Origin of the sequence: Algoriphagus sp. NF, assembly GCF_028823735.1 — a bacterium.
Lineage (GTDB): Bacteria > Bacteroidota > Bacteroidia > Cytophagales > Cyclobacteriaceae > Algoriphagus > Algoriphagus marincola.
In genome coordinates this window covers 1-110,037 of sequence record NZ_JAPEIB010000013.1, presented here as the reverse complement: position 1 = coordinate 110,037, position 110,037 = coordinate 1, and the positions used below count along the sequence as shown (strand labels likewise).

The following is a 110,037-nucleotide window of genomic DNA, read 5'->3' as shown; positions in this document are numbered from 1 at the left end:
AGTTGACTGAAGAAGAGAGAAAGAGCTTAAACTGCTGATTTTAGGTAAAGGCGGGCCTATAAGACTTACTAGTTTCTTCTTGACTATTCTCGGTCTCGAGGACAAGAATTCTAAACAATTCAGGCCAAGAATCTACCCATTCCTGGAAAGCTATGGATTCTTCTAAATTCCTTTCAGGCGTCATTTCCAATTTGGAGAAATCAAAATTTTTGGAAGCAATACCTGCTCCTGAAGCTTCTGCGTCCAAGGCATTGCAGGCTTGTTCGTATTGACCTGCTACTGGGACCATCAAGACAGGTTTTCCAAGATACATGGCCTCGCAGACAGACTCAAATCCGGCTGTACAAATCAACCCTTTACATGCAGCCATATCTTCAAGAAATGCCCGGTCATTGACTCGGTGAAAGCTCAAGTTGGGTAAAGCTTGTTCTATTTCAGCAGCATCTTTTTTGTCCCAATAGGCCTTGACAGTCAGTTGAGGATGTTTTGTTGCATAATTTTTGACCTCTTCGCCATACCCGGGATTGACCATGTATGCGAGAAAAAAATCTTCATTTTTAACCTCTAAGTTTTTCATTTCCTTTCTAAGAAGAGGAGGAAAAACTCTTATTTTATTTTGCTGGATTTTTGGCAAAAATGACAAAGCCAAAATCTCCTTTGCGCCCCAGGCAGTGATTTGGGTATTGAGTCTGAAAAGGAATCGCTCCAAGTGTCTTCCCGGTGCAAAAATAAAATCAGGATGTCCCGAGAGGTATTGATGACCGATCACCCAATAGGCTGCTTTGGGTCTGAAAAGCATGGAGTAAAGCCCTCCCAAGAGGTCATAAAAATTCAGAATTACATCTGGGTTTAGACTTTTTACCTGATTGTCGATTTGCAGGAGACTTTTCCAGAAAATGGGAGCTTTTTTTAGGTTTTTGCGGATTGTTTTTCCCAAAAGGATTCTTTTCTCTGCTCCATCTGCTTCAAAATTTGGACTGTCTAAAGCAAGAATAGGAGATTGAATTTCTCTTGAAAAAAAATCCGGAATACTTCTTCGATGACTTTTCCCAACCAAAACACCTGCGAGTTCATGACCTTGACTGCGCAATAGATTTGAAAACGCAATGGCTTGTGTCATGTGACCGCGGCCTTCGCCTTGTACGATAAAAAGGAACTTCATACTTATCGAAATGCTGGTGGATTCAGATCGTCTTTTGGGCTATCGAATGATACCTTTCGAAGTGGAATGATGGTACTTCCATCTTCCTCTTCATTTCCGGAAAAGAAACTGCCGATCTCTTGATCTCTGATTTCCTTGAAATTGATTTCGGAATAGTAGATCAATTGCCAGTTGCCTTCATGATCTTCTGCCAAAGCCGACATTGTCTCCACCCAATCACCTGAGTTGAGATAATGAACACCATCGATCCATCGATTTTCTGCCTTGTGGATATGCCCACAGATGATCCCGTCACAGCCTTTGGCTTTTGCCATTTTAGCGAGTTCGGTTTCATATTGATCCACATAGGATACCGCAGATTTCACTTTGCCTTTGATATACTGAGACAATGAAAAGTAAGGCAAGCCTCTTTTGAATCGGTAGTGATTGACGACTCGATTGAGCCAAAGGAGGAATGTATAGCCCATATCTCCCAAATAGGCTATCCAGCGAAGATTGGTTGTAATGCTATCGAAAACATCCCCATGGGTGATGAAGTATTTTTTTTCTTGAGATTCATAGATCATATCCGTCTGAATCGAAAGGTTGCCTATTTGAAGAGGAAGAATTTGATCCAGAAAATCATCATGGTTTCCTCTCAAGTAAAAAACTTGCGTATTATGATTTTCGATCATTTTGAGGATGCGGTTGAAAAAACGGGTGTGTTTTCGCTTCCAAGCCCCCGATTTTTTGAGTTGCCACCCATCAATTATGTCACCATTCAAAATAAGATTATCGCAGTGGTACTGTTTGAGAAATCGCGCTATTTCTTTTGCCTTAGAGCCTTTGGTACCTAAGTGAACGTCAGATACAATGATCGTTTTGAAGTGAGTTTTCACGCTATTGGTTTTGGTTGAAAGGTAGCGTGGTATTGTAAATCTGTAATAATTAGTCTGTTAAGTATTTGCTATTTTTTCCAAATTATCTTTGGTGAAAGTGAAGGTTGTGTTAAGCAGATGTGAAAAATAAGATGGGTCGTGCTTTTCTTTCTTTTTTGAAATGAAATAAATACCTTTTCAGTCTTTTATTCTAGATACTATGAAAATCACTTTTGTATTAGAGTGGGAAAACGCCATTCTTTCTGAACTAGAACGGACAAGTCAATTGCTAACTCAGATTCATTTACAGTCTAATATTCAACAGCAAGCTCAATTTGAGTTGCTTATTCTTCACAATTCAGAGCAAGTTTCCGAAGAGTTTATATCTGATTTCTTAAGAAATGTTCTTAATGAAAAAAATCTTCCCGAAATGGAAGAGACCAGGGTATTGGATGTGAAAGATGCTCACTATTTTCAATTAAAAAATGAGGGAGTAAGACATGCAAAGGGAGAGACGGTAATTATTTTAGATAGTGATATCATTCCACAGGCAGGTTGGCTTGAGGCTCTATTGAATGCTCACCAAAAATATCCTGAGGCTATCATCGCCGGGGCCACACATATTGACTATTCCGATTTTATGGGGAAGTGTTTCGCTTTAGCTTGGTTTTTCCCTGCCCCATCTGATCGATCCGATATGGAATCAGCAAATCTTATTTTCTCCAATAATTTTATTTGTAAAAAGCAGCTCCTCATTGACAATCCCTATCCAAAAATGGCTGAGGGAGTCACCCGAGGTGCAGACACCTTGCTTTGGAAAGATTTGGAAAGAAAAGGAGTGAAATTATTCATTTGCCATCAGGCAAAAGCATCACACCCCGCACCTAATGGTTGGGAACACTTTTTCAACCGGGCTTTGGCTGAGGGTAGGGATGATTATTTGCGCCTTTTTGAGAGGGATTTTCAAGTTGGTAATCCGGAATTTAGGTTTTTCAAAATTTATCTGCTGCGAAGTAAAAATACCATCGTTAGAATTTGGAAAAACCGTGCAAAAGTTAATTTGAGTCTTTGGCAAGTTCCCTTTGCGACAATTACGATGCTTACTTACTATCTTTTTTATCTGATCGGTGGCATAATAACAAAAGCTACCCCGAGGTATGCAAAGGTTTCTTGGCAGATTTGATTCTGCTAAGAATGAGATTTTTACGCAAGTGGTAAAAAGCTATTCGTGGTTGTTATTTAGTTTCGTTTTCGAATTAAACTTACTAACTAATGCAGCGAATATTCTTGATTTTAGGTCTCTTTCTGACCGTTAATTTAGCTTTAGCACAGGAGCCCATATACAAGGGAAATTATGAACTAGCTTCCCGCTTTGCTCCTGCCAAACTTCGCAAAATGATTTTCTCAACTTCTGTCAATCCTCATTGGATGAAGAAGTCTGACCGATTCTGGTATGAATACGAAACTAGTGATGGAAAACGCTGGTATGTAGTCGACCCGGTAAGGAAAACCAAGACCGAACTTTTTGATCGGGACAAACTGGCTGCGGAAATAACCAAAGCAGTGAAAGACCCCTACGACGGTCAGCATCTGGAGCTGGATGACTTGAAACTTCTGGAAGATGAAAATACTATTCGGTTCAAGGTGAAATCCACTGCAGATGTGCTAAAGTCTGACTGGGCGGAGATCAAGGAGAAAAATAAGAATGCCAAGGATTCTTTAGAGAAGAAAGTCCACACTTTTCTTTGGAATATTTCGTCTCAGACGCTGACAGAAATAGAGACTGAAAAAGATCCAAAACGTCTTTCCTGGGCAAATATTGCACCCGACTCCTCCAAGGTAGTCTTTGCCAAAAACTTTAACCTTTACTGGATGGATAAGGAAAACTTCCTAAAGGCAGTGAAGGATGAGAAAGATTCGACTATCGTGGAAAACCAATTGACCACGGATGGCGAGAAAGATTATGAATATGGCTGGGGAGGCCGAGGAGACGATAATGTGGAGGAAGAAAAGAAGAAGAATGACCGAAAGCGGGTGGGTGTGCTTTGGAGCAGTGATTCCAAGCAGTTTATCTTAACTCGGAGTGATCAACGAAAAGTCAAAGACCTGTGGGTCATTCACAATACCCGGGATCCAAGACCCACTTTGGAAACCTACAAGTATGCGATGCCAGGTGAAAAGGAGCAGCCACAAACTGAATTGTTGCATTACTCCTTCGACTCTGAAGAGATGAGCAAGCTTCCTATCTCCACCTTTAAAGATCAGACGGTCAGTCTTTGGTCGACTACCCCTCCGGCAAATACCAGAGACGATGACTTCCGACCAGCAACTTGGTTGGGAGATTTGGATGAGTTTTATTTTGCTATCACGAGTAGGGACTTGAAGCGAGTAGATGTCTGCCGCTGGAATATCTCTACCGGTGAAAAGGAGGTTTTGATTGAAGAGCGTAGCAATACCTATATCGATTTTGATAAGTTGGAACTGGTCGGAAATGACATGATCTGGTGGTCTGAGCGTGACGGTTGGGCACATTTGTACCTCTATGGAAAAGATGGGACCTTCAAAAGACAGTTGACTTCAGGACCATTCCATGTCAGCGGAGTAGCTAGAGTAGATGAGCGTAATCGAAAAGTTTACTTTGTAGCTAATGGTCGCGAAAAAGATGAAGACCCTTACTACGAGCATCTTTACAGTGTCAGTATGGATGGAGGAGCGGTTAGCTTGCTCAATTCCGGCAATTTCAATCACAGCATCGAAATAAATGACAATGCTTCATTTTTTGTCAATAATTTCTCCCGCGTGAACACAACGCCTGTTTCTGTCCTCATGGATAGAAACGGAAATAAGGTAATGGATTTGGAGACAGCCGATTTATCCCAGCTTTTTGCCGCAGGCTACCAATTCCCGGAACCCTTCAAGTTTAAAGCAGATGATGGAATTACGGATTTGTACGGTGTGATGTACAAGCCTTTTGACTTTGACTCTACCAGAAAGTATCCATTGGTACAATATGTCTATCCAGGTCCTCAGACCGAAGCGGTAAATAAGTCCTTTGGAAGAAGCATGGACCGAACAGACCGTTTGGCGCAGTTTGGTTTTGTAGTTGTGACTTTAGGAAATAGAGGAGGTCATCCAGCTAGGTCCAAGTGGTATCATAATTATGGATACGGCGACCTGAGAGATTATGGCTTAGCAGATAAGAAAGCTGCAGTAGATCAATTAGCAGATCGACATTCCTTCATCGATCGCAATCGAGTAGGAATTCACGGTCACTCCGGTGGGGGCTTCATGTCTACGGCAGCGATGCTTGTTTATCCTGAGGTTTTCAAAGTAGCTGTTTCATCTGCTGGAAATCATGAAAATAACATTTATAACCGCTGGTGGTCTGAAAAGCATCACGGCGTGAAAGAAGTTATCACTCCAGAAGGTGATACTACTTTTGTCTACCAAATCGAAAAGAATCCCGACTTGGCTAAAAACCTAAAAGGCCATCTGATGCTCAGCACGGGAGATGTGGACAACAACGTGCACCCGGCGGGAACAATTCGAATGGCCGAAGCACTGATAAAAGCTGGGAAACGATTTGAATTTGTGATTTTGCCAGGTCAGCGTCATGGATACGGACCGATGGCCGAATACTTCTTCTGGAAAATGGGAGATTACTTCGTGCGGCACCTCTTGGGTGATAATACACCGCCTCCTGTAGATATGGTTGAGATGCAGCGGGATAAGCCGCAGGATAAGTGATAGTTTTTGTAAGTAGTGATTGGTAAGTTGTAAAAAGTAAGTTTTCCAACAGTTGGAGTGAAGCCTTAAAGCTAAAAATTTCCTACAAAATATCCATTCTAATAAATATTGCTCCTGTAAAGTAAAAAGCCCGGTTTCGTGTAGGAATCGGGCTTTTTTAGTGGATAGCAATTTGGAATCTTAGTCGATTTTTTTGATTTGAATAGTGTAATTCACCGAATCATCAAACTCCTTGATGGGCATGCGGCTTTGGGGGTCAGGTAATTGATAGATAGGAGGCATCCCTACTCTAAATTTGGGGTTGGGTAATAAGTCCATATACCTTTCTGGGTTTAGACTCTTGGGTAAAAATAAAAATCCACTGTCTAAGAGTATCCTTCCTTTACCAATAGAGTCTATATTAAATTCAGGAGGTGATTTCCACCGGTGCTTCAGTGTATCCTTTTGAGAATCACTGAGCCATTCTATTTTTTTCTGTGCCAAGGCCAATCCTATAGTGCTGAAAAAAAGAATCAACGTAATCCCTAGATATTTCATAGCTAATGTAATTTATTGAATCATTAAACTATGAAATTCTAAAATTTAGTTTTTACTTTTTTAAGTTAAAATTTATTAGAAGCAAAAGAAATTACCCCATTTCAAGGCCTTAAGTATCAATCGACTTCTATCTCTGCTTTTCTTCCAGTGTGCGAAGTTTAAGGCCAGAAATAAACCCTCAAGGTTTAGAATCAGGGTGCTTCACTCTCCCTCCTTCAAGCTTCCAGCTAGAAAGACTATAACAAAGCCATCATTGTGTATCATCATATCAATCAATTTCCTTTTCAATCAAGGCCAAAATGGATTCCAATTTGTCCATGAGAGGCAGGTAATGCGCCTCCTCAGTAGCTTGAGTCGTCAGAATAAAGATCAATAGTCGGTTTTCAAAAGACACAGATTCTAAAATCTGCAGATTGCTTCCTGAAAAATCACCTTTTGAAATCCCTAACGCCTGAGTAACCCCGGCATCTTCAAAGACTTTCCGGATGCTATATCCTTCTTCGTCAAATACATTGATCACCTTTTCTCGCTGTATGCTTAATTCATTTTCCTGAGAGTGAATATCCTCCAAATTAGCTAACCAATCGGTGAGGGATTTCCTCAAGTCTGGGTTGGATACATCTTTGAGACTTCCCGAATTGATCATTTCCATTAGCAGGGAGTTGTTTGGGCTAAAGGAAATTTCAAAGGCCAATGCCTCAAAAACCCATTGGGAGAATTGACTTTCTAAAAGGCTGGAGTCTTTTGGGTCAGCTTGGATGATTTTCTTGGCATTTTCGAGGTTGTTTCGGTTGACTTTGATCAATTCCTCTAGTTTGGATTGACTGATCTGAAAATCCTCCTTCAACCCCTTAAGGTACACTTGCTCCTTGACCCGGTTTTGATTAATGACGTTGTCGTTATTGATAGCTAGTGCAATCATTATCCCAATGACCAAAAGGACCACTTCTCCCAAGGCATAGAGCAAATATTTTTGGATTTTACCTTTGGAAATAATCTCTTGTCGGAATTTTCTGAATAACCTGCTCATGAGTGTTGGTGGGATATTGAAATCTAACCTAAGTGATTCTAATAAAAAAGCCTGAAAAAAAGAGAGAAAATGGGTAGGAATGGTCTAAACAGCCGATAATCTTCATCACGACGATTCCAGTAATGACCATTTTGATATAAAGAAAACCTCTTCGATCTGGAATTTCTTTAGGCTATTTTTCTAAGTCTAATCATTAGAAAAAATGGAGACTTTTATCAGCTTTTTTTCACAAAAATTCATTTCTGCAAAACTGACATGGGTAGTAAAGCCTCATAGTTTTTATCAATCAAAAAAAAATTCATATCAATAAAATTTTTGGTAATTTCGTAAGACTTGAAATTTACAATTAACTATAAACGATAACATCATGAACAATCCACACGAAAACGGCGGTAGTAGCTATTCTGTGAATGGAGACATCAGCAAATGTCCTTTTCATAATGGCCCTACAAAGGCAGCTGCCGGCAAAGGAATTCAAAATGTTGATTGGTGGCCCAATCAGCTGAATTTGAATATTTTAAGACAGCACTCTTCATTGTCCAACCCAATGAATGAAGATTTCAACTATGCAAAGGAATTTGCATCCTTGGATCTTGCAGAGGTGAAAAAGGATATCGAAGAGGTGCTTACGACTTCTCAGGAGTGGTGGCCAGCAGATTACGGTCACTATGGTCCATTTATGATTCGTATGGCATGGCATAGTGCCGGTACCTACAGAGTTCATGACGGACGAGGTGGTGCCGGAACAGGTAATCAGCGATTTGCTCCGCTAAACTCATGGCCAGATAACGCCAACTTGGACAAGGCTCGTTTGTTGCTTTGGCCAATCAAACAAAAGTATGGCAAGAAGCTCTCTTGGGCTGACCTAATGGTCTTAGCCGGTAACGTATCGCTCGAATCGATGGGGTTCAAGACTTTCGGTTTTGCAGGAGGTCGAGAAGATATTTGGGAGCCAGAGCAGGATATCTATTGGGGTTCAGAGGCCGAGTGGAAAGCACACAGAAGTCCAGAAGCTTTGGAAAATCCACTGGGTGCGACTGAAATGGGATTGATCTATGTCAACCCAGAAGGTCCTGGAAACAATCCAGATCCTAAAGAAGCAGCTAAGGCGATCCGTGAGACTTTCGGTCGTATGGCTATGAACGATGAGGAAACAGTAGCATTGATTGCTGGTGGTCACTCTTTCGGAAAAACACACGGAGCGGCAAATCCTGATGAATATGTAGGACCAGAACCAGCAGCTGCTTCTATCGAAGAAATGGGAATGGGCTGGACCAGCAAATACGGTTCAGGTTCAGGTGCTGACACCATTACTTCTGGACTAGAAGGTGCATGGACATCTACCCCAGCTAAATTCAGCCATGACTACTTTAAGTTCTTGTTCGAATATGAGTGGGAATTGACTAAGAGTCCAGCAGGTGCTCATCAATGGGTAGCTAAGGATGCAGAAGCGATTATCCCTGATGCACACATCGAAGGTAAGTTCCATAAGCCATTCATGTTGACTACGGATTTGTCTATGCGATTTGATCCGGAATATGAAAAAATATCCAGAAGATTCTACGAAAACCCGAAGGAATTCGAAGATGCTTTTGCCAGAGCTTGGTTTAAATTGACTCACCGTGACATGGGGCCTAAGGCTCGCTATGTGGGTTCTGAGGTTCCTGCTGAAGATCTCCTATGGCAAGATCCTGTTCCTGCGGTAGATCACCCATTGGTAGACGAAAAGGATATCGAAGGTTTGAAGGCAAATATCCTAGCTTCAGGCTTAACTGTTTCCGAACTGGTAAGTACGGCTTGGGCTTCTGCTTCTACTTTCAGAAACTCTGACAAGCGTGGTGGTGCCAATGGTGCACGTATCCGTCTGGAGCCTATGAAGAATTGGAAAGTGAATAATCCAGCTCAACTTTCTAAGGTATTGGGTACTTTGGGAAGCATCCAAGAAGAGTTCAACAGCACTGCTGATGGTGGAAAGAAAGTTTCCCTAGCTGACCTAATCGTATTAGGTGGCTGTGCAGCTGTAGAAAAAGCAGCAAAAGATGCTGGATATGATGTGAAAGTTCCTTTCACTCCAGGTCGTACTGATGCTACTGAAGAGCAGACTGAAGTTCTTTCTTTCGAATACCTGAATCCTATCGCTGATGGCTTCAGAAATTACATGTCCGAAGGCTGCGAAGTAAAAGGAGAAGAATTGCTAGTCGATAAGGCTCAATTGATGTCTTTGACTGGTCCGGAAATGACTGCTTTAGTAGGTGGTATGAGAGCACTCAACGCCAACTGGGACGGTTCAAAGCACGGAATCTTCACTGATAAGCCAGGACAATTGACCAATGATTTCTTTGTGAATGTCCTTGATTTAGGAACCACTTGGAGAGCTACTAATGATAAGAGTAACATCTTCGTAGGTAGTGATCGCAAGACAGGTGAGCCAAAGTGGACTGGTACACGAGTTGACTTGATCTTTGGATCTAATTCCGAGCTAAGAGCTTATGCCGAAGTATATGGCTGCGCTGACGGAGCTGAGAAGTTTGTCCACGACTTCGTGAAAGTTTGGGACAAGGTCATGAATCTAGATCGCTTCGATCTTCATGATTAATTAATCATAACTTATAATATCAAAATGGCTCTCAAATGGGAGCCATTTTTTTTGCTTTTTGAAGAATGGAAAATAAGATCGTTGCGAATTCCATTAGAAAGTACCAATGATTTAAACAGCTTTCCACTTTAGTGGTTTTCATAAAAAAAATAATCATGAAGATTCTCCGATATTCAATTCTTGTTTTAGGTTGCATCCTGCCACTTATAGCCTGTCAGGCTCAGAATGGGTCTCAAAAAGATGATTCACCTTATAAATTCAAAAATCCCTCTTGGGATGGAACAGGTAAAATTTACATGGGGCGGGAAATCTCCCATATTATGGGTTTTGCAGGAAAAGACTGGTTGGAGCGTGATAGTAGAGAGGCGGAAGAAGGAGTCTCTTTAGCGGTAAAAAACTTACCATTGACTTCAGAAAGTGTAGTCGCTGATATCGGTGCGGGTTCCGGATACTATACTTTTCGCGTGGCAGAAAGAATTCCCGATGGAAAAATATACGCAGTCGAGGTTCAAGATGAGGCATTGAATTACCTGGACCGAAAACGAAAAGAACTAGGTTTTGAGCAGGTAATTCCCACCAAAGGAAGCCCTACGTCTCCTAATTTACCCGATGGAGCAATTGATGTAGCCTTTATGGTGGATGTTTATCATGAATTAGAGTTTCCACAAGAAATGCTTCAATCCATTCATCAATCTCTGAAACCCGATGGTAAATTAATTCTAATCGAATACAGAGGTGAGGACCCGACGATTGCAATCAAGCCACTTCATAAGATGACCGCTCGCCAAGCTGAAAAGGAGCTGAAGGCAAATGGGTTTAAGCTGGTAGAAAACGGGAAATTTTTAAAGATTCAGCACTTTTTAGTGTTTCAAAAAGTCTCGGATTGAGTTTTAAAGGGTGTAGCCATTAAGAATTACTCCGTCCGAAACTCGCTTTAAATAGGTAGCGGCCGATCCATCAGCTCCAACCTCGCAGACTCGGTAGCTTGGAAATGGATTTCCCCAACTGCCCCCAAAATGCCCAGACCAAAGAAAAGGCTTCTTCCGGTAAAGCATAACCCCGTCTACGTCATGGTCGTGTCCGTGGAAAGTTGCCCGTACATTGGGATAAGAAGCAATCAAATCCATAAATCCCTGACAGCTGACTCCATGACGAGTCCAATCATTTTGAGAAATATGAATGAAAACCATGACATGGGGAAGGGTGGAAAATTCGTCTAAAGTATGCTTGGCAAAATCAAGATCAGCACATAAATAATCACCTTTTGGATTGGAGCAATTCAGCAAAACCATTCCCAGCTCGTCTTGATGAACTTTGGAAAAATTGGAAGTTTGATTCCAGATTTGATTCCAAGTCTCCTCATCCACTCGATCATGATTGCCTTTCGTCACAAAATAGGGGTGCTGCACTTGATCATAAACCTTTTTGACTTCAGGCATCAAGCTTGGCTCGTCATGAATCAGATCTCCATTGAAAACCACAAAATCCACATCTTTTTCTTTATTGATCGCTTGGATTAGATCTTGATGGCTTTTTTCAAAATCGGTATTAGGTTGTCCGAAATGACCATCTGAGGCAGTAATAAACTTAAACTTTGTCTCCTTAGGGAGTTGCATTTTGCCAAAAAGATAAAAAGGAAGCGTCATCGTAGAAGTAGTTAGGATTCCAAGTTTTTGCAAAAAAGGCCTTCTATTCATCATTACAAGGGTTTGTGTCAGGCTTTTAAAATATTGGCAAAATATAGTCAGGATTTGGAGAATTACCGATTTTCATGCTTAGCCTTTGTCGCTGAAAGTTGACCTTTTGAGTAATCAGGATTTGCAAATCCATTTTTGGAAGCTATCTTAAAACGCGAAAAGCATGCAAAATGAAAGAATCCTTCCATTGGCTTCGATCATTTCTTTTTTTCAATAAACCTAAACTAATCCTATCCATCAAAAAGCACATCATGAAGAAGAATTTCCAGATTATCGACAGAAGAGATTTCCTCAAGAAAACTGGCCTTGGGGCAGCTGCTCTTGCACTTTCGCCTGCCCTACTTGCGCAGGCACAAGCCAATGGTAAATTGAGGATAGCCCAGATTGGAGTGGGGGCGATGGGTGTTGAGGATTTGAAGGCTATTTCCTCACATCCACTGGTGGAGGTTGTAGCCCTTTGTGATGTGGATAGTACTAATCTTGGGAGAGCTGCTACTGATTTTCCTCAAGCCAAGACCTATGCGGATTACCGGGTTTTATTGAAGGAGTTGAAAAATGATATTGACGCAGTGGTTGTCTCTACTCCTGATCACACCCATGCGCCAGCTTCCTTAATGGCGATGAAAATGGATAAGGCTGTTTATTGTCAAAAGCCATTGACGCATCATGTTTCTGAAGCCAGAGAAATGAAGAAAGTAGCTGAGAAAAAAGGCTTGGTTACGCAGATGGGTATTCAAGTTCACTCATTCTATGATTACAAATTGGCTACGCTTCTGATTCAATCTGGAATCATCGGAAAGGTGCATACTGTCAGAGCTTGGTCACCCAAAAATTGGGGAACTGATGATCCCATGCCGCAAGGTAGTGATCCGATTCCTGCTGATCTAGACTGGAATCTTTGGCTAGGAACCGCACCTGAGCGGCCGTATAAAGAAGGAGAGTATCATCCGGGCAACTGGAGAAAGGTTTTGGATTTTGGTTGTGGAACTCTAGGAGATATGGGGGTTCATATTTTTGATACACCCTACAATGCCCTTGCTCTTGATGTGCCTAGAACGATCAAGAATGAGTGCCGACAGCCTACCGGTTTCGGATTTCCAGAAAATAATATTGTAACCTACGAATTCCCTGCTACCCCTTACACAGCAGAAACTTTGACTTGGATATGGTCAGACGGACCAGGTGCGCCTGCGGATCATCCAGATCTCGCCCTTCCTAATGGAGACAAGCTTCCCGATCAGGGCGCCATGTTTCTTGGGGAAAAGGGTAGATTACTACTTCCGCACTTTATGCAACTTCCTCGTTTGATCGTGGATGGTCAATACAAGGAAATGGATATTGCTCAATTTAATCTAGGAGAGCCTGTGAAAGACTATGCCGCAGAAAGTAAGAAGCACTATCATGAATTTGTAGATGCATGTTTGGGGAAAACAGAATGTAGTGCGCCATTTTCTTATTCGGCAAACCTGACAGAAACGATCCTGCTTGGAGTCATCGCGGGACGCTTTCCAAATGAAACACTTCACTGGGATAGCAAAAAGGCTCGCTTTGAAGAAGATAAAGCCAATGAGTTCTTGGATGGAAAGTACAGGAAATTCTGATTTAGGTCTTTCTAGCAGCATAAAAGCCTTCGAATTCAGAAGATTCGAAGGCTTTTTTATGGATTAGGAAAACTTATCCGTTAAAAATCAATTTGAAAGTAGTTCCTTCACCGAGCTGCGACTTGACTTGAATATTTCCCTTGTGGCGGCGCATGATCTGCTTGGAAAGACTCAGGCCGATTCCAGATCCTTTTTTCTTGGTGGTAAAGAATGGAATGAAAATTTTGCTCAAAGCTTCCTCTTCGATCCCTTTTCCAGTATCGCAGACCTCCAAGATTATTTTTCCCGACTCATCGATAAATGCCCGTAGCCTGACAAGTTTTTGCTCGGATTCTTCCACCGCTTGAATCGCATTTTGTACCAAATTAATCAAGACCTGTTCGATTTGTGTTTGATCTCCAAATAGAATCAACTCCTCCGGATCAAGTTCCTTACGAAATGTTATTCCTTTATTCTCCAACTGATGGTGGAAAAGTACCTGTAGCTGATCGAATAGCTGAGAAAGCCGGATACTACTAAACTTCGGTGCTGGGATATGCGCTAAACTCCTGAAATCCGATACAAAATTGATCAAACCTTCTGAGCGTTTTTCTACCGTGGCGATACCCATCAGATAGTCCTCCAAATCCGAGTCTGAAACTGACTCTGCATGCTCTAGTTTTTGCTCGATGTCACTTTTTATCGTACCGGCAAGAGAGGAAATAGGAGTAATGGAATTCATTATCTCATGGGTCAGCACCTTCACGAGATTTTGCCAGGCTTCCATTTCTTTCTCTTCGAGTTCGGATTGAATGTTTTGAAGTGATACCAGTTTAAATTGCTCCCCTCGCATCATCAGCTCGATGACATAGACAGAGAGTTGCATAATGCCGTCTGGATGAGCTATTTTAATCAGTTCGCTACCTCCGGTCTTTAATTCATGAATCGCTCGATAAAGCTCTTTATTGACAGACTCTATCTGCTCGATGTTTTTGAGTTCATCTAAGTCCAATATGCGTTTAGCAGCGACATTCAAAAGTTGGATTTTCCCATCTTCCCCAAAAGTGATAAGACCTATGCTCAGGTGTTTAAATACAGAGCGGAAGTACTGGTAGTTGGCTTCCTTTTCGGCTTGATCTTCCTTTAGCTTTGCCAAAATGGCATTGAATTCTATATGAAGATCATCAGTCTCTGTACCGTCAAATTTGACAGGGTAGACCTGCGAGTATTCATCTTGCTTAATATTGTCCAGGAAGGTCCGGACCTTTTTGAAGGAGCTTTCGGCGTATCGAAGAAAGAAAATGACTTGAATGATTACCAAAATGATAAAAAGGGAAGTCATGAAGACCCCCCATTCATCTGCAATGGAATATCCTAAAGCAAAAAGGGAAAAAGAGAGAAGGGCGATTCGCCCCAATAAGCCTACCTTAAAGTCCATACTTTTCTAATCTTCGGTATAGAGAAGCTCTGGTAAGTCCCAACTCCTTGGCAGCTTTAGAAATATTTCCACCGTTTTTGTCAATTGCTCGCTGAATCGTGGAGCGCTCCATATCATCCAGGTTCAAGGTGGTGGAGACAGGGGCTTTTTCGGAAGTAGGTTTCGCTGATAGGAAAAAGAAATCTCTGCTATCCAATTCATCCCCTTCGGACATGATGATAGCCCGTTCGATGGCATGCTGAAGCTCTCGGATATTTCCTGGCCAGGAATAACGCTGAAGTAGATCCATCGCAGAGTCAGTAAATCCGCTGAGCGTTTTTCGGTACTTCTGCCCGTAGATTTTCAGGAAGTGATTGGCCAATTGAGGTATATCATCCTGACGCTCCCGAAGGGGTGGAAGGAAAATCTCTACTGTATTGATTCGGTACAACAAATCTTGCCGAAAACCATTGTCCATGATCATTTCATGAAGGGGCATATTGGTTGCACAAATCAGGCGAATATCCACTGGGATAGCCTTGTTGGTACCAATTCGTGTCACCTCGCGTCTTTGCAATACTGTCAAAAGCTTTGATTGTAATGGCATGGATAAGTTTCCAATTTCATCCAAGAATAGTGTGCCCTGATCCGCAACTTCAAATCGTCCTGCCCGATCATCTTTTGCGTCGGTAAAGGCTCCTTTTTTATGTCCGAAAAGTTCTGACTCAAACAGTGTTTCTGTAATGGCACCCATATCCACACCGACGAAGATTTCATCCTTTCGAAGGGATCGTTCATGGATCGCTCTGGCGATTAGTTCTTTACCGGTTCCGTTTTCTCCCAAAATCAACACATTGGCATCTGTTTGCGCTACTTTGTCGATTATTGAAAAGATGTTTTTCATAGAAGCCGAGCTTCCGATGATATCCGTGTAAGGTTTCTTAAGGTCGGTTTGAAGGGTCTTTTGCTTTTTCTGGAGTTTATCAACTTCGTTGTAGCTTTCCTTTAGCTTGATCGCAGAAGAAAGGGTGGCAATCAACTTTTCATTCTGCCAAGGCTTTAGAATGAAATCCGTAGCCCCCTCCTTGAGTGCCTGTACAGCCATTTCTACATCTCCAAAGGCAGTAATCAAAATCACCACAGCTTTAGGATCAATCTCTTTTATTTGCTTTAGCCAATGGAAACCTTCCTTTCCGGAGGTAGTGTCTTCCCGAAAATTCATGTCCAAAAGAATGACGTCATAGTCATTGTTATTGACCAAAAAGGGAATCCTTCGGGGATCCTTTTCGATCATCACTTCCTTGGCATGCTTTTTCAAAAGCATTTTTGCAGCGAAAAGCAAATCTTCATTATCGTCTATGATGAGTATTTTTCCCAGATTTTGGTTTTCCATGGTTGCTGTTTTTTCTGATTAATAGGGGAAAATGATGCCAATCCATTATTCCCGCTTAATTCAAGGGTTTTGAAGAAAATATGTCCGTTTTTGTACATAAATATACTGAATTCGGACACTTTGTCTGCGATACTGTACGGTTTTCTCCCTCGGCTTATTCTTTGTACCTTTGTAGGCGAACAAAAAGCAAATAGAATTATGACAGCAAAGAAAGGTGATACCGTTGAGGTACATTACACCGGAAAATTAGAGGATGGAAGCGTTTTTGACTCGTCTGTGAATCGTCAGCCACTTGGTTTCAAACTAGGTGATGGCAATATGATTAAAGGTTTTGACGATGCAGTTCATGGCATGGCTGTAGGGGATAAAAAGACTGTAACTATCCCTGCTGCTGAAGCCTATGGTGAGCGTCGTGACGATATGATGATTGATGTGCCTAAGGAGCAAGTTCCTGCTAACATCAGCCCTGAAGTTGGAATGCAGTTAACCCTGCAAGGCGGAAATGGGCAGCCAATGCCTGTAACCGTGACTCATGTAGACGAAGAAAAAATCACGCTTGATGCCAATCATCAGTTGGCTGGAAAAGACTTGATTTTTGATATCGAGTTGATGAAGATATCCTAATCTTAGGATCAAAAGTAAAGAGCCGGTCAGAAAATTTGACCGGTTTTTTTATGCCTAATGGTTTCTACTTGAGGTTTTTCAGGAGGGTAGGCATGTTATATATTTTTACCTTGTCTCCTTCTACTAAAAGAAGCTTGGTATTTCCGACGACTACTTTGGAGGCTTTGGAATCTTTGACTTCAAAAAGCTTGAAAATCGCCTTGGTAGATAGGCAATAGGTATTCAAGTGGTTGTTTTCAATCCACAAAAGATAATCCTTGTACAGGCATAAATTTGGAACTTGTTTTAGATTGATCTGGCGAATCAGATTACCTTGATTATCAAATACGAAAACCCCTTCTTCAGGCGCCAATACAAACAATCGATTTTTGAATTCTCGCATTTCGAGAATATTCAGATTTTTGGAGTCTGTGAGTAGGGGTAGGGGTTGTGCATCCAATACCAGATTGCGTAAATAGTCCATCCGTTTTAAACTCAAATCCGACTCATCCCACACCCATACGATATTATTGTTACCAAATGTGGCAGCTTTGGCCAAGTTGATAGAAGCGTCAAAGAAATTATGCTCAGCTATTGGATTTAGGAACCTATCGAGAACTCGGTATTCCTGTAGATCTTCCGAAAAAGTAAAAATGTTCACAGTCCAGGCAGCTTCCAATTGATTGATGCGACCTTGGCGTGGAGGTGAGAAGTAGTTCAGTCGATTTCCTTTTGAGTCGTAGAGATAAAGGTCTCCTTGTCTACTACTGATGAATATCTGATCCCGGTTATCCATGGAGACTTGGTCAAGACCATTGATTTCGATCTCAGCCAAGGTGTTCTCCAGCAATTCTTGACTCATGCTTTCCACTGCCCAAAGGGTAAAAAAAATCAAAGTGAGGGCCAGCTTTTTCATTTTTCAAACTTCATTAGCTTTGCTTCCGAACCATCAAATTCCAAATAGGTGTATTGGCTTACCCATTCTCCCAAATTAAAATAGGTAGCATTGGTCCCTACTTCAAGTTCTAAAGGCAAATGTCTATGCCCAAAGACATAATAGTCGTGATGCTTCCTGATTTCTATCTCTTTGCAATATTGCCAGAGCCACTCATCTTCGCCTAAAAAGTGATTTTCATTTTTTTCTATGTTTGAAATCCGACTATGACCTGACCAAGCTTTAGCCAAGCGAACGCCTAGATCGGGATGCAGCCATCGAAAAAGCCATTGGGCAAAAGGATTGGTAAAGACTTTCTTCAGCACCTTGTATTGCTTGTCACCCGGCCCCAAGCCATCCCCATGACCTACCAAAATACTTTTTCCATTCACTGATAGCTCAATAGGGTGATGGTAAACCGGAATTCCTAGCTCTTGGGTGAAATAATCCTTCATCCAGAGATCATGATTTCCAGTAAAAAAGAGAACAGGGATTTTATTTTCTCTGAGCTGATGAAGCTTGGAGATAAAAGGAATAAACCCTTTAGGAATTACCTCCTTGTACTCAAACCAAAAATCAAAAATATCTCCAACCAGTAAAATTGCGGCAGCTTCTTCCTCAATCTCTTCCAGCCAATGAATTATTTTTCGTTCTCTGAGTTTGCTCTCCTGACTGTTGGGAGCCCCTAAATGGAAATCTGATGCAAAAAAGAGTTTTTTCCCATTCAGTTGATAATTGTGTGGCTTCCCGGTCATATCGAAAGATAGAGTTAGTCTGCAAAAATAAAAAGTCCTGATAGATATCAGGACTTTCAAATTAAATGTGCGATTTAAGTTTAGCTTTTCGCCTTTTCATCAGTCTCTGGTTCAGACTCAGACTCAGCAACAGAAACCTCTTTCTTGTCCTCATCTTCTGAGGAAACCTCTTCAGATTTGGCTTTGATTTCAGCGTCTTCTGCCTTCTTTACCTCTTCTTTATTCTTGCCGTTAGTATAGGCTTGATAGGTGGTTTCTTTGGCGAATGGTCTTTTTCCAATTAAATTTTCCAAATCTGACTGGAAGAGAATTTCTTTTTCGAGTAATTCTTTGGCCAAAGTCTCCAATTCTTCTCTTCGCTCTTTGAGCAAATCGAGCGTTCTTTGGTAGGCAAATTCGATCAGTTTATGAACTTCCTGATCGATCATTTCAGCCGTAGCTTCGGAATAAGGCTTGGTCATTTTGTATCCGTCGCTCTTACTATCGTAGAAGGATACATTTCCCAATTTCTCATTCATACCATATACAGAAACGATGGAATAAGCCATTTTGGTGATACGTTCCAAGTCACTGAGTGCTCCTGTGGATATCTTGCCAAAGACAATCTCTTCAGCAGCACGTCCACCTAAGGTCATACACATCTCATCAATCAGCTGTTCGGTCTGATACAGGAACTGCTCTTTAGGCAAGTACTGCGCATAACCAAGTGCTGCTACACCTCGTGGTACGATGGATACTTTTACCAATGGATCTGCATGCTCTAGAAACCAACCTGCCACTGCGTGACCTGCTTCATGATAGGCTACGATTTTTTTCTCCTCAGGAGAGATGATCTTATTCTTTTTCTCCAGTCCGCCAATGACTCTGTCGATAGCATCTTGGAAGTCCTGCATGTCTACCGATTCCTTGTTTCTACGGGCAGCGATCAAAGCAGCCTCATTACAAACATTCGCGATTTCAGCACCTGCAAAACCGGGAGTTTGAGCTGCTAATTTTTTAGCATCCACGTCTGTAGAGCTTTTGATTGGCTTCAAATGAACTTTGAAAATGGCCTCACGCCCTACGATATCCGGTTTGTCAATTGAGATTTGTCTATCAAAACGACCCGGTCGAAGCAATGCGCTATCCAATACATCAGGTCGGTTGGTGGCAGCTACGACAATCACACCGGAGTCTGTACCGAAGCCATCCATTTCCACCAACAAAGAGTTCAAGGTGTTTTCACGCTCGTCATTGGAACCAGGCATTTGGCCTTTTCCTCTAGATCGACCTATCGCGTCAATCTCATCTATGAAGATGATACAAGGGGCTTTTTCTTTTGCTTGCTTGAACAAGTCTCTTACTCGAGCGGCACCGACTCCGACGAACATTTCCACGAAGTCAGAACCAGAAAGGGTAAAGAAAGGGACACCGGCTTCCCCAGCCACCGCTTTTGCAAGAAGGGTCTTGCCAGTTCCTGGAGGGCCTACCAAAAGAGCACCCTTTGGGATTTTACCACCTAATTTGGTGAATTTTGAAGGGTTTTTAAGGAATTCTACGATCTCCTGAACTTCCTCTTTCGCTTCATCTAGACCAGCCACATTGTCAAAAGTGATTTTGACCTTGTTTTCTGCATCAAAGAGTTGAGCTCTCGATTTCCCGACATTAAATATTTGACCACCAGGACCGGAGGGCCCTGCCATTCTTCTCATCATAAACCAGAAGAAGACAAACAGTAGCAATAAGAAGCCAAAGCTTCCAAACCAGGAAGTCCAATTTTCTTCTGTGGTTACGCTATATCCAATTCTATCTTCCGATGGGACACTTTCTTCCAAGGCATCAAAGTCAGTTGCAAACTTATCCGAAGATGCTACTTGAAGTGAGTAGTGAGGACCATTTGGGTTGAAAAATGAAGAGTTAGACTCCAATTCATTTTTATACTTGGGGTCATTCAGCGCAGCTGGCTTGAGGGTGATATCTACCCGGTCCATGTTTTTCACAATCATGACCTTGGCTACGTCACCACCATTGTACATATCTTCAAACCGCTTCTGGGTAACGTCTACGGTTGCGCCGCGCTGCTGTATCCAAGTCAGTCCGATCAAAACAACCACTGCCGCGACAATTAGCCATATTTGGAAATTGGGCTTCTGTGGTGGTTTGGGGACAAACTTCTTTTGCTTATTAGGTTCGCTCATTAGATTTTTTTGGTATTTCTATAAACTTATGGTAAAACGGAAAAGAGAAAGTAAAGTTTGTTAGCTATCAATCATGAACCTTAGAAAGAACTGCGTCTCCCCAAAGGTCTTCTAATCCGTAGAATTCTCTTTTATCTTTTAGAAAAATGTGGGCTACTACATCCACATAATCTATCAATACCCATTGATTGTTGTTTTTGCCCTCTACCCGATAAGGTGAGGCTTCACCTGCTTTTGATACTTTCTCCTCAATTGAATCTGCAATTGCTTCCACTTGGGTGTCAGAATTGGCAGAGCAAATAACAAAAAAATCGCTTACGGTATTTTTAATATTTCTCAAATCCATCACAACGATGTCTATGGCTTTTTTATCATCCATTGCATCTGCGATGACTTGACTTAACGCTTCTGCTGTCATATTATTCGTTTAATTTTGTCTTCGGTCTGTAAAACTACCTGCTAAGAAGACAAACCATTTTAAAATGTATAAAATTCTTGCCAATACGCTTTTTTTAGGAAAAGATATTCAATATCTGCCAGAGTGTCACTCTACCAATGACATTGCCTTCCAATTAGTCAGGAATCAGACTGCCCAGGAGGGAACGCTTGTAATTTGTGATCATCAGCAAGCAGGTAAAGGGCAGCGCGGTAATCACTGGGAGTCTGAACCAGGAAAAAACCTGACGTTTTCTCTGGTGTTAAAGCCGACGTTTTTGGATGCGTCCGAGCAATTTTATCTCAATATGGCGGTAAGCTGCGCAATTCGAAAGGTTCTTGCCGATTATTTTCCCTTGATTCAAATCAAATGGCCAAATGATTTGATTATCGCTCAAAGTGGAAAAATAGGCGGAGTCCTGATTGAAAATAGTATAGGTAAGACAGGTTGGGAAGTGGCAGTAGTAGGCATAGGCTTGAATATCAATCAGACCGATTTTGGCTCAGGAAAAGCGGTCTCACTAAAAAAGCTGACAAGTTTAGATTATTCGCTGCAAGAACTTCTGCGTCTGCTTGTGACTCAGCTTGAGCAGTATTATCTGATTCTTCGCAAAAGAAAATTCGCTCAAATTCAAACAGATTACCTTTCCAATTTATTTCTCTATCAGGAGTGGGCGAACTTTGAAGGTGAAAGTGGTCCCTTTGAGGGGAAAATCATTGCAGTGCAAGCAGATGGTAAACTTGAGATGGAATTGCAAGGAGGAATCACGAAGTCTTTTGATTTTCAGACTATTCGCTTTCCAGACTATTCAAAGCCATTTTAGATTGCGGGATTTATGCGGTACCTTTGCAAAAGTTTTAGCAAATCAAACTATAATCATTTATAACTATGTCAGAGATTCAATCTGAAAAATTCATCCAATACAAAGTAAAAGACATTTCTCTTGCTGATTGGGGACGTAAAGAAATCAAACTTGCAGAGTCAGAGATGCCAGGATTGATGGCGCTTCGTGAAGAGTATGGTGCTTCCAAGCCTTTGAAAGGGGCAAGAATCGCTGGATGTCTTCACATGACAATCCAAACTGCTGTATTGATCGAAACCCTCGTTGAGCTTGGGGCAGAAGTCACTTGGTCTTCTTGTAATATTTTTTCTACGCAAGATCATGCTGCTGCAGCGATCGCTGATGCCGGAATTCAGGTTTATGCTTGGAAAGGTATGACTGCTGAGGAGTTTGACTGGTGTATCGAGCAGACTTTGTTTTTCGGAGAAGAGAAACAGCCATTGAATATGATTTTGGATGATGGTGGCGACCTGACTAACATGGTTTTGGATAACTATCCTGAACTAGTGGCTGGAATCAAAGGATTATCTGAAGAAACTACTACTGGTGTTCACAGACTTTATGAGCGTATGAAAAATGGCACCTTGCCACTTCCTGCGATCAATGTGAACGACTCGGTAACCAAGTCTAAATTTGACAATAAATACGGCTGTAAGGAGTCTTTGGTAGACGCGATTCGTCGTGCTACTGATGTGATGATGGCTGGAAAAGTAGCCGTTGTAGCAGGATATGGTGATGTAGGAAAAGGATCCGCCGCTTCTCTTCGTGGAGCTGGAGCAAGGGTAATTGTTACCGAAATCGATCCAATTTGTGCTTTGCAGGCTGCTATGGATGGTTTTGCTGTAAAGAAGATGGTAGATGCAGTGAAAGAAGCTGATATCGTAGTTACTGCTACCGGTAATAAGGATATCATCACTGGAGAGCATTTTAAAGCAATGCGTGACAAAACGATCGTGTGTAACATCGGCCACTTTGACAATGAGATTGATATGGCCTGGTTGAATAAAAACTATGGACATACTAAGTCTGTCATCAAGCCACAGGTAGATCTTTACAACCTCGATGGAAATGACTTGATCATTCTTGCAGAAGGTCGTTTGGTAAACTTGGGATGCGCAACAGGGCACCCTTCATTTGTAATGTCTAACTCATTCACCAATCAAACTTTGGCACAGCTTGAGTTGTGGACTAAGACTGACGAATATCAGCCAGGTGTTTATGTTCTTCCAAAGCATCTTGATGAAAAAGTTGCAGCCCTACACCTTTCAAAGTTAGGAGTAGAGCTAGATACTTTATCCAAAGATCAAGCAGAATATATCGGTGTCGAGGTACAAGGGCCATTCAAGCCAGAGTACTACAGATATTAATCAACGATCTAATTTTTGAAACCCGAAGGCTGAGGCTTTCGGGTTTTTTTATGGCCTTAATTGTAGTGTTCTGCCATCTGGGAGGAGAGCATCAACCTGCGTTTGGCAAGGATCCAAAGGTGTATATGTCAATGAGTGCCTGAGATTTTCGTTCCCTCTCGTTACCTCCCAAAGCTCTGCAGCAGAATCTGCCAATCTGCTATTACCGCTTAAAAAGCATGCGAAATTAGCAATACGGTCAGCTTGCAAGCTCATTTTTATGCTTCGTCCAGCAGGATTGAGTCCTTGCATACTTCCTCTGGAAACTATTTCTGACAAGGAAAAAACATTCAGTACCTGTTGGTGATTGAAGCTGCCCGACAGCGTAGAATTCAATTCATTTGAAGTGGTAATTGATAGCCCGTCAAATTCCTCACGGACATTCCGGAGGGAGGTAAAAGTAAATGACCTTTTACCCTCAATTTCCAAATCTCGATAACTATAGCCCTCATAGGCTAAGGACCAAGTGGCCTGATTAGAACCAGAGACAGGGAACTGCAGAATTAATTTTCCAGATCGTACAGACTCGCCTTCTTCACAGTTGGAGCTAAAATTGAGGATTACGGTGCCTTCCGTGCTATTGACGGATATTTCAGGGCATCCTGGCAGGGTATCACTTTCTATATTTTGATAAGAATTGAAGCTGATCATTGCAAAAAAGAGACTTTCACCCCATGCTTCCGAAATGGTTAAAAATTGGTTGGCTTCTTGGGTCAAATCAGTTCGGATAGTCCGTTCTGCATCCTCCTGACAAGAAAACAAGCCAAGTGCTGCTAAAGGAAAAAGGAGAATTAAAATACGTTTCATTTTCAGCGATACTCTTTTCTGTATTGTTTTCAAATATTGGGCCTGATGACTATCTTGTTTGGATTTTATTTTGGATTTCGATCTTCTGAGGATCGTATTTTAAAAGAACCTTCTAAAAATAAATCAAGAGACAGTCTAACCCAAAAACATAAATTTTCGACATGAATTTCAATGAAGGAATGCTTCGTGAAGGAGCACTTAAAGGTAAAAATATTTTGGTCACGGGCGGAGGAACTGGCTTGGGTAGATCCATGGGGAGTTATTTTCTAGAATTGGGTGCTAACCTGATCATCACTTCCCGAAAACTAGATGTGCTCAAACAAACAGCCGAAGAGATGATGGCAGAAAAAGGAGGGAAAGTACTGCCTCTTGCCTGCGATGTGCGGGATATAGAGCAAGTTGAGCAGATGTGGAAAGATGCTACCGAGGCTTTTGGAACCATCCATGTCGTCTTGAATAATGCAGCAGGTAATTTTATCAGCCCGACAGAGCGACTCTCCACCAATGCCTTTAATACAGTTCTTGATATCGTTCTCAAAGGAACTTCACAAGTGACACTTACCGCTGGTAAGGATTGGATCGCCAAAAAGCAGGCCGGGACATTTTTGAATATAGTTACAACATATGCTTGGACGGGTTCAGGCTATGTGGTTCCATCAGCAGCGGCAAAGGCTGGAGTATTGGCAATGACTAAATCCCTTGCTGTGGAATGGGCCAAATACGGAATCCGATCAAATGCCATCGCTCCAGGACCATTCCCAACAGAAGGAGCATGGAGTAGGTTATTGCCAGGAGACTTGGTGAAAAAGTTTGATCCTGCCAAAAAAGTACCTGTTGGAAGAGTAGGGGAGCATCAGGAGTTAGCAAACCTTGCAGCCTATTTGGTTTCGGATTTTTCGAGCTATGTCAATGGGGAAGTGATGACTATTGATGGAGGAGAATGGCTAAATGGAGCCGGGGAATTCAACAATTTGGATATGATTCCTCAAGAAATGTGGGATATGCTAGAAGCGAGTCGCGGAAAAAAGGGATGAGCCCCAAAGTTATTTGGGGCTATCTGAAAGCAAAATGGAAAATCAGAAATCTTTAAGGTCTCATTCTAAAGAAGAGTCAGCATCGCTTGTCTCTTCTTTGAAAGCCTTTTGTTGATTGACAGATTCTTTGATGCTCTTTTTTAGAGCTGAATCTAGCATGGACGTTTCTTTCTTTAATAATTCGACCAATCGGCGTGATTCTAGTGATTGTTGTTCTATTTCTAGAATATCAATAAGTCCGATAATATTTGCTACTCTGGCTCGGAGGGTATGAGACTGCTGAAAAGCTAAGTCTTTCAAAAAGTAATGATGTTCTTTCAACCAGATTTCCTGCTTTTTTCGCTCACTGATATCAATGATGATTCCTTGAATCTGTTTGGGTTTTCCCGCTTTGTCCCATTGGGTTGTTTTACCAAATCCCACAACCCAAATGATTTGCTCACGCTTGGAAATCAATCGAAACTCCCTTTTAAAAGGGATACTGCCGGTTGATTTGAAATGCTGAATTAAGTCTGATCGCAATTGGGAAAAGTCATCTTGATGGATATGCTTCTCCCAAGCTATTTTTCCCACCTGGTCAATTTCTTCTTCCGAATACCCAAGGGTCTGAGCAAGTCCTGAACTGATGGTATTGGATTGTTCGAATGGATTGAAATCCCAAAACCCAAGAAGTTTATTTTCTAGAAGACTATCCAAAAATTCATGAGGACGGTCTGTTCCATCCATGTATTCGCCCAATGCAAGATTGTAGGGTTTTTGGCTATCCACAGGATGACCGATCCCTAGGCAAGTCCCAAAATCATCTGAAATAAAGAAGAACTCCCATTTTGTCTTTAATAAAGTTTGATCGGGATAGTTTATTTTCTGGAGCTCTACAAAAAATGATTGATGGTGGTTTTGCCAGGCTTTTATGCGATTATTTTCATATTTTACCCAGTCGGATGACAGGAAGCAATCGGCGAAAACCATTGGTTTTTTCGATTGATCAAAAAGTGAAGGAACTGGGCCTATCCCCGAATCACTGGAAAGGACTTTTCCCTCTCGATCCAAAGTGACTTGCATCAAGTATTCTGAGGCAATGGCTAGTTGAGCCATGAGATTAAGTCCGTCCAAATTCTTCATTGTACTAAAGGCATACGCAAAAGTAGATAAAAAACATAAATTATATTGCAAAATACATTTAAAATTATTTGAAATGTCAAATATTGATTTAAACCTCGGAAGGTCTGAGTTTGGGAATCCTAAAAATGTTGGAAATGTACTCCCTGAGGGTGAAGCCTTTGAATTATTGAATAGCTGGGTTAAAAATGAAAAATTGATTGTTCATATGCGGCAAGTGGCTCATCTTATGAAGTCTTATGCCAAGGAAAAAGGGTATGATGAATCAACTCAATATCGCTGGTTTTTGGCGGGACTTCTTCATGATGCTGATTGGGATCAGTGGCCTGATTTACATTGCAAGAAAATAATCGAAGAACTTGAGTCACGTCAGGTTGATCCGGAGATTATCCGTGCAATCGCCTCTCATGGACCTAGGTATTTTGGGGTAGAGCCAAAAAGTGAAATGGACAAGATGCTCTATGCTTTTGATGAGCTCAGTGGGTTTGTTCATGCCTATTCGCTCATGCGCCCCACAGGCTATGAGGGTATGGAAATCAAAGGGGTGAAAAAGCGATTGAAGGATAAGACATTTGCCGCTCAAGTGAGCCGAGAAGACATTAGAGATGGCTCAGAGCGAGCTGGCATGAGTGTGGAGGAGCTGATACAGTTTGTGATTGATAATCAACCCGATGCCTTAAACTAGAAGAGGAGAATTAATCCTCCTCTTCTTGATTAACTGGTCTGAAATTCCCTTCTGGAAGTGGCTCGGACTCCAATTCGGAATCATAGTTGAATACTTCCACGATAGGGCTCTCCGTGATGTCTGGCACCCGAAAGCTCACTAGCATATTGCTCAAACTTTCTTGAATCCTATCGTAGGCTTGTTTAACATCCTCAGCGGTAACTATCATGTATTGGGTTACCTTTTTTTCCTTTCCACTATCCCCATCTGCTACTAGGTAAGTGATTTTGCATTTGTGCCAGATATCCGCATCCTCATAGAAAAATACATCTACGATATTGCTTTTGCTGATACCGGTGACCTGAAAGTCTCCCCGAATCTGGGATCCTAGTCTATCATATAAAATTGCTTCAGCCTCCGTGAAGGATACCGCATCTACCAAATATTGCTCGGAGATGCTTTTGAGAAGGCCTTGCTCATTTTCTTTGGCGTATTTTACTTTACACAAAAACCACGTTCTCATCTTATTCTCGTTTAGGCTGTGAAAGTACAGCATATCATTAAATAGTCCATGAGATCAGTCGGTCAAATCTAGACTTGATGAAAAAGCTTTTTTCAAGTTTTTGATGCTCAGTACTTTCGGAGTTAAATTTTTTCATTGGTTGAAAAATTTTAACTTTTCATGAAATCGAGCCTGCCTTCCGCTTGCAGGCAAAACGTACTCATCAAACAGAGGGATGCCCCGATGGATCGGAGAATTTATGCTAGATTCCATGTGGCCTTTGAAAATCAAATTGTAAACACATGAATATCCAACACTATGGTCCGAAATATATGGTTTAGCTTTCCTGTACAGCTTTTCCTGCTTCACATCCGAAAGAATCTAGCACTAGTTCTGGTGTGGGCATTACTGTTTCTGATCATTTTTGAAGGTTTCGGTGTCACCTTAGGAATACCCTTTCTTTTCTTGGATCCTGAGTATCTGCACGAAGTCTCCTGGTTGAGTTTTTTTCTGATGGGGGTTGGTTTTTCGGTATTTACGATGGCCTTTCATATGACTACTTACATTATGGATGGTCGACAGTTTTCCTTTTTAGCTGTTTTGAAAAAGCCCTTCATTCACTTCTGTATCAATAATTCGATCATACCACTCCTTTTTTACCTTGCTTATTGTCTTCGTTTTGTTTCATTTCAGCTTCAAAATGATTTAAATTCTGAATGGGAGGTATTTATCCTATTTGGAGGATTTTCTATAGGTAGCATTCTTAGCTATGGGCTGATCTTTGGCTATTTTGCCTTTACCAACAAAGACTTTTTTGTACTCTTTGCGGGGACTCTGGACCGCCGATTGAGGAAAGTGAAGTTTACTCGAAAAAATGTCATCAGTCGCTACAAGGATATCAAGAATAAGCCTCAGTCAGTTAGGAGTTACCTTAATCTTGCCTTGCGATTTGAGCCAGTCAGGCCAGATATTTCCCGTTTTCAAGCTGCCAAGTTGCTGAAGGTATTTGACCAAAATCATCTGAATTTATTTCTGATTCAGGTTCTACTGATTGGTTTGGTGATCGGCTTAGGTTTGTTGAGAGAGCAGCCGATTATGCAGCTTCCAGCCGGGATGAGTGTATTATTGCTTTTTGCAATTTTGGTGATGTTGGTTGGGGCGGTGAGTTTTTGGTTGAGAGGCTGGGCCACCGTCACAGTGTTTGCTGCGATTTTACTCATCAACTATTTTTCGAATTTCTCTTTTCTAAATAGACCGCATGAGGCTTTTGGGATGAATTATCAAGTTCCTGCAGCCGAATATACCTTGGAGCGATTGGACTCCTTGCTGCATCCTGACACTTTGGCAAAAGACCGCAATAATACGATGCGGATTTTAGATAATTGGAAAAGTATGACTGGAGAGTCCAAACCAAAACTGGTGCTGATAGCGGCTAGTGGAGGAGGACAACGGTCTGCTTTATGGACGTTTGTAGTTCTACAGCATTTGTATGACATGCATCAGGGGAAAATTCTTAAACATACAGAGCTATTTACCGGTGCTTCTGGAGGGGTCTTGGGAGAAGCTTTTTTCCGGGAGATCTATTTACAATCTCTGGATAATCCTGCTGTCAATCCCCTTGATTCGGCCTATTTGGATCAGATTTCAGCAGATAATTTGAACCCGATTATTTTTTCGCTTTTAGTCAACGACCTACTGATTCGTAATCAATACTTCCATTACAATGGCCAAAGATATTTGAAGGACAGAGGCTATGCTTTCGAAAGCCAATTGAATTCAAATACGAATGGTGTTATGGATAAGCAACTTAAGGACTATCGAGAGCCAGAATTTTCCGGAAAAATCCCCTTGCTTCCAGTGACATCTTTAATTACCAATGACGGAAGGAAATTGATCATATCTCCTCACTCGATGTCTTACATGGGGACCTCGATCAAAGGTCAGTTTGGAGCTGAAGAAAAAAAGCAAAGCGTTGATTTTCTTCGGTTTTTCAATGAGCAAGATGCTGAAAACCTACGGTTTTTGACGGCCATTCGAATGTCTGCAACCTTCCCATTTATTACTCCCAATATCCAATTGCCTTCTGATCCTGCAATGGAGACGATGGATACAGGACTTTCCGATAATTTTGGGATTCAGGATGCCCTTCGATTCACTTATGTGTTTCAAGATTGGATTCGTCAAAATACCTCCGGGGTGGTCTTGGTCACAATCCGAGACTCTCAAAAATCCATGCAAATTCCTGCCAGCCCCCTCCCTAGAATCGCCGAAAAGATTTTCAATCCCTTGAAGAATATCTACTCCAATTGGGATAATGTGCAGACCATTCAAAATGAAGTGCTCTTCAATTATATGTCAGAATCCATGAATTTTCCCATGGATCGTGTAGAATTTGAATATGCACCGGAATTGGTACAAACTGAGGAACTGACAGGTAGCCAAGAGACGATGAAGCGGGCTTCCTTGAATTGGAGATTGACTGCAATGGAAAAAAAGTCCATTCTGATGAGTATTCAAACAGAGAAAAATCAAGCTTCATTGAAGAAAATAGAAGGCATTTTTGCAGAAAAAGCTGAAGAAAAGGAGCTTCAATAGGCCAATCCTAATCGCTTGTAGATAAAATGCATCAACCAAGCAGGTCCGATCAAAAGGAATTGTAAGTCTTTCAGGAAAGATGGCTTTTTGCCCTCGATTTTGTGTCCATAAAACTGGATGATCCATGAAATGACAAAAATTCCCAAGCTGATTAGCCAAAGTTTCCCCGGGAAAATAATGCTTAGGAAATTTGCTATGGCTAGACAAATCGCAGAAAACAGAAACATACCTAAGGCTAAAGGAGCCGAAAGCGTGATGTAATACACTAGAACCAAAAAGAGTGCGATGGTCGCCCAATTTGCGAAGCCTCCCAACAGGCCGAGGTATTCTGGAAGTGGTCCTGTAGGAATGCTGAAAACCAAGCCGACGATGCTAAAGAAAATAGCAGGCACACATACCCAGTGGATCAATTTATTGGTGGGGTTTTGGTGACTGAGGCCATATTCATGGAGGAGTTCTTCTATTTTTCGCATCGGTTTTTTGGGGCTGATATCAAACTTTAGATTAAATTATCAAAAATCTTGGAAAGAAAATAAGAAAGCCAAAGAGTATATGTTGAGTTACTGGGAGAATAAGAGTTTTTTGAATTACGATTTGATAGTGGTGGGAGCAGGGTTTGTGGGGCTTTCGACTGCTATCCATTTCAAAAAGAAGCGGCCAAAAGCCCGGGTTTTGATTTTGGAACGGGGGACTTTCCCGAGTGGAGCCAGCACCAAAAATGCCGGCTTTGCCTGCTTTGGATCACTGACTGAAATCTTGGACGATATGTGGTCCATGACACAAGATGAGGTAGTCAAACTGGTAGAAAAACGAGCCAAAGGACTAGAGCTCATTCAAAAGGAATTCGGTAGAAAAGCACTTGATTTCAAGCAGTCGGGAGGATTTGAATTGATCACTGAGGATCAGCTGGAGGCGCTTGATCAGCTTTCCTCGATCAATAAGCTACTTAAGCCTATTTCCAAAAAGCCCGTTTTTTCAAACCTTAAGAACTATCGGAGTTTTGGTTTTGATGAATCTGTAAAGGCGGTCGTTAAAAACCAGTTTGAAGGTGAATTGGATCCCGGGAAGTATATTTCAGCCTTGTGGTCCAGAGCAAATGAATTGGGAATCAAAATTCTGACAGGTTCTCATGTCCAGAAGGTTGAAAAGGATTTGGGATTGATCAGCGTAAAGACCGGGACGGATGAACTGATAGAGTTTCAAGGATCAAAGGTGGCAGTCTGTACCAATGCTTTTGCGGGGCAATTTTTCCCGGAATTTGATCTTGAACCAGGACGTGGCTTGGTAATGGTGAGTCGACCTTTTGAGCAAAAGATTCCGTGGAAAGGCAGCTTTCATTTTGACAAGGGCTATGTGTACTTTCGAAAGATTGATGGCCGCCTTCTTTTAGGGGGAGGTAGAAATAAGGATTTTGAAGGTGAAAAGAGTCTGGAAAACGCTATCAATGCCACCATCGAGTCGTATTTAGAAAATTTGGCAGAAACAATCATCTTCCCCGGACAGAAAATTACTTGGGAACACAAATGGACTGGGATCATGGCATTTGGGCAAAAAAAGCTCCCAATCATGGAGAAAGTCGGTGATCGGACAGCCGTAGGAGTACGTCTGGGAGGAATGGGAGTGGCAATAGGCTGGGAAGTTGGGAGGCAACTCTCCGATCTCTTACGGAAAGGGTTTTAAAATTTTTGGTTAGATTCGGGAGTTCATCCTATTTAAACATTTGATGCAAGAAACAGCCAAGACGCCAACTATACTTGACGCGCTCATTCCTTTGATTTTTTTGATTGTCTTGTTAGTATTCAATATTCAGATATTCGGAACTGACGGACTTTCGGGCTCCAATCAGATCGTATTGATTTTATCTGCAGCAGTAGCGGGCTTAGTGGCCGTCTATCGCCTAGGGTTTCATTGGGAAACGCTCCAAGATGGTATAGTCAAAAGCATTAGCTCTGCCATGTCCAGTATTTTGATTTTATTTCTGATTGGTGCCCTTGCAGGCACCTGGCTACTGAGTGGGATAGTTCCAGCGATGATTTATTATGGACTTCAGGTCTTGAGTCCGGGGATATTTCTGATTGCGGCATGCGTAGTCAGTGCGATTGTATCTATTTCTACGGGTAGTTCTTGGACTACGGTGGCGACGGTAGGAGTTGCTCTTTTAGGGATCGGCAAAGCGCTTGGTTTTGATGAAGGAATCATTGCAGGAGCGATTATTTCGGGTGCATATTTTGGGGATAAAATGTCTCCCTTGTCCGATACGACCAATCTTGCACCTGCTATGGCAGGGACGGATTTGTTTACCCATATCCGGCACATGGCAAAGACTACCATTCCTTCTATCACCATTACCATAATCCTATTTGTCATCATCGGTGTGAATTATGAAGTCAGTGGTTCGGTCGAGGATGTCAAGGCTATTTCAGCAGTGATTTTAGAAAAATTCAATATTACCGGATGGCTATTCATCGTTCCGGCAGTAGTCTTGGTACTTATTATTAGAAAAGTCCCTGCTATACCAGCTTTACTCATCGGAGCCTTATTAGGTGGAGTATTTGCCGTGATTTTTCAACCCCAAATTATCGCTACCATCGCCAATGAATCTGGAGTGTCTTACACTTACTTGAGTTTTAAGGCAGTAATGATGGCTCTTTATGGGGAGATATCTATTTTGACTAGTAATGATATCGTCAATGAGCTGCTTGTTACAAGAGGAATGGGAGGTATGTTGAATACGATTTGGTTGATAGTCTGTGCGATGGTGTTTGGGGGGATTATGGAAGTGACAGGGATGCTACAGGTTTTGGCAGAAGCGGTGATCCGTAAAGTTCATAAGGTAGGATCGCTTATCGCGAGTACCGCCGCGACTTGTGTCTTTTTCAACATAACTACTTCTGACCAGTATTTGGCTATCCTGGTTCCAGGAAGGATGTATGCCGATATTTACAAAAAACGTGGACTGAAGCCAGAAAATCTCAGCAGAACCCTAGAGGATTCCGCAACAGTTACCTCAGTTTTGGTTCCGTGGAATACTTGTGGGGCAACTCAGGCATCCGTATTGGGAGTAGCCACATTGGTGTACGCACCGTATTGTTTCTTTAATATTATCAGCCCATTCATGACTATTTTATATGGATATCTGAAGATTGGGATCAACTTTTATGAAGAGGAAGAGTTAGAGGTGGCATGAATCTCAGAAGAATAAGTAAAGACGAAATAAATGCACTGCCATTGGGGCAGTTTGATGGTGAAATCTACTTGATCGATGAACCTGATCAAGTGGATGAAGTAGTCGAGTTTCTGGCTAAGCAACATATTCTTGGTTTTGATACAGAGACCAAACCTGCCTTCCGAAAAGGAGTCTTCAATGAAGTAGCACTTTTACAGCTTTCGACAGAAGAGCAGGCTTTTTTATTCCGGTTGAATTCAATTGGTTTTCCAGATGAAATACGGGCCTTGCTTGAGCATGAGCACATTTTAAAAATAGGTGCCGCAGTGCATGATGACCTTAAAGGTCTTTCCAAGCTCACGGATTCCTTTTACCCCCAATCATTTTTTGACTTGAATGACGAGTTGAAAAAAGTAGGTTTTCACAATGTGGGGGTTCGAAATTTATCCGGTATGATTCTCGGCATCCGTATCAGCAAGTCTGAGCAGGTTTCTAATTGGGAGGCACAAGAACTGACGGAAAAGCAGCAACGCTATGCGGCGACGGATGCCTGGGCGTGTTTGGAAGTTTTCAAGCGCCTGAGGGAAGAAGGTGTCTTAGACCCCCTCTTCGATTAATTTATACTCCAGTCCGTCAATTGTCTCCAGTTGGTCAATTACCTGATCCTTCATGCTGCTTCGAAAGGATAAATCCATTTTACAATCCAGCTCCATTTCTTGTGACTGGATTTCGAGATTCTCGTTTTTGATCAACTTCATCACATCATTCATGGCAGGATAGGGAAAATGGAGCTTTAGAAAGCATCTTTCAAAGTCTTCCACAATCTCATTTTCCTCGATAGCCATTTTCGCTGCCGTTCTATAGGCTTGAATCAGACCGCCTACTCCAAGTTTGGTTCCACCAAAGTAGCGGACGACTACTATCAGAACATTCGTCAATTCAAATGATCTGATTTGCCCTAAAATCGGATCTCCCGCCGAATGGTTGGGTTCGCCGTCATCATTGGCCCGGAAGATCTCTCCATCCTTTCCAAGACTGTAAGCATAGCAATGATGCCTTGCGTCGTAGTATTGCTTTCGGAGTTCTGCTAGTTTTTCCTTTACCTCCTCTTCCGATTTGACAGGGAAAGCATGAGCGTGAAATTTAGAGTTTCTATCCTTAAATAGGGAGGCACTTTCTCGGCTTAGGGTAAAAAATCGATCTGTATCGTCTTTGGATTCCACTGGTCAGATTATTTGGCTAGGTTTCGAAATGAAAATCTAAATTTAATGGAACTGTAACCTTTTTTACTTGGTATTTATCTTAATTTTAGTCCGATTCAAAAAGTAATGATGCATCCACAAAAAACAAGTCAGCCCAGATGGATTGATTTTGATGGGGAAAAAGGGCAGGCCGGCGAATTGTATTATTGGGAAAAACAGGACCTATTTCCCAATGGTATTCAGCGATGCTTTTGGGTACATGCAGTCCCCAATGGAGTTTCCCGAGGCAATCATGCTCATCGTGAAGAAACGCAGGTGCTAGTAGCTTTAGCTGGGGAGGTTAAAGCAAAAATAACCGACACGCTAGGTTTTACACAGTTATTTAAATTAAATCATCCTTCCAGAGGTCTTTTGATTCCCCCGCTTCATTGGGTAGAGACTGATTTTTCCTCAGATGCAGTCTTACTCGCATTATCAGACCGAGAGTTTTCAGAAGCCGATTACATCAGAGATTTAAAGGAATTTGCAAAGCTCTAAGATGGATATCTCCAATCAATATCAGCTTGAAGTACAGGATAGCCGAGCGGAAATAAAGGATTATTTTCTTGCAAATGAGCAGTTGCCAGAATACCGGGAGTACCTTGATTTTAAGCTTGTCAAAAAGGAAAAAGTTAAGGCTTGGATTACCGTTTGTATTTCAGAGGGAGGAAAGGCTATTTCGCTTCCTCAGGTTCCTTTTGGAGGAATTTGGATGCAGGATAGCCTAAGTTCTGAAGCTTTAGAGTACTTTATATTGATCATTCAAGAAGAGCTCCGGAAAAGGGGAGTTTTGGAATTGGAAATTACTCAAGCTCCGAAGCCTTATCAGTCAAACCATGATTTGGTAAATTACCTGCTTTTCAAGCTTGGTTTCAGGCAGGAAAAGGTTTTGGCTCATCAGTTTTTCTTGGGAAAAAAGAAGATTAAGAAACTGATTCAAAGTGAACAGGATCGATTCCAGAAGCGCATAAAAGAAGGGGAGCTTACAATTCGAAAAGGGCCAATCTCTAATTTTGGCTTTTTACAGGAGATTCGATCATGGAATAAGTCAAGAGGCTATGACTCCAACTTGGATGAAACTCGGTTAATCACGCAAGTGTCGGAGTACCCAGAGCGTTATTTCTTGATTTCGCTAGAAAAAAAGGGGCAAGCTGTAGCACAAACTTTAGCGACTAGACTGACTTCAGAGTCATTGTATTATTTTCAGTCAGCCATAGATCCAAAAAGTCAGCTTAAGCAAGGAGGCGAAATGCTTTTATATCAATTATTTATTTTGGCAATGGATCTGAAGGTAGACTTCATAGATCTGGGCTCCTCTGATCAGCCAAGTTCGGCCAATCATAATTTAATGTTTTTTAAGTCCAGATTTTCCAACGATATTTCTAACAAAGTCACCTGGGTCAGGAAACTTTAACCATGGAAAGCTTAGGTAAAGTCACTGTTATTTGCACAGCCTTCAATCACGAAGACTGGATTTGGGAGGCACTAGAGAGTGTGGCAATGCAGGATTACCATGACAAAGAATTGGTCATTGTCGATAATGGAAGTTCTGATCGTACTGCCGAACGTATCAAGGATTGGGTCTCGCAGTATTCTGGCTTATTTCCGGTGAAAACGTACTTTTTCGAGGATACTAGACCCTACTGTCAGACTTTCAATGAAGTATTTGCAGAGACAAATGGTGACTACCTGGTCGATTTGTCCGGAGATGACGTGCTTTATCCTGATCATCTCTCGCTATCGATCGCTCAACTTTCACAGGATCCTGAAGCAGCTTTTAGTTTCTCTGATGCCTATTTACTAGAGTCATCGGGGTCTATCACGACTTTCTATAGGCGAAATACATTCGGAGAGCTTAGGGAAAAGCTGCATATGGGCACGATATACGAAACGCTATTGAGGCGAAGTATCATCTGCGCGGCTACCATGGTATTCAATGCAAAGATTTTTCGAAAGGAGTCGGGTTATGATGAGAGTCTGTATTACGAGGATTTTGATATTCAAATCCGAATGGCGAGGAAGTATCATGTGGTTTTTTCGGATCATGTAGGTGTCCTGAAGCGTGAGCATGAGGAGTCTATGTCAGCAAACCAGTATCAGCGCTATTTTTCAAAAATGTTGCCTAGTACGGTAAAGGTCTGTGAAAAGGCATTGGAGCTCAATCAAAGCCAGGATGAAAATAAAGCATTGCTGGAGCGAGTTCTTTTTGAATTGAAACATGCACTATGGTCGGCAAATTTCTCTGCTGCTGATCAACTCATCCAAATGGCCGAACGCTTACATGGCAAAGGCCTAAAATTGAAGCTCTATAAAGCTTGGGCTAAATTCAAGCTTGACATATCCTGGCTTTACGTCAGTGTCACGAGTTGATTAGCCAACACTTACTTCTATCAAGGGCTGATCTTTGAAGTACTTTTGACCGATTTGAAGAATGTCTTCCGCCTTAAATTCTTTTAGAAATTGAAGTTTCTGCGAATAATAGTTCAAGTCCAAGCCCGAGTGGTGAACAGAGCGAAAACGATCGATTAGGTCGAAGGAATTGCTAAACTGTGAAAGCATCTGACCAAGCAGGTAATTTCTGACAGTTTCCAACTCATCCTCTTCTACGAGCTCTGTAGAGAGTTTTTGGATTTCATGCTTGATTTCGGCTTTCACTAGCTCGAGATACTGTTTTTCCACGTCAGCTCCCACGGCCCAATAGTTCAGGTTACCCATTTGAACCAAGCTAGAGTAGATTCCATAAGTATGCCCCTTGTCTTCTCGTATATTTTTGATAAGTCGAGATCCAAAGTATCCGCCTAGGATGGTATTGAATACAGAAAGTGGGATAAAATCAGGGTGATTTTTTGGGATGGAAAATTTTCCCATTCGGATACTACTTTGGACCGCATCTTGCCGAGATTCATAAATTGATTCCTCGCTTTTCGCGTCAGGGAGCAGAATACCTTCTTGCGGTTTTCGATTTGGAAGCCTCTCTAGAAAGCTTTCTAAAGTTTCCCTTTCTTCACTGCTAAAATCTCCGGCAGTAAAGATCTCGAGTCCCTGCCAAAGCAGATGCTGACTATGCTTTTGAAGCCTTTCGGAATTAATGGATTCGAGCATTTCCTCGTGGATCATGTTTCCGTAAGGATGCGCCCCTCCAAACAGCGTTTTTCGGAAAAGCTGAGAGGCCTGTGATGCTGTCTTTTTTCTCTCCATCTCAATCATGAGACGTCGTTGAGCTATTCGTTTTTCCAACGGCTCCTCAGGGAAGCTCGGTTGGGTAATCACTTCCAAAAGCAGCTCCAAAACCTGAAAAAGATGCTTTTTTGTGCTTATGAGTGTGACACCTTCCTGCCCAAATGTCAAATAAGGCTGAATTTCACTTGCATGAAAATCCAGAAGATGAGCAATTTCACTACTGCTTTTTGATGCAGTGCCTTCAATCAACATCTGTAGAGTGAATGATGGCACTAGCGCCTCATTTAATGGTAGAAATGCTCGAGTACCTTTTCCAATCAAGTCGATTTTGACAGCTTGAATTCCTGGAGTATCAAAATGAAAATGTGCAGCTCCATTTTGAAGGATTTTTTCAGCAGGTGATTGTAAGCTAAAGTCTTCTGGAATGGAGTAACTCGGTGGAGTACTTCGGTCTAGAATCATCAATTGGATGGAATTGCGTATCGCAGAGAAAAGCGTAATGTCTCAGCGAGCGGGTGGTTTTGTACTTGCGGGACTAGGTAAGAGAAATCAAATCCAAGGCGCTTCAAATTGAAGCCGACACCCATGGTAAAATATCTCCTTCCTCCTTTAGTAGGGTTTTCAAAAAAGTAACCAGTTCGTAAGGCAAACTTTTCATTGTACAGGTATTCTGCACCGAAGGAAACGGTGATTTCCTGCATCTCTTCACTGAATCCATCAGGAGCATCTGTGAAGGAACCAAACATACCTGAAATAAGCGGTCTATTTGGATCTTTTCCTTGCTCGATGATAAGGTTTCCATCTTCATCTGTAGAAAGCGTCCCGTCAGGATTGGTTGCGTAGACAGGAGGAGAGGGGACCAAAAGTTTATTAAAATCTAAGGCAAAAGTCAATTTATTCAACTCGTTGAAGTAAATGCCATAAGCGGTTCCGATTCGAAGATTTGTAGGAATGTAATCTAAGTCATCAGCGGAATTATAGGTGATCTTCGGTCCAATATTGGAAATGTTGACACCCCAAGACCATGTTCCTTCCTTTGACCCTGTGAAAATGTCTTTGCTGTAATAAAGTCCTACATCCGTTCCTACACTAATGCCGGCTCTTGCATCGCTTCCTCCCACTGAGGAAATATTTCCTGACAAATTGGAATAAATAAATCGTGCTGAAACCCCCAATCCCAGATTGGCGGAGAGTTTTCGAGAATAAGTTCCTCCGATGGCAATATCGCGGGGATTAAATTGGCCTAATTCATTGCCTAAACCATCTGTCAACTGAATATCGCCCATGTTAAAATAGCGCAGGTCAAAACCGAAGGCAGAATTTTCATCGATTCGGAAAGCACCGGTTAGATAGCTTAGAGACATATCATTGACCAATCTTCCCAACCAGGGAGAATAGGATAATGAAAATGCTGTCTGGTCTTCTAGGAAAGCTAGTTTGCCACTATTCCAATGTGCGGAATTGGCATCTGGAGTAGTTGCTACCCCCACGTCACCCATGGCAGAATGACGAGAGTCTGGAGCAAAGTTAAGAAAAGGTACCGCTGTCGTGATCACTCTCCGCTGCCTGTCCTGTCCTGAGACTACAATGGAATTTTGAGCCATTACAAGTACAGAGGTGGACATAAACACCCCAAAAAGTAATCCAATCGGCCTAATGATTCCTTTTCTTTTCATTCAATTATAAGTTTTCCGCTTTCAGATGCGACTGAACTATCAGCTTCCGAACTAAGCGTCAATTTGTAAATATAAGTTCCTTTTGCTGGAATTTTAGATTGGTTTTGTAAAAAAATCCATCTAAATCCCTCGATGCGTGATTCAGCTTCTACCAAACGACGCGATGCAGAAAATAGTATTGAGCCTGTCAAAGAATAAACTTCTAGCTCTATGAGAAGGTTTTCACCCGGACGATTGTGAGTCAATTCAAAGATTGTTTCTGTATCTGCGGGGTTGGGATAGACGATGTGATCTAGAATTTGAATTCTATTACTGCCTTCTACTCGAATTTCAAAGATAGCCTCATTACTATTTCCCACTAGGTCAGTTGCTGATACCCGGATAGAATTTATGCCTTCTTCCAATCCTTCAATTTTGATTCCTGCTCGCCCACTCTGATAATTACCGCCATCACTTACAAAGGATTTATTTAAAACCCGTGGAGTTTGTTGGTTAATTTGGATCGTGAAATCTTTCCTTGGGTCAATTCCGCTTATATCTATTCCTGTGCTATCTGATAAGAAAATGATGGCTGCCAGTTGCTTCGAAGGGAAGTTGAATGGCTCGAGTTGTTGTCCTTCGATTTGTATTTCAATATTCGGTCCTTCTTCATCTGTAGGGTTGTCAGCCTGCTCACCACCTACATCAACTTGAGCCACTCCTTGTGCATCCAGCATGCTCGTGGAGTCAACGGCATACAATCGGATATTTCCTTTTCCAATTTCAATATCGATGCCGGCAGGAACTCTAAATCTTCCTTCAAAGAAACCATTTCTGACTTCAGCTTTTCCCCTGAATAAAGTAATGGCTTCTTCAGGGAATTCAATTGGCGGGCTTTCATCGCCAAGAGTTTTGATTGAAACGGATCGATCTCTCAGTTCTACCTCCACAGTTCCGTTGAAATTGGTCATATCGTTTCCATCCAAGGGATTGACCACCTTTCCCTGATAAAAAACCTCTGAAAGAGGGGCGAAATTCTCGATTGGATTTCCATCAGCATCCTTGAATTCTTCAATTTCGATTTCCAGATCAGGATAATTTAAACGTAGACTTGGATCCCCAAGAAGACTAAAATTTCGGTTTAAAGCTCCATTCAGGCTATTGTTTTTGGTGTTTTTAAAAATACTCCCCAAATCCTGATAGATGCCGTTTTCCTTTTTGTAAATCTCTCTCACAAATGCCTCATTTAGCCTGAAATTAACACTGCTAAATACTGGCCGTCCTGTGGTCAAAAGGCCAATGGCGCCTTTTCCTTGTACTGTGAGCAATTCCTCCGCACCTGAGCGGATAAAAGGGCTGTCATGCCTGCCAAACTCACAGGTGGCAGTGACCCAAAGCGGTAAAAAGGAAGTTTCCGGGAAGTCAGGAATATCTTCCACCCGGAATACTTCTTCAGCAGTAAGTGTGGTTTCATTCCCATGACCGATATAGTTTACCACTAAGGTGCCTTCTGTCAAGACTTCTCGCAAGGCTTGCTTCGCCTCGGGGGATTGTTGGGAGTCACCGTTTGGAATTTGTTCGTAGCGATCGAGGTATAATTTATTTTGAAAGAATTCGGAATCATCTTCTCTCAGATAGGTGCTGTGGGCTTCTGCATCTCGCAGGTGAATATTGTTGTCGGCATCATCGGCAAAAAGGCTAAAAGATCGTTTCCGGTTCCCGAAGGATGGGTTTTGTTCATAATCAATGATTTTTTGAACTACGATATTCGCCTCTTGCCGGGTGATCACAGGAAGGCGACCTACTCCGATGGATAGTTTTTCGTCACCGCTTTGGCTTTCTACCCACTCTCCTTGACCAAATTCAATGAGTCCATAAAAGTCATCGGAGCTGTAAGTAGTTAGTGGGTTTAGACTACTTCTACTGGAGTATGTGGGGACGACATTTGGTCTGCCTCCGAGTTTGCCTTTGTAGTCAAAGGTTCCTTTACCCAGAAAGAGAACATTTTTCACCCTTTTTCCCTCGTGAAAATGCCAGGCAATAAAATTCCGGATAGCCACCACATCTTTATTGCCATAGCCGAAAGCATCATAAATCTCCTTTAGAGTTACTACCTCTGATAATAAGCCCTGACCTAATTTATGTGTACTAAGTTTTTCAGCTTCTGGAAGTAGATTTTGATCCGTAATAATGATGAGCTCAGGCCAGCTTCCAACTGTTCGGATATTCGACTCTACAGGTGAGAGGACAGGGATATTTAAGAGGTCTGAACTCCTTGAAAAAACCAATTTGCCTCCTTGAGCGAAGCCATTATTCTGAAAAGTGATGGGCTTGTAGAAATCACTTACCTCCCAAACCTCGCATTCATTACAGCCATGGCTGAATGACTGTCCGCTAAGATTAAAATAAAGTCCAGATGGAATTTCCGAAGACTCGTTAGGCACTCCAAGGAGCAAATGCTCGAAATAAGCTGTGGCATTATTATCTGAGCTGTTGTAGGCAAGTTCCAAGGTATTGACCTCCTGATTGGCGGGGTTAAAACTTGCATTTACTGCTGCTTCTACTCCTTTTATCCCATAAAGTGAATTTGGAATTGGAGAGATATTGGTTTGGAAAATGGAACTTCCGCTTTCCAAAATAGATACCTGACTGCTTTGAAAAGATTGAGCCATCACCCTGCCTTGTAGCAGCCAATCTGCACTTGATTCAGTACTTTGCCTAAACGGGATAGATCGTAAAGAACCTGAACTAACGGGTTCTGAATACCATGTTCTTCCCGAATTCAAAATATTTCGATCTTCTCCCTTGACAGTAGCCCATTCGTAAAGCGTGATTGGTTCTGCCTGTGGACTGACCTGGGTTTCAGACTCCAGTCTTTTTGGATTTTCTCTACTACCAATCAGATAATACAGGGTGTCCGAATAATAGTGATGCCTATATTCTAATTCACCATCAATAAGGTCAAGGCTGTGCGGCCCGGTTAAAAAGATTAATAATTCATTATTTACCCTTTTTGCTGGGATTTCCCTTAAAGACAAGGAGCCACTGTCAAGCTTTTGTGGAAGTCTTCCCGGGTAGCCAAAAAAAGCAACTTCGTCTAAGGAGCTAATTCCCAATTCATTTAGTCTATCATCATCAAAGCGGTATAATCCGGATTTGGTTACACCAAACTTGTAGAAACTTTCCTGAGAAAATCCCTGCAAGAAAAATCCAAAAAAGAGGGATAATCCCCCCAGAATACCTGCTAGGCATGCTTTTTTCATAAAGAAGCAGATGAATTTTCGATGAGGGAAAGCCCTAGGTACAGTAAAATAACCAAGGGTATCCCTGACAAGCCCATCAGTAGGATTGCAAATGCTCCCGAAGCCAAGAGCACATACCTAAATACATTATCTCGCAAAGAAAAGTTTTTGAATTTCAGAGCAATCAGAGGGATTTCGGAGACTAGTAGCAAGGAAAATACCCAAGAAAGGATGATTAAGGTCCATGGATTTGATAAGTAATCCCCTGTGAAACTCCAGAAGTCCGCCAAATAAGGCAAGGTGCTAAAAAACAAGGCGTTTGCCGGAGTTGGTAAACCAATGAAACGGTCTGATTGTCTTGTGTCGATATTGAATTTGGCTAGCCTTAAGGCAGAAAATAGCGGAATCGTCAGCGAAAGATAGGGCATCCATTCTACCGAGGTCAGAGTGGAAATCCACTCATAGACCACAAATCCCGGCAATACCCCAAAGGAGACTAAATCTGCCAGAGAGTCCAGCTGTTTGCCAAGTTCACCACTTACCTTGAGAAGTCTGGCAGCGAAACCATCGAAAAAATCCAGAAATGCTGCTAAAAAAATAAAATAGGCTCCACTTTGATAGTCGCCGGCCAGAACTGTGACAATACCAATTACACCTGCGAGTAGATTACCGAGGGTGAGCGAATTTGGGATGTGGGGTTTGATACTCACGGATCAGAATCTTGAATTTTTCCCCACAAATGGATTGTATGCTTTCTCATGAGCGATTGTGGTGCTGGGCCCATGACCGGAATGGATGACAGTTTGGTCGGGTAACTTAAATAATACACTTTTGATTTTTTCCAAAAGCAGGTCGTGGTCACCTCCCGGAAGATCTGTCCGCCCGATACTTTCTCTAAAAAGCGTGTCACCCGCAATACACTGTTGGCTTTCAGGATGATAAAAAACTACATGGCCCGGAGCGTGCCCTGGTACAAACAGGACTTCAAGGTGCTCATGACCTATTTCAATGCTTTTTCCTTCGCTGAGGTAGCCATCTGGATCTGTATGTGAATAGTTGGCAAATCCATAATTTGGGGCATAGGCCTTGACAGAGTTCAATACTGGGATTTCCTGATCATGGATTAAAAGAGGTATGCTGAAAGTTCTCTTGATAAAATCATTCCCTAGCACGTGGTCAATATGACAATGGGTATTCAATAGAAGCTCAGGCTTCAAGTTATTTTCACGTATATAGTCTAAGATCTGCTGGTTTTCAGCATTTTCATAATTCCCCGGATCAATGATGGCTGCATGACCTTCCTGATCAGAGATCACGTAGGTATTTTCCTGAAAAGGGTTGAATGTAAATGATTTGATTCGAAGCATGATTTTGTCTATGTACGTATAACAAAATAAGGAATAAAACCCGTTCTTTGATGCATGAAAGTTGATTTTTTGTTAATAGGTGGTGGCTTGGCCGGGATGAGTCTTGGCTATCAATTGCAAAAGTCCGGAAAAGAAATCCTGATTTTGGATCATCAGTCAGGGAACCAATCCAGTCAGATAGCGGCGGGATTGTATAATCCAGTGACTGGCCGAAAAATGGTCAAAACTTGGCTGGCGGATCAGCTTTTTCCTCAGATAGAACCTTTTTATCAAGAGCTTGAGCAGAAGACAGGTAGGAGTTTTCTTCGTCCTCAGAAAATTTACCGCCCATTCCTTACGGTTGAAGAGCAAAATGAATGGATGGGGCATAGTTCTGACCCTTTGTTTCAAGGGTATTTGGATGGATTGTTTCAATCTTCTCAGTCAAGTTTTCTAAATGATCCTTTTGGAGGTGTGATGCTTACCCAGTCAGGGTGGCTTGATATTCCCACTTTTCTTGAGGGGATGCGTACTTTTTTTGGGGATCGGTATCGGGATGTGATTTTTGAAGAGGATAAATTGATTAAAAGTGATCAAAACTGGTCCTATGAGAATATTGAGGCAAATGAAATAATTTTCTGTATGGGGGTTCATGCGGCTCAATCCAAGTTTTTCTCATATTTACCCTTTGCGCCGGTCAAGGGTGAAATCTTAGAAGTAAAGCAGGAATACTGTCCGGAATTCATCGTCAATCGCGGAGTTTTCAGGGTGCATTTGGGTCAAAATGTCTTTCGCGTCGGCTCAACTTACACACATTTTGACTTGGATCAGGGTCCCACAGAGCGGGCAAAAAATGAGATTTTGGGACGATTGGAGTCATTGGTCCAAGTTCCTGTCGATGAGGTAGTATCTCATAAATTCGGCATCCGTCCGGCCACAAAGGACCGAAAGCCATTTCTTGGGAAACATCCTGACTTTTCAGGCGTTTACATATTCAATGGGTTTGGTGCCAAAGGCGTGTCGTTGGTACCCTATTTCAGTTTAATGATGCGTGATTTCCTTCTAAATGGCAGCTCCTTGTCACCTGAGGTGGATATCGCTAGGTATTTTGATTATATTTAAATTCTGTCCAGTAAGGAAAAATATGCGAGTAAAGTCTTTCCTGTTATTTCTGCTTCTGACTACTATTCTCTTTTCGCAGAATTCTTTTGCACAATTTGATCAGGAGCGTTTCGGAAAAAACCGACTGCAGCATCAGCAGTTCGAATGGTACTTTTATAGCTCAAATAATTTTGAGGTTTACTATTACGATCGTGGAGGGGCAAATGCCAAGCAGGCAATTGAATTTTTAGAGTCTGAATTTCAGCGACTGACACAGATGATAGGCTATGTCGCCTACACCAAGCCAAAGATCTATATTTATAATACTCCCGAAGAATTGCTGCAAAGCAATTTGAATTTGAATAAGGAAGAGTTTAACGAGGAAGGGCAGACAAATTTTAGCAGACTTATCGCGGAACTTGCCTACAAAGGCGAAATGGATCAGTTCAAGGAAGACTTGATTTATGCCACTTCCAAAGTAATTATTCAGGAGATGCTTTATGGTGCCTCTGTCGCAGATGCATTTCAGTCCAATTTGATGAATAGTTTTCCGGATTGGTACGTAGAGGGAATATCTCTATACCTGGCAAAGGGTTGGAGCATGGAGATGGATGACTATATCCGTCATTATCTCAAAGAAGATGAAAAACCCAAGATCCTTAGGCTGAAAGGAATCGAAGCAGCGCTGGTTGGTCAGTCGATTTGGAATTACATCGCTGAGCGATACGGTCGACGCTATTTGTCGAGCATTCTAAATCTATCAAGAATCAACCGAAATGAGGAAAATAGCATTGCGAATACCGTTGGGTTGAATTTCGATACTTTTTTAGAAGATTGGAAAAAATACTACCTGACTATCAATGAGCAGGTAACCAATAATTTTCGACCTATCGAAAGCTCTCAGGCCATCGCATCTACCTCTCCGAAGATGCTTGGAGTCATTACAGACATCAAATTTAGCCCCGATGGCTTGAATCTAGCCTATGTTCTCAATAATCAGGGAAAATACAAGGTACAGGTAAGAGAACTTTCCACTGGGACAGAAAGAACCCTGATGCAGGGAGGTTCGGTATACCAAGATCAAATTCCGAATTTTAGATCTCCCGTCATTGCTTGGAGGGATTCTGCCAGTTTGGCGATAGCATCCTTTACGAGAGGGCTTACGACGCTGAGATTAAGAGCTTTGGATGGAACCAATCAGGATAAAATCTTCCTGAGAAATATCAATCAAATTCTTAGTATTGATTTTAATTCTACTGGGAGAAATATGGTTCTTTCCGCCATTTCAAATGGAAAAACCGATATCTACACACTGAATGTACGAGGTCAAGGTCGACGAATGACCAATGATGAGTTTGATGATTTGACCCCGATGTTCTTGAATGATTCTACGATCATTTATTCGACTAATTATTCTGAGGAATTAGACTCTCTTAGCGGGAAGTTTGAAAATCTCAATCAATACGTAGAAACCTATAACATATTCATGGCTGAAGTAAGGGATACTGTGAGGTTGACCCGCTTGACCAATAGCTTCAGTAAGAATGTGAGACCTAGAAAGGTCAATAGCAATAATGTTGTATTCCTGAGCGACCAAAGTGGGATCAACAACCTTATGCGGCTGAATGTAGGCAATCAAGTTTCCAGTCAAATTTCTGGATTTAATAAAAGTATCGAGACCTTCGATGTAAATAGTCGGATGAATAAGATTGCCTTTGCAGTACGAGATGGTATGGAAAGCTTCTTAGTAGTGCAGTCTTATTCCGGTGCCGATCAGTTTACTCCCAGTACGCCAAGGATTCAGTTGGAGCAAGCAAAAAGCCTAAACGAAAGACTTGCTGCAAGAAGGAGAATGGAAGCTCAGACGCAGCCGAAGCGTGAGGAAGAGCCTCTTCCCAAGCCAACTCCACAGCCTGAAGTGCAGCCACTACCACAAGCTATCGATACCACCTCCACCAAAACTACTTCCTCGATCAATGTGGATCGCTTGAAATTCCGAAATAGGAATGGAATTGATACCGAGAATTACACCTTTGACTCCTTGCCTAGTACTCTACTTGCTCAAGAAAGGGAAGGGGAAAGCCAAGATAAGGCTACCAATTTGCTAGAAGCCTTTAGAAAGCAATCCCTGAAAAAGCGAGTGACCGGTCCAAGAGGCATGGAACCTCAGTTTTTTACCAATAATATTAACACACGATTTACTGTCGATCCACTAAGAGGTTTTGGAATTAGCCTTCAAGGTAAAATGAGTGATCTGCTAGACAATCATGTCTTGTATGGTGGGATTTCAACTGCTTTAGATTTCAGATCAGGAGGGGATATTTTTGCTGAATACGAATACCTGAAAAGTAGAATAGATTTTAGAGCACGATTTGATAGAAGGACTATTCGGATATCAGAGTTTGATGATATCACCTTTCAGCGCTATGTGCTTTCCAAATTTGAGGTGGGAGTATCTTATCCTTTCAATGTGAATTCCAGATTCACCTTAGCCCCATTTGTTGCCAAGTCCCAATATTTTAATCTGAATGCTGATTCCTTGATCCTAGCTACCAATCCGGAGCAGAATCGCCTTGATGTGAATTATGTAGGTGGGCGAGCTGAATTTGTTTTCGACCGAACACAGCAGATAGGACTCTATTCTCAAGCTGGTCTCAAAGGTAAAATTGGTTTGGTTCATTATCAGGGTCTCAATCAAGGAGATAGAAGTTTCAGCAATTTCTATTTAGATGTCAGAAATTATCAGCGAATTCATAAGAATATAGTCCTCGCGACGCGACTTTATGCAGGGTCTTTCTTTGGAAATAATCCTCAAACCTACCTTGTAGGTGGGATGGATAATTGGCTTTTCAATGAATTTTATCAGCCACCATCCAATAGACCGGAGGCTTCTCCTGTTCGAAACCCAAGTGGTGCAGAGAACTCCAATATTCTATTTGCAGAATTTGTTGACCTGAGAGGCTATGATTATGATGAAATTAGGGGAAATAAGGTCGTTACCTTTACAACTGAACTTCGAATCCCAATTTTCTCCTACCTGACTAGAGGTAACATCACGTCGAATTTTGTGAGAAATTTCCAGCTGGTCGGATTTTATGATATTGGTTCTGCTTGGAATGAGGCAGCTCCATGGGAACGGATCAATGATCAGAATACAGAGGTAATTAATACAGAGGGATCTCCTTTCACCATCACGCTGAATAATTTCAATAATCCATGGCTCCAAAGTTATGGAGCAGGTCTGCGTACAGTACTTTTGAATTACTACGTGAAGTTTGATGTAGCAAGGCCTATTAGAAATTATCAAACTGAGGACCTCAGATTTTATGTAACTTTGGGTTACAACTTCTAAAGTAATAACATGATCAAATCGATGACCGGTTTCGGAAGAGCCGGAATGGAAGATGATTCTCGCACCATACAGGCTGAGGTCAAAACACTCAATTCTAAGTTTCTAGACCTTTCATTGAAATTGCCTCGACAGTTCTCCGAAAAGGAGCACGAGATACGGAATCTGGTACAGGGGATATTGGAAAGAGGAAAGGTAAATCTTGCTCTGGACTTTATTCCAAAAAAGTCCAATCAGATTCCAGTTACAATCAATGAGGAGCTTTTTCAGGCATACTTCGAAAAGTATCAAAACCTAGCCAATTCGGTTGTAGCTGAGAAAAGTGAGCTATTCAAACTAGCTCTCCAATCGCCGTCAGTCATTGTCAACATGGCTTCGGATGAAGCTACCGAAGCAGAGGAGGAATGGGAATTGATTCAAAAAGTGATCATTGAAGCACTTCAAAAATGCGATCAGTTTCGTAAAGATGAGGGGGAGTCACTTTTTGAAAAGCTAAAGGAAAATATACAAGTAATTGAAAGTGCACTTCAACAAGTGAAGGCAATAGAGGGACAGCGAAAAGATCGCATCAAAAACAGAATCAGATCAAACTTCCAGGATTGGATAGAAGAAAATGACTTTGATCAAAACCGGTTTGAGCAGGAGTTGATCTATTATTTTGAGAAGCTTGATATCACCGAGGAATTGGTTCGATTGGAAACCCACCTCAATTATTTCATCAAAGTTCTGAATGAAGAGACCCAGCAAGGAAAAAAGTTAGGGTTTATCAGTCAGGAAATAGGGCGTGAAATCAACACCATAGGTTCAAAAGCCAACGATGCGGGTATGCAGAAATGGGTTATTCTGATGAAGGATGAGTTGGAGAAAATCAAGGAACAAACCCTCAACGTTCTATAGCTTGTTTTCGGATCACCCTACCAAAACCTTTGTTTAAAAATTCCCCTTCCTTAACAGCAAACTGCCCATTCACCAATACATAGAGAACCCCTTCAGGATATTGATGGGGGTCGATAAAGGTTGATTTGTCTTGAATGGTTTCAGGTTCAAATAGGCATAAATCTGCCTTCATTCCTTCCTCAATCAGTCCCCGGTCTGAAAGGCCAAGACTTTGAGCTGAAAGGCCAGTCATTTTATAAATGGCTGTAGAAAGGTCAAGAACCTTTTCTTCTCTTGTATAATATCCCAATACTCTAGGAAAAGTACCGTATGCTCTTGGATGAGGATGGCCTTCTCCCGGTCTGGATAACCTCCCATCAGATGCAATCATAGTCATAGGATGTTGCATGATTCTCCGAACATCAGCTTCATCCATGGCATGATAGATCGTACCTGTACCTCCATTGAGTTGGGCTTGAATCACAAAATCAGCCCCATTTTCTACAGAGGGCTCTTTACCTTCACGAATCAGCCAATCATGTAAAGTTTTCCCTTCAAGGGATCGATCCCAAGTGACAGTTGAGAATTGTATCCTTTTCAAATCCGCTCCACCGCGATCATTGAGAATGGAATAGATAATTCCATCTTTGATACTATCGCGCAGGGAGGGGTTTTTGACTCTTTCTTCAAAATTCCCACCCTCCATGGCCCAACTTGGAATCAATACGCTTATTCCCGTGTGGCTGGCAGCATAGGGGTACTGATCCATTTTGATATCTAGGCCTTGTTTTCTTGCCGAATCCACGAGGGCAAGAGTTTTTGTGCTAGCTCCCCACATTTTGACACCAATGGCTTTGTGATGCGTCAAAATCACAGGGATAGAAGCTTCATCGCTAATTTCGATAGCCTCTTGCACTGCCTCAATGAGGCCAATTCCTTCTTCCCGAAGGTGAGAAGTATAAATCCCACCATGCTCCGCCGCAGCTTTGGAAAGTGCTATCAGCTCATCCTTTTTCGCAAAGGTTCCCGGCAAATACTTTAGCCCTGTAGATATTCCAAAAGCTCCTTCCTTCATCGCTCGATCTACTTCTTGGATCATTTGCTGAAGCTCTTCCTCATTAGGTTCCCGATCTGAATTTTGAAGGTATTTTCGGCGGATACTGTTATGTCCGACAAGATAGGCCAAGTTTGGTCCGATCTCCATTGATTCCAAACTATCTAAAAACTTCCCTATGGGTAAAGGACTGCTTCCGTCAGGTCCTCCAAGAGCTAGGGTTACTCCTTGCCTAATCAAGGATTCTGCTAAGGGCATTTCCAAAATAGGCTCCAAGTGCGTATGTAGATCTATAAATCCAGGTGAAACTGCAAGTCCAGAAGCGTCAATGGTTTCCTTGCTTTCGTAATTGTCAAGTTTTCCGATAAAGCTTATTTCATCCCCAGAAACCCCAATATCCAGTATCTGACCCGGAGATCCATCTCCTTTGTAGACAGTACCATTGAGAATCACCAAGTCATATTCCTTGCTTTGACAGGAACCGAATAGGATGAGGATTGCGAGTATTAGATTTTGGATCTTCATAGTGATCCAAAATACATAATTCGGGTAGATAGTCTAGGAGGGAGGATTGAAAAAAAAGCCCCAAATTTTGATTTTGGAGCTTTCTGATTCCTTTAATTTAGGCGGAAACGAATCGGGATCACCATTCTTGACCTCACAGGTCTACCTCCCATTTTTCCGGGAATCCACTCCGGGGAGTTTGCGACGACTTTCAACGCTATTTCATCACAACCTCCGCCTAAGGGTCGGACCACTTCTACATCTTGTACAGAGCCATCCTTATTGACCACAAAGCGAACCAAGACCACTCCTTCGAGTCCCATCCGGCGGGCTTGACTTGGGTAGGTAAGGTTCTTTTTTAGGTAGGTTGTCCATTCTTCCATTCCCCCTTTGAAAGTAGCCTGAACTTCCGTGAAGTCAAGGATTTCGTCAACTGGTTCCACATTAGGTGGCGATTCGGGAAGTACCACAACAGGTATTTCTACATTTTCCTCAGTATTGATATCAATGTTGAAATCCTCCGGGTTAATTTTGATATCATTTGGTACTTCCTTCACTATGGGCGGTGCAGTCTCTGGTGGGGGAGGAGGAGTTTGAATACTAATCGGTACTTCAGGGATTTCCCAAATATCAGTCTGAGAGGTGATTTCTTTGAGTTTCCCTTCTGGGTAGCTTTTCCACTCAAAAGCAGTGAGGCAAATGCCTAGGCTGCAGGTCAGCCCAAAATAAAAGAGAGGTGTAGACCATTTTCTCAGGTCTGCATTGGGATTCTTTTTCGTTTCCATGGTAAGAGGGTTTTGGTTGAAAATAAATTACCCAAGAATTTACCATGTAATGATTTCAGAATGAATGGATTAACGGTATTTAACTATGTTAAAAGTTTTAAAAATAAAAAAGCCCGGTTCTCCGGGCTTTCAATATTGCTTTTCTGTGATTAGCTCAACTTGAAGCGGATTGGAAGTCTCATTCGAGTACGAACTGGACGTCCACGTTGCTTACCAGGCTCCCACTTAGGTGCATTTTCTACAACCTTCACGGCTTCCTCATCGCAACCTCCTCCGATTCCTCGAAGAACTTCTACGTCTTGGATAGATCCATCAGTGTTGATAACGAATACCACAATTACAGTTCCTTCGATACCCATTCTTCTAGCTTGAGTTGGGTACTTAAGGTTTTTGCTGAGGTATTGATTCCAACCTGACATTCCACCTGGAGGAACTGGTTGAGTTTCTACCACGTCAAAGATCTCATCGGCTTTCTCCTCTACAGGAGCTTCAGCGATTACAACTTCTTCAATGACAGTTTCCTCTTCCACGTTCACATCGAAGTTAACTTCGATTTTTTCTTCGATTTCAACCTCATCAGGAATCTCCTGAATGATTGGCTGCTCTACTGGTGGTGGTGGAGGTGGTGGTGGCTGCTCTGTGATAGGAATATCCAGTAGCTCTTCAAAGTTGTCATCACCCATTCCGAGATCCTTAAGAGCCCCGTCATCAAATGATTTCCACTCAAAAGCCACTAGGACAGCACCAACGGCTACCATCAAACCCAAGTTCAGGAACATTCCTGACTTTTTGGTGAGATCGGCTGCCGGAGTCTTTTTTGATTCCATAGCGTTTTTGGTTTATTATAGGTTAATGTATTCGAAACTAATTAACAATTGTAAGCATTTCAAAAGATTAATCCAAGCGAAATACCTTAGATGAAATCTTAAAATATCCTAACAGACCTGCCCAAACACCGATTTGGTTGAATACCAGATCCCATATGTCGAGTGAGCGATTTGGGATCCAATATTGCCCTATTTCAAATAGGATAGATGGTAGGAACACTAGGAGACTGAACAGTAGCCAGTTCGGTTTTTGTTCTTTCAATCTCACTCCTGCCCAAATAAAGGAAAGGATGAAGAAAAGAACAGTATGGATTAATTTATCCTGAAAGTCGAAGGCCTGAATCTCGGGGAATTTTTCTCCAGGCAAAAGCATCGCAAAGCCTAGTAAAATCAACCAGATTACTCCTGCAACCCAGCGCAAATGAATCTTAATTTTGGCCTACCAGTTCTGTATATTCCTCAGCATTGAGTAGATCTTCAGGAAGATCTCCGTCAATTTTGATTTTAATCATCCAGCCTGATTCATAAGGGGATTCATTGACTAGTTCTGGAGAGCTTTCCAACTCGTCGTTGAATTCTAGGATTTCACCGCTTACAGGCATGAAAAGGTCAGAAACAGTTTTTACGGCTTCTACAGTACCAAACACCTCCCCGGCTTCGATACTTTCACCTACAGTCTCTACTTCCACGTAGACGATATCTCCCAATTCAGACTGGGCAAATTCAGTAATTCCAACCGTGGCTACATCCCCGTCGATTTTGATCCACTCGTGATCTTTGGTGTACTTAAGTTCTTGAGGAAAATTCATTTCTTGATTTGATTTTAAAGTCTCCAAAAATAAGAGGAATCCGAGAGCTAAAAAATCTATTGGGATAAATTAAATCGTAATTGTCCGCCAAAAGAGGTGGAAGCACGCTTGAAGGCAGTGGTGACGCGTGGATCATTGATACTTCTATCAAAATAGAAGGTAAGGTTGAGGTTCTGATTGATGACATAACTAACCGTGGGACGGATTTGGATATTGAGGTTTCCGTTAGTAACTGTGCTACCTTCTTCGATCTTCCGCTGTACCTGTCGGGTATCGACAATCTTCATATCCATCCGGAGGGTAAGGTCATTTTTCAGGATGGTTTCCCTTCCCTGAATCTTGAAAGGAATTTTAGTGCCTGCTTTTGTATACGAGAAGTTCAAGCCGAAATCATTACTTCTTCGCTCAGTAACCTGAGAATTGGAGAAATTCAATCCTAGTGTTCGCTCCTTGTTATAATTGATAGCAAAATTCATTCTTCCCTTTGTCATCAGATCCAGTCCAATAAGCGGAGCAAAACGTTCCGATAGTACGACTTGATTGAGTACATAAATTGGAATGAAAAACCCATCGTCATTTACTTCGTTTGGAAGTCTTTGCTCTTGTAGACGGTTAAATAGCTCCAGTCCCTGTTGATATTGGAGTGAATTGGAGAAATTGCTCGCATCATAAGTGGAGGTATAAGCATGGGTAATGTTGATACTAGTGAAAATATCACTCAGGCCTTTCAGTCTTGATAGCCCTGCATAATCAATCCTCCAATTCGGAAGCGGAGTTTTTGGAAATGGATTAAGATTCGACTCTGCTGCATCTTGACCGCGATAGGCAGCCAGAAATGCTGGTACCAATACATCCTGACCGTTGATACTGTATTCTCCTGTTGATCCATTTTGAGCGTCAAGCCTTGACTTGATAATCGCCCGATTACTTTCGAAATCTTGGAAAAGCGGCGAGTTGTTTTGTGAATCATCCCTAGAGAATGACGTTCCGAGCATAATGGTAGTCACTGAATAGGCTGTATTCGTACGGGTAGGACTGATGGATAAATATTCCCCAGGATTATCTGCCGAATTCCTGAATATTTCTTGATAATCACCCACTTCCCGTTTGTCGGCATTAAGAGTAATCCTAAAGTCTCGAATAGGTTCTACCAAAGCTCCCAATCTCAAATTCATGGCCCGGTTTTGCCTGAAGGGTTGGGTAAGTTCTGCACTTGGAGCCATGAGACCACGTGCCGCTAGTTCATTTCGAATCATCGGGTCCTGACTTCCAAAAATAAAGGCAAGTCCTGGATTGCTAAATGCCCGGTCCATTCCCAAAAGACCGGTATTCGGCAAATATCCGGGTAGGAATGTCCCTTCAACTACTCCATAATTGAAAGTGACTTCCTTGACAGACATTAGAAACTTCAGCAGTTGATTGCTAAAAGGCGTACCGATCGTGTCTTCGGCAGCGATATTATTTCTTCCTGGAATACTTGGGCGCTTTGGGGCATTGAGTGCCTCTAGTTTTTTATTTTTATTGTAAAGCCTGATTAGGTCAAACTTTCCGTTCAAAGTTTGCTCGCGCGTATTTTGGATGACATTACCCAAAGTGTCCTTTTGCCCGATCGCACCGGTCATCCAGGTATAGGTGGTGTTGTATCGATAGTCTGCCCGGATCCAATTTAGAAAAGGCACCTTATCCAGTGGAATGGTATAATTCAGATTGACAGTATGGTTGTAATTCGTCCTTCGACCAAAGTTCCAGAAATTGGTTCTGACGGAGTCAATTTTTTCCTGTGAATCCAAATCTCCCTGAGGCTCATCTACCACAGCCATGACTGAACCAGTATAATCTACCCGTAGATTCCTACTCAAGTCCCAGTTAAGGGTGTAGAATCGGTTCATGAAAAATGATTTTTGGAATAAGGGATCTACGCCGGCGGTACCAAGCTGGTCATTGCGGTATTGAGAGCGGAGGAATTTTCGATCTACATCCACCCTAGCCAAAATCTGACTTGGAGCTAAATTCAGGTTAAAGTCTTTGATCAGTTTCAAGTAAGGCGACGAAAGTCCCTCTGAATTCTTAAATGGCTCAATGTTGAGCGGTTTTGGGGCGAAATTATAAGTGATATTTCCCCGATTCGTTTTGAATTCGTAGTTCTGAATCTGAGCATTGGTCTGGGTAACTGTACCCACTGCGTAGGAGAAAGAGAAATTGCTTAAGTCATAGATTCTATTTGGTGCCTCAGGATTGGTTTTTATTTTTCGGACATTGTTAAGACTGATATTTTTTCGGGTTAGCTGGTCCTGTGCGATGTCTCGATAGGCGTCCCGTTCTTGATCGGTTTCGAACTTTTGTAAAGCGACTTCAAAAGGCACATCGGGATTAAGCGGATCAAATTCAGGCCTTGTATTCGAATTTTCCACACTCAAGTAAACTGGAATACTCACTCCCAATTCCTCTGGCAAAAGCTTGTCTGCCTTAATGTTGGTAGAAATGTCATATTGAGTAGTGGCCTGTCGAGTTCGCTGAGATATTCTGGTTTCTAGACCTCCGAAACCAATTGAGTTGTGGCGAATGGAAGCAGAGACCACAGCAAGGTCAGCAATTTTGGCATTTAGGAAAGCATTTGCAGCCCAGCCGTTATTTTCATTTTGGCCCGTTACCCGAAGTTCGTTTGCCCAGATACATACGCTTTTACTTCCACCAATACCTGTTCCGGGATTTCGTACCCCGATCATCGCACCTTGAGTCTGATTAAGTTCAGGCCGGCCGACTACAGTTACTTTGTACTGTCTGATATCCTTGGAGTAGGGGAGGTTTAAGGGGACTTGATTATTGTCCCGCTCGGTTTTGACAGAGACTATTTCCTGAATTGCGATATCAATTTCATTTTCCAGCGGCCAAATCTGCCGTGGATCTCGCGTGCCCTTTGGAGTAATGATCAAAGGAACTTCGATTTCATAATAGTTGTCTGTGTAATCTGTACCTAGTCTCAAAAATGCAGTAATCTCTCCATCTAAAGCATCCTCACTATCCGCATGGAAAAACATCTTGATCCGCTCAAATTGTACCAAGTCCAATTGTAGGTTTTTGAAAACGGCCCGAGCATCTCTAGGAGCAAGATCTTCCACACATACACGAAGGGATTGCTCATTCAATCTACGCTCAACAGTAGAAGTATTGTCTCGATCCCGGTTGATCCCTGGAGGAAGTACATAGGGGCTTTGGGTATCGCTGCCTTGTGAGTTTTCTTCTATCCCTACCACATCTACAGTCACGTTGGAATTGTCAGGCTCTGGAATTTCGAAGAATCCCCGCTCAAACAGAGACTCCTGGAATACCCGCCATTGGCTTCCAATCATTCGGAAGTTGGCCATTCGAAGCACTACAGGCTGCTCGAAGTCTGTCAGGTAAGTTCTGATCCATCGAATGGACTTAAAGCCTGTGATGTCGCCTTCTACTCGATCAGGTTGTCTTACAGGAATACGGAACAAGTACCAATCCACAGACTCTCCACCCACATTGGCGGTGACTTTATCGACGATGTAGTTTTGCCCTACTACCAGGTTGTCTGGTCGGAGATCCACTTCGTACTCGTAGTAGTTTTCTAGCTCGTTGATCGTATTATCGGTGTTGAGGTCTTCGTTGTCCGGAAGGTTGGTGCCGGATGGGGTGAAGGAAGCGGTTTGCGGTGGTTCGACCGGGGAGTTGCCTTCCATCCCGTTAAATTTTTTGTATCGCTCCAGAATCTTGATATCCTGCTGATCGAATTCCTCATTCAAGTAATACTCAAAATTATCCGCAGATACATCAGCAAGAATCCGGTTTAAACCTTGCTGATTGACATTGATCCGGTCAAGAAATCTACTCTGAAAGAATGAGGCTTCGTCCTCATTTTTAAGACCATCTAGTCCGATATCTTGATTTATACGAGCTTCTTCAGAGTTATCAAATGCAGGAAGTAAAAATTGCTCTCTTGTAATTCGACCCCATTCATTTTCTCGAGTCTCGGCAGGATCCCCATCTGCTGGCAGACCATTTTCAAATGAATGGCTGCCATCCTTCATTACATCCTCCGAAATATCTCCTAAGTTGAAATAAAGCTTACCCCCTGTGGTATTGTTTTGGTTGAAAATTCCATCCAGGACTCGCCCGTTTTCACCTTCGATAAACGGATCAAGCAACCAAAATTCCATGTACTCAATATTGGTGCGGTCAAAATCTACCTCTGTCGTAATTGCCCGTGTTACCCCACCATAGTTTTCTCTAGGATTAGGAAGCAAGCCATCTTGTCGCAGATTTGGGTTGTAATTAAACATACCCCTTTCCGATGGGAAATAAGCCAATTCAAAAAGGGGCTCAGGAGTAATGATCACATCCCTATCCTGCTGAGGGAAAATTTCTTGAGGAATTACCCTACGTACATAGTGGTTTCTTCGGTCTTCGCGTGTAATATTAGTTGGTACTCCGGGGCCATTTTCTCGATAGAAAATATTGTCGATGTTGTACCAAGCCACTCGAGCTCTTCGATAGGCTGAACCCAGCTCATCTTCGGTTTGGAAACTCAGATCAAATCGATTGTCCGGAGTCTGTGGAGTCGAAGAAAGCTTCCAGTTTTGATTGGCAGCACCTCCAAGATTGAACGGGGTAATGGCCGCTTCAAAATCATCAATGTAGGATGCTCCTTCTCCGTCTACACGGTTGGATGTACCGGGTAGCAAATGTGCAAATTCACCGCTGATACGAACCTCGGAGGTTTCTTTGGTATTGGTAAAAGGAAGTGCATCGGCCAATTTGGTGAGCCATCTGGACTCATCCGAATAGTTTGCATCCAGGCCCCAAAGACTGTTTCGGAGTGTTTCACTACCCGTCGCAATTCGCGTTACATTTGGTCTTTCATTAAGGTATAGGAAGGTGCCTCCAAGGTTGAATTTATCGCTGAAAAGGTAATCTAGGCGTGTTCCAAGGAGACTTCGTGTCTGAAATGAGACTAAATCAGCTTTTTCAAAACTCACATTGATTTGCTTTCCGGATTGAAGGATGGCATCATTGATGATGACCAAACGACCTACATTGTAATCAATAGTAAAGTCTACCCCTTCCGTTAAAGGGATGTTTCCAGCCGTGACGATCACTGAGCCAGGAGATATATTTAGCCCAGGGAGTTGGATTTCACTAGCTGAGCCTGCAGTTAATCGACCTTTGATAAAATACTTATTTAATCGCGTGACGAGCTCCGCATCTGCTTGGGTAGTTTGATAGAGTGTGTCGTAGACGTATTTTTCTTTCAGTACTCCTTCAGTGGGGAGGAACTTACGCTCCAGATTGGATCCAAAAGGCTCCAAAACAGGGAAAATCAAAAGCCCTCGATTGGAAATCATGGTCAAGCCTTCGACAAAGTCAAAGTTGCCATCTGGGGCAGGATCATTTTGAGGGTTGAGATTATCCAAACCCGTAAGCCGGATCAGCGGAATATCCTTGACCTCTTGCCCCTCCAAAAGGGATGGGTTATCCAGACCTGTGCGGTCATCTCGGTAGATCACCTGAAGCTGAAAACCTTCTCTCAGGATCTGACTGGCGTTAAGGCTGTAGACGTTTTTCATCATCAAGTCCCAGGTTGGGACCCGAGTATTGATTCGGGCTGGTCTGAGTAGCTTGAGGAAAATCAATTCATCCTCTGCCCGGTTTTGGTAATCCTCTGTGAGTTCACCCACTTTGTACACTTGCCCATTGTAGGTGTACTCATAGGAAACCGCCAAAACCTCATCGTTTTGTAATCTTCTGAAAAGGGATAAGTAGCCTAATTGGGGATTAAAGAAAAATTCGGATTGCTCGAGTTTTCTGGCTCCGTTGATTTGTTCGAAATCCAATCCTTTTCGGATGCCGAGACTATTTTCCATTGCCCGCGAACCGGTGTCGAATGGGCGGAAAGCCGGATTGGTAGAAATATTCGAAAAGAGTCGGTTGGCACCGTTTGCCGCTGGGGAATTGGGGTCTGCAGGCCCAATGTTTGGATTACTTGGGTTGAGTAATTCCCTGCCTTCTCCCAAGTCCATGAAAGCCGCGAAATTTCTAAGGGTTTCGGTATTAGCCGCCCGGTTCATGATGTACACTTCCACTCGTGTCACATTGACTCCTGACAATACTTGCGGCAAACCTCTTAGCCATCTTTCATAATTTTCTCTGAAAAAATGGCCAAGGAAGAAATGTCTGTTTTCATCGTACTCCGAACCTTGGATTTCAAAAGTTCTTCCCTGCCCGTTGGCGTCGATGGTGAGGTTGTCTCTACGACCACGTTGAGTAGAAGCTACTGCAGTCACATTGAGCTTTCCAAACTGCATTTGAGTTTTCACCCCGAAGAGGTTTTGAGCGCCTTGGATCAGTCGGTTTTGGACTGGCATCGAGACATTACCGATTTCAATAGATTGGATAATGTCTTCCTCAAATCCATTGAATTCCAATTTCAATTGATTTTGAAAATCAAAGGAATTGTTGGAATCAAAATTGGCTCCGATTTTCATTTTTTCACCCAAAGAACCGTTGACGGCCATTTGGATTTGTTGATTGAAATCAAAGCCCCCGTTTCTTTGCTGCCGGATTGGTAGGGTAGGATTATCGATTCTTCGGAATACGGCACCCAAGTCAAGGTTTACATATCCGGTAGGAGTAATGTTGATTTCGGAACCTCCGAAAATCCGATCAAAATTTGGACTGACTGTCAAAGGAGGAACAAGTCCACGTCCCTCTACGGCACTTTCTCCATCTCCTCCCCGTGCTCTACTTCTCCAATAGTCCTGTCGAACCTTGTATTCCTGAATTTGGGAAAACTCCTCAAAATCGTATTCCTGCTCATTGCCGACCCGCGTCGAATCCAACTCATCGGCAATATTGTATCGAAGGCCGGCGGTGGAATCTACTTTGACCTCAACAGATTTTTGAAGGAGAGACTTTGGGAAAAAGGGAGAATATGAGTTTAAAAAAGGGTTTCGGTAGGGAAATAGAGGATTGGTACTTTGGTTTTTCCAAAGCAAAAAAGAGGGTGCAAGGCGGCGCTGGTTGAGCGAGTCGAGTCTAGTTTGGGTACTGTCCGGGTTGGTTTGTTGGGCTTCTGCAGTCGATAAACTGATCAACAATCCAAACAGGATGAAGCAAAAAGGCCAACTAACCAGAGATCTTTCCCTGCAAAAAGTCAGTATTGTCCGAAAGTTCAATCCAAGTTTTGATTATGATGTCTTTAAAGATGCTTTAATTAAATCTTCTAAAGAAATTTCTCCATTGGTTTTTTTGAGTACTTGGTTGATATTCTTTTCAGCGGCAGCTTTGGGAAAACCAAGAGTCAATAAGGCTTGTAACGCTTCTTCTCGGACTTTATTGCTTGATTTAAGGAAGCCAATTTGCTGTCCGGCACCAGTTGCGGATGATTTGCTGACTTTATCCTTGAGTTCTAAAATCACCCGTTGGGCTGTCTTCAATCCAATGCCTTTCACTTGTTGAATAGATGCTACATCACCCGAAAGGATCGCATTTTCCACCTCTTCGGTACTCATTGAAGATAAGATCATCAACCCGGTATTGGGCCCCACACCACTAATGCTGATCAGGAGTAAGAAAAGACGCTTTTCGCTTTCTTCCCAAAAGCCATACAAGGTGTGTGCATCTTCTTTGATGTGTAGGTAAGTGTGTAGACGTATGGCTTCCTGATCTTTGATTTTACTGTAGGTCTGCAGGGAGATTTTGACCTCATAGCCAATCCCACCCACGTCGATGAGGACGTAGGTGGGGTCTTTGAATGCTAATTTTCCCTGAAGATAGGCAATCATGATTGTGCTGTTTGTGCGTCCACTACAGCGATAGCAACCATATTCACGATTTCTCGGATCGAACTGCCCAATTGAAGGATATGAACTGGCTTATTCATACCAAGAAGAATAGGACCGATTGCCTCTGCATTTCCAAGCTCCGAAAGTAGCTTGTAAGCGATGTTTCCTGAAGCCAAATCTGGGAAAATCAAGGTATTAGCTCTTCGATTGATCAATTGAGAGAAAGGATAAATCTCCTTTTGGATTTCGTCATTGATTGCGACGTTTGCTTGCATTTCCCCTTCAATAATGAGGTCAGGATACCTTTCTTTGGCAAGTGCAGTTGCTTTCGCCATTTTTACTGGGATGTCTCCCTGGGCAGAGCCAAAGTTGGAGTAGGAAAGCATGGCCACTCGCGGCTGTACATTAAAGAACTTCACAGCCTCTGCGGTCAATCCGATAATGTCGACCAACTCTTCTACACTTGGATTTAGATTGACAGTCGTGTCAGCAAAGAAGTAAGGTCCTTTGTCTGTATTCATGATATACATTCCGGCTACTCGCTTCGCCTCAGGCTTTACTCCGATGGTATGAAGTGATGGCAAAATGGTTTTCGGATAATCTCTAGTCAGACCTGAAATGAATGCATCCGCAAGACCTACTTCAACCATCATAGCTCCAAAGTAATTTCTTTGAGTTACCAATCGGGAAGCATCTGTAAGTGTCATTCCTTTTCGCTTTCTCTTATCATATAGCACCTTGGTAAACTGATCAAGTTTTTCAGTTTCTTCTAGCGGATCGATGATGGTGACATGTTCTAAATCCAGAGAATTCTCTTGAATCAAGGCTAGAATTTTTTCCTTATTTCCAAGAAGGATAGGCTGTGCTATCTTTTCATCACGGATGATTTGGGCTGCCTTCAAGATCTTGCGGTTGTCGGCTTCTGCGAAAACTACTCGCTTCGGATCTTTCTTCGCTCTCGCAATGACTACAGACATCAATCGCTGATCGATACCGATTCGTTCTTGTAGCTCTAATTCGTAAGCATCCCAGTCAGTGATGCTTTTACGAGCTACTCCTGAATCAATGGCTGCTTTCGCTACTGCAGGGGCGATAGTGGTAATGAGTCTTGGATCAAGAGGTTTTGGGATAAGGTACATTCTGCCAAAACCCAGATTTGCTTCTCCGTAAGCCTTTGTTACAATATCAGGAACGGGCTCTTTGGCTAGCTTCGCGATTGCTTTCGCTGCTGCAAGCTTCATGTCTTCGTTAATGGCGGTAGATCGAACGTCTAGTGCTCCACGGAAGATATATGGGAATCCAAGAACATTATTTACTTGATTAGGATGGTCAGAACGACCTGTTGCCATGATGACATCTTCTCTAGCAGCGATTGCCAAATCATAGGCGATTTCCGGATCTGGATTTGCCAATGCAAAAACGATCGGATTAGGAGCCATCAGCTTTATTTGATCCTGAGAAACCACATTCCCAGCGGAAAGTCCCAAGAAAACATCTGCACCGCTCATCGCATCAGAAAGAGTGTGAATATCCCGATCGGTAGAGAATTCTGCTTTTATGCTATCTAGATTGTCGCGGTCAGATCGAATGACTCCCTCTTTGTCACACATGACGACATTTTCACGCTTGACACCAAGGGACATGTAAAAACGCGTACAGGAAACGGCTGATGCTCCTGCACCATTGACCACTAGTTTGATCTCGGTTATGTCTTTCTCTACTAGTTCCAAAGCATTGAGTAAAGCTGCCCCAGAAATGATTGCCGTACCATGCTGATCATCATGCATGACCGGGATTTTCATCTCTTTTTTGAGGGTTTGCTCTATTTCAAAGCATTCAGGAGCCTTGATATCTTCCAAGTTGACGCCGCCAAAAGTCGGCTCAAGAGACTTGATGATATCGATGAGCTTTTTAGGGTCATTTTCGTTGATCTCGATATCGAAAACGTCGATACCTGCAAATTTCTTGAAAAGAACTCCTTTTCCCTCCATGACGGGCTTGGAAGCTTCAGGACCGATATTTCCAAGGCCCAAGACGGCTGTTCCATTTGATATGACAGCTACCAAATTACCCTTTGCAGTGTATTTGTAGACGTTCTCTACGTTTGCTTCGATCTCCTTGCAAGGCTCTGCTACTCCAGGTGAATAGGCAAGTGCCAAGTCCATTTGACTCGAAAGCGGCTTGGAAGGGATGACTTCGATTTTACCAGGTGAGCCCTGTGTATGGTAATTCAGGGCGTCTTCTTTCCGGATTTTGATGGCCATAAAAATGGGGTTAGTTGGGTACTTAAGAGCCTTGCTCGGGCACCCAACTAATATCCGTATTGAGAAGAATGGTCTCTATTTCTCTGAGAGCATCTCTGTGTACTTCATTTGGGTAGTACACAAATCCTTCCAGATAATAAAGTTTACCTTTTTCCTGATCTACCATCAGGTATCCCAGGTAGGTTCCACCCATACTGATATTGTTGGTCCTCCAAGAGGCTCTGATTTCGGTGGTAAAATTATCATTTATCACCATGTTTCGGAAAGCTGGAGGGATTTGTTTTTCAGTTACTACATAAGAGGTAGGATCTTCAGGGTCTCCAAAAACATGTTGTCTAGTGATAGAGTCCCTGATAGCCAGGATGTTCTCTGGGAATGTTTGCTCCTCAGAGACATAATCTTCTACATGAAAAATCAGGCTGATATCAGGCCTTCTTTCGGTAGGAGTAGGTTGCCGGAGCCATAGAAATCCCGGTTGGCTCTTCGCGACTTGGTAAGAAGCAGGGACGTTAATTTGGATTCCGAGGTTTTTTTCTGCCTCAGCATTGGCAGCCGTATTTTTTCTTGCTAGAATAATGCTTTCCAAACGACCCCTTTCCCGTACCTCAAAAAGATTTTGAAGACGGTCTGAATTCTTTTTCAAGTTGGTTACTAATTGCTCTTCATTGTTTCCAAAAAGATAGAGGACTTCCTGTCCTACCGCATATTCATCTTCTACTCGTAGGGAATAAATGGACGGGTCATTCAGCGCTTTCTCTTTGGATTCTTTAGAAAACTGTGCATTGATCACCTGACTAGCCGAACCTTTATCGTCGAAAGTGGTGACGTAAACCAAATTGGTCGACATCTTCAGCATTCGGGTCATTGCTCGTGGATCCACAGTATTCACCTTGAATTTACTTTCGGAGCGGATCATTCCGGGCATATCAGCTTCAAAAATATTTTTCAACGCGTCACCCACTGGGCCAGCATATTTCGCAGAGTCAATGACTAGGATGATTTCGCCGATGGCACCCCGGGCTTTGGGTTTGGTGTTTTCGGAGAGTGGGCCATTTGCATCACATGCAAAAAACATCCCTACTCCAAGTATGAACATACTAAATCTCAGAAGAGGCTTCATTAAGTTGTTTGGTTTTATTTGGTTGGAAGTAAAATAAATACTTTCCGAGGGGAAAACTCAATCCCTTATGAACTTTTGGATTTTGTTAAAAAAAATTAACAGAATTAAGGAGTGAACTCAGTCAAATTAACCAATGATGAGTCGTTGCCCCGGTTTGATTTGAGTGGAGTTCAGGTTGTTCAGTCTTTTCAACTGGTCTACGGTCAGTCCTGCAAATCGCCGAGAAATGATCCAAAGTGAATCTCCCGGTTGTACGACATAGGTTTTTTGACCGTTCGAATTTGTCTGTACTTTGGCGACTGTTCTCGCTGGAGCAGCACCCTCAGGAGCATGCAAGGTAAGCCGCTGTCCAACTCGTATTAGATTGGAAGAAAGGTTGTTCCATTCCTTGATTTGGGAAACGGATACGCGATAGTTCTGTGCGATTTTCCCAAGGTTATCACCGCTTTGCACCCGATACGTGATGGTATTTCGCTCGATTTCATCCAGCTTTTCATCTTCTGAGCGATAAATCAACTTATCGCTTGCCAGTAGTGGGCGAAGCTCATTTCCGAGGGAATCAGAGATCCAGGCAAAGTTTTCTTTGACAAAATTTGCCTGATTTACCGGTACACGGATAGCCATACTTTTATGGCTTTCAGGGATTCTTCTACGTTTTACTGCAGGATTTAATTTTTCTAAGTCGGCTAGGCAGAGATTGGTCAATTCTGAAAGCTTGTCCAAAGTAAAGGCTCTCTCAAACCGGATAGATTCGGTAGCAAAAGCGTAGGTGGGCTCTTCCAGGTGTAAATTATGTGCATCCAAATGACGAAGAATGTACATCATTGCCTGAAATTGGGGGACATAACCACGAGTTTCTCGAGGCAGGTAGTTATAGATTTCCCAGAATTTCTTTTTGCCTCCTGATCTTCTAATGGCTTTTCTCACGTTTCCAGGACCGCAATTGTAAGCTGCGAGCGCCAATTCCCAATCACCAAACATTCGATACAGGGACTTTAGGTATTTGGCAGCGGCTTCTGTGGATTGTTCAGGATCCATTCGCTCATCAATATCCCAGTTAATATCCATTCCATACATCTTTCCTGTAGCTGGCATAAATTGCCAAAGGCCCATAGCGCCCACACGGGACCGAATTTGTGGGTCTAATCCCGACTCGATAATGGATAAATACTTGATGTCGTCTGGCATTTCATGCTCAGCCAAAGTCTCCTCAAAAAGCGGAAAGAATAAATCCTTGCGAGCTAAAACCATTTTGGTGTAGTCGCGATTCCGGACGGTGAAATATTGGATAAAAGAGAAAATTCGATCGTTCAATTCGAAGGACATTTCGCTGTCCATCTTATCTACACGCTCCTTGATTAGATCGTATGTAAAATCAGGGATGTATTCGTAATGATAATTAGGCTGAACCAAGTTTTCATCAAAAAGATCCGGAGCCACTAGTTCATTCTCCTGAGGGAAAGCAGTAGAAATAGATAGACTGAAGGTGAAAACAATCAGAATAAATATTTTCAAGTTGCGATCCGTCATGGTTTATTTTTCGGTTTTTTGGTTCAAATAGTTACAAAAAGAGAATAAATCTGCCTCTTTGAAGGAATTGGTGATGACTTGAATTCCTATCGGCATCCCATTTCCATCTTTACCATTTGGAAGTGAAATGGCTGGTACTCCAGATACTGAAGCTTGCACTGTGAAAAGATCTTCTAAGTACATGGATACAGGATCATCACTATGCTCTCCGAATTTAAACGCCGTGGTAGGCGTAGTCGGCATGATAATATAATCAAAATCATCCAAAAGTGACTCCGTAAATTCTTTGATCAGTCTTCTGACCTTTTGAGCCTTGGTAAAATACGCATCATAATAGCTAGCACTCAAAACAAAAGTCCCCAGCATAATCCTTCGCTTCACTTCCTCCCCAAAACCTTCGCTTCGGCTGAGCTTGTACATGGACTCAAGATTATGGGTATTCGGACTTCTATAGCCATACTTGACTCCATCAAATCGGGACAAATTGGAGCTAGCCTCAGCTGTAGTGAGAATGTAGTATGTCGGGAGAATGTATTCTAAAAGTGGGAAATCTACAGCCTTTACTTGATGTCCGTCAGATTCAAGGTTTTTAAGAACAGACTCTGTGTTTTTTTTGATTTCCGCTTGAAGCATGGGAGACTCCAAAGCTTCTTTCAGATATGCAATCTTTACTTTCTTGTCAAAGTGCAAAAGTTGACTGTATGGAAGTACTGGTTTTCGAGAGGAAGTGTTATCCCACTCATCATGCCCTGCGATCACTTCCATGACAAGGGCATTGTCTTGTATGGTTTGAGAAAAAACGCCGATTGTATCAAAAGAAGAAGCATATGCGATTAATCCCCATCTGGAAACGCGGGAATAAGTTGGTTTAGAACCAATCACTCCTGTAAAAGCTGCTGGCTGTCTGACCGATCCTCCTGTGTCCGTTCCTAATGAGACGGTACAGAGATTTGCTTGAACAGCTACAGCTGATCCTCCTGAGGAACCACCGGGCACTCGGGATTCATCAAGTGCATTCAGAACTTTTCCATGTGAAGAATTTTCATTGGAACTGCCCATTCCAAATTCATCACAGTTCAGTCGCCCAATGATGATCGCATCTTGATCAATCAAGCGTTGTACAACGGTGCAAGTGTATTGTGATTCGTAGCCCTGTAGGATGGAGGAAGACGCATTGGATTCGTGGCCAGCATAGCATAGAACATCCTTGATGCCAATGACCATTCCTGCGAGTTTGCCAGCCTTTCCGGCTGCAAGTTTTGCATCTACACGGTTTGCTTGGGCAAGAGCGGATTGCTCATAAACTTCGACGAAGGCGTTTAAGTGCGCCTTCGTCTGAATGTTTTTGAGGTAGTACTGAACGATTGAAAGACAATTCGTTTCTCCTTTTTCGAGGGATTTTTGAATTTCCCCGAATGAAATAAATTTTTCCAACGTCTCAGAGATTAAGGAATTACTTTTTCTTATCCTTCAATCCCTCTTCGAGATCATTTTGAATATCTTTAGTAGCGTCTTTGAACTCACGGATACCGCGTCCAAGACCTCTAGCTAGTTCAGGAATTCGCTTTGCTCCAAATAGGAGAAGAATGACCAAAACGATCAGGACGATCGATCCGCCACCCATATTTTGAAAGAAACCCAATGTTGCCATAGTTAATTTGATTTAGGGTAAATATAGCCACAAAGATACTATTGTCCTTGGCATGGACAAAGAAGCGTCGTGACTCTTCGATTGTTTTTCTTGAATATACGGATTTTTACACTACCGGGATGAAATCCATGAGGCAGGATCCATTTTCTGAAGACCTTTCCAGGTTTGAAAATGGATTTCTGCTTCTCCATCTGAATTGGTAGCTACTCGTCCAATTACGTCCTTTGCCTTCACTATTTGTCCAACTTTTACAGAAGTGGACTGAAGCTTAGTGTATAAGGTATAATATTCACCGTGTTTGATGAGAACGGTTTCACCATAGCCTGGCATTGACGCCACCTTGGCTACAGTTCCGTCAAAGACTGTTCTGACATTGGAGTTAGGCTGTGTTCGTATATTGATCCCGTCACTGGGCACTGTAATGCCTCGTAGTGTCGGGTGAGGATGGTCTCCGTAGGTTTGGGAAATAAAGCCCGTTTCTACAGGCCATGGGAGTCTGCCTCTGTTTCCGGCAAAGGAGCTGGAAAGTGCCGCTACTTCAGGAGTCATCGGTAGACTGCTGCCTGCAGCTTTGGTTGCTGTGCTGTTTTCTTTTTTCGCAGCCGCCTCAGCTAGTCGGATCTCCTCCTCAATAGCTTTACGAATCATGGACTCGAGTTGTTGTTGCTGTTTTTTGGTAGCCGTGATTTGACTTCTGATGCTCTTTTCCTTTTTGGTGAGGGTATTGACTATGCCTTGTTGTTCTCTGCGCATGGCTTCCAGCTTCTGGCGCTCACGCTGCGCTTCCGCCAGGATTTTTTCTTTGTCCTGCTTTCGGATTTCGAGCAGCTCTTTTTCCTTAGCCAGTTCCAGACTCAGAGCTTGGATTTGTGCTGCCTGCTGCTTTCTACTGTCTGTGTATTGTTTCAGGTATTTCAAACGCATGTAAAGCTGATTGAAATTGTTGGAGCTGAATACAAAAGCTACAATGGATAAGTTTCGATTGAGTTTGGACGAATTGTAAATCATCCGGGCATACTCAGCCTTCAATTCCTTCAGGTCATTTTCCAGACGATTAATATCATCTTCATTTTTTTTGATTTCGCTATCCAATACTTTCACTTCCCTGTCGAGTGTGCTGACTAGCCGTGACTGAGTCTGATATTGCCTAGTGACTGCATTGAGTGAGCCAATAGTCTCTTTTTTATTGGCAGTTGTCTGCCGAAGAATAGCATCAAATTCCTTGAGCTTGGCCTGAATTTCTGCTTTTTCCCGTTCCAAATCTGCCCGCGTCCGTGATGTTTGTGCTTGCACCGGGGACAAGGTGGCCATGCTTATCAAGGCTAAGCAGGTAATCAGAAAAAGTCGATATGAAGTGTTTTTCATCAAAATTTGAAAGGAAAATTCAATGGTTCGTCTTCCAAAGTGATGGAGGTCCAGTCCACATGTAAGATGGTATTTTGAGATCCTGTACTAAGCTGATAAACAAGTTTGTAGAGTGTCTCGGAAGGGAATGGTTGACCATCTACTTCCTGAAATCCATCAAAGCTCGCAAGTAAGGAACCTCTGTCGTCGAGTGAATTTCCTGCCAGTTCAATGACTTTGGCGCTTTCAGTTCCGATTTTGCTAAAATACCTGACCTGATTTCGCACCTGCGTCAATTCATATTGAGACTTGACCCGAAGTAATCGGTCACTATAGTCAAATCGAAAAGGAGGATTAGCCCAAAGTATATTTTGGAAAAGGTCTAAGGACAAGTCCAAGCCATAAAAGTTCTTGAATTCCCCAAATGTCAGGTTGATGTCTTCTTTTCCGATTCTGTCCTTGATTTGGATTTTTTCTTGAGTGATCAAGCCCCTTACTGCTTCCATTCCAAGGCCGGGAGAAATGGTAAACCAAAGGACTGAATCCTTTTTTGAGCGAAGACTAAGCGTACCCCGAGTGACTTTTCCAGACTCTTCTTCGATGATGACCTTGGCCCGGGCACTTAAATAATTATAGCTTGGATAGCTGGGCTGAAAGCTTTCCATCCTTCCATCCGATTGGTATGGGATGACCTTTTTTGCACAGCTGGCCGAAAAAATCAATAATAAAAGAATCAGGCTGCTGCCTAAAAATCTATTCATAATATTTTCTGTCTCTAATCTTCATTGGTAGTTTTTCGGATGCTTCCGGACTATCAGCTGCTTTTTCCCAATAGTTAATGGCTTCTGATTTTTTGCCTAAATGATACAAAATATCGCCAAAATGCTCCAAAAGAACTCCGCTAGGCTCGGTTTCGCTTCGAAGTGCCTTTTTCATATATAGATAGGCATCCTCATACTCACCTAGCTGGAAAAGCACCCAAGCATACGTATCCAAAAAAGTGCCATTTTCTGGAAATCGCTTGACAACTTTGGCTGCCATTTCTTTAGCCTTCTCCAAGTTTCTCTTTTCCAGGGAAAGGAAGTAGGCGTAATTATTCAGTACCTGCTCATCATTTGGATTGATTTGTAGAGCCTTGTCAAAGTAGACAAAGGAGGAATCTTTTTGTCCGAGATTGTAAAACGAGCTACCCAAGGACCCAAAAGCAACTTGGTCCAATTGATCATTTTGTCCGGAGTTCAGCTCGATAGCTTTCTGCAGGGACTGTACGGCAACACTGTCCTTTTGCAAAGCGGATTTGACCACACCATCATAAAACCAAAACTGAGGGCTTTCCGGAAATTCGTCCACTCCCATGATAGTATATTTTTCCAGGCCTTGTAGGTCGGCATTTTCTCCAAATGAATTCAGAATGACTTGTTCTAAAATCCTCGGGTTTGAAGGGTTCAAATCCAAGGATTTTTTATACAGCGCTACACTTTCTGGAATTCGCTTTTCCTTGGACTCTCTATCTCCAAGCGTTTCATAAATGGCTGCATTATTTGCTTCATCTGCCCGCATCAAAACAGTCAAGGAATCAAGAATTCGCTCTCGTTCAGGGGTGCTGATTTCATTCAAAATACCTGCAAAGGCTCTGGCTTTTGAATCCGGGTCCAAATCAGGGCTAGCAAATGCGCTAAACAGATATTCGGTGGATTTATCAGTATCCCCTTTTGATTTTAGTAGGGTATAGGCTGCCATTTGTAGCTCAGGCTGATTGGGATATTTTACAATTTCCTCATTCACCAAATCTATGGCTTGGTCCAGACGGTTGTTGTTGAATAATATCTCTACCAAGCCCAATACAAATTGAGGATTTCCCGGTCTGGCTTCGATCAGCCGCTCACCTTCTTCAATCGCTTGATCGAGTTGGTTTTTACGGAGATAAATTCGCTGTTTTTGTTGGGTAATAGGCTCCATTACACCGAAATACCGCTCTGCACGATCCAGCACGACCAAGGCTTTGTCAAATTCTCCAGCTTGTAAATAAATGGAGGCCAAGTCCAAATTATATTGCTGATTGCTCTCCCCGTCGGCAGTGAGTTGATCGAGTATTTCAGCTGCTCTTAGCGGTTGTTGGAGATTATTGTAGATCTCTGCAACCATCAAGGCATAATATTTATTTTCAGAATCAAGTCTAACAGCCTCCTTCGCATAAGGAAGAGCCTTTTCTGGGTCATTGGCGCGGGTGTAGATTTCTGCTATTTTATAGTGAATTGCAGGCTCATCAGGATTTAGTTCCAAGGCTCTCTGCAAATAGACAAAGGCTTTCTCAAACTCACCCAAAGCCAATTGCTTGGTGTCCTCGATGAAATTCCGGTCTGACAGTGCTTCCTGCTCCTGGATTTTTCGCTCCTTTTTTGAAAGTTTTTTTTGGACTTGTCCTTGGGCGATGCTTCCTGAAAAAAGAAGTGCCAGAACAAGCAATAATCTATGAATGTGCACGGTGATTTTTTCCCTTTACTCTTTGAATTACAAACATAATGCCTTTTGCCGAAAGGCATTGAATTATTGGAACAGCAGTCCCGGATAAATCATCCCAAATGGAAATCGATTTAGGCTTTTTTTGCAAAAAATCGGTTCAGCTCTTTCCGCTCCAATACCAGAATAAGAATTATGAAAGGAATCAGGAAGGCGTTTTTAAGGAAAAATGAGAGAATTTCGGATTCGGTACTCCACCAAAATCCCAAATAACTCAGTCCAAATGCAATCAAAAGATAGGCGAAATCTTTTCCTGTCTGATAGGGAATGGGGTAAAACTTTTGACCAAAAACAAAGCAAATCACTGACATCACCACATAGCAGGCCAAGGTACTTAGAGCAGCGCCCATAAAACCATAAACCGGTACCAAAAGAATCACGACTGCAATACTCACCAAAGCGCCTACAAAAGTGATCCAGAAACTATATTGAGTCTTGTCGGTGATTTTGAACCAAATGGAAAGATTGAAATAAACACCCAGAAGCAGGTATCCCATCAATAAAACAGGGACAATGTATAATCCCTCCGCATAGCCTGCACTTCGAAGAAAAAGTGGTCCCAACCATTCAAGATTGACAGATATTGCAATCATCAAGAGGCTGCAGAAAATAATAAATGCATGCATGACCCGCGCATAGAGTTCGGGCGAGTTTTTATTTCCAGACTCCCGAAAGAAGAATGGCTCGGCTGCATATTTGAAGGCTTGAATTACTAGATTCATCAAGATCGCCAATTTGAAGTTGGCGCCAAAGACTCCAGCTGCATCACGACTGCTAAGGCCAGGATAGAAATTTTCGGGTAGAATGTATTCGAAAAGTAGCCTAGAGACCAATTCATTGGTAACTCCCGCCAAACCCATGAAGAGCAGGGGCAAGGCATATTTCCACATCGGCTGAAGGATGCTTTTTTCCAGTTTTGGACTGAAAAAGCCCGCTTTCCACCAGACAAAAGGAATAATCAAGCCATTGGCGAGTAGATTTGCTAAAAGAATGTATTCTACGCCCCAATCTGATCGGTAACCCCAGAATCCTTCGGGAATAACTCCCTGATCTATCCACATTGGAATGGCGATAATCAGTAGCAAATTGAATCCGACATTTAAGGTAATGTTGGTCAATTTGGCTGCGGCAAATGTCAGGGCTTTATTGTCTAGTCTTAGCTTCGCAAAAGGGATAGCTAAGACCGCATCAAAAGTCAAAATCAAGGCCATCCAGCGAAATAAGTAGGCCTGATCCGGATAGTCCATCCAGTTTGCGAGTTGTGGAGCAAGCAGGTAAATGCCCGTTCCAAAGACCAGAGATGTCCCAACCAAGAGGCTTTGGGCATTATTGTAGACCCGCTTTGGATCGAGGTTTTTACCAGTAGCAAATCTGAAAAAGCTCGTCTCCATCCCGTAGGTGAAGATGATATTCAAAAATCCGATCAGCGCATAAATACCTGTAAAAGCACCTAGAGCATTTTTGCTCAGGTAAGCGGTGTAGACGATGATCAGTAAAAAATTGATTGAGCGGCCCAAAATACTGCTGAGACCATAAATCGCAGTCTGACCGGCTAGTTTTTTGAGATTGCTCATGAATAGGCTATTCGCCGCTTATTCGCCTTTGAATACTGGCTTTCTTTTTTCCAAAAATGCAGAAGTCCCCTCTTTGTAATCACCAGATTTGACGCATCTGGCAAATGAATTGGCCTCAGTTTGATAGCCGTTTTCATCCGAGCGATAAACTGCATTTACACAATCCACGATCATTCCGATCGCTAAGGGTGCCTTCGACATGATTTTGTGCAGAATTTCTTCGGCTTTAGCCATGGCTTCTTCTTTAGTTGGAAGCACATGATTGACCAACCCGAGCGATCTGGCATCTTCAGCATTGATCATATCGCCGGTCATCATGAGTTCATTGGCTTTGCCTCTACCGATCAAAATAGTCAGGCGCTGGGTGCCGCCATATCCTGGAATGATACCCAAGTTTACCTCGGGCTGTCCAAATCTTGCATTTGCAGAAGCAATTCGCATGTGACAGGCCATGGCGAGTTCACAGCCACCACCTAGCGTAAAGCCATTGGTCACGGCGATTACCGGTTTTTCACAATTTTCAATCACAGAAAAAATTTCCTGACCGTTTTCGGCAAATTTCCGTGCATTCACCTCATTTAGCTCGGCGATTTCACTGATGTCTGCCCCGGCTACAAAGGCCTTTTCACCTGCACCCGTGAGAATGACTGCTTTGATGGATTTGTCCTCCAAAACAGTATCAAATACCTCCCTCAATTCTTCCAAAGTAGCAAAATTCAGGGCATTCATTTTATCTTCCCGATTGATGGTGAGGTAAAGAATTCCATCTTTTGTTTCGGCTAGGATATTTTTAAAGTGGTCCATAAGCTTCTTGTTCTGTAGAAAACAAATATACGTCTCGGGTATTCAATCCCAAATGGAGTCTTGGAAAAATCCAAAAATCGTAGGGAATACAAACCTGATTTTATCCAAGATATAAATTCAATTTAGGTATTTCAGGGCGTGGTACAGCATTTTTTCCTTACTTTTGCGGAACGAAATTTTAATCAAAACCTCAAAATATATGTCTTCAAAAAGAAAGATAACCGTAGCATACGGGGATGGAATCGGTCCGGAAATCATGGACGCTACATTGAGAATACTCGATGCTGCCGGTGCTCAGTTGGAATATGACGTGATCGAAATTGGTGAAAAGGTGTACTTGAAGGGGATTTCCTCAGGAATGGAGCCCAAAGCCATTGACTCACTTCGCGAAACCAAAGTCTTTTTGAAGTCGCCGATCACCACTCCTCAAGGTGGAGGTTTCAAGTCCCTTAACGTGACTACTCGGAAGTCTTTTGGGTTGTATGCTAATGTGCGTCCATGTAAGGCTTTTTCTCCCTTTGTAAAGACTCACTTTCCTAAGACGGATATGGTTATTATCCGCGAAAATGAGGAAGATCTATACGCGGGTATCGAGCACAGACAGACAGAGGAAGTGTATCAGACTCTTAAATTGATCTCTGAGCCAGGTTCCGAAAAAATCATTCGCTATGCTTTCGAATATGCCAAGAAATACGGTCGCAAGAAGGTGACTTGTATGACTAAGGACAATATCATGAAGCTTGCCGATGGTTTGTTTCACAAGAAATTTGATGAAATAGCCAAAGAATATCCAGAGATTCAGTCCGATCACAAGATCATCGATATCGGTACCGCTTTGATCGCAGATAGACCGGAGACTTTTGATGTGGTGGTGACTCTAAACCTATACGGAGATATCATTTCCGATGTAGCGGCTCAGGTGACAGGATCTGTAGGTCTTGGAGGATCTGCCAATGTGGGTGCTGAGGTGGCCATGTTTGAAGCAATTCACGGTTCTGCTCCTGATATCGCAGGGATGGGGATTGCCAATCCTTCCGGTTTGCTGAACGGTGCCATCATGATGTTGGTGCATATCGGACAGCCGGATGTAGCCGAGAAGATTTCCAATGCTTGGATGAAGACTTTGGAAGATGGAATTCACACTGGCGATATTTTCCAAGAGGGACTTTCTTCCAAAAAAGCCTCTACAAAGGAATTTGCTGATGCTGTTATCGAGCGCCTTGGCCAAAAGCCTGAGAAAATGACTCCTGCTGTCTTTGGTGAAGATGCTACTGAGCCAATGAATATCACCTTGACCAAAAAGCCTAAGGCTAAGAAGGAATTGGTGGGTATCGATGTGTTTATTGACTGGGACGAGGATAATCGTGATCCCAATATCATCGGAGAGCGTCTCAGAAAAGCCAATGCCGATGGTTTGCAGTTGCATCTCATTACCAACCGTGGGGTGAAGGTATTCCCAGAGGGTCTTAGAGAGACTTTCTGTACTGATCACTGGAGATGCCGATTTAAGACGGCAGACCAGAAAGTATTATCCCATAACCACATTTTGGAATTATTGACTCAAATCAAGGCTTTAGGCTTTGACTTTATCAAGACAGAGCACTTATACACCTTTGATGGGGTAAGAGGCTATTCGCTTGCACAAGGAGAATAATTTCAAAAACGAAGATTGAAATACGAAATACGGAGCACTGAATAAATGTGCGACTGAAATAAAGCTCAAAAAAGGGAGGAGAAATCTTCCCTTTTTTGTTTTTAAAAGGGTGCTCTTTTACTATCCTGTTGTTGTAGTCGCTTTTTTGTTGCCCCCAATGAAAATCAGAACACCTGCCGTTCCAAACATAATCAAGCTGTATACAGCAGAAGGGATGGTCATTTCCGAATTACCTATTAGGGTAGCGGCGATGGTGATTCCCAAGGTGCCATTTTGGATGCCTGATTCGATGGAAATAGTCCGAGCTTGTTTTGCCACAAGTCCCAAGGCCTTTGCTGAGAAAAAGCCAAAAGCTAAGGTTAAAACATTCAAGCCGAGCGCAACCGGACCAATTTGACTGAAATAGTCTACTATGTTTTCTCGCTCTTTCAGAATGGCTGCAAGAATGATCACCACGAAAAAAACTGCGGAAAAAATCCGAAAAGGTCTATCCATTTTTCGTGCAAGCTGAGGTGATTTTTTGAAAATCAACATGCCGATCGCAACCGGAATAATGGTAATTGCCAATACTGAAATCACCGTACCGAATATATTCAGCGGGGGCTGTTCTCCACCAGGAATAAAAAAGGAGATTGAGAAATTGACTATAAAAGGAATGGTAATCACCGTAATCAGGGAAGAAAAGGCTGTCAGAGTAATTGAAAGTGCCGTATCACCATTTGCCAAATGGGAAATCAGATTGGATGTAGGGCCGCCTGGGCAAGCTGCCAAAATCATCAAGCCCACTGCAAGGCCCGGGTTCAAATCAAAAAATATTGCCAATGAGAAAGCGATCAAGGGAAGGATTACCAATTGATTGATCAGCCCTAAAGTCACGGCTTTTGGATAAATAAAAATCCTTTTGAAATCTGTAACAGTCAGGCTGAGCCCCATCCCAAGCATGATGACTGCAAGAGTCAGGGGTAGAAAAACTTCAGTCAATATGTTTCCTTCCATGTTGTCAAGGTTTTAGGCTGGGAAAATATAGGAAGAAAAGCACGGTTCTGAAATTTTTATTTCACTGCCAATTTTCCTATCAGTTTTCACCCAAGTAAGAATCTTTTCAGCAAACTTGCACTTTCTCACTGCTAGCTACTACTTTGTAGAGGAATGAAAAAGAGGGTTCTCATCATCACCTATTATTGGCCACCGAGTGGAGGTTCTGGCGTACAGCGTTGGCTGAAGTTTGCCAAATACCTGCCCGAATTTGATTGGGAACCGGTCATTTTTACCCCGGAAAATCCTGATTTTGATATTCAAGATGCGAGTTTGGAGAAGGAGATTTCAAAGGATCTGGAAGTAATCAAGTTTCCGATTTGGGAACCCTACTCCCTTTTGACAAAACTAAGAGGTAAAAAGAAGTCGCATCCAGCAAGAATCCAAGAGCAAAAGGAACATAGTCTTTTAGAAAAAATGGCCATTTGGATACGTGCCAATTTACTCGTTCCTGATCCGCGGAAATTTTGGATCAAACCCTCAGTGAAGTTTCTTCTTGAAGCGGTACAGTCAGGCCATTATCAGGCCATTATCACGACGGGCCCTCCTCATTCCATGCATTTGATAGGGAAGCAGCTAAAGGAAAAAACAGGAGTTTTTTGGTTGGCTGATTTTCGAGATCCTTGGTCTGAATGGGAGTTTTTGGATACCCTTCCCATGACTTCGACTGTGAGGAGAAAACATCAAAAGTTGGAAAAAGAAGTGTTGACTCAAGCAGATTATGTTTTGACTATTTCTCCAAGCTTTCAAGCAGATTTAGAGCGTATAGCAGAGAGAAAGATTGATTTGCTTACGAATGGCTTTGATCCGGATGATCTACCCGCTGATTTTAAGCCCAAAAAAATTCATACCGGCGAGTTGCACTTGGTGTACACTGGAGTCATCGACTCTATTCGAGATCCGAGACCTATTTTGAATGCCTTAAGGGATGAGTTTTCTCAGGTTGAACAAAATATCATATTTACCTTCGTTGGAAAAGTCAGTGAGCAGGTTAGAGAATTTGTAAATAATGACTCTTGGTTGAGTGTCCATGTTCATTTCCCCGGCTATGTTAGCCATGCGGAGGTTTTTGACTACTACGCCAAGGCAGATGCGCTTGTCTTGATTCTTACCACTACTAAAAATGCCAAAGGCAATATCCCCGGGAAGCTGTTTGAATACCTTTCGACAGGTATTCCGATATTAGCTTTGGGTGATCCAGAAGGTGATACGGCGAAAATATTAAAGGAATCCAAGGGTGGAAAGGTAGTTGCGGCGGAAGACAGGCAAGGGATCCGATCTAGCCTAAATGCTTTAAGTAGCGGTAAGTTTTCACATTCAAATCCTGAGGAGATTATTCATTTTTCCAGAAAAAATCTAAGTAAACAACTAGCTGAAATACTCGATGAAAGTACCCTTTCTTGACCTAAGCAGGATTGATTCTGAACTCAAAGAGGACTTGAAGCAGAAATTCGCTGCTTTATTGGACAAGGGTGTTTTTTCAGGGGGAGAGGAGGTGGATTTATTCGAAAGATCGATCCAAGACATGCTGAATAGTAGAAATGCGATCGCCTGTGCCAATGGGACGGATGCTTTGGAACTGGCTCTTCGGGCTCTTCAAATTGGACCTGGGGATGAAGTTATAGTACCGGCACTCACTTGGGTCAGTACAGCCGAGGTTGTCAGCATAGTAGGAGCGAAGCCCATTTTTTGGGATACGGATGAGAAGGGGCTTTTACGGGCGGATTGGGTGAAAGCTATTAGCAAACAAACCAAAGCAGTGATTCCTGTTCACCTGTATGGACGAAAGGCAGATATGGAGTCAATTTGTGAGGCAGCCAAGGCCTCAAAAATTACCGTCATTGAGGATGCGGCTCAGGCTTTTGGGACGACAAGAAATGGAAAAGCAGCCGGGACTTGGGCTGATATCGGCTGCCTTAGCTTTTACCCTACCAAAAATCTAGGAGCATTGGGGGAGGCAGGCATGTGCTTGACTCAAGATGAAGAAATCGCCAAAAAAATCCGGATTTTAATCAATCATGGTCAAGTCAACCGGGATGAGCATGTTTCTGTCGGTCGCAATAGTCGAATAGATACGATTCAGGCTGCTTTTCTGAATTTGTTTTTGGGGAGATTTGATGTATTTCAAAAGAGACGAAAGGACTTGGCCAAAGTCTATCTGGAAAAACTGGGTGGACTCCCAAAACTTGGTCTGCCTGAGGATATTCTTGCTGACGATCATAACGCTCATCTTTTTGTCGTGGAGACTAACCAACGGGATGAGCTAAGAAACTTTTTGAAAGAAAAAGGAATCGGAACTGCGATCCATTACCCAAAAATTATCCCAGATATGGAGCCATATCGATCACATGGAGATTTTCCTAACGCCAGAAAGCTCACTGAACAAGGCTTGTCTCTACCCTTGAATCCATGGATGACCAAGGAGGAAGTGAATTATGTCGCTGATTCTATTGTGGATTTTTTTAGACAATAAAATAACTACAAATCCTTGTCTGTTTTGATCGATTTATTCAGTGGTAAACCCAACTGATAGCGCAGATCTTCATCTCGAAGTGGATCTGTTACGTCAACCCCATACTGGATTTTTTTGGTGTCATCGTATACAAAAGTTCCGAATAGCCGATCCCAAATCGAGAAAATATTTCCAAAATTGGTGTCCGTCCAAGGCCGCTCAAAGTGATGATGGAATTTGTGAACATTTGGAGTTACAAAAATGAAACTTAATGGCTTGTCAATCCATCGGGGTAGTTCAATATTTGCATGGGTGACGTAAGTGAAAAATACTGTACAAATGCGATAGAAAACGTAAAAGGCAACTGGAATGCCAAAAACGATCACTGTCGCAATCGAAAAGAGTTCACGAATAAAGTAATCGCCCGGATGATGTCTGGTACCAGTGGTGGCATCTACTTTCGTATCACTATGATGCACCAAATGAAACTTCCACATCCATGCTACTCGGTGCAGCATGTAATGAGCTACATATTGGGCGATAAAGTCCAAGGCCATTACCGCAATCAGCAGTTCGGCCCAAAATGGCAATTCAACCCATTGTAAAATCCCAACTTTCGAAGTACTGATCCAATAAAAGACGCCTACGGTAGCAATACCAACCAGCACATTGATTACCATGGACATGCTCAGGAATACCAAATTCACACCATCATGTTTGAGCTTGTCGTATTGATGCCTGACAAGTGGAATGACCAGTTCAAGTGTCCAAACCAAGCCCAAGCAGGCAACTACCCAAGCGAGTTTGTAAAGCGCAGGTAAATCTTCGAAGAAAGCGATATACTGTTCCATAATTCAAATAACTAGCATCTAAAATAATCAATTTGAATCCGATTTGTTGTCAAAAATGGATGGCAAAATGATTAAACAGGTCCTTATTTCTCATAGCTTCTTGCAAAATGTACCATTTCATCTATCAGCAATTGTGCATTTCGACCTTTCTCAGTAATTCGATACCCCACTCTTGGAGGGACTTCCCCATAATTAATCCGATCAACTAAATCACTTATTTTTAGAGTTTTGAGTTCTTGGATCAACATTTTTTCGCTGATGTCTGGAATTAAAATCTTCAATTCACTTAGTCTCAATTCCTCATGGCTTATTAGCTGCTGGAGAATAATTAGTTTCCATTTTCCTCCCACCAGCTCCAATGTAGTTCTTATAGGACATCTAGCCGTAACTTCAATTGGTTTATTTTTCATACACACAAAAAGGTTAGTACTGCTAAAATAGTATGCTTATTCTTTTTAGCCTAGCTTTGGAATTGAATTTTAGGATCAAGTAACAAAATCGAACCCATCTGACGGAAGCTGTTCCAGTGGGTGGTTATTCCTCCTAATGGGTCATTGGTATTACTGCTTAAATCAAATTATAAACACATGAAATGCCCATGAGAATTGCTTCTCACACAGGGGGATGCCCCGATACATCGGGGTAGGGCATTCCATCAGACCTCTAAAAAACAAATTATAATCAGATGAAAACTATCGCATTATTCGGAGCAACTGGACAGACAGGCAAGCTAGTCTTGAAGATGGCCTTGGATCAAGGGTATCAAATCAAAGCATTGGTCAGGGATCCAAAAAAAGTGGATGATTATTCAGAGAAATTAACCATTGTCAAAGGTGATGTCTTGAATTATGAAAATGTGGAGAGCACCATCAAAGATTGTGATTTGGTGGTCAGTTTATTCGGACATGTGAAAAATTCTCCAGAATGGCTTCAAACAAATGGGACTAACCATATTGTGAAGGCGATGAACAGATTTGGGATCCGAAAAATAATCTCACTCTCCGGCGGAGGGCTTCCATTTCCAGAAAAGGATCAGCCTAAATTTGCAGATAAACTGATACGGGCTATTATGAAAATAGCTTTTTCAAAAGTTCTGGATGACGCGATTCAACATTCCCAAGTGTTAAAAGAAAGCGGATTAGATTGGGTGATTATTCGGGGACCGAGGCTGACTAACGAAAAGCCAAAAGAAAGCTATCGTGTAGGCTGGGTCGGGGTCAATTCCGGGACTAAAATCGCTCGAGCAGATCTATCGAATTTCATTTTGAAACAGGTGGATTCAGACGAATTTATCCACCAAATGCCTTTTGTTAGCTACTAGGTGACTTCAAATTGCTGTTTTCCCTTTTGACAAATTCTCGAAAATTTATTGGTTTTGAACCGATGAGCTTTTCCACAGTATCTGTGGTAGGTGGAGTTGATGAAAACCTCGGTAGATAGTGAAGCATAATCATCACAAGGATAAAGGCAGTTGGGACTTTCTCTCTTCTTTTTTGAATAAAAAAATTGAGAAGATTCGGGCTTTTGAAACTTATCTTTCTCCCCAATTCCTCACTTAATATGGCTGCCATTTGCTGGAAAGTAAGTTGTTCCTGATTAGTCAGGGTATAGGCTTGGTTGATGTGTAAAACATTATTGGTTAATATATTAGCCGTAGTCTTGCCCACATCATTGAGATCAATCAATGTGAACTTTACGTTTCCTGCAGGTAGAAAAATTTCATCTTTTTCAAGAATATCTCTTTTCAGCATAGTGGTGAAATTTTGCATAAAGTAAGCAGGTCTCAAAAAGGTGAAATTAATACCGCTTTCAACAATAAGTTTTTCGATTTTATGGTGAGGGATTAAGGTGCTTGACTCAGCACCCTGAACAGACAGAAAAACGATCTGCTCAAGTCCTGATTTTTTAGCTAAATAGGTGATAGGTTCGAAATACCTCTTAACATCTGTCAAATGTGGAGGCCTCAACAAGAATAGAATATCACATTGATTAATTGCCAGTTCGATGCTATTGATATCTTCAAAATCAAAAAAAACAGGTGTGATATCAGTGATTTTTGAGAGTCTCGATTTATCTTTTTCACTTCTGTAGCAAGCTAAAATTTCAAAGCCCTGTCTATTGTTTTTAAGGGATTGAATGACTCGCTCACCCACATTTCCCGTAGCTCCGGTGATAAGTAATTTTTTCATGTAGGTTTTTGTGATGAATTATTGAGCCATCAAATAGACTCTACAATTCCTTCATCCATTATTCCAATCGGTCGCGGTTGTAAAAAGGCTATGTCTTTCTTGACTTTAATTCCTAGGAGGGTTGATCATAATATGAGCTCTGTGGGTACCAGGGTCCATGATCCAAGGCAGTCCTGGACCTGCAGGCTTCAGTGGGAGACCTGTACTTTCCGCAGTAGCCCAAGGAATATAGACTACAGATCGGGTATAAGTATTTTGCGCCTCTCCGGTTGCCCAATTGACATCAGCCTCATCAGCTGTCAGGGCATGGAGTACGGAACCCTGGTCAGGGAGTTGCAGCTTTCCTGCTTTTGCCTCAGCTTCTCGGGTATCAAAGATTTCCTGAAAACTTTTACCTTCTTTTCGCAGTGCCCATCCACGCTCCATAAATGGCTGTGCGCTGATATGGTATGAAGAAACGCTTAGCCCCTCCCGGTTTGGGTCATCTCCGAGGCAAATCGTCTGATTAGTACCTTTTCTCAATAGTGTACCATCATAGGAATAGACAGTGGCCTCGCTTCGCTGATCCTCAGGAGCAGCCAAAAGGGCCAGTTTGATTTGGATTTCTTTGCTGGGGGTATTTTGGGAGAAAGCTGAAAAGCTTAGAGATAAAAAGAAAATGCTGATTAGAGTTCTCATGAGGATTAGATTTTGATGGTGATATCAATTTAAGGAAAATCTGTAAGAGTCTTACCCCGTCACTACGGGCTTCTCCGCTGCGTTGAATTGTAATTGATGAAACGATTCCTCAAAAAGAATAACTCACCTGTGAACCTGCCTCTGGATCTAATTCGACCTGGGCGAAGACCCCAATCTCTTGCTGTAATTCTTCCACATGACTGATGATTCCGACGATTCGGTTTTCGTGGCGAAGGGACTTGAGAGTTTCGAAGACAACCCGGAGGGAGTTTCGATCCAGAGCTCCAAAGCCTTCATCCAAAAAGAAGAAACTTTGATCTGCCTGATTGAGGGCTTTGACTTTTTCAGCCAAAGCCAAAGCTAAGCAGAGGGAAGCCTGAAAAGTCTGACCTCCGGAAAGCGTTTTTAGCAGTCGTTTTTTGCCTCCATTGAGATAATCGATCACCCAAAAGGTGTTATCCGAATCAATCTCCAATGCCAGGCTGTTTTTACTGAGCTTCATAAAGCGCTGATTGGCCGTATGGCAAAGTTCACGGAGATAGATCGAGCTCACGTATTTGACAAAGCCGCTTCCTTTGAAGAGTTTTTCCAGTTCGCGAAGGTAAGTTTCCCGCTTTTCTACTTCGACTAGAAGCTTCTCCTGCTCTTTTTTCTCTTCCAGTTTTTGGTTGGTGTTTTTAAGCTCTTCTTGAAGTAGGGTCAATCGATTCTGAATCTCCCTTGACTCATTTTTGGAAAGACTTAAGTCGTTCTGCAACTGTTCAAATGCAGCTTGATCGAAAGTAACGACCGATTGATCCTGCTCCAATTCTTCAATTTTACTTTTTACCAATGCCAATTGCTGATCAAAATTCTGAATTTCCTTTGCGGTCTTTTCTGCATCGAGTGAATGCTCGAATAGTTCGATCAATTTATCTTCATCCCGAAACCCATGTTCCGCTTTCAGTTGCTCAAATTCTGCACTTAAATTTTCATTTTTCGAAGTCACAGATGCAAGTGTAGCTTTGAAATTCTTCAGGTCCGCAAGGTTGGTAGTGGCCTTGGTTCGTACTTCCAGAAGGTATTTTTGCTTGCTCTCGAGTTCTTCTGCCGCGATTTCAATATCCCGCTCGACTTTTTGGATCGTCTCCTGTACCCTCTCAGGGGATTTAGAGAAAAAGCTTTTACAAAATTCAGGATCCTTGATTTCCTCTCTTTTGGATTGGATTGCTGTGAGTGTGCTTTCCTTTTTCAGTTGGGCTTTTTGGAGGTTTTCCTGCGAATTGTCTAGCTGCTTCTGAGCTTGATCCAACTCTTTTCTGAGGATTTGAAGCTGCTTAAGGTTTTGCTCCCGCAAATGGCTCTGATTTTCCAGCTTTTCGATGAAAGCCTCCAATTCTTCGACTTGGTGGATGGATTGGGCAGAAAGCTGTGAGGTCAAATTTTCAAGTTTCTCTGTTAGAAGTGATTTTTCTGAACGGTTTCTTTTCAGGTTTTCACCGTGTGTTTGCTGATAGATTTCTTGCTCTTTGAGCTGCTGCCGAATGAGAAGGATTCTCTCCAGCTCCTCTTTTTCTTGACCGATCTTTTGCTCGATTTCGCGAAAGCTTCGGTCAGCAGCCGATTTTTCCAAAGGATTGGGATGCTCTAAGGAACCGCAAAGCGGGCAGGGTTCTCCATCCTCCAGCAAGTGGGCATGGCTATGAAGTCCGGATTTGCGAAGTAAATTTTCCCGTTTTTCATCCCAGCTATTGATCACTTCTTTTTGCGCTTGTTGCCACTGATCGAGTGTCTTAAATTCGCTCGGAATGCTGTGCCGCAATTTTTCGAGTGTGTTTTCCACATGCTTGCTTTCCTTTTCAAACTGTGAAATGAGCCTTTCCTTTTGTGCCAACTGCTCCAAAAGATCCTTCCAGGAACTCAATTGATTTTTTAATTCAGCTAGCTGATTGACATCCGTACTTGATTCGGACTGTAGGTGTATTTCTTTTTCCAGAATTTCCCTTTCCAGATCTTTTCGCTTTGCCTGAAATGTCTGAATAGCAGGAAGGATTTGATCCAGTTCATTTTTGGCAAGCTGAAACTTGGAGTCCAGTTCCTGAATTTCCAAGACTTTCTTGAGGTCGCGGATCTTTCCTTCTCGCTTGGGTCTGTCTTGATTCTTTTGCCGAAGGACAGTTTCCTCCTGCTGTAGTCGATCAATTTCCTTTTCAAATTCTACTGCGAATCGCTCTGCGTCCGTAATGCTTACCCGGTATTTTTCGACATCTTTTTGAAGCTCTTGTAGCTGATTCCAAACAGGTCTCAGGTAGGTTTTTGCGGTGATAAAATCCCTGTGAATTTGTCGCTTTTCTTCAATCTGAGGTTTCTGTGCTTGGAGCTCAGCCAAAGACTTTTGATTTTGCTGCCAAGCTTTATGTTTTTCCTGAAGGTTTTCTTGGGTTTTCAGGATTTTCTCTAGCTTTTCCAGCTCACTCATACTTTTCTCCCAATTCTTCTGAGCCTCTACTAATTGGGTTTGAATCTCTTTTACCCCTTCCTCGGAATAAGCTTCCAGGCTTTGCAATCGGGTTTCCAACCGTATTTTTTCATCTTTTACAGCACGAAGAAGATGACCCGTTTTACCTGACAAGTCAAAGCGCTCCAAGCCAAAGAGCTCCTTCATCATCTCTGCCCGTGGACCCGGAGTGAGATCGATAAATTCCCGGAATTTCCCCTGAGGAATGATTACTGTCTGCTTGAAATGCTCCTTTTTCATCCCAATGATTTCCTCAGCTTTAGTATCGATCGCTTCCCAATCTGAACCTGATTGCTGATAGAAAATATGAGAAGCCGGATCTACCCGTTCGGGATCTTTTTTATTGCGCTTGGCTTCATAGCGAGCGAGAAAGGTTTGGGTATTGTTTTTTCCAGAGCGAAAGATAAATCGAATCAGCATCTGATCGCTCTGCAGGTTGAGCATGGAGTTTTTTTCACCCCGGTCAGAGAGACGTTCGGTGCTGCCATAGAGCGCCAACAAAATAGCCTCCAGGATAGAGGACTTTCCGCTTCCCACGGCTCCGAAAATACCAAAAAGGCCAGCGGCTGTCAGGGGATCGAAATTGATCGTCTGATTTTCGCGGTAGGAGTAGAGACCTTGAATTTCTAACTGTACAGGAATCATGCGTTGGAATCTTGACTGATTACTTCTTTGAAAATTTCGAGGAGCTCTTCATTCGGTTCTTGTCCACGTTCGCTCTGAAAATAAAGCTTGAATAGGCTGAGCATGTCTTTTTCGAGATCTTCCGCTTTCAGGCTGAGCGATGCTTGCTCCTGAGGGTTTTTGATTTGGGGAATCAGATTGACGATACCGTCATGTGCCTGATTGATGGCTTTGCGGGTAGCAGCATCGATGGAGTGTTCGGTTTGATAGGTCAACTCGACAAAACAATAGGGGTGTTTTTCCAGCCAATCCAACGTATCAGGCAGATTGTCAAAGGTTTTTCGGTAAAGTGGTCGCCCTGATTTTAAGGGGATTGGCCTGTATTCAGCGGCTTTTCCAGGCTCTAAGCTGACGATGACTACTTGCTTTTCCTGGTCTGCTTCCGAAAAGGAATAAGCCAGCGGACTGCTGGAATAGACTACAGGACAAGGATTTTTATCCACCGCGTGGTAGCGATGTAGATGTCCGAGGGCAGCGTACTGTATTTGAGCGGGTAAATTTTCTGTAAAAAGTGCCTGTGTACCGCCCACATGTAGGATTGGGCGCTCTGACTCAGGTTCGGCTTCTAGCGGAGCTCCTTTTTTGGCAAAAAAGAAATGTCCGACAAAGGCATTCATTCCATTAGAATCACAGTATTGATCAGCGAGGTTTTTCCATTTATCAGCAAGGAGATTCCGAAATTCTTCCTCCCGGTTTTCCTCCCCTAGATAGGTGCGTAAGCTGACCTCATGCGCATAGGGAGCCAAAATCAACCGAATAGGAAAGTTAATTTTTGGAAGCCTTAATTCCATAAAACCGCTGTCTGTCCGTAGAATCTCGACTCCTGAGTCCAGTGTTCCACTGGGAATAAGACTGTCATAGCGGGAATAAAAAAAGATGCCCATTTCCCGAGCAAGGGGATCGGGTGCTTCGACAAATTGGGAACTGTCATGATTGCCAGAGATGGCGATGATGGGACGATTTCCATTTTTGGATAGTCTGCGGAGCGTTTTGTAGAGCAATTCCACGGCTTCGTGTGCCGGATTGAAACTATCGAAGATATCACCCGCCAACAGGACAAGGTCAACCTCCTGTTCATCGGCAATCTGGCAGATTTCATCTAGAACGTGCTTTTGCTCTTCGATTCTGGGAAATTCCTGTAGGCGCTTGCCAAGGTGCCAATCTGCAGTATGAAGGATTTTGAGCATTTGGAATGAAAAAACTTGAATTTAAAATCTTAATCCAAGATACCTGATGGAGGGAGATCCTCCAAGGGAAAAACTAAATTGGACAGAAATTGGCATTTTTGTTTACACGGGACTGCCAATGAATCAAATCCTGTTCACTTTTATATTGATGCTGATTTTCTGGCTGTTTGGGTCTGTTTTTACCTCAGGAATTTTGGTAAAAATGAATCCATAGAAGGGTTCATCGCATCGAGCCTTCGAGTCTCTTTTTCAGAAAATTTACTTTAGCCTCTTGTTCGGACAGGTTTTAAATCCGAAAACTTTATATAGAGGACAAAATCCGACAAAGGAAGTAATTGTGAATAATATGGCTACTCCCAAATCAATAAAACCTATTGTTCCGGTAACTGTATTGGTGAAAAATAGCGTGAATAATACCGCAGCGAGAATTATTCTTATCCCAATATCAAGTAATCCCATATTCTTCTCTAAAATTCTCATGGCTTACTTTGGTAATTATAAGATTATTGGGTTTTGATTAAATGTAAATTTAATTGATTGCGATTTATCAAATCAATAGCGAAAGTCAATAGATTTTTTACCCTCACAAGATATTAACCGCCCAAAATTAACTTGATCTTGAATGCATTTGTTCATAATAGGCTCAATTTTATTGCCTTAAGGGTAAACTAATTGAGTCTTCAAAGCCTACTCTTCTTCGATCTTCGAAAGAGTGAAATTCAGATTTTCTAAATAGTCCCCATCTATCAGCGGTTTGATTTCAAATTCGATGATAATTTGATCCACATTGGCATTCAAAAACTCCAGCTGTTTAGGATCTATCTCCAACTGGTAATTCCCTGGGAGTAAACCAAATGCGTAATAGGATCCATCGGCAAAAGTCCGAAGGGTTTCTATAAGTTCACCTGTTCCTTTTTTGGTAAGTAGCAATCTAAGTCCGCCTATTCCTTGTTCTCCGGACTTTTGCTTCATAAGCACTGCCCCTTCTATGATCCCTGTTCGGTAAAGCGGAATATCGATTACCTTGAATCGGTTCGGTTCAGCTACGAAGCCAAATTTCTTTTCCTTAGGTGCCAAGGTTGGATCGGGTAAGGCTTGGGTATCAATCTCCAAGGCATAAGTCCAATAACTCTGCAATTGGGTGATTCTCAGTACGCCATCAGATCCTAATAGCATATTTCCGGATTTATCTAGACGCACCGCTTTTGCAGGGACTATTTCCTCACCCTTATCAAACTTCCCATTTTCATTTTCATCAATGAACATCCGCACAGATACTCCTGATCTAGACACTTGATCTCGATTGGAAGGTAATAGGGCTCCCGCTACTGGATCTATTCCGATGGATCCACTGATGCTTTGTCGAGCGGAATACCCTTGTTTTCGTGTAGAAAATTGGGTTGAAGATCTGAAGAAGTTAAAATCATACAAAAAGCCAATCTGAAATTGTCCTGAACCATTGATCAAATCCCGATCATAAGCCATGGTTAGACGTCCCAGTTTAAATAGTGTTTGTGAAACTTGGATATTCAGATTAGACAATTGGGAGGAGGCAGTATTGTACCTGACTTGAGATCGGATAAACATCCCTTTCACAAAAACAGGTAAACTGGGGCTCCGTGGAAGGGAATAAGTGAAGGAGCCTGTCAAAATTCCGGGGGCAAATTCCGAGGAGAGATCATCACCACTGCCTTGACCAAAAAGCTGTGCCCGATAATTGAATCGTGCAGCCAGCTTTCCAAGCTGCATATTAAAGTCAGCCTGGAGATTCCCCTTGTATCCATCCATTAGCCATTGCTTTTCTCCACCGAATCGAATCCCCGAAAATCTCCCGAAAAGCTTAAATGGAATAAAGACGTTCAGATTGGCATCACGGATCGGCTGGCTACTCGCATTCTCTTCATTTGGAAGAGTCAGATATTCGGTAGCCTGCGTACTGATGTTGATATTATTAGCATAAAAAACACTCGCATTGGCTCGATAGTAGCGCTCGGGCAAATAATCTACGTTGAAGAGGTATTGCTGAAACAAACGAGTAGACAACCCAAAGGAAGTATTCTGTCTACTTATGCCAAAGTAGTCCCCATAATTTATGCCTGCACGTATTGTCGTTGACTTGCTCAATCCAAATGCAAGGTCCGCATGCCCCACAAGATCGGACGGAAGGGAGTCTGCTGCATTTTGAAGCCGACCTCCTTGAATATTGTAAGCCAAAAACCCCTTGGGCAGGAAGGAGAAAGGGATCTGCAATTGACGATCCTGAACGATCACTTCTCCCTGAGGCGTATAGATTCTGAGGGTTAAACGGACCGTGCCATAGGTTACCGGGGCATTAAACCGATAGTAACCAACTTCGTCGGCCCGCATAAAGTCAACCAATTGCCCCCCAATCAATAGCTCTACCTCTGAATCTCTTTCAGTGTAGCCATCGATCACATAGACATCCAGTTCTTGCCGGGGAATTACAGGATTGTTTGTCAGTGAAAAGCCCGTCAAAGAAACGGCGTCTGTCAGACTGGTTGTGTTGATTTGACCTAGGGTGATGCTACTCAGCAGGACGTTTTTGTTGGGCTCTAATCCTCCCGGCAATACATATCGCCAGCGCAATCCCGAGAATTGGCTGCTCAAGCCCTCTGGACCTACAGAACCGGTGTAGGCCCCCTGAATATCCCCACCTAAAAACTCGCCACCGGCTCTGAGCTGAAAGGAGGTAGCTGTATTTTCGGAGGATTGATCAAAATTGACAGCATAGTCCAGCATACCCAAACCTAAAATTGCCCGATCTCGAGGCAAGGCCATAGGAATATCTTCCTGAGAACCTCCTCTTGCCATTAATTTTTTTCGGATAGCCTCCCGTTTCCTTTTCTCTTCGATCGGAAGTGGACGCTCCGATTTGAGGGACATAGAAAGGGCATAGGGATTTACTGTAAACTCGATGCCAAATATTCGCTGGAAATACTCCGGATGGAGAAAAAGGTCGAGTTCACCCAGGTAAAACTTATCTGCAGGAAGGGGTTCGGATACTCCATTGATCCAAATGAAACCTGCTACAGGGTCGATTTTCCAAATTTCTTCTGGGCTGGGATAACCTCCTTGCAGCCCCAGTTTATTATCTGTTTGTTCGTAAGGAATCTCAGTGAGGCTAAGGAATTCACCGAGTGGTAAGAATGCTACATCTTCAAAAAAGGCGGCATTTACATAATATTGTCCGATGGATGGGTGGGAAAAAGTCAACAGGGCTTCTCCATCAGGTTCTTGCTGAGCCTGCAGTTCGGGTATGGAACCTAGGCAAAAAGCAAGTATTGAAAGGGCACAAAAAACCCGCTTCCAGAAGAATACAACTGGATTCATTATGTCCACCTTGACTGATTGTTAGGATGTTTGGAGAAGGATTTTTTTTGATTTAGAGCGTTATGCTCAGTTTCTTGCTAATCGGAGGAGCCTGAACCAAGTCCGAACTGGAGATGTCAGAGCGCTCTGTTTTGAATAGGAGCTCTACTTCATATTCTCCCGGAGTAATTTCCTCGGGAAGTGGAATGGAATAACTTCTAAAACCTTCGAAATACATGGCTACCGTCTGCTGATGTCTTGCGACTATTTCACCTGAATTCGATTTCACTACCGCTTCCAGGCTTCCTAAATATGGGGAATTGCCCGATACAGTGAATTTAGAATCTACTTTGATAAAATTTTCCTTTCTGCTTGCTGCCAGTTCTTGGAACTCCAATCCTGTGGAGGTTTCTCCATTTTTTTGAAAAACGGCTATGACTTGCTCCAATCTTAAGCTAATCTGCGTACTGATGCCCTCGGTGATAGTTTCTTCTACACTAGCGGTTTGTTCATTGGAGGCTACCTTGACTCGTGTAAAATACATTCCATCTGGTCTGTTTCTATCCGGACGGACTTGGAAGCGCACTGCTTGTTGTTGACCTGGAGCCAAAATAAAAGATCTCGGAAATGTTCGAATTCGGTCTCCTAAGCCAGACTGATTTTCTCTGATACTGTCGGAATAGATCATCAAAAGATTCCCTTCAGCATCATTACCGGGGTAGCCAAACAGAAAGCTGATATTAACTTCTTGAGGTTTATCCGAACCATTAGAAACGTACATAGTACCGATCCCATTTGCATCAGCAAATACGGTAGTCGGAGCTAATGAAACTTGTGCTTGAACAATGCCAAAGACAAGTAGAAATTGAATCGATAGGATGAGAGATTTCATTGATTTTTGAATGAAACACCGGTAGAAATAATCTTTTCTACCGGTATTCAGTTGATTTGAATTAATTATAAGTTGCGGTCAAAGTCAAAGTGCCTGTATAAGAACCACTTTCTTGATCAGCAGCCGCATTTACTGTAGCTCCCACATATACATAGGTGCCATTTTTTCCGTCGACAGTGGATGTAGGAAATGTGATCGAATTTGAAGTAGCGACATTTAATTTAGTCAAACTGGAGGCTTCAGTTCCATAGCCAATTGAAGTCACCGCAGTACCATCTTGGTCTTCATTAAAGATGATCGGCATTTTTGTATCCCCATTAGCTAATTCCGTCAAGTTATTGAAGGAAAGTGTCACACTAGAACCAGCACCGGCAAATACTTTAAAAGAACCTGCTTGGATGCCTGCAGTAGAGACACCAGAGTTATCTGAAGAAAATGCGGTACCTCCTGGGGAAATATACTTTTTCGCACCTTTCATCACCTGACCGAAGTTTAAGTCTGTTGCTTTTTCTACTGAAATAGCATCAAATACAGTAGCCGATGCACTCATGTCAGCAGCTCTGTTTTGCGCCTGAGCTGTTACTCCGAATCCAATGGCGAAGGCCGCCACAAAGATAATTTTTACTAGTTTTTTCATAGTTTGTACTTGTTTGATTTTAATTGTTTAAGGTTTGTTTTTGTGTTTCAATTTTGATTTTACCTAGGTAGTGAAAACTGACTTTCAGGACCTCTTGCAATCTTGAAATAGTTAAATTTTGATCAACAGTTCCTTAAATCACTTTCACTGTTACAAATATACTGCAAAGATGATTTAAAACCCAAATAAATGTATTTGAAATACATAAAAAATAATTTCAAAGTAAAAACCGTGTTTTTTGGATTTCTCAAATAAATAAGTAGGATTATAAAAAATGAAAATAATTGACCAATAATTCAAAAAAAATTGTATTTTACTAATATTAAATTTAACCGAAAAAAATTATTTTTTATCTATAAAATCAGGGCTCTTTTAAAAGAAATTTTAACTCATCAGAAAGAATTCTATTTAAATGATAAATTTTTAAGAATCAATGCCTAAAAAGAAAATATTGATTCATGGTAAACTCCTTTATTTTGATGGAATTCATATTGAATTCAAACAAGAAATACTGTAATTAGGAATCAGCTAAGGCAGCTAAAAACTGAGACTAAGTCAGGGTGTTTTCGGACTTTTTTTTGCTCTTGTCTGTGAGTCTTTTGAGAGAATTTTTACAAGACAGATTTCTAAACTTTACTACTTCAATTGAATGGAAAATTTGCAAGCTTTAGCTAAAAATTGTGAAGTCAAAAAATCGATACTTCTACTTTTACCATGAGTTTTGAGGAGTTGAATTTCTCTTTTAGAAGTCAGATCAAAAGTACTCCAAAATCAAAGTGGTACCCGGGAATAAACTGGGAATTCCCAACCAAGCTCGAACTGAAGTTTGACGGGGTGTTTTATTTCTAATTAGTAGGGAAGACCGATCGAATTGCATTATTGCCGGAAGTCTTTCATAAGCTTTGGATGATGAAAGTTCATCCGTTTGATCATTCAAGAAGTAAATTGGAAAATTAATCTGAATTCCTTTTTCATCCCGAAGATCCACCAAAAACTGATTATTCTCCATGCTTTTCATTTGGATCCAGGTGAGTGGAATTAGTGTCCCGTCTTCAGCAATCAAAGCAAAGTCTACCTTTTCAGATTCCGAAATTCCCGAAGAAGAGGAAGTTCTAGAATTCCCTCCTTTTGTGCTAGTTGCAGAAGGAGTCTTAGAGCTCAGGCCTACCCCGGCTGGGAGTTCAATACTGATTCGGACAGGTTGACTTTGAGTGAATCCTTTTTGTAAAGAACCAAGGCCAATGCCCAAGACTAAGAAGAATACCTTAATCGCCACCTGATACATATACATTAATTAACACTTCACCGATATAATTTCCTGCACTAACCTGTCCGATCGGACCTAAAGTGCCATAAACAAACAGGTAGACTGTTGATTTTGGTCGCGCATTTCCATACAATTCTGGGTTTGGAGGAAGTGGTACACCTCTTCTTCCTGCATGAACCGGAAAAGTCACGCTTGTGAAACCCAAGGGTACATCCATCGATGATCCGAGGGCGGCAATTTCATTGGGTAGTCCCTGATTGCTGTATGACATTTGTAAGGCGAAAGGGATAGTTCCATTTTCTGGATCGCCTTCTTTAGCCAGAAAGTTAGGGGCCTGAAGTTCTACTGTAATATCAAATTCAGAAGGTGCTTCAATTTCAAAAATGGCAACTTGCGGGTCATTTTTAGCTATTGCGATAGCGGGTGTGTTGGCTAGAAGAACCTGCTGCTTTTCATTGAATCTCAAGGAAGAAATCACCGATCCAATTGACCGAATGCTTACATCCTCGCTTCCTGTCCAAGTTGAGAAATTGATCCGCTGAGCAATCGCCTCGCTGATCACTAGATTTGATAAAAGTAAAAGCCCTACCAAAATTGCAATCTTCTTCATCACATATATTCAAATTCTATGACAAATTCTGATACATAATTACCCTGAGTAGCCTGGGAAACGTCCAGTTCGGCCCCCAGCCAAATAAATACCTCACCTATCGGGCCGATAGTGACATCAGCATTTCCCTGCGTCAACAAAAAACTGGCTGATTGATTGTCTTCTGGAGCTGCGCTCAGGGAATAGACTGCCTGGACTACTCCAATTCCTTCATTTTGCTCCACTAAAGTTTCTCTTGGGGTAAAATTGATCTGAACACGGGCATTTGGACTTCCCAAAATCTTAAAAAGTCCAGCATAGGTGCTCGTGATCGGATTTACCGTAATGGTATTTCCGACTATAGGAGGACTCACCAAATCCATATCCCGAATCGTGATCATCTGAAGATTTTCCATCACCACGGCTGTCGCCTTGATGGAAAAGGAGGACGATTGAGCATAAGTTTGCAGCGCAAAAAACCCAAAAAGCAAAATCAGGAATAATTTTTTTGACATTGAATTATAATTTAATTGCTTTTTGGACTATCAACTGAATACTCGTTTGAAGATGAATTAGATACACTCCTTTTGGTAGATTAATTGCATTTGGTATCCATTCCAAAGTGTGAATTCCGGCTGGGTAAAGTTGCTTTTCGAAACTTCCGACTTCTCTCCCCTGCATATCGTAAATTTTGACTTCAGCAGCATCCTCTACTGGTAGATAAAATTTGATCATCGTACGGTCAACAAAAGGATTAGGGTAGGGGCTGTAGAGTTTTGGTATTTCGGGACGATACTCTGGATTGGCTCCATCACCTGTGTAGCCGATAATGATCGTAAATGGACGAGTGATTTGACCGCTTTTAGTTCTGAAATTCTGTCCTTCCCCGTCTTTGATCTCATGCGAAAATACCACCGCTTGTGGTTGTTTCATCTCCCCGTCCTCTGTTCGAATCCGCATATTGGTAGAAGTGGGTGCCTCAAAGCTGAATTCATAAGACTGCACCTCACTCATATCAATAGCAGTTTTGGAAATGTGGTCCATCAGTACTACCGGTATATCAGCAGGCCAATCAAGTGGTAATTCCCAGTTTAGGGTATAATTTCCAGAAAAAGTCTGGCCATTCTTGGCGGCTGCCACGTAAAGCGGGATTGATTTTTCGCCCTGCTCAGGCAAGCTTAAATGGTTGATTACTAATGGATCCAATTGATCTGGAGATCCTAAAGAGTAGAGGTTGAGCCAGGTGCTATTGAGAGACTCTAGTTGGAATGCATCCCAAGGGTCTAAGCCATCTTCTCCCTGATCGGAAATTCTCAGACTGGCATTCGCTTTTAATCCCTCTCCCTGAATCGAAAGATTAATTTTTGAGGTATTTGCTCCTGGCACTTCACTCATAACTCTTCCGTAGAACATGCTTGAAGCAAAGGACTTAGCCTCATTAGAAAGAGTCAGGCTCGGGTTTTCTTGGTTTGTTCTTACCCAGAAAGCTTGATAAGGAGCGATCAACCGCCCTGTCTCTGGTGTATCTTCTGTCACTTCTCTAAAATCTCCCTGGCCATTGTTGAAATTCTGATCCCAGATGTAGATAGTTTCATCGATTCCAGATTTAGTCCAGCCACTTTCTTTGAAAAAGTCAATAAAACTGGCTGTTGGATTGGCAAGTAAATTGAAGCCTTCCACGGCGCTTTCCACTTGCGTGTAGGTCCCTGACTCTACATTGCCTTTGAAGTCTTCATTGCGTGGAGTGTAGGTCACTCCAAAATCAAATCCACCATTGTTCAAATTCACCTCAGACCCCAAAGCGGATAAGGTTATGGGGAGATTATCGGTGTAATTGCCAGATGAAGCCTTGGAACCTCCGTCAAAGACATACACATAGTGGCCTCTTCCATTCGGAACTTGCTCACTTATATTGGAAGGTTGTCTCCATCCTTGCAGGGTAGTGCCACCATCTGTTTCGTCCCACCAAAGTACATTGGGCTGAAGGCTAGGGTTGGAGCTTCCTGTAAAGCCTTGACTTTCTAGCCCAGTCAAGAAATTGAGGTAAGTTGCTCCGTTTACAGGAGAACCTAGCATTCTCCATCCTTTCACCCCAGTCAAAAGTTGCTGTACTTCGATAGTAGGGGCACTGATTCCTAGATTACTGTATTTAGCTCCTGGATTCAACACGATCCGGGAAGCATCATTAGTGTTTAGATTAGATAATAAGTCTGCGGTGAAGGACACTCCATTTTTCACAACAAGCTCCGAGGAACCATTCAAAGTCATCCCAAGGTCAACTAGAAGTGATTCATCCAATTGAAATGAACCTGAATTTATGACTAAATCCAATGTAACTTCTAAAGGTCTATCCAGTGTGACTACCGAGCTATTGTCAATCATCAGAGAGTTGACCACTGATGGTAAGCCGCTTCCTATCGATTGGGCTTCGGACCCATTGTACATGTAATTAGCTTCATTGCTGAAAGTACGGGTTCCAGTATTTTGAATTGCTCCATTATTTCCTGAAAGACTTATTCCATCTGGATGTGCAATAGCTAAGGTTGCCCCTTTGTTAATCGTTACATTTCCAGCTCCATTTACAGTGCCTTCGGCTGGGAGACTAAGGATTCCTTCATTCCCTACAGTCAGCGTTGAGCCTGAGTTTAAGCTTAAGGATTTTCCGGAGGCTAGACTCAGTTCACCTTTTCCGTTTATGCTGACTGAACCTGAGATAGAAAGATTGTCTGAGACATTGACCTTGGTGTTTTCTCCCGAAATCATCACCATGGAGTTTGTCCCAGGTTTGGAGTTGATCTTTGCAAATTGTCCATTCGAGAACTGCTGCTCCCAGGTATTTTCATCCTCCCAGTTGCCGGAGCTTACCGCACGGAATTGGTTGACAGGCTTCGGGTAAGTGATAATGATTTTGCCTGAGCCTCCATTACCGCCTTGATTTGAGCCAAATCCAGAACTGACTGAACCTCCTCCACCTCCTCCAGGGGAGTTTCCATCATTTCCATTTCCACTCGATTGCGCAGATCCGCCGCTTCCGCCATCTCCACCCCCATTTCCTCCAAAATTATTATTTCCATTACCCCCATTTTCTCCAGGAGTACTTCCTTCTCCACTTCCTCCATTTCCACCGTTGCCATTAAATGTTCCAAAAACACCAGCAGTTCCTTGGCCACCTATTCCTCCATTGGCACTCATTAGCTCGGTGCCTCCGATTTCTATACTAGAAAAACCACCATTTTGACCATCAGTATTAGCGCCTCCTATACCACCCACACCAACATTGATGCTAAGTGTTTGTCCCGGAGAGACTGAAATGGTGGCTGAAGAGTAGGCTCCGCCTCCGCCTCCGCCACCTCTACCAGTGCCGAAAAATGCACCAGATCCACCGCCGCCTCCACCGCCGCCCCAAGCTTCGACCATAATGCTGTTCACACCCGGAGGCACAGTCCAAGTGGTACTGGTATTGAATTCTTGTATTGCATCTTCGGTACCAAGGGCTGTAAATGTCAGAGAAGTGAAACCTGAAGAGCTTGCAGTTAGTGTATTTTGGCCAGGAGTCTCACCCAAAATCCAAGAAGTCAAGGAGGCTATCCCTGCCAAATTCGTAGAAACTGCCGTGGTTGGTTCAATATTGCCTCCACCAGAAGTGACGGAAAAACTTACCGAAACCCCTGAAATTGGATTCCCAAAAATATCCTGAACCCTAACTGCTGGAGGAGTGGTGACCGCCAATCCTGTTGGAGCCACCTGTTGGATTCCCGCATAGCGAGTGAATAATGCAGCAGGTCCTACCGAGATAGCAAATTGCCCACTGGAGGTAGAAGTTAATCCCTCGGATTCTGCCAAAATCACCTTATCATTTCCCACCAAGTCAATGTTTAATCCCGAAAAAGTCGCCAAACCATTGACTGCCTGAAGTTCGATTTCCCCGCGTAGCTCTCCAGATCCTGATTCCAAACTTAAAGAAACAAGGACTGAAGCACTTTCTACCCGGTTCCCATCTGCATCCTGAATTTCAATAATCGGCTGTTGAGCAAAAGGTTGTCCCGCTTCTGTCGTACTGCCTGAGGGGTCTTGTACAAAGACCAGTTGGGTCGGAATGGCATCCACCGTAGTGATTTCTGGGGAGGTTCCGAATAGTCCTCCTGATCCGGAAGCAGTAATTTGAGTTGTAACTCCTACTGAATTAGCGACAGTAAATTCTATGGTGGCAATTCCATCTCCGTCTGTAGTGGATGTGGAAGATGAGAATGTGCCAGAGTTTCCATTCAGCTCGGACCAGGAAACTAATCTTCCCGCTTCTGATACAGAATTCCCATTGACATCTGCTAATTGAGCTGTGATGGTAATCGAGGTGCCTTTTTTTGGATTTTGAGAAGAAACGGTGACTAGGTATTGAGTTGGGTTTGACTGGATTTCAAAGAATATTCCCGAGACAAAATCAATGGTGTAATTGCCACTGGAACTGCTTAGGCTTCCCTGCCTGATTTCATAGAAGCCGGCAGATTCACCTGCATCCCGTGAGAGGTTGCCCGAGAGAATGGAGGGGTCATCAGCAAAGGCAAACCCAGATGCTTGATAGCTGAAAGAGCTAGGGTCTGCCTCACCTAAAAGTTTGAATTGGCCTGCATAAGGGGTAATGGTAAGATTCTTAGGAGTGATGGAAAAATTTGCTCCTGTGAAAGCTATGGTATAACCTGGAGCAGCAAGATTTCCTTGATTGATGGCGTAGGTCCCTACGTCTTGACCATTAGCTCTAGATAAAGAGCCAGTAATAATACTTGCATTGTCATTCCCTTGAAAACCAGATACCGAATAAGTCAAGGTTGGGTCGGATTGCCCATAAACCTTGGTGATTGGATTAGCTATGACTGTTAAGACCTTTGACTGGATTTCAAAGAATATTCCCGAGACAAAATCAATGGTGTAATTGCCACTGGAACTGCTTAGACTGCCCTGCCTGATTTCATAGAAGCCGGCAGATTCACCTGCATCCCGTGAGAGGTTGCCCAATAGAATGGAGGAATTATCAGCGTAGGCAAACCCAGAGGCTTGATAGCTGAAAGAGCTAGGGTCTGCCTCACCTAAAAGTTTGAATTGGCCTGCATCAGGGGTTATGGTAAGAATCTTAGGAGTGATGGAGAAATTTGCTCCTGTGAAGGTTATGGTATAACCTGGAGCAGCAAGATTTCCTTGATTGATGGAATAGGTGCCTACGTTTTGACCATTAGCTCTAGATAAAGAGCCAGTAATAATACTTGCATTGTCATTTCCTTGAAAACCAGATACCGAATAAGTCAAGGTTGGGTCGGATTGCCCATAAACCTTGGTGATTGGGTTGGCTGTAACCGTTAAAACTCTCGCTTTGCCTTTAATTGCTATGGTGAAGGCATGGGGAGAATCGAAATCTCCCGATAGGTTGAATGGACCTGGGTTCTCGTTTGAGTTAGTTGAATTGCGAGATGCGGAAGAAACTCGAACTCTAGAGGTTCTTCTATTGCTTGAGTTTGCTACTGTAATTAAATTTCCATATCCACTAGGAGGTCCATCAACGTCATTTTCGGTAACTCGATTGGTTATAGCTGCTAAAAATAGCGTAGGGCTGGCTGACCAAGAAGTGGTCAAAGAAGGTGGAACGGTAGTGTTTTCATCTTCGACAACTGCCTCGGGAGTACCTTCCCAATTCGATATCCGGTAGGTAATTGCAGCAAGTCTTCCATCATCGTCTAACCTGATATTTTGGATGGTCCCTTCGCTACCATTAGCCTCTCGATAGATGACATATGATCGACCATTACTGTTTCTTGTACTTAATTGACTCCATCCAGAGGGAATACTGATTGACCTACTATGTTGTGGTCTCAAAATCATCAAAAGCAAATCCCCATTTTGGATTCCATTTGGTAAGTCTACATCATGATTATCCGGTCTCGAATTATTCTGAAATGTAGCGGTGGATTCGATTACCGGGAACTGAGCCTTTACCTCTGAAATATTGCTAAAAAAGCCTATGCAGGCCAAAAGCCAACATAGCCCCACGACTTTCATTTGAGCTGAAAACCTCGAAAGAATATTTTTGGAAATTCTAGAGATCATAGGTTTTTTTCAAGGGTAAATTCGTGTTCAGTACTTTGGTCAAAATTGTACAAATTCAGTTTAGGGCTACCGGGAAGAGATGGGTGTCTAATCGTGCGCAAATATGCATGCTAATATTTGAAACGCAAAAAAATGTATTTCAAAATATTATTTATGGTTTTGAAATTCAAAAAAGTGTCTTTTCCTTCAAAAATATTTAAAGTTTAAAAAGTTATAAATTCTTTCTTTCTTTAATTGAAAATTGACTTATTCTAATATTTGATTAGGTTTTTATAGGGTTATAAGTTTCTCTAAATTTTTTATGATTTTCTATTTTATCTCAAGCAAAAAAAGTGAGAAGAGTTGAATGCCTTGAATGGAACTTAATCCGGAAGCATCTTGCTTTACTCTCCCACCGTCTAGGGACAAACAACATAGAAGATATTCCCACAGGCTTATTTGAGTACCAATATTTGAATATTTTATCTCCAACCATTTGATTATCGGTAGATCTATGCTGGAAGGAAATTGGCATTCTTGTTGACCTGAATCTGCTGATGAATAAATCTATATTCCCGCTCCTTTTACTTCTGATTTTTGGATTTCCCAGGGATAGCAGGGCTCAGGGAGCGGATTCTGTACAGATTCAGACAGGATGGGCGAGTTTTTATGGCAAGCGCTTTCATTTGCGGAAAACCGCCAACGGGGAGATCTTTCATATGGACAGTCTGACGGCTGCGCATAAGTATCTTCCATTTGGTACCCGGGTGAAGGTCACCCGATTGGATACCGGTGATACGGTATGGGTGCGAATCAATGACCGCCTACCAAAAACCTCCAGAAGGATCATTGATTTGTCAAGGCATGCGGCCTCCCTGCTTCACATGCTCGATGATGGAATCACACAGGTCAAACTTGAAGTACCTTCGATAGATGCCATGAATGAATTGTATGATCAATTTGAAGGGGAGGCGCCCGGTACACTCCGGATTCGGTATTTTGAGGAGGCTATAGTATTTCGAAAAAGACCGACTTCCTGGGCTTGGCCGATTTGGTAAGGGGTTGATTCTTTGAAAAATAGGATCGTTTTGAAACTAAAAATATTCAATCAATATAAATTGACTTTTTACTTCGGCTAAATAGGGTGTTTTCAAGCTCTTGGGGTATCATATAGCTTTCTTGAACGCGACTTAACTTTTTTGTATCAAACCCAATTCACCATTTTTAACAGTCTTTTTTTACATCAATTTTTGTTTCAATCCAATTAATTAGTTTATTAGGGTTCTAACGATTATTTAGATGAACTACAACCGCTATTTTGTGCTTATCTTTTTGATGGGCTTCAGTTTTTCTTGTCAGGAAGACACCGAAAAGCAGGAAGAAATCCCTGCTGAATCTTTCAGAAATGAAGTGGCCGCCACGGAAGTCCGGGTGGCGAAGGCCGAAACCAAAAGCTTTGACTACCTGATCAATGCCACCGGGAAACTGGAGGCTGCCGCCCAAGTCAAGGCGGTCATTGAGCAACCGGGCTATCTCATCGAGCTACCTATCCGTGAAGGTCAGTCTGTCAGCAAAGGGCAGGTGATTGCCAAGCTCGACCCCACCGAAGCGGAGATCCGGCTTCAAAAAGCCCAAATCGCCCTTCAAAATGCGCAGGCATCCTTCGAAAATGACAAATTGGGTTTCTCCCGTGATTTTGCATCAGGGGATGAAGAGCGAAAGTCATTTTTAGAACAACAGCTCAAAGCAAAGAATGGCGTCTTTCTCGCCGAAATCGAACTCAAAGAAGCCGAACTCAACCTCGAGCGCTGTGAAGTAAAAGCCCCAATCAGTGGGAAAGTGGCCGATCTCAAATTTAAAATGGGCAGTCTCATCAGTTCCAATGCAGAGCTTTGTGAAATCCTCAGCACCAATAATCTGGAGCTTCGGGTGAAAGTACTCGAATCAGATATCAGCCTGATCTCTATCAATCAAAAAGCGGAAGTTTATCCGGTTTCTAATACCCAAGAAGCTTTAGAAGGCAGAGTGATCGCGATCAATCCCAAAGTGGATGAAAATGGCCTAGTGGAAGTGGCCATCCGATTGACAAGTTCCCAAAATCTTTTGCCGGGTATGAATGCCCGGGCAATCATCCGCGCTCCACAGTCCAATTCCTTGGTTGTTCCCAAAGATGCGGTGGTCTATCGCTCCGGCCGGGCGGTGGTCTTTACCATCGAGGACAATGAGTCCCGCTGGAATTATGTGGAAGTAGGAAAGGATAATGGGCAGGAAATTGAGATTTTGGATGGTATCAGCTCAGGCAGCACTGTCATCACCACCAACAACCTGCAACTTGCCCATCAAGCACCTGTTCAAATCGTAAGCGAATAAGTCATGGTAAAATTTTTACTCGCGCGGCCGATTGCTGTATTCATGACTTTTTCGGCCTTGATGGTCTTTTCATTCATTGTTTTGCGGATGTTGCCGATTTCACTTCTTCCGCCGATTGATGTGCCGCAGATCGTGGTCAAGGTCAATTATCCCAATGCTTCTCCGGAGGCTATCGAGCAAAATGTCCTCCGGAACATAAGAGAAGGCTTGATTACTCTCAATGGCTTGGAGGAAATGGACTCCAAAGCTGGCTCTGAAGTGGGTACCATCCGGCTTACCTTCGACTATTCCACGCAGATGGAACTGGCCTACATCGATGTCAATGAAAAGATCGACCGCATCACCAACTCACTTCCAGAAGGCCTGACCCGCCCGGAAGTGATCCGTATCAATACCTCAGATATCCCCGTAGCCCGTGTGCAGGTCATTCCCAAAGAGGGAGTGGATGAGATTGAGGTGAGCCTTTTGGCGGAGAATGTGCTGAAAAAGCGAATTGAACAGCTTCCTGGGGTTTCCTTGGTGGATATCAATGGGAAAAAAGAACGCATTATCACGGTCGAACCCAATGAGGCTGCTATCAGAGCTTTGGGAATGACACAACAAGACGTGATCAATGCAATTCAAGCAGGAAATTCTGAGCTCCCAGGAGTTTCTGTCAAGGATGGTCAGTTTCGCTACTACCTGCGACTAGCTACCCGGGTCGATACTCCGAGTGATATCGAGAGTCTTCCTGTCTCAGCTCCTTCAGGGGCGATTATCCCACTGGGTAGGCTGGCTAAAGTGAGCTATCAAGCACAGGAAATGCTTGGTTATCACCTTTTCGGGGAAAATGAGGCCTTGGTGATCACCGTGCACAAGCAGGCAGCTGCCAAAATGAATGAGCTGATTCCAGAGCTGAAAGAAGCCTTGGAGCTCTTCAAAACGGACTATCCTCAGGTGGATTTCGAGCTGACCCAAGATCAATCCAACTTACTCAACGCAGCTATTTCCAATCTACAGACCTCTTTACTTTTCGGTGGACTTTTTGCCTTTGGAGTTCTATTCCTTTTTATGAAAGACTATCGACTTCCGATCATTATTGGGGTGAGTTTACCTTCCTCCTTATTGATTTCCTTTTTGGTTTTTTACTTCTTCGACATTTCGATCAATATTATTTCCCTTTCAGGTTTGGCATTGGGGATCGGTATGCTGATTGATAATTCCATCATTGTACTCGATAATATCACCCGCAAGCGTGAATCGGGGCTTTCGCTCTTCGAAGCCTGCGTGGCCGGTGTCAATGAAGTGATGAGTGCTTTGATCAGTTCGGTGCTTACCACCCTTTCAGTATTTGTACCCTTGGTCTTTTTGAGTGGGATTTCCGGAGCTTTGTTTTTCGATCAGGCGGTGGCAGTGGCAGCGATTCTATCCGTTTCACTGGCAGTGGCCTTCATTCTTTTGCCCTTGCTTTATTTCCTCTTTTTCAGCAGAAGCAAAAAGACCGAAGAGGGTGGAGAAGGAGCATTTTTCAGGAAAGTGCTGAAACTCTACGATAGAGGTTATGCGGCGGTTTTTGGAGGCAGAAGAATCGCTTTGGCCATTTTTGCCATTTTGATTCCCCTAGGTTTGGGCTTGAGTGTTTTACTGGATTCGGAGGGTTTGCCACAAATCGAAAAGTATGATGCCACGCTGGAAATCGACTGGAATGAACCGATCTCAGCATCCGAAAACCGGGATCGGGTCATCGCTTTGATGCGCTCTTTGGGTGGTCGCTACGAAAAGGCAGAAGCGGATGTGGGAGTCCGTCAATTTCTTCTGTTCGATGGAGAAAACTCCATTCAGCAGTCCTTGCTTTACTTTCTTTTTTCCTCTACTGAAGCCAAAGAAGAGCGGCTGAAGGAGTTGGAAAGCTACCTGTCGGAAAATTACCCGAATGCCAACTTCCAACTAGGCGATGCACCAAATGCATTTGATCAGCTTTTCAATTCTACGCTGCCTTACTATGAAGTGCGCTGGAAAGACCTGACATCAAAAGAGCCAATCGAGGAGCGGAAAATGGATCCTTGGCTCAGTCAATTCCCGGTATCAGACTGGGAGCGTGGTCCGGGTTTGCAAAAAGAAGCCTCGGTGGTTTTCACCCTTCGGGCAGATCGATTAGCCACTTATGGGATTGCAGTCGATCAGGTGCAGGAGCAGCTTTCCCGCTTGTTTGGTACCTACACCATCACCGATATCCGTCGATTTGGAGAGATTACTCCCATTCGGCTGAAGGAATCGGAAACTCGCTTTGAGGATTTGCTTCGTACCACACAGTTGACTACTTCCGATTCGTCCTTTTATACCTTGGGTGAATTTGTAGACTTCCGCTATGAAGATCACTACAAATATGTGACTGCCGATAAAGGGGGAATCTACCAATCCGTCCTTGTTACAGCATCCAATCCCGATAGCTACAATTCGGAATTTATCCGATGGGGTGCCGATCGGAATCTCGGCGTCAGTATGGTGGGGCAATACTTCAAGGATCAGCAAAATATTCAGCAATTGATCGGGATTTTACTGATTTCTGTGCTCTTGCTATACTTCATTTTGGCTGCGCAATTCGAAAGCTTCATTCAGCCTTTGATTGTAGTTTTGACTTTGCCATTGGGTATTGCAGGGGCATTTTTGGTCTTGCTCCTAGCCGGAGCCTCCCTAAATGTCATGTCTGCCATTGGCTTGGTAGTGATGTTGGGGATCATGGTGAATGATGCTATCTTGAAAATCGATACCATCAACCGACTGCGAAAGGAATACGTGGAAAGTCCGGAGATCGATCCGAAAGAGGCTTTGGAAATAGCTTTGCACCGAGCGGGTCAGATACGATTGAAGCCGATCTTGATGACTTCGATCACCACGATCTTGGCCTTGATTCCGATTATTTTCAGTTCGGGCTTGGGAGCGGATTTGCAGCGGCCTTTGGTATTTTCGGTAATTGGTGGTCTGACGATCGGTACCCTGACGGCCTTGTATTTCGTTCCCCTCGCGTATTGGTTTTTTGTGTCAAAGAAAAAATTGAAGGAGGCGTAAGATGACACCATTTCGGGTTTTAGTTGCATTTGTTGTATTGGCCATTCTTGGAGTGGCGGTCATTCCCTTGCTATCAGTTGACCTCAATCCTCGGGAAAAAGAACCCGTTTTGACCATTGCCTATGGGATTCCTAGAAGTTCGCCGGAGATTATCGAAAAACTGGCCACTTCGCCTCTGGAAGGAGCATTTTCCCAACTTTCGGAGCTAAAAAATATCACTTCCATTTCCAACTATGACCGAGGTCAAATCACGCTAAGATTTGATAAGAAGGCTGATATGGAATTGAAGCGCTTTGAAGTGCTTTCGCTCATTCGGCAGATATACCCACAATTAGACTCTAGACTAAGCTATCCCACGGTATCGCAGAGCGATCAAGCCCGAACGGATGAGAAGACACCGATTCTGACCTACTCCGTCAATGGACCCTTTGCGGCTTTTGAGATCAAAAAAATCGCCGAGGATATTGTCAAGCCGGCACTGACACGTTTTGATGAAGTGGAGGAAGTGTCGGTCCGGGGAGCTACGGACTTGCAATTGTACATCACTTTTGACATTCAAAAGCTACAAGCTTATGGTCTGAGTCGCGGTCAGCTGAACACCCAGATCAATCAGGCATTCGGGCGGAGTTTTCCTGGCTCGGTATTGAACAATGAGGGCAAGACCCTTTTCGTAAGAGTGGATCGCTCGCTTCGGGACATGGATCAATTGGAGAATCTGCGGGTGGCCCAAGTACAGGGCAAGGACGTATTGCTCCGGGACGTGGCTAAATTGACCTTGGAAGAAGCTGAGCCATCTTCCTACTACCGAATCAACGGAAATAATTCAGTGACTCTGACTATCTTCAATCGAGATGGAGTCAATAAGGTCCTGCTCGCGCAAAATCTTAAGGTAGCAGTGGAAAACACAAAAGTCCTTCTTCCGGCAGGATTTGAAGTTCGCTTGGAGCGGGATGATACGGAGTTTCTCGACAAGGAGCTCGATAAAATCTACAAGCGCTCTGGGCTTTCTATCCTGATTTTGATTGTGTTCATCTTTTTGATCAATCGCAATCTGAAATACCTATCGGTTCTTTTCTTAGGTATTTTGGTCAATCTCAGCCTTTGTGCGATTGTGCTCTATTTCCTAAAGGTAGATATTCATCTCTACTCCTTGGCCGGTTTGACAATTAGTTTTGGACTGATCGTGGACAATGCCATCATCATGATCGATCACCTGCACAAGCATCGAAATAGGCGGGTGTTTTTAGCCTTGCTGGCAGCCTCCCTGACCACGATTGCGGCATTGATGATTGTCTTTTTCCTTCCAGAGGAAGACCAAAAGAATTTGACGGAGTTTTCCATCGTCGTATCGGTGATGCTTGGTATTTCCTTGTTGATCGCCCTCTTTTTTACCCCGGCATTTTACGAAGTGCTTTTCAAAGAGTCCTCTCAAAAGGGTAGAAAACTCAGTGTTCCTCAACTTCGGAAGCGGGCGAAATACCTGAATCGATTTGAGCGTACCGTGTCCTGGACGGCTCGCTATCGCAAAGCATTTATCACACTGATTATTTTGCTTTTTGGGATTCCGATTTTTTACCTTCCTGCCAAGTGGGACGATCAGGAGTGGTACAATAAAACTGTAGGTAACACCTTTTATCAGGAGGAAATAAGACCCTATGTGGACAAGGCTTTGGGTGGTTCTTTGCGGATGTTTGTGAGGGGAGTTTTTGAGAAAAGTTCCTACCGGGAAGCGGCGAAGACCCGATTGTATGTCTCTGCACGTTTGCCTTTTGGAAATACCCTGGATCAGATGGACTTTATCATGCGGGAGTTTGAAGCCTATCTGAAAGATGTGGAGGGGATTGATAAGTTTGTGACCTATGTGATGTCTGGTCAACGCGCCCAAATTGAGATCACGTTTAAAGAGGCTTATGAAAATTCTGCTTTGCCCTATCAACTCAAAGGAAAACTCTCCGTCAAATCCACGGACTGGAGTGGAGCGCAGTGGAATATTTATGGCGTAGGACAGGGATTCTACACCGGAGCAGGAGGGGAAGGGATTCCCTCTTTTCGGGTGACGATGAAGGGCTACAACTTTGATGAACTGGAGCGACAGGCGGAGATTTTGGCAGAAAAACTCTTGAAGCATAAGCGGATTCAGGAGGTCAATACCAATGAGAGACTGGGTTGGGGTGAGCAGAAAACCGAGGAATACGTACTTCGTCTAGATCAGAATCAAATCGCCCTAGGGCAGACCAATCAATTCCAGTTGATCAATACCATGCTGGACCTCAGTAAACCTCAAGGACCTACCGGTTCGCTGACACTGGAGGAGAAAAACTACGGGATGGTCATCCGGGAAGCTAAATCCAATGATTTCAGCAAGTTTGATTTGGAGCAAAAAGGGCTGGTTGGTGGTTCTGAGCGGATTTATAAGATTTCCGATTATGGGACGCTTACCAAGGAGACTACAACCAATGCGCTCAATAAAGAAGATCGACAATACATCCGAGCAGTGGCTTTTGAGTACATGGGGTCCGCCAAATTTGGCAATGAATATTTGGATGAAGTACTCGATGAGATGAAACAAATCATGCCGATCGGCTATACAGCTGAAAAGCGAACCTGGTCTTTCAGCTATGAAAAAGCCAAGCGGCAGTATTCTTTGCTGGCCTTTTTGATTTTGGGGATTTTTATGATTTGTGCAGTGCTTTTTGAGAATCTTAAGCAGCCTGTGTACATCATCGCCATCATTCCGATCAGCTTTATCGGGCTCTTTTTGATCTTTTCGCTTTTTGATTTCTATTTCGATCAGGGAGGCTATGCGGCCTTCGTCATGCTGGGAGGATTGGCCGTGAATGCCGGGATCTTTATTGTCAATGACCTGAACAACCGAACTACAGGAGCCTATAATCGAAACGTTCTGAAATCCGTAGCAGGAAAAGCCATTCCGATTTTGCTCACGATTTTGTCTACCTGCTTTGGCTTGATTCCCTTTATCATGGAAGGTCAAAATGAGATTTTTTGGTTCTCATTGGCGATCGGTACGATTGGGGGGCTAGTTTTCAGTATGCTGGGAGTGTTTTGGGCTTTACCGGTTTTCCTTTGGAAAAAGGAGAAAGTTGCGCTTACCAATAAGGTTCAAGTCAAGGAGAAAAAGGTCAAGAAAAAGCGGAATTGGAAGTTTTGGAAGAGGAAGACTTGACTTAATCATCTGACTGATTCCTTTTTTTTAACAAATAATACTTCTTAAAACTTTGATTTTAAATATTGGGGAGGGTATTTTAGTTGTAGAGTTAAAGTCCTCACACCTTTAAGTCAATCTTAAGAATAATTAAATCATAAGCTTTGAGATTTAGGATCAAAAATCACATTCGAATTTTTTGCCTGGTTTTATTCGGGTGTACAAGCTCAGAGCAAAATTCTGAGACAACTCTTCTAGAAATTGAGCCTGATTTATCGGTTTATGAACTAGTAGGATTGGAAAACTTAGAGTTTGACTTTGAAGATCAATTTGTCGGCAAAGGATTCTTTGAAATTGAGGAAGACCAGATCCTTTTTTTTGACCGACTTGCTATGAGAGTTTTAGCCTTTGATACTGAAGGGAAATATATTCAAACTCTGATTGATAACGGAGAAGGCCCCTCAGAAATCCCTAGATTTCAGACTTCTGTATCAGGTGGAGGTTTTCGATATTTTATGGATGGCTACACGATTTTAACTTTTGATCAAAATAATCAATTGAGTAATAGAGCTGTTTTGGATTTTTATCATCAAAGTGACTTGAGCGAAGTAGAGAATAATCCGAGTCCTGATGATCCTGGGATATATGAAGTGAAATACTGGGGGAATCAACTTGAAATAATTGATGGATACTTGTATACAAAAATAGAGTCATCCAATCCCAAGTTCAATTTTGTCATGCACCCGGAATACTACACAGACTCTTATCTCTATGCCAAAGTAGACCCTGAAAGCGGTAAAGTCTTAGAGCTTAAGGGAAAGCATCCAAGAATATATCAAAACTATAAGTTTTTACCCCATTTTGATTATTACTACCATGACCTTGTCGCCGATGAAATTTATTTAAGTTTTGAACCAGACTCATTGATTTACATCCTGGACAAGAATTTCGAAGTGAAGGAAGCATTTGGGAATTCGGGAAAAGAAATGGATCAGTCTTATATAGAAGTTTCTACTGTGGAAGACTGGGAGGATTACTGGAGAATCAATCGGGCACAAAAGGGATTTTATAAGTATGTCAAGTTTTTTCTAGAAGAAGGTGTTTTGTTCAGAACATATACTTTAGGAAATTCTGATCCCCTTGTATACGAATATGGGGATAACCCTCAGCGAATGCAGATTTATAAAAACAAGCAGCTTATAGGAGATGTAGAAGTGCCTAATTTCTTCAAAGTAATTGGAAAGATTGGAGATTATTATTTAGCAGATGGATCGGCTGATAATCCCGACAATGAGGAGTTGGTCTTATATAGATTCAAGTTATCCGAAGAATGAGAATTTATGCCATCATATTGCTTTTTATTTTGGGCTATTCAGAATGTTCTCTTGCACAAACATTTTCATTTGAAATTTTGAATGATGACACAAAGACACCGATATCCTTTGCTCATATTCAGGTTGAAAATGAATTGATTGGAACTGTTACGGATATAAATGGAAGAGGATCCGTGACCATTCCGAAAGACTTTGTTTCTAGATCAGTAATTATATCCTTCATTGGATATGCCTCCTTGACCATTTCCATTCAGAGTCTAAAGGCAGAGACAACCAATAAATTTTTTCTAAAGGAATCATCGACCGACCTTGATGAGATTGAGGTGATTGACATTGGGATGGATCCAAGAGATTTTATCAATTCCGCCCTAGGAAAAGTTGATGAGACTTTTTACACCAAGAAATATCGGTCGATTGGCCTTTACCATGAAAAAGTGGTGGAAGATGGAGACTCGACATTTTCTTATGA

Annotated in this window: 83 protein-coding genes; 30 read left to right on the top strand and 53 right to left on the bottom strand. The window is 42.6% G+C overall.

The annotated features are described in order from the left end of the window. Window positions 1-40 precede the first annotated feature (40 nt). Together OU792_RS08445 and OU792_RS08440 are read right to left on the bottom strand one after the other, a co-directional pair. Complete coding sequence (locus OU792_RS08445; RefSeq protein ID WP_134202342.1) at window positions 41-1,162, bottom strand: glycosyltransferase family protein; 1,122 nt, start codon at window positions 1,160-1,162, stop codon at window positions 41-43. Window positions 1,163-1,164: 2 nt separating this feature from the next. Continuing rightward, window positions 1,165-2,040 (bottom strand): UDP-2,3-diacylglucosamine diphosphatase, encoded by an 876-nt coding sequence (locus OU792_RS08440; protein WP_134202343.1) that lies wholly within the window; start codon window positions 2,038-2,040, stop codon window positions 1,165-1,167. 199 nt (window positions 2,041-2,239) lie between these two features. Between OU792_RS08440 and OU792_RS08435 the strand changes: the two genes are divergently transcribed. Continuing rightward, the gene (locus tag OU792_RS08435) at window positions 2,240-3,202 is read left to right on the top strand and encodes a glycosyltransferase family 2 protein (protein WP_134202344.1); all 963 of its coding nucleotides are present in this window, start codon (window positions 2,240-2,242) and stop codon (window positions 3,200-3,202) included. Window positions 3,203-3,291: 89 nt separating this feature from the next. Further along, window positions 3,292-5,766: a S9 family peptidase gene (locus tag OU792_RS08430; protein ID WP_274669949.1), complete on the top strand. Its 2,475-nt coding sequence runs from the start codon at window positions 3,292-3,294 to the stop codon at window positions 5,764-5,766. A gap of 180 nt (window positions 5,767-5,946) precedes the next feature. Here the strand turns inward: OU792_RS08430 and OU792_RS08425 are convergent, their stop codons facing one another. Further along, on the bottom strand, window positions 5,947-6,303 hold the full coding sequence (locus tag OU792_RS08425; protein ID WP_274669948.1) for a hypothetical protein: 357 nt from the start codon (window positions 6,301-6,303) through the stop codon (window positions 5,947-5,949). 268 nt (window positions 6,304-6,571) lie between these two features. After that, window positions 6,572-7,333: a DUF6090 family protein gene (locus OU792_RS08420; RefSeq protein WP_274669947.1), complete on the bottom strand. Its 762-nt coding sequence runs from the start codon at window positions 7,331-7,333 to the stop codon at window positions 6,572-6,574. Between the two features lie 367 nt (window positions 7,334-7,700). Here OU792_RS08420 and katG point away from each other — a divergent pair, with 367 nt between their 5' ends. Together katG and OU792_RS08410 are read left to right on the top strand one after the other, a co-directional pair. Then, the gene (katG, locus tag OU792_RS08415; RefSeq protein ID WP_274669946.1) at window positions 7,701-9,929 is read left to right on the top strand and encodes a catalase/peroxidase HPI; all 2,229 of its coding nucleotides are present in this window, start codon (window positions 7,701-7,703) and stop codon (window positions 9,927-9,929) included. Window positions 9,930-10,084: 155 nt separating this feature from the next. After that, a complete protein-coding gene (locus OU792_RS08410; protein WP_274669945.1) occupies window positions 10,085-10,816 on the top strand; it encodes a class I SAM-dependent methyltransferase in 732 nt (243 codons plus the stop codon). 3 nt (window positions 10,817-10,819) lie between these two features. On the opposite strand, the gene OU792_RS08405 is transcribed toward OU792_RS08410, so the two are convergent. Then, a complete protein-coding gene (locus OU792_RS08405) occupies window positions 10,820-11,629 on the bottom strand; it encodes a metallophosphoesterase family protein (protein WP_274669944.1) in 810 nt (269 codons plus the stop codon). Between the two features lie 248 nt (window positions 11,630-11,877). Here OU792_RS08405 and OU792_RS08400 point away from each other — a divergent pair, with 248 nt between their 5' ends. Next, on the top strand, window positions 11,878-13,227 hold the full coding sequence (locus OU792_RS08400; protein ID WP_274669943.1) for a Gfo/Idh/MocA family protein: 1,350 nt from the start codon (window positions 11,878-11,880) through the stop codon (window positions 13,225-13,227). A 73-nt stretch (window positions 13,228-13,300) separates the two neighbouring features. Here OU792_RS08400 and OU792_RS08395 read toward each other — a convergent pair whose 3' ends face one another. Next, window positions 13,301-14,644, bottom strand: coding sequence for a sensor histidine kinase (locus tag OU792_RS08395; RefSeq protein ID WP_134202351.1), 1,344 nt, complete (start codon window positions 14,642-14,644; stop codon window positions 13,301-13,303). Next, window positions 14,634-16,016, bottom strand: coding sequence for a sigma-54-dependent transcriptional regulator (locus OU792_RS08390; RefSeq protein WP_100628111.1), 1,383 nt, complete (start codon window positions 16,014-16,016; stop codon window positions 14,634-14,636). The genes OU792_RS08395 and OU792_RS08390 overlap by 11 nt, the downstream gene beginning before the upstream one ends. Window positions 16,017-16,211: 195 nt before the next feature. Between OU792_RS08390 and OU792_RS08385 the strand changes: the two genes are divergently transcribed. Next, window positions 16,212-16,640: an FKBP-type peptidyl-prolyl cis-trans isomerase gene (locus OU792_RS08385; RefSeq protein ID WP_024284967.1), complete on the top strand. Its 429-nt coding sequence runs from the start codon at window positions 16,212-16,214 to the stop codon at window positions 16,638-16,640. 64 nt (window positions 16,641-16,704) lie between these two features. On the opposite strand, the gene OU792_RS08380 is transcribed toward OU792_RS08385, so the two are convergent. From OU792_RS08380 to rsfS, 4 genes are all read right to left on the bottom strand, one after another. After that, window positions 16,705-17,535 carry a hypothetical protein gene (locus tag OU792_RS08380; protein WP_274669942.1) on the bottom strand — a complete coding sequence of 277 codons (831 nt, stop codon included), beginning with the start codon at window positions 17,533-17,535 and terminating at the stop codon, window positions 16,705-16,707. Further along, entirely contained in the window at window positions 17,532-18,308 is a 777-nt protein-coding gene (locus tag OU792_RS08375; protein ID WP_274669941.1) for a UDP-2,3-diacylglucosamine diphosphatase, read from the bottom strand. Before OU792_RS08375 ends, OU792_RS08380 begins: the two co-directional genes overlap by 4 nt. Window positions 18,309-18,388: 80 nt before the next feature. After that, a complete protein-coding gene (gene ftsH, locus OU792_RS08370) occupies window positions 18,389-20,485 on the bottom strand; it encodes an ATP-dependent zinc metalloprotease FtsH (protein WP_274669940.1) in 2,097 nt (698 codons plus the stop codon). A 67-nt stretch (window positions 20,486-20,552) separates the two neighbouring features. Further along, entirely contained in the window at window positions 20,553-20,903 is a 351-nt protein-coding gene (gene rsfS, locus OU792_RS08365) for a ribosome silencing factor (RefSeq protein ID WP_026945355.1), read from the bottom strand. Window positions 20,904-20,967: 64 nt separating this feature from the next. On the opposite strand from rsfS, the gene OU792_RS08360 reads away from it, so the two are divergent. After that, window positions 20,968-21,744: a biotin--[acetyl-CoA-carboxylase] ligase gene (locus OU792_RS08360; protein ID WP_274669939.1), complete on the top strand. Its 777-nt coding sequence runs from the start codon at window positions 20,968-20,970 to the stop codon at window positions 21,742-21,744. Window positions 21,745-21,809: 65 nt separating this feature from the next. After that, a complete protein-coding gene (gene ahcY, locus OU792_RS08355) occupies window positions 21,810-23,129 on the top strand; it encodes an adenosylhomocysteinase (RefSeq protein ID WP_274669938.1) in 1,320 nt (439 codons plus the stop codon). Window positions 23,130-23,177: 48 nt separating this feature from the next. Here the strand turns inward: ahcY and OU792_RS08350 are convergent, their stop codons facing one another. Then, the gene (locus OU792_RS08350; protein WP_274669937.1) at window positions 23,178-23,975 is read right to left on the bottom strand and encodes a hypothetical protein; all 798 of its coding nucleotides are present in this window, start codon (window positions 23,973-23,975) and stop codon (window positions 23,178-23,180) included. 161 nt (window positions 23,976-24,136) lie between these two features. On the opposite strand from OU792_RS08350, the gene OU792_RS08345 reads away from it, so the two are divergent. Continuing rightward, window positions 24,137-25,009, top strand: coding sequence for an SDR family oxidoreductase (locus OU792_RS08345; RefSeq protein ID WP_274669936.1), 873 nt, complete (start codon window positions 24,137-24,139; stop codon window positions 25,007-25,009). Window positions 25,010-25,069: 60 nt separating this feature from the next. Here the strand turns inward: OU792_RS08345 and OU792_RS08340 are convergent, their stop codons facing one another. Continuing rightward, window positions 25,070-26,131 carry a PAS domain-containing protein gene (locus OU792_RS08340; RefSeq protein ID WP_274669935.1) on the bottom strand — a complete coding sequence of 354 codons (1,062 nt, stop codon included), beginning with the start codon at window positions 26,129-26,131 and terminating at the stop codon, window positions 25,070-25,072. A gap of 73 nt (window positions 26,132-26,204) precedes the next feature. Between OU792_RS08340 and OU792_RS08335 the strand changes: the two genes are divergently transcribed. Further along, window positions 26,205-26,813 carry an HD domain-containing protein gene (locus tag OU792_RS08335; RefSeq protein WP_134202359.1) on the top strand — a complete coding sequence of 203 codons (609 nt, stop codon included), beginning with the start codon at window positions 26,205-26,207 and terminating at the stop codon, window positions 26,811-26,813. A 10-nt stretch (window positions 26,814-26,823) separates the two neighbouring features. Here the strand turns inward: OU792_RS08335 and OU792_RS08330 are convergent, their stop codons facing one another. Beyond that, entirely contained in the window at window positions 26,824-27,315 is a 492-nt protein-coding gene (locus tag OU792_RS08330) for a DUF4494 domain-containing protein (RefSeq protein WP_024284978.1), read from the bottom strand. 297 nt (window positions 27,316-27,612) lie between these two features. Between OU792_RS08330 and OU792_RS08325 the strand changes: the two genes are divergently transcribed. Then, complete coding sequence (locus OU792_RS08325) at window positions 27,613-29,889, top strand: patatin-like phospholipase family protein (RefSeq protein WP_134202360.1); 2,277 nt, start codon at window positions 27,613-27,615, stop codon at window positions 29,887-29,889. On the opposite strand, the gene OU792_RS08320 is transcribed toward OU792_RS08325, so the two are convergent. Then, entirely contained in the window at window positions 29,883-30,362 is a 480-nt protein-coding gene (locus OU792_RS08320; protein ID WP_134202361.1) for an Mpo1 family 2-hydroxy fatty acid dioxygenase, read from the bottom strand. The two genes, OU792_RS08325 and OU792_RS08320, sit on opposite strands and share 7 nt — an antisense overlap. Before the next feature lie 79 nt (window positions 30,363-30,441). On the opposite strand from OU792_RS08320, the gene OU792_RS08315 reads away from it, so the two are divergent. From OU792_RS08315 to OU792_RS08305, 3 genes are read left to right on the top strand one after another with little or no spacing between them, the layout of a single operon-like run. Continuing rightward, a complete protein-coding gene (locus tag OU792_RS08315; protein ID WP_134202362.1) occupies window positions 30,442-31,569 on the top strand; it encodes an NAD(P)/FAD-dependent oxidoreductase in 1,128 nt (375 codons plus the stop codon). 43 nt (window positions 31,570-31,612) lie between these two features. Next, window positions 31,613-33,076: a Na+/H+ antiporter NhaC gene (gene nhaC / locus OU792_RS08310; protein ID WP_134202363.1), complete on the top strand. Its 1,464-nt coding sequence runs from the start codon at window positions 31,613-31,615 to the stop codon at window positions 33,074-33,076. Then, window positions 33,073-33,672 (top strand): 3'-5' exonuclease, encoded by a 600-nt coding sequence (locus tag OU792_RS08305; RefSeq protein WP_134202364.1) that lies wholly within the window; start codon window positions 33,073-33,075, stop codon window positions 33,670-33,672. Before nhaC ends, OU792_RS08305 begins: the two co-directional genes overlap by 4 nt. On the opposite strand, the gene OU792_RS08300 is transcribed toward OU792_RS08305, so the two are convergent. Beyond that, window positions 33,652-34,278, bottom strand: a complete 627-nt coding sequence (locus OU792_RS08300) for an IMPACT family protein (RefSeq protein ID WP_134202365.1) — start codon at window positions 34,276-34,278, stop codon at window positions 33,652-33,654. The genes OU792_RS08305 and OU792_RS08300 overlap by 21 nt on opposite strands. 105 nt (window positions 34,279-34,383) lie before the next feature. Here OU792_RS08300 and OU792_RS08295 point away from each other — a divergent pair, with 105 nt between their 5' ends. From OU792_RS08295 to OU792_RS08285, 3 genes are read left to right on the top strand one after another with little or no spacing between them, the layout of a single operon-like run. Continuing rightward, window positions 34,384-34,794, top strand: coding sequence for a sugar 3,4-ketoisomerase (locus tag OU792_RS08295; RefSeq protein ID WP_026945368.1), 411 nt, complete (start codon window positions 34,384-34,386; stop codon window positions 34,792-34,794). A 1-nt stretch (window position 34,795) separates the two neighbouring features. Further along, entirely contained in the window at window positions 34,796-35,710 is a 915-nt protein-coding gene (locus tag OU792_RS08290) for a hypothetical protein (RefSeq protein ID WP_134202366.1), read from the top strand. Window positions 35,711-35,712: 2 nt separating this feature from the next. Beyond that, window positions 35,713-36,666 (top strand): glycosyltransferase family A protein, encoded by a 954-nt coding sequence (locus OU792_RS08285; RefSeq protein ID WP_134202367.1) that lies wholly within the window; start codon window positions 35,713-35,715, stop codon window positions 36,664-36,666. Here the strand turns inward: OU792_RS08285 and OU792_RS08280 are convergent, their stop codons facing one another. The 5 genes from OU792_RS08280 to OU792_RS08260 are packed head-to-tail and all read right to left on the bottom strand — an operon-like array spanning window position 36,667 to window position 43,740. Then, on the bottom strand, window positions 36,667-37,938 hold the full coding sequence (locus tag OU792_RS08280) for a M16 family metallopeptidase (RefSeq protein ID WP_134202368.1): 1,272 nt from the start codon (window positions 37,936-37,938) through the stop codon (window positions 36,667-36,669). Beyond that, on the bottom strand, window positions 37,938-39,101 hold the full coding sequence (gene porV, locus OU792_RS08275) for a type IX secretion system outer membrane channel protein PorV (RefSeq protein WP_051260719.1): 1,164 nt from the start codon (window positions 39,099-39,101) through the stop codon (window positions 37,938-37,940). The genes OU792_RS08280 and porV overlap by 1 nt, the downstream gene beginning before the upstream one ends. 47 nt (window positions 39,102-39,148) lie before the next feature. Further along, entirely contained in the window at window positions 39,149-42,394 is a 3,246-nt protein-coding gene (gene porU / locus OU792_RS08270) for a type IX secretion system sortase PorU (protein WP_274669934.1), read from the bottom strand. Further along, a complete protein-coding gene (gene pssA / locus OU792_RS08265; RefSeq protein ID WP_134202370.1) occupies window positions 42,391-43,083 on the bottom strand; it encodes a CDP-diacylglycerol--serine O-phosphatidyltransferase in 693 nt (230 codons plus the stop codon). Before pssA ends, porU begins: the two co-directional genes overlap by 4 nt. Before the next feature lie 3 nt (window positions 43,084-43,086). Continuing rightward, window positions 43,087-43,740 carry an MBL fold metallo-hydrolase gene (locus OU792_RS08260; RefSeq protein ID WP_274669933.1) on the bottom strand — a complete coding sequence of 218 codons (654 nt, stop codon included), beginning with the start codon at window positions 43,738-43,740 and terminating at the stop codon, window positions 43,087-43,089. Window positions 43,741-43,794: 54 nt separating this feature from the next. On the opposite strand from OU792_RS08260, the gene OU792_RS08255 reads away from it, so the two are divergent. The 3 genes from OU792_RS08255 to OU792_RS08245 are packed head-to-tail and all read left to right on the top strand — an operon-like array spanning window position 43,795 to window position 49,066. After that, entirely contained in the window at window positions 43,795-44,841 is a 1,047-nt protein-coding gene (locus OU792_RS08255) for an NAD(P)/FAD-dependent oxidoreductase (protein WP_134202372.1), read from the top strand. A 22-nt stretch (window positions 44,842-44,863) separates the two neighbouring features. Further along, window positions 44,864-48,172, top strand: a complete 3,309-nt coding sequence (locus OU792_RS08250; protein WP_134202373.1) for a biopolymer transporter Tol — start codon at window positions 44,864-44,866, stop codon at window positions 48,170-48,172. A 9-nt stretch (window positions 48,173-48,181) separates the two neighbouring features. Next, window positions 48,182-49,066: a YicC/YloC family endoribonuclease gene (locus OU792_RS08245; protein WP_026945378.1), complete on the top strand. Its 885-nt coding sequence runs from the start codon at window positions 48,182-48,184 to the stop codon at window positions 49,064-49,066. Here OU792_RS08245 and OU792_RS08240 read toward each other — a convergent pair. The 17 genes from OU792_RS08240 to OU792_RS08160 form a co-directional block, all read right to left on the bottom strand. Next, the gene (locus OU792_RS08240) at window positions 49,053-50,624 is read right to left on the bottom strand and encodes an N-acyl-D-amino-acid deacylase family protein (RefSeq protein WP_274669932.1); all 1,572 of its coding nucleotides are present in this window, start codon (window positions 50,622-50,624) and stop codon (window positions 49,053-49,055) included. The two genes, OU792_RS08245 and OU792_RS08240, sit on opposite strands and share 14 nt — an antisense overlap. A gap of 92 nt (window positions 50,625-50,716) precedes the next feature. Continuing rightward, window positions 50,717-51,388 carry an energy transducer TonB gene (locus tag OU792_RS08235; protein ID WP_274669931.1) on the bottom strand — a complete coding sequence of 224 codons (672 nt, stop codon included), beginning with the start codon at window positions 51,386-51,388 and terminating at the stop codon, window positions 50,717-50,719. Window positions 51,389-51,537: 149 nt separating this feature from the next. Continuing rightward, window positions 51,538-52,215, bottom strand: a complete 678-nt coding sequence (locus tag OU792_RS08230; protein ID WP_026945381.1) for an energy transducer TonB — start codon at window positions 52,213-52,215, stop codon at window positions 51,538-51,540. Window positions 52,216-52,282: 67 nt separating this feature from the next. Next, window positions 52,283-52,636 carry a VanZ family protein gene (locus tag OU792_RS08225; RefSeq protein ID WP_134202375.1) on the bottom strand — a complete coding sequence of 118 codons (354 nt, stop codon included), beginning with the start codon at window positions 52,634-52,636 and terminating at the stop codon, window positions 52,283-52,285. A 7-nt stretch (window positions 52,637-52,643) separates the two neighbouring features. Beyond that, window positions 52,644-53,024, bottom strand: coding sequence for a glycine cleavage system protein GcvH (gene gcvH, locus OU792_RS08220; RefSeq protein WP_026945382.1), 381 nt, complete (start codon window positions 53,022-53,024; stop codon window positions 52,644-52,646). Between the two features lie 56 nt (window positions 53,025-53,080). Further along, window positions 53,081-60,145: a T9SS outer membrane translocon Sov/SprA gene (gene sov / locus OU792_RS08215; protein ID WP_446698885.1), complete on the bottom strand. Its 7,065-nt coding sequence runs from the start codon at window positions 60,143-60,145 to the stop codon at window positions 53,081-53,083. A 90-nt stretch (window positions 60,146-60,235) separates the two neighbouring features. Beyond that, window positions 60,236-60,832 carry a Holliday junction branch migration protein RuvA gene (gene ruvA, locus OU792_RS08210; protein ID WP_222584758.1) on the bottom strand — a complete coding sequence of 199 codons (597 nt, stop codon included), beginning with the start codon at window positions 60,830-60,832 and terminating at the stop codon, window positions 60,236-60,238. Further along, complete coding sequence (locus OU792_RS08205; RefSeq protein WP_026945385.1) at window positions 60,829-63,096, bottom strand: NADP-dependent malic enzyme; 2,268 nt, start codon at window positions 63,094-63,096, stop codon at window positions 60,829-60,831. Before OU792_RS08205 ends, ruvA begins: the two co-directional genes overlap by 4 nt. A 22-nt stretch (window positions 63,097-63,118) precedes the next feature. After that, window positions 63,119-64,216 carry a DUF4837 family protein gene (locus tag OU792_RS08200; RefSeq protein ID WP_274669930.1) on the bottom strand — a complete coding sequence of 366 codons (1,098 nt, stop codon included), beginning with the start codon at window positions 64,214-64,216 and terminating at the stop codon, window positions 63,119-63,121. A 126-nt stretch (window positions 64,217-64,342) separates the two neighbouring features. After that, on the bottom strand, window positions 64,343-65,746 hold the full coding sequence (locus OU792_RS08195; RefSeq protein ID WP_134202379.1) for a lytic transglycosylase domain-containing protein: 1,404 nt from the start codon (window positions 65,744-65,746) through the stop codon (window positions 64,343-64,345). Between the two features lie 3 nt (window positions 65,747-65,749). Further along, window positions 65,750-67,180, bottom strand: coding sequence for an Asp-tRNA(Asn)/Glu-tRNA(Gln) amidotransferase subunit GatA (gatA, locus tag OU792_RS08190; RefSeq protein WP_274669929.1), 1,431 nt, complete (start codon window positions 67,178-67,180; stop codon window positions 65,750-65,752). Window positions 67,181-67,199: 19 nt separating this feature from the next. Beyond that, complete coding sequence (gene tatA / locus OU792_RS08185) at window positions 67,200-67,397, bottom strand: twin-arginine translocase TatA/TatE family subunit (protein WP_024285007.1); 198 nt, start codon at window positions 67,395-67,397, stop codon at window positions 67,200-67,202. A 111-nt stretch (window positions 67,398-67,508) separates the two neighbouring features. After that, window positions 67,509-68,762: a murein hydrolase activator EnvC family protein gene (locus OU792_RS08180; protein ID WP_134202381.1), complete on the bottom strand. Its 1,254-nt coding sequence runs from the start codon at window positions 68,760-68,762 to the stop codon at window positions 67,509-67,511. Then, on the bottom strand, window positions 68,762-69,502 hold the full coding sequence (locus tag OU792_RS08175; protein WP_134202382.1) for a DUF4292 domain-containing protein: 741 nt from the start codon (window positions 69,500-69,502) through the stop codon (window positions 68,762-68,764). The genes OU792_RS08180 and OU792_RS08175 overlap by 1 nt, the downstream gene beginning before the upstream one ends. Then, window positions 69,495-71,225, bottom strand: coding sequence for a tetratricopeptide repeat protein (locus OU792_RS08170; RefSeq protein WP_274669928.1), 1,731 nt, complete (start codon window positions 71,223-71,225; stop codon window positions 69,495-69,497). The genes OU792_RS08175 and OU792_RS08170 overlap by 8 nt, the downstream gene beginning before the upstream one ends. A 110-nt stretch (window positions 71,226-71,335) precedes the next feature. Further along, window positions 71,336-72,835, bottom strand: a complete 1,500-nt coding sequence (locus tag OU792_RS08165; RefSeq protein WP_274669927.1) for a lipopolysaccharide biosynthesis protein — start codon at window positions 72,833-72,835, stop codon at window positions 71,336-71,338. Between the two features lie 18 nt (window positions 72,836-72,853). After that, the gene (locus OU792_RS08160; RefSeq protein WP_026945393.1) at window positions 72,854-73,639 is read right to left on the bottom strand and encodes an enoyl-CoA hydratase/isomerase family protein; all 786 of its coding nucleotides are present in this window, start codon (window positions 73,637-73,639) and stop codon (window positions 72,854-72,856) included. 199 nt (window positions 73,640-73,838) lie between these two features. On the opposite strand from OU792_RS08160, the gene OU792_RS08155 reads away from it, so the two are divergent. Further along, complete coding sequence (locus OU792_RS08155; protein ID WP_134202385.1) at window positions 73,839-75,293, top strand: NADP-dependent isocitrate dehydrogenase; 1,455 nt, start codon at window positions 73,839-73,841, stop codon at window positions 75,291-75,293. 120 nt (window positions 75,294-75,413) lie between these two features. On the opposite strand, the gene OU792_RS08150 is transcribed toward OU792_RS08155, so the two are convergent. Then, on the bottom strand, window positions 75,414-76,289 hold the full coding sequence (locus OU792_RS08150) for a bile acid:sodium symporter family protein (protein WP_134202386.1): 876 nt from the start codon (window positions 76,287-76,289) through the stop codon (window positions 75,414-75,416). Between the two features lie 153 nt (window positions 76,290-76,442). Between OU792_RS08150 and OU792_RS08145 the strand changes: the two genes are divergently transcribed. Both OU792_RS08145 and OU792_RS08140 read left to right on the top strand, forming a co-directional pair. Further along, window positions 76,443-77,732, top strand: a complete 1,290-nt coding sequence (locus OU792_RS08145) for a glycosyltransferase family 4 protein (protein ID WP_274669926.1) — start codon at window positions 76,443-76,445, stop codon at window positions 77,730-77,732. Next, the gene (locus OU792_RS08140) at window positions 77,713-78,801 is read left to right on the top strand and encodes a DegT/DnrJ/EryC1/StrS family aminotransferase (protein ID WP_134202388.1); all 1,089 of its coding nucleotides are present in this window, start codon (window positions 77,713-77,715) and stop codon (window positions 78,799-78,801) included. The genes OU792_RS08145 and OU792_RS08140 overlap by 20 nt, the downstream gene beginning before the upstream one ends. 5 nt (window positions 78,802-78,806) lie before the next feature. Here the strand turns inward: OU792_RS08140 and OU792_RS08135 are convergent, their stop codons facing one another. After that, entirely contained in the window at window positions 78,807-79,631 is an 825-nt protein-coding gene (locus tag OU792_RS08135; protein WP_134202389.1) for a sterol desaturase family protein, read from the bottom strand. 83 nt (window positions 79,632-79,714) lie between these two features. Continuing rightward, complete coding sequence (locus OU792_RS08130; RefSeq protein WP_134202390.1) at window positions 79,715-80,041, bottom strand: winged helix-turn-helix transcriptional regulator; 327 nt, start codon at window positions 80,039-80,041, stop codon at window positions 79,715-79,717. Between the two features lie 275 nt (window positions 80,042-80,316). Between OU792_RS08130 and OU792_RS08125 the strand changes: the two genes are divergently transcribed. After that, window positions 80,317-80,952, top strand: coding sequence for an NAD(P)-dependent oxidoreductase (locus tag OU792_RS08125; protein ID WP_134202391.1), 636 nt, complete (start codon window positions 80,317-80,319; stop codon window positions 80,950-80,952). Here OU792_RS08125 and OU792_RS08120 read toward each other — a convergent pair. The 12 genes from OU792_RS08120 to OU792_RS08065 all read right to left on the bottom strand — a co-directional run bounded on the left by OU792_RS08120 (window position 80,942) and on the right by OU792_RS08065 (window position 99,674). After that, window positions 80,942-81,820, bottom strand: a complete 879-nt coding sequence (locus OU792_RS08120) for an NmrA family NAD(P)-binding protein (protein ID WP_134202392.1) — start codon at window positions 81,818-81,820, stop codon at window positions 80,942-80,944. The genes OU792_RS08125 and OU792_RS08120 overlap by 11 nt on opposite strands. Window positions 81,821-81,925: 105 nt before the next feature. Next, entirely contained in the window at window positions 81,926-82,498 is a 573-nt protein-coding gene (locus OU792_RS08115) for a hypothetical protein (RefSeq protein WP_274669925.1), read from the bottom strand. A 109-nt stretch (window positions 82,499-82,607) separates the two neighbouring features. Then, window positions 82,608-85,640, bottom strand: a complete 3,033-nt coding sequence (locus tag OU792_RS08110; protein ID WP_274669924.1) for an AAA family ATPase — start codon at window positions 85,638-85,640, stop codon at window positions 82,608-82,610. Further along, a complete protein-coding gene (locus OU792_RS08105; RefSeq protein WP_134202395.1) occupies window positions 85,637-86,866 on the bottom strand; it encodes a metallophosphoesterase family protein in 1,230 nt (409 codons plus the stop codon). Before OU792_RS08105 ends, OU792_RS08110 begins: the two co-directional genes overlap by 4 nt. A gap of 258 nt (window positions 86,867-87,124) precedes the next feature. Beyond that, a complete protein-coding gene (locus tag OU792_RS08100) occupies window positions 87,125-87,325 on the bottom strand; it encodes a YgaP family membrane protein (protein WP_274669950.1) in 201 nt (66 codons plus the stop codon). A 228-nt stretch (window positions 87,326-87,553) separates the two neighbouring features. Continuing rightward, window positions 87,554-90,217, bottom strand: a complete 2,664-nt coding sequence (locus OU792_RS08095) for a hypothetical protein (RefSeq protein ID WP_134201950.1) — start codon at window positions 90,215-90,217, stop codon at window positions 87,554-87,556. 52 nt (window positions 90,218-90,269) lie between these two features. After that, complete coding sequence (locus tag OU792_RS08090; RefSeq protein WP_134201949.1) at window positions 90,270-91,088, bottom strand: hypothetical protein; 819 nt, start codon at window positions 91,086-91,088, stop codon at window positions 90,270-90,272. 61 nt (window positions 91,089-91,149) lie between these two features. Beyond that, window positions 91,150-91,725 (bottom strand): DUF4402 domain-containing protein, encoded by a 576-nt coding sequence (locus tag OU792_RS08085; protein WP_274669923.1) that lies wholly within the window; start codon window positions 91,723-91,725, stop codon window positions 91,150-91,152. A 754-nt stretch (window positions 91,726-92,479) separates the two neighbouring features. Next, window positions 92,480-93,016, bottom strand: coding sequence for a hypothetical protein (locus OU792_RS08080; RefSeq protein WP_274669922.1), 537 nt, complete (start codon window positions 93,014-93,016; stop codon window positions 92,480-92,482). Further along, a complete protein-coding gene (locus OU792_RS08075) occupies window positions 92,991-93,602 on the bottom strand; it encodes a hypothetical protein (protein WP_134201946.1) in 612 nt (203 codons plus the stop codon). Before OU792_RS08075 ends, OU792_RS08080 begins: the two co-directional genes overlap by 26 nt. Beyond that, the gene (locus OU792_RS08070) at window positions 93,602-94,096 is read right to left on the bottom strand and encodes a hypothetical protein (RefSeq protein WP_134201945.1); all 495 of its coding nucleotides are present in this window, start codon (window positions 94,094-94,096) and stop codon (window positions 93,602-93,604) included. The genes OU792_RS08075 and OU792_RS08070 overlap by 1 nt, the downstream gene beginning before the upstream one ends. Window positions 94,097-94,100: 4 nt before the next feature. Further along, complete coding sequence (locus tag OU792_RS08065; protein WP_274669921.1) at window positions 94,101-99,674, bottom strand: MBG domain-containing protein; 5,574 nt, start codon at window positions 99,672-99,674, stop codon at window positions 94,101-94,103. A 536-nt stretch (window positions 99,675-100,210) separates the two neighbouring features. On the opposite strand from OU792_RS08065, the gene OU792_RS08060 reads away from it, so the two are divergent. From OU792_RS08060 to OU792_RS08035, 6 genes are all read left to right on the top strand, one after another. Continuing rightward, window positions 100,211-100,711: a septal ring lytic transglycosylase RlpA family protein gene (locus OU792_RS08060; RefSeq protein ID WP_134201943.1), complete on the top strand. Its 501-nt coding sequence runs from the start codon at window positions 100,211-100,213 to the stop codon at window positions 100,709-100,711. Window positions 100,712-100,952: 241 nt separating this feature from the next. Then, the gene (locus OU792_RS08055; RefSeq protein ID WP_274669920.1) at window positions 100,953-102,023 is read left to right on the top strand and encodes an efflux RND transporter periplasmic adaptor subunit; all 1,071 of its coding nucleotides are present in this window, start codon (window positions 100,953-100,955) and stop codon (window positions 102,021-102,023) included. Between the two features lie 3 nt (window positions 102,024-102,026). Beyond that, window positions 102,027-105,071, top strand: coding sequence for an efflux RND transporter permease subunit (locus OU792_RS08050; protein ID WP_274669919.1), 3,045 nt, complete (start codon window positions 102,027-102,029; stop codon window positions 105,069-105,071). A gap of 1 nt (window position 105,072) precedes the next feature. Next, window positions 105,073-108,255 carry an efflux RND transporter permease subunit gene (locus tag OU792_RS08045; protein WP_134201938.1) on the top strand — a complete coding sequence of 1,061 codons (3,183 nt, stop codon included), beginning with the start codon at window positions 105,073-105,075 and terminating at the stop codon, window positions 108,253-108,255. 275 nt (window positions 108,256-108,530) lie between these two features. Then, window positions 108,531-109,568, top strand: a complete 1,038-nt coding sequence (locus OU792_RS08040; RefSeq protein ID WP_274669918.1) for a hypothetical protein — start codon at window positions 108,531-108,533, stop codon at window positions 109,566-109,568. Further along, a partial coding sequence (locus OU792_RS08035; protein WP_274669917.1) for a carboxypeptidase-like regulatory domain-containing protein occupies window positions 109,565-110,037 on the top strand: 473 nt, incomplete at its 3' end. The genes OU792_RS08040 and OU792_RS08035, both read left to right, overlap by 4 nt.

Coding starts and splice junctions, on each gene's coding strand:
- OU792_RS08445 (WP_134202342.1), bottom strand. CDS start 1,162: ATGAAGTTCCTTTTTATCGTACAAGGCGAAGGCCGCGGTCACATGACA.
- OU792_RS08435 (WP_134202344.1), top strand. CDS start 2,240: ATGAAAATCACTTTTGTATTAGAGTGGGAAAACGCCATTCTTTCTGAA.
- OU792_RS08430 (WP_274669949.1), top strand. CDS start 3,292: ATGCAGCGAATATTCTTGATTTTAGGTCTCTTTCTGACCGTTAATTTA.
- OU792_RS08425 (WP_274669948.1), bottom strand. CDS start 6,303: ATGAAATATCTAGGGATTACGTTGATTCTTTTTTTCAGCACTATAGGA.
- OU792_RS08420 (WP_274669947.1), bottom strand. CDS start 7,333: ATGAGCAGGTTATTCAGAAAATTCCGACAAGAGATTATTTCCAAAGGT.
- katG (WP_274669946.1), top strand. CDS start 7,701: ATGAACAATCCACACGAAAACGGCGGTAGTAGCTATTCTGTGAATGGA.
- OU792_RS08410 (WP_274669945.1), top strand. CDS start 10,085: ATGAAGATTCTCCGATATTCAATTCTTGTTTTAGGTTGCATCCTGCCA.
- OU792_RS08405 (WP_274669944.1), bottom strand. CDS start 11,629: ATGATGAATAGAAGGCCTTTTTTGCAAAAACTTGGAATCCTAACTACT.
- OU792_RS08400 (WP_274669943.1), top strand. CDS start 11,878: ATGAAGAAGAATTTCCAGATTATCGACAGAAGAGATTTCCTCAAGAAA.
- OU792_RS08395 (WP_134202351.1), bottom strand. CDS start 14,644: ATGGACTTTAAGGTAGGCTTATTGGGGCGAATCGCCCTTCTCTCTTTT.
- OU792_RS08390 (WP_100628111.1), bottom strand. CDS start 16,016: ATGGAAAACCAAAATCTGGGAAAAATACTCATCATAGACGATAATGAA.
- OU792_RS08380 (WP_274669942.1), bottom strand. CDS start 17,535: ATGAAAAAGCTGGCCCTCACTTTGATTTTTTTTACCCTTTGGGCAGTG.
- OU792_RS08375 (WP_274669941.1), bottom strand. CDS start 18,308: ATGACCGGGAAGCCACACAATTATCAACTGAATGGGAAAAAACTCTTT.
- ftsH (WP_274669940.1), bottom strand. CDS start 20,485: ATGAGCGAACCTAATAAGCAAAAGAAGTTTGTCCCCAAACCACCACAG.
- rsfS (WP_026945355.1), bottom strand. CDS start 20,903: ATGACAGCAGAAGCGTTAAGTCAAGTCATCGCAGATGCAATGGATGAT.
- OU792_RS08360 (WP_274669939.1), top strand. CDS start 20,968: ATGTATAAAATTCTTGCCAATACGCTTTTTTTAGGAAAAGATATTCAA.
- ahcY (WP_274669938.1), top strand. CDS start 21,810: ATGTCAGAGATTCAATCTGAAAAATTCATCCAATACAAAGTAAAAGAC.
- OU792_RS08350 (WP_274669937.1), bottom strand. CDS start 23,975: ATGAAACGTATTTTAATTCTCCTTTTTCCTTTAGCAGCACTTGGCTTG.
- OU792_RS08345 (WP_274669936.1), top strand. CDS start 24,137: ATGAATTTCAATGAAGGAATGCTTCGTGAAGGAGCACTTAAAGGTAAA.
- OU792_RS08340 (WP_274669935.1), bottom strand. CDS start 26,131: ATGAAGAATTTGGACGGACTTAATCTCATGGCTCAACTAGCCATTGCC.
- OU792_RS08335 (WP_134202359.1), top strand. CDS start 26,205: ATGTCAAATATTGATTTAAACCTCGGAAGGTCTGAGTTTGGGAATCCT.
- OU792_RS08330 (WP_024284978.1), bottom strand. CDS start 27,315: ATGAGAACGTGGTTTTTGTGTAAAGTAAAATACGCCAAAGAAAATGAG.
- OU792_RS08325 (WP_134202360.1), top strand. CDS start 27,613: ATGGTCCGAAATATATGGTTTAGCTTTCCTGTACAGCTTTTCCTGCTT.
- OU792_RS08320 (WP_134202361.1), bottom strand. CDS start 30,362: ATGCGAAAAATAGAAGAACTCCTCCATGAATATGGCCTCAGTCACCAA.
- OU792_RS08315 (WP_134202362.1), top strand. CDS start 30,442: ATGTTGAGTTACTGGGAGAATAAGAGTTTTTTGAATTACGATTTGATA.
- nhaC (WP_134202363.1), top strand. CDS start 31,613: ATGCAAGAAACAGCCAAGACGCCAACTATACTTGACGCGCTCATTCCT.
- OU792_RS08305 (WP_134202364.1), top strand. CDS start 33,073: ATGAATCTCAGAAGAATAAGTAAAGACGAAATAAATGCACTGCCATTG.
- OU792_RS08295 (WP_026945368.1), top strand. CDS start 34,384: ATGATGCATCCACAAAAAACAAGTCAGCCCAGATGGATTGATTTTGAT.
- OU792_RS08290 (WP_134202366.1), top strand. CDS start 34,796: ATGGATATCTCCAATCAATATCAGCTTGAAGTACAGGATAGCCGAGCG.
- OU792_RS08285 (WP_134202367.1), top strand. CDS start 35,713: ATGGAAAGCTTAGGTAAAGTCACTGTTATTTGCACAGCCTTCAATCAC.
- OU792_RS08280 (WP_134202368.1), bottom strand. CDS start 37,938: ATGATTCTAGACCGAAGTACTCCACCGAGTTACTCCATTCCAGAAGAC.
- porV (WP_051260719.1), bottom strand. CDS start 39,101: ATGTCCACCTCTGTACTTGTAATGGCTCAAAATTCCATTGTAGTCTCA.
- porU (WP_274669934.1), bottom strand. CDS start 42,394: ATGAAAAAAGCATGCCTAGCAGGTATTCTGGGGGGATTATCCCTCTTT.
- OU792_RS08260 (WP_274669933.1), bottom strand. CDS start 43,740: ATGCTTCGAATCAAATCATTTACATTCAACCCTTTTCAGGAAAATACC.
- OU792_RS08255 (WP_134202372.1), top strand. CDS start 43,795: ATGAAAGTTGATTTTTTGTTAATAGGTGGTGGCTTGGCCGGGATGAGT.
- OU792_RS08250 (WP_134202373.1), top strand. CDS start 44,864: ATGCGAGTAAAGTCTTTCCTGTTATTTCTGCTTCTGACTACTATTCTC.
- OU792_RS08245 (WP_026945378.1), top strand. CDS start 48,182: ATGATCAAATCGATGACCGGTTTCGGAAGAGCCGGAATGGAAGATGAT.
- OU792_RS08240 (WP_274669932.1), bottom strand. CDS start 50,624: ATGAAGATCCAAAATCTAATACTCGCAATCCTCATCCTATTCGGTTCC.
- OU792_RS08235 (WP_274669931.1), bottom strand. CDS start 51,388: ATGGAAACGAAAAAGAATCCCAATGCAGACCTGAGAAAATGGTCTACA.
- OU792_RS08230 (WP_026945381.1), bottom strand. CDS start 52,215: ATGGAATCAAAAAAGACTCCGGCAGCCGATCTCACCAAAAAGTCAGGA.
- gcvH (WP_026945382.1), bottom strand. CDS start 53,024: ATGAATTTTCCTCAAGAACTTAAGTACACCAAAGATCACGAGTGGATC.
- ruvA (WP_222584758.1), bottom strand. CDS start 60,832: ATGATTGCCTATCTTCAGGGAAAATTAGCATTCAAAGACCCCACCTAC.
- OU792_RS08205 (WP_026945385.1), bottom strand. CDS start 63,096: ATGGCCATCAAAATCCGGAAAGAAGACGCCCTGAATTACCATACACAG.
- OU792_RS08200 (WP_274669930.1), bottom strand. CDS start 64,216: ATGAAGCCTCTTCTGAGATTTAGTATGTTCATACTTGGAGTAGGGATG.
- OU792_RS08195 (WP_134202379.1), bottom strand. CDS start 65,746: ATGACGGATCGCAACTTGAAAATATTTATTCTGATTGTTTTCACCTTC.
- tatA (WP_024285007.1), bottom strand. CDS start 67,397: ATGGCAACATTGGGTTTCTTTCAAAATATGGGTGGCGGATCGATCGTC.
- OU792_RS08180 (WP_134202381.1), bottom strand. CDS start 68,762: ATGAAAAACACTTCATATCGACTTTTTCTGATTACCTGCTTAGCCTTG.
- OU792_RS08175 (WP_134202382.1), bottom strand. CDS start 69,502: ATGAATAGATTTTTAGGCAGCAGCCTGATTCTTTTATTATTGATTTTT.
- OU792_RS08165 (WP_274669927.1), bottom strand. CDS start 72,835: ATGAGCAATCTCAAAAAACTAGCCGGTCAGACTGCGATTTATGGTCTC.
- OU792_RS08160 (WP_026945393.1), bottom strand. CDS start 73,639: ATGGACCACTTTAAAAATATCCTAGCCGAAACAAAAGATGGAATTCTT.
- OU792_RS08155 (WP_134202385.1), top strand. CDS start 73,839: ATGTCTTCAAAAAGAAAGATAACCGTAGCATACGGGGATGGAATCGGT.
- OU792_RS08150 (WP_134202386.1), bottom strand. CDS start 76,289: ATGGAAGGAAACATATTGACTGAAGTTTTTCTACCCCTGACTCTTGCA.
- OU792_RS08145 (WP_274669926.1), top strand. CDS start 76,443: ATGAAAAAGAGGGTTCTCATCATCACCTATTATTGGCCACCGAGTGGA.
- OU792_RS08140 (WP_134202388.1), top strand. CDS start 77,713: ATGAAAGTACCCTTTCTTGACCTAAGCAGGATTGATTCTGAACTCAAA.
- OU792_RS08135 (WP_134202389.1), bottom strand. CDS start 79,631: ATGGAACAGTATATCGCTTTCTTCGAAGATTTACCTGCGCTTTACAAA.
- OU792_RS08130 (WP_134202390.1), bottom strand. CDS start 80,041: ATGAAAAATAAACCAATTGAAGTTACGGCTAGATGTCCTATAAGAACT.
- OU792_RS08125 (WP_134202391.1), top strand. CDS start 80,317: ATGAAAACTATCGCATTATTCGGAGCAACTGGACAGACAGGCAAGCTA.
- OU792_RS08120 (WP_134202392.1), bottom strand. CDS start 81,820: ATGAAAAAATTACTTATCACCGGAGCTACGGGAAATGTGGGTGAGCGA.
- OU792_RS08115 (WP_274669925.1), bottom strand. CDS start 82,498: ATGAGAACTCTAATCAGCATTTTCTTTTTATCTCTAAGCTTTTCAGCT.
- OU792_RS08110 (WP_274669924.1), bottom strand. CDS start 85,640: ATGATTCCTGTACAGTTAGAAATTCAAGGTCTCTACTCCTACCGCGAA.
- OU792_RS08105 (WP_134202395.1), bottom strand. CDS start 86,866: ATGCTCAAAATCCTTCATACTGCAGATTGGCACCTTGGCAAGCGCCTA.
- OU792_RS08100 (WP_274669950.1), bottom strand. CDS start 87,325: ATGGGATTACTTGATATTGGGATAAGAATAATTCTCGCTGCGGTATTA.
- OU792_RS08095 (WP_134201950.1), bottom strand. CDS start 90,217: ATGAATCCAGTTGTATTCTTCTGGAAGCGGGTTTTTTGTGCCCTTTCA.
- OU792_RS08090 (WP_134201949.1), bottom strand. CDS start 91,088: ATGAAATCTCTCATCCTATCGATTCAATTTCTACTTGTCTTTGGCATT.
- OU792_RS08085 (WP_274669923.1), bottom strand. CDS start 91,725: ATGAAAAAACTAGTAAAAATTATCTTTGTGGCGGCCTTCGCCATTGGA.
- OU792_RS08080 (WP_274669922.1), bottom strand. CDS start 93,016: ATGTATATGTATCAGGTGGCGATTAAGGTATTCTTCTTAGTCTTGGGC.
- OU792_RS08075 (WP_134201946.1), bottom strand. CDS start 93,602: ATGAAGAAGATTGCAATTTTGGTAGGGCTTTTACTTTTATCAAATCTA.
- OU792_RS08070 (WP_134201945.1), bottom strand. CDS start 94,096: ATGTCAAAAAAATTATTCCTGATTTTGCTTTTTGGGTTTTTTGCGCTG.
- OU792_RS08065 (WP_274669921.1), bottom strand. CDS start 99,674: ATGATCTCTAGAATTTCCAAAAATATTCTTTCGAGGTTTTCAGCTCAA.
- OU792_RS08060 (WP_134201943.1), top strand. CDS start 100,211: ATGAATAAATCTATATTCCCGCTCCTTTTACTTCTGATTTTTGGATTT.
- OU792_RS08055 (WP_274669920.1), top strand. CDS start 100,953: ATGAACTACAACCGCTATTTTGTGCTTATCTTTTTGATGGGCTTCAGT.
- OU792_RS08050 (WP_274669919.1), top strand. CDS start 102,027: ATGGTAAAATTTTTACTCGCGCGGCCGATTGCTGTATTCATGACTTTT.
- OU792_RS08045 (WP_134201938.1), top strand. CDS start 105,073: ATGACACCATTTCGGGTTTTAGTTGCATTTGTTGTATTGGCCATTCTT.